Source organism: Paenibacillus sp. FSL P2-0089 (assembly GCF_038595095.1).
Classification (GTDB): Bacteria; Bacillota; Bacilli; order Paenibacillales; family Paenibacillaceae; genus Paenibacillus_AQ; species Paenibacillus_AQ silagei.
On the sequence record NZ_CP152006.1, the window covers coordinates 7,379,098 to 7,494,440 of the forward strand.

A 115,343-nucleotide genomic window follows, 5' to 3' on the forward strand; every position below is an offset into this window, starting at 1 on the left:
GCTGCAGCGCAGGCTCGAAGAGAGGGGAATCGTGCCGGAGATGAGCGACGACCGGCACGTGGTTCTGGCCTTCAGCCTCGGCTCGAAGGCTGAAGAGGCAGCTGCGCTGCTGACAGCGCTGCAGGACATTGCAGCGCAGACCTCCTTGGCAGCGCCGCAGACAGGCGGGAGCGCATCTCCCTCAGACCTTGAACCTACCACTGGCGCTGATCATATCACTGGCCTTGAACCTACCACTGGCGCTGATCCTGTCACTGGCCTTGAACCTACTGCTGGATCTGATCATATCTCTGATCTTGAACCTGTCTCCGGCCTAGATCTTACCGCTGGTTCCGATCCTGGCCAGTCTACTTACTCAGACACTGCCGCAGCTCCCGCTCCCCAAGGGAGAGAATCCTTCTCCAGCGCACGGACCGCAGCCCAGGCAACGTCATATAATAGCAGAGAAGGGGAATTAACCTTCTCCGGTCATATTTCCACGTGGAACAATTTCGACATTCCGGCAGTATCGGCTCCGGTCGCGTTCTCTATCCGGCCGGTGGCTGCCGGGGAGACAGAGAGTGTAGAGCTTGAGGCAAGCGCGGGCAGGATTGCGGCGGAGATGGTTATTCCCTATCCGCCAGGCATCCCGCTCTTATATCCCGGAGAGAGCATTACAGCGTCTGTCTGTGACAGGCTGATCCGTCTGAGAATAGGCGGGGCGAAATTTCAGGCCTGTGCTGATCCGGCCTTACAGCATATTATGGTATACAACATTCAGAAGGGCGGAGAAGCATAAGTGAAGCGAGAAGGATTCTTCATTACACTGGAGGGAGGCGACGGCTCCGGCAAAACAACCGTACTGGGCAGGGTGGCAGCTTATCTGCAGAACCATTCCATGCCCTATTTAATCACCCGCGAACCGGGAGGGATTGAGATTGCCGAGAAGATCCGCTCTATTATCCTCGACCCGGCGCATACGGCTATGGATGCCCGGACAGAGGCACTCCTGTATGCGGCGGCAAGAAGCCAGCATCTGGCGGAGGTGGTCGAGCCTGCCTTGCAGGAGGGAATTACCGTGCTCTGCGACCGTTTTGTAGACAGCAGTCTGGTTTATCAAGGGTACGCCAGAGGGCTGGGCATCGAAGAGGTGAGGGGGATTAACCGGTTTGCGACTGGCGGGAGAATGCCCGATCTTACCTTTTACCTGGATGTAGATCCTGAGGTGGGCCTGTCCCGGATAGCGGCCAATCAGAACCGGGAAGTGAACCGGCTGGATCTGGAGAGCCTGGAGTTTCATCAGAAGGTGCGGGCGGGCTATGAACTGGTAACCAGCTCTGATCCGCAGCGGATTGTGGTGCTTGATGCGGGTCGTCCCATCCATATGGTGGAGCAGGATATTGTACGTGTACTGAAGGACAGGATATTAAAGGATTTCTAAGGTGTTTTGTCAAATAAACAATAGAGGTATAATGATTGAACAGGGCTTCTCCACAGATTGAATCAATGTTGTGCGGATAGCCTGTGAACATAACTAATAGGAGGGGATACGAAGATGAATTTGATCATTGCAATTATCCAGGATAAAGACAGCAACCGGCTATCCAGTGAACTGGTGAAGGCGAACTTCCGCGCCACCAAGCTGGCCAGTACAGGCGGATTTCTCCGTGCGGGTAACACTACCTTTTTGATTGGGGTAGATGATATTCAGGTAGACGCCGTACTCAGTGTAATCCGTAACAGCTGCAAAGTACGCGAGCAACTGGTCACTCCGGTCACGCCGATGAGCGGCACGACAGATTCCTATTTGCCGCTTCCTGTTGAAGTGCAGGTGGGCGGAGCTACCGTATTCGTACTTCCCGTCGATCGTTTCGAGCATTATTGAGCATAATGAAGATCAACCCGGGCTACAGGCCCTTAAAAAGCGAAATGCTGACCACGGAGGCTGAAAGGCGTCCGGTCCAGCAAAAAAACTTCAACGATGTATTTCAACAGCAAAGCCAGCAGAAAACTATAGATGAGTTGAACCGTCAGATCAAAGATATCCAGCTGCAAGGCGACCGGCTCTCCAAATCCATGACTGTGCGTGAGCTATCCATCTACCGGAACCTGATCAAACGGTTTCTGGAGGAGACGGCCCGCCGCGGAGTGATCCTGAAGGACACCAAAGGCTGGGACCGGCGGGGCCGCGGCAAACGCTACAAGCTGCTCGAAGAGGTTGATGCCGCTCTGCTGAATATGGCAGATGATCTGCTGGACAGCGAGCAGGGCCGGATCGATCTCCTGGGACGGGTTGGAGAGATCCGCGGGCTGCTGATTAACCTTTCTTTCTGACAACTTGGAGGAATATATGTCTTTTCATGAACTATTAGGCCAGGAGGACGCCAAGCGGCTGCTTCAGAATGCCCTACGCAAGGATGCTGTCAGCCATGCCTATCTGTTCACGGGTCCGGCAGGCAGCGGGCAGGTGAAGATGGCTTTGACGTTCGCCCAGGCGATATTCTGTACCGCCAGCAAAGATGATGCCTGCGGAGAGTGCCTGGAATGCCGCAAGGTGGAGCATGGCAATCATCCTGATTTAACGCTGCTGCGCCCCGATGGGGCGAGCATTAAGATCGATCAGATTCGTGAACTTCAGCGTGTTTTTTCCTACCGCTCGGAAGGAATCAACCCGAAGGTTTATATTATAGAAGGAGCGGACAAAATGACGGTGCAAGCCGCGAATAGTCTGCTGAAATTCCTGGAGGAGCCGCCGGCCCCTGCGGTAGGCATTCTCATCTCCGATAACAGCAGTTCCCTGCTCCCGACGATCCAGTCCAGAACCCAGCGCATTCCGTTTAGCCCGCTCCATCCGGATATTATGCTTCAGGCGCTGTCCGGTGAAGGGGTTCCGGTGCCGCTGGCACGGTGCGCGGTGTCGCTGACTGCCGGTCTTGACGGCTGCAGGGAACTTTTGGCACAGAATTGGTTTGCAGAAATGAGAAATCTAGTGTTACAATTAGCGAAGGAGTCTCTGGGCAAGGGCAGCACTGCGGTAGCAACCGTGGGTTCGAAGCTGTTCAAGACCGGACTTGGTGAACATTTGGACACTCTATTCAGCATGTTCCACTTATGGTTCAAAGATATGCTCTACTTCCTGTACCGAAAGCACGAAAGTATCGTTTTCATAGATCAGTTAGACTTTATTTCGAGGGCTGCCCGTCAGAGGAGTACGCAGCAGTGGGTGGCTTATATGGAATATGCGGCGGAGAGCAAGCGGAAGCTGCGTTCCAATGCCAATGCCCAGCTGTGTCTGGAGCAGTTTTTAATCCGGCTGGAAAGCTAGAGGCTCGGGTTATTTATAATAGATCCTCCGGGATATAATCCTCAGCACCTGGAAAGACCGGGTATAGCGGACGAGGAAGGACAAGCATGGATCATCAGGGAAGCAGTCTTGCTTAAGGGTTCCTTTACCGTCAAACAAGGGGGTTAATTTTTGTACAGCGTAGTAGGTGTCCGCTTCAAAAAAGCGGGTAAAATATATTATTTCGATCCGCTTGATTTCCCGATTGAACGCGATCAATGCGTTATTGTCGAGACTGCAAGAGGGGTCGAATACGGTAAGGTTGTCGTTGGCAAAAAAGAGGTGCAGGAAGCTGACGTTGTACTGCCGCTCAAGAAAGTCATGCGCATTGCCGGTGAAACCGACGCGCGCGTGGTGGAAGAGAACAAGGGTGCAGCGAAGGATGCTTTTACCACCTGTTTAAATAAAATCCGCGATCATGGCCTCAAAATGAAGCTGGTGGATGTGGAGTTTACGTTTGACCGCAACAAGATTATTTTCTATTTCACGGCCGAGGGCCGCGTGGATTTCCGCGAGCTGGTGAAGGACCTGGCCAGTATTTTCCGTACCCGCATTGAGCTCCGGCAGATTGGTGTGCGGGATGAAGCCAAGATGCTGGGCGGATTAGGCCCATGCGGACGGGTGCTCTGCTGCTCCTCCTGGCTTGGTGATTTCGAGCCGGTGTCCATCAAGATGGCGAAGGATCAGAATCTGTCGCTTAACCCGACCAAGATCTCGGGATTATGCGGACGGCTGATGTGTTGTCTGAAGTTTGAGCATGATAATTATGAGAGCACGAAGGAAGAAATGCCGGCTGTAGGCAAAATGGTCGTTACTTCACTGGGTGACGGCAAGGTAGTCGGTATCAATGCCGGCAGCCGCACGGTTCATGTGCAGCTGTTTGAAGTGGGCAAAGTTAAAGAACTTCCAATGGATGATGTTGTCGTCAAGTAAACCATTATAAGGTTACTTTCGGGGTGGAAACTTGGAGAAGAAAAATATATTTGCACACATGCAGGAGATGGAAGCGCAGATGGATGAAATGCGCACCACTCTGGGCGATTGGAAGCAGACGGTCAAAGAGCTGATGGAAGCGAATCAGAAGCTGAGTCTGGAGAACGAGCAACTTCGTATCATATTGAAAAGGGAAGCGCCTGTAGATAAGGCCGCACTGTCTGCGGAGGCGGAGGCTATACTTGCTGCCGAAGGGAAAGAGGAGGTTGTCGGGGAAGGCTACGATAATCTGGCCCGGCTGTATCACGAAGGCTTCCACATCTGCAATGTCTACTTTGGGCATTTGCGGACGGAAGGGGATTGTCTGTTCTGCCTTTCTTTTCTTAATAAATGAGGATATCCAGCCGTAGGAGATTGTCGCCTACGGTTTTTTTGAATGTAAGGCTATGCTTCCGAAGCATACGCTCAACAAAAACTTTTAGGAGATTACATTACAATGACCCATTCAATGAACAATACACCTGTACCCTTATATGAAGCAGAACGGGTCGATGACCTGCTCACCCATGATCTGAGAATTATCCAGAGTGACGAAGTGTTCAGCTTCTCGATGGATGCCGTACTGCTGGCACGGTTCGCCAGTGTACCGCCGCGCGGACGGGTGCTTGACCTGTGTACGGGTAACGGAGTAATTCCTATGCTCCTGACTACACGGACGAAGGCTTCTATTGAAGGAATCGAGATTCAGCCCCGTCTGGCAGACATGGCCCGGCGCAGTGTATCGCTTAACGGTCTGGAGGAGCGGGTACAGATTCATGAGGGCGATTTGCGGGAGCTTCATCTTACAGCGGGCTATGGCGTATACGATGCGATCACTGTGAATCCCCCTTATATGCCGTTGAACGGGAGCGATCTGAAGCTGAATTCCCATCAGGCGATGGCCCGCCATGAAATTGGTTGTACCCTGGAGGAGGTCATTCAGGCCTGTGTCCGGCTGGTCCGTACCGGAGGCAAAGTCAGCATGGTGCATAAGCCGCAGCGCCTCGTGGATATTATCAGTCTGATGCGGAAGCACCGGCTGGAACCGAAGCTGATCCGGTTTGTACATCCCCGCGCCCAGCTGGAAGCGAATATGGTTCTGATCGAGGCCGCGCGTGACGGGAAGCCGGAGGTGCGTTTACAACCGCCTTTAATCGTATATAATGAGGACAATCAATATTGCCCCGAGATTATGGATATTTATTACGGAAACAAAGAGGATACGAGCCAATGACCATACAATGCCAAAGCAGCTTTCAAAATAACCATGACGGAGCGAAGCCCGAAGGATGCGGATGCCTGTATCTAGTGGCTACGCCGATCGGCAATCTGGAGGATATGACCTACCGGGCAGTACGCACGCTGAAGGAATGCGATATTATCGCTGCTGAGGATACGAGACAGACGCGTAAGCTGCTGAGCCATTTTGAAATTACACCGTCCATGCTGTTCAGTTACCATGAGCATAACAAGGCCGCCAGTGGGCCGGAGCTGATACGCTATATAATAGAAGGTAAAAATCTGGCACTCGTCAGCGATGCCGGTCTGCCGGCGATATCCGACCCTGGTGCCGATCTGGTAGCTCTGGCTGTCAGCCATCAGATTCCGGTGATTCCGGTGCCTGGAGCGAATGCCGCCTTGTCGGCTTTGATTGCCTCAGGGCTGCCTACCGCCAGCTTCACGTTCGTCGGCTTCCTGCCTAGAGAGCGCAAGGATATAAGGGCCGTTCTGGCATCTCTGCGTTCTGCCCAAGGGACACTGCTCTTCTATGAATCGCCGCACCGAGTTGCCAAGACACTTGTTCATTTGCAGGAGGCCTTCGGCAACCGCCGGATCACACTGGCGCGTGAGCTGACTAAGCGATATGAGGAGTTCCTGCGCGGAACGATTGAAGAATGCAGTAGATGGCTGGAGGAGCATCCTCCGCTTGGAGAGTACGTAATTGTCCTTGAGGGAGAGAGTAAAGAGGAGGCCGAGCTGGCCGAGTCTTCCTGGTGGCGTCAGCTTAGTACCGGGGAGCATGTAGCCCACTATGAGGCTTCAGGTTTAACGCGTAAGGATGCCATGAAAAAGGCAGCGTCTGACCGCGGCTTGTCCAAGCGCGATATTTATAATGAACTCCTGGAGCGGAGTTAGAACACTGCTGTGCCGAAGTTATTCGAATTCCAGTGAAAACCTAAAAATGGGTTTAACCATCGGAGCATCCAATGAAATAAATGTATTCTATACACTTATATGGATTGTAATATTCCTTTTATTAGTTATAGTTGTAGTTTATACATTTATATGTATAGGAAAATAAACCTTTTATAGGAATTATGTGGATATAAGTGTTCAAAGTACACTTATAATGATCAAATGGATGTTTTAGCAATAAATAGCTGTACAGAATACAGTTATCCAAATTTCTCAAGACCATTCTTCTTATATAATGATTCTCACCTTAGGGGCGTTTGGCTTAGTGTAACGGACTGAGGTGCTCTTATCCGGGAAGAAAGTCGTCACTTGAGCGATTAACGGACCCCAAGGACCTTATCCCCTGCAATTCAGCTCCAAAACGACTCGTAGAAGGATGATAAGGTCGCCTGAGTCCGTTACGCTGCAAAAGGTGGCGTTCTCGTGGGAATAAGGGTCTTTTCGGTCCGTTAGATTTTTTGGGATGATAGGGTTTCATTATCTGACACTGTACTAGTCGCTCCACATAGCAAGTTCTGGCACAAAAAAAGTCAGCAGCCAGTAGCCATCCAGTACCCAAGTCGCTAGTCACTCTATGGTTAAGCGATTCTCGCAGAGAGAGCGGGTCTACGCAGATCAGTCGCACGAGAGCACCCGGCGCAGCCGCCATAGGCAACTGCCTATGGCGAAACCCTTCGACTGGCAAGGCCTGAGGAATCACCGCAGGGAGGCCGAGGAGGGCCGGTCCACCGCCGAAACCTGCTTCCTTCCGCGCCAGCAGCAGAGATTCACCAAGCTTCCGGGTGTCCAGAGGGCCGGGGCCCTTGGGGCCCTCCCTGCAGGGAGGGTTTGGGAGGGTAAGAATCAGAGGTTTAAGAATTAGATGTGAGGTTTAAAAGCAGACAGGGTAGGAAAAAGGGGCATCCGGGGAAAGTCCCCGAAAATAGCGCAAAAAAAATACCTCCCGCGCGAACGGGAGGCCAAGGAGATATAAAAAGGTTAGAATTAACAATTGGATTAGTTCCTATTATACCCTATTTATTTTAGTTTGTCACAGGGGTAGGGATAGCCGAAATGCATTCATGACAAACAATTTTACCTTTGAAGTAAGTTACATTTTCAGCATTGCCGCAGAAAATGCAAGCAGGCTCGTATTTCTTAAGCATGATCCGCTCACCGTCCACGTAAATTTCGAGCGCATCTTTTTCTCCAATGCCTAGGGTGCGACGCAGTTCAATTGGAATAACGACCCGTCCAAGCTCATCTACCTTACGTACAATTCCTGTTGATTTCATCATTACAATCGTTGCTCCTCTCAATGTTCAAAAGCGTCATTATTCGACATTCTTCACTGTTTTATGATATTTATAATACCAACCATTCCCAAAACAGTCAACCTTTTTTCAGGCTAATTTTAAGGAATCTTTTGAGACCACATTTATTCCGCGTTTGATCGGGCAAATCACTCTAAAAAAGCTTATGAAGATGTTTGTCGATTTGGCAGTATATGAAACGCTAATATTCGACAAAGAGCGACAATATATTATATAAAACAAGAAAAGGAGATGATTTCATGAAGCAACCGCTGTCAGAAGAGAAGGTATTTAAGGACCCGGTCCACAACTACATCCACGTACAGGACACTATTATCTGGAGATTGATCAACACTATGGAATTCCAGCGTCTGCGGCGCATCCGGCAGCTGGGCACCTCCTATTTGACTTTTCACGGGGCGGAACACAGCCGGTTCTCCCATTCTCTGGGGGTATATGAGATTACGCGGAGGATTATTTCCCAGTTTGAACGGAGCGGCTATAAGGACTGGATGCCGGAGGAGCGACTGCTTACCCTGTGTGCAGCACTGCTGCATGATTTGGGGCATGGCCCATTTTCCCATTCTATAGAAGAAGCTTTCGAAATGGATCATGAAGACTGGACCTGCCGCATCATTCTGGAGGATACAGAGATTACGGCTATTCTGCGTGATGTGGCCGAAGATTTCCCCGGTAAAGTAGCCTCGGTCATCTCCAAAACCTATGAGCATGAAATTGTTGTCAATTTGGTGTCGGGACCGCTGGATGCGGACCGGATGGATTATCTGCTCCGGGATGCATATTATACAGGGGTGAATTATGGAACCATCGACATCGACCGGATTCTGCGGATGCTGCGCCCTTATGACGGCCGGGTGGTTGTGAAGGAATCAGGGATGCATGCGATTGAGGATTACCTGATGTCACGGTACCAGATGTACTGGCAGGTCTATTTCCACCCGGTAACCCGCAGCTCTGAGATTATTCTCAGGCAGATTCTCCGCCGGGCCAAGGAGCTGGTGCAGCAGCAGCATGCCTTCCGCTTCATGATCGAGCCCTTAAGTGATCTGTTCAGCGGAGAGGTAACGGTAGGGCAGTACCTGCTGCTGGATGAAGCCTTGATGCAGACTGCCTTCATGCAGTGGACGCTGGAGGAGGATGACATCCTGAGCGACTTGTGCAGCCGGTTTATCCATCGTAAACTGTATAAATATGTGGAGATGGAGCATTTGGATTCTGACACGATTGACGAAATCCGCCGCAGCTTCGCCGGTGCGGGACTCCGGCCCGATTATGATCTGGAAATTGATTATCCCACCGATCTTCCCTATGATGTGTTCCGTCCGGGAGACGGCTTTGACAGCAAGCAGATCCTGCTTCTGGACAAGCATGACCGGCTGAGGGAAATCTCGGAGGTCTCGGATATTGTTCGTTCTATCAGTGGTATTCACCGCGGCAGATACCATCTGTATTTTCCGCAGGACAGACTGCAGAAAGCCCTTCCACAGCTGCCGCCGTCCATCGCAGAGATTTTTGCCAAATAATCAGATCATGCTTGGAATTATAGATACAACAACAGGCCGAAAGGATGTATGTAATGCAGTTATTCGACACCCATACCCATCTGGATGCTCCACAATTCGACGAAGACCGCGAAGAGGTCATTTCCAGGGCGCTGGAAGCCGGCGTCAGCAAGATGATCAACATCGGCTTTAACCGGGATACGATACCGACCACCATGCAGCTTGCCGAGAAATATGATTATATTTATGCAGCCGTTGGCTGGCATCCCCAGGATGCCATCACGATGAAGGACGGAGACCTGGAATGGATCGCCTCCTTATGCGCTCATCCCAAGGTGGTTGCCATCGGCGAGATTGGGCTGGATTACTACTGGGATACCTCTCCTAAGGATGTGCAGCATGAAGTATTCCGCAAGCAGATCGGGCTGGCCCGTGAGCTGAAGATGCCAATCAGCATTCATAACCGTGATGCTCATGAAGATGTGATACGTATACTCCGCGAGGAGAAGGCAGGCGAGGTTGGCGGGGTAATGCACTCCTTCTCCGGGAGCTGGGAAAGTGCCAAGATGTGTCTTGATTTGGGCTTCCATCTTTCTTTTGGAGGACCGATTACGTTCAAGAATGCCCGGGTGCCCAAAGAGGTGCTTGCCCAGACTCCGCTGGACCGGCTGCTGATCGAAACCGACTCCCCATATCTGACTCCGCACCCCTTCCGGGGCAAGCGAAATGAGACCGCTCATGTGAGGCTGGTAGCGGAGGCGGCCGCGGCAATAAAAGGGATTGAATTACAGGAATTGGCGGAAATTACGTATGCGAACGCACTGGAACGATTTGGGATACTCTGAAAACAGGAGTAAAAGCGGTGAAAAATGAAGTATAGCGGATATATTAAACTTTTATGACGGAAAAACGGCCGATTATTACAATATTTTAATCATTTTTTTACGTAAACGTGGTTGAATCGTCCTTTACAACATGTATCAAAACAGGATATCATCTTTTCAGTGCAGTGAGCTGTTGTAACTGTGACAGTCACTAATTTCATGGATCGTCTCGCTGAGTCTCCGTATGGAGAACGGGGGAACCAATAATGCGCTGCCGCATGAACGTACAAGAGTACTGGCACAGAATTGCCGCAGGCATTATTTGATTTCTTTACGTGGTCTTTGGGGTGAATTTGAGGGCAACCGCCGTGAGCGGGTGACCTGAGATAGGGCGTCTCTCTTATGTCCGAACCCGACAGCTAACCCCGTAAGCGCAAGTAAGAGAGGAAACCTCGTGCATAAGCATTCCGACGTATTCGACACCGGGAAGCCACGAAAGAGTCCTCTATGAGCTCTTTTTAGGCTTCTTTTGTTTTGAATAATGAGAATGCTCCCGGCATACTGTTATATAACAGATCTCCGGAGTAACTATGCCGAGCAGGCGATCCATGAGCAGGAAACGCTGAAGCAAGTGCGGGCGTATCCTGTTGCAAACTCAAACCTAGTTTCGTCAGAAGTGATACAGTCACCTTGAACTAACTTGGACGACGGGGCTATGTAAGGAGGATGGAAAGAGTGGGCGTATTCCAACCAGAGGTATCCCATGATTCGCAATCATCCAGCAGGTCTTTCGCATTACGGTTGAAGCAAGTGAATCCCCGCGTAGTTTTACTTGCCGGTGTGGCATCGATTGTTATCGCACTGTTAATACTGCTGTACGTACACGGTCAGAGCAAAAAAGAAATTACCCTAGTAATAGACGGACAGGTACAGACACTGGAGACGCGGGAAACGCTGTTCAGTGATGTGCTGGCTAAGGAACAGATTTCGCTGCAGGCGCATGATGAATTATCTATTGGCCTTAGTGATGAAATAAAAGACGGCGACCGTATCGTGATTAACACTGCGCAGAAGTTCGCTCTTACCGTAGACGGAAAGACCGAGACGTTATTTACGACCGAGGATACCATTGGTCAGGCCATCGACAAGCTGGGCTACAGCCTGGAAGGCTTAGACAAGATTTACCCTTCGCTAGAAACCGCAGTATCTGCAGACATGGAAATCAAAATTGTCCGGATTAACAAGCATGTGGTTCAACGGACAACTAATTTGCCTTTCCGGGTCATTAAGACAGCAGACCCCTCATTGACCAAGGGAACCGTAAGAGTGGCACAGGCAGGTAAGCCTGGCGTAATGGTCCAGCACATCGAGAAGATCTATCAAGATGGCGAGCTGGCATCCATGCGCATGATCGGCAAGGAAGTACAGACGGTTACCAAGGACAAAGTCATTGCCATTGGAACCAAGCCGCTTCCTAAGCCCGTCGTAGTTACTGCCAAAGTTTCCAAACCTGTAACAACCTCCAAGTCATCTAAAGCGAGCGCAAAGGCCAGCAATGTTACCAGTAAGGCTGGTGTGGATTTCGAGTACAAAAGAATGATTAAAAACGTATCCATGACCGCGTATTCGTCGCAGGAACCGGGTATTGGAACACGTACTGCCTCCGGCACACGCGTAACGGAAGGCCGCACTATTGCTGTAGATCCTAGGGTTATACCAATCGGCTGGTGGGTGTACATTGAAGGATTAGGGTTTCGCCGAGCAGAGGATACCGGCGGTGCCATCAAAGGCAACAAGGTGGATGTCTATTACGATTCACTGAGTCATGCCCGTAATTTCGGCCGCAAGTCGCGCACACTCTATGTGATCGGACCTGTGAAGCCGGAGCTGAACTAAACGTAAAGTCTTTTGCAAATTAGCGGTTAATACGATATAGTGAGGGAAGCACTTACGAAATTTCAGAGAGCTGCCGCTCATCACTTATACATTCTTTAGCCAAAAAGAAGGGGAGCGAATCCTCTTCTTTTTGCGTTCTGGAGTAAGGAGTAAAAATATTTATGATTAAAGAGCTAATTGTGGTTGAAGGGAAAAGTGATACCGTTGCCGTTAAGCGGGCGGTTGAGGCCGATACGATTGAAACCGGGGGTTCGGCAGTGGATAGCAGGGTCATTGCCAAGATCAAGCTGGCCATGGAGCGCCGGGGTGTAATCATTCTTACCGACCCGGATCATGCCGGAGAGCGAATCCGCAAAATCGTCGCGGCCAAGGTGCCGGGCTGCAAGCATGCCTTCATCCCTGAGAAGGATGCAACGCGCAAAGGAGATATCGGAATAGAGAATGCTTCGCCTGAGGCTATCCGCCATGCGCTGGAGCATGTACATACCTCCTTCGAGGGGGCGCCGCCCATCATCGGGCTGGATGAGCTTATGGCCGCAGGGCTGATGGTGCATCCCCGGGCGGCTGAGCGCAGAATGCAGCTTGGCAATCTGCTCGGTATCGGTTATTGCAATGGCAAACAGCTGTACAAACGTCTGGCGATGTTCGGCATTACCCGCGAAGAGTTCGCGCAGGCCCTCGCCCAAATTGATCAGGGAGGCATTACTTCATGAGCGGTATCGAGAATATCTCGTCCCCAACAAGAACCAAAGCGATAATTCAGCGTTACGGATTCTCCTTCAAAAAAAGCCTGGGCCAGAACTTTCTGATCGATCAGAATATTCTGGACAAAATCGTGGATGCCGCCGGTCTGGACAGCACAGCCGGTGCGCTTGAGATTGGCCCGGGGATCGGAGCACTGACGGAACGGCTGGCGTTGACGGCCGGGGCCGTCACTGCGGTAGAGATTGACCGCAGGCTGATTCCGATTCTTAGGGATGTCCTGTCGCCTTATCCCCATGTAAAGATCCGTAATGACGATGTGCTGAAGGTGAATCTGCAGGAGCTGTTCGCTGAGGATTTCGCGGGCAGGGACCGGGTTAGTGTCGTAGCTAACCTGCCGTATTATGTGACTACACCTATCCTCATGAAGCTGCTGGAGGAGAAGCTGCCGCTGGATAATATCGTGGTCATGATCCAGAAGGAGGTTGCCGAGCGTATGGCGGCGTCTCCGGGCGGCAAGGAGTATGGCAGCCTGAGTATTGCCGTCCAGTATTACAGCGAGCCTGAGCTGGTCTGTATGGTGCCGCGTACGGTGTTCATCCCGCAGCCTAACGTGGAATCGGCTGTGATCCGACTGAAGGTCAGAGAACGTCCTCCGGTGGAGGTAGCGGACGAGAAGCATTTCTTTGGTGTGGTTCAGGCGTCCTTTACCCAGCGGCGCAAGACGATTGCCAATAATCTTAAGGCACGCTTCTTCCCGGAAGAAGGGCGGGAGCGCCTGGAGGCGCTGCTCTCCGAAGCCGGCATTGAACCCTCGCGGCGCGGCGAGACGCTTAGCATTGAAGAGTATGCACGGCTCAGTGCGGTTCTTCTGGCCGCAGGCATCGCATAGAATACAGAAAACCCTCCCGGCGGATGAACCAACCGGGGCCTTTGCCCATAACATGGGGTAGAGGTGGTGTTGTGATGAATCTAGGAGACTTGGTCATTCGTAAATCCTATGGCGGCGATGTGACCTTCCGGGTAGACAATATATTGCAGAATAGAGCAGTCATTAAAGGCACGGAGTTCCGTCTGCTGGCGGATTCCCCGCTGGAGGATCTGGTTCAGGTGCCTCCTACACGGGTTACCGAGCGGGGAGCGCGTGCGCAGATCAAGGCAACAGAATCTCTAACCTGGTTGCGTAAAGACCGGCAGGTGCAGAGCCAGCGAAGCGGAGAGAGCGTGTCGGGGTCCACGGGAACCTGGGGCCAATCTCCGAAGGAAGCGGCTTATTTTGAAGTGCCGGGTAAGGTCCTGCATTTGGATGGTGATGCACTCTATCTGAAGAAGAGCCTGAGCCTCTACGAGCAGCTGCGCATACCGGCGGAGGGACATCATGTCAACGAATCCAAAATGGCGGAGACGCTGTACCGTCTGCTGCCCCGTGTGCGTCCCGATATCGTAGTGATTACCGGCCATGATGGAGTACTTAAGCAACAGCAGAATTATGATCTGTACAGTCTGAGCAGCTATAAGAATTCACAGAATTTTGTGGCAGCCATCCGGGTGGCCCGTGAATATGAGCGGAATTTCGATGCTTTGACGATTGTAGCCGGAGCCTGCCAGTCGCACTTCGAGGCTCTCCTGGGCAATGGTGCCAACTTCGCCAGCTCCCCGGGCAGAATACTCATTCATGCCCTGGACCCGGTGTATATCGCGGCCAAGGCCTCTTTTACCTCTATCCGGGATACGGTGAACTTAAGCGATGTGCTGAGCCATACGATCAGCGGCAATCAGGGGATGGGCGGAATCGAGACGCGGGGCAGCTTCCGGATCGGAATGCCTCAGCTGCAGAACCTGGCTACGCTGAAGGTAGCGCCTTCGGTGCTGTAACCATTCAAGTGATAACTGAACAGGCGGAAGGAATAGGGTAAGCATTCGTGCTTATCCTATTTTGCTGCCACGGAAGCCGCTTAGGACACAAGATGGGTTAGGGAGCAGCCAGTCATCATTACTGATAACAAGGTGCTTAAGTCAGGAATATCCCCGTCTAAAAAAATTCCGTTGACAACTTTTTTCTCATCATCTATAATTATTTATTTAATTTGACAAGTGGTTATAGAGGTTGTATAATGGACAAGGAAAGAGGTGGTCGTCAGGTAATGGCTAATAACGCGCTGTTAGAAATTAAACGCAGTCTTGAAGCTCACGTCGGTCATAAGATCACGTTGCGGGCTAACGGTGGCCGTCGGAAGACCGTTGAACGCACCGGTGTCCTGGAAGAAACGTACCCTTCTGTATTTATTGTCAAACTCGATCAGGAGCAGCAGACATTCAAGCGTGTCTCCTATAGCTATGCCGATATACTTACTGAATCTGTGGAAATCACAGTTACCGAAGACGATGGGCAGATGCGGATTATGTATATCAAAGCTTAGCGTCATGACAGTCTCCCTGCGGGGGGGCTGTTTTTTGATAGAATTTTTATGTTTTGGTGTCCCCGCAAAGTACCTGAGTCAACACCTACGCTAAAGCCCCACTTTGTGGGGTTATTTTGCATGTAGGGGTCTTACTGAATTATGCTGCATGACACTGGCCTCCCGGCTGCATACTACATAGGCAGTACGTTCATCATAGAGCAGCATACAAGGGAGGAATTCGTAATGAGCCGCAGAAGACGAAGCATGATGTCGGAGGAATTGAAGACGGAGCTGGCCAAGGAGCTTGGGTTCTACGAAACGGTTGAGCAGGAGGGCTGGGGCGGAATCCGGGCAGTCGACGCCGGGAATATGGTGAAACGGGCGATTCAGCTGGCAGAGCAGGCTGCTGCGCGGAAATTGTAAGCGGCTATAGCGGTGTTATGCCGCACCGGGTATCGCCTGCGGGCGGTACCTTTTCTGCTTCATAGAACCGGATGTTTATTTAATGGACTTCACTGTCAGTTTCTCATATAATATGTTAAGTTGTTTTGTACGGGAAAAGCTGAGGGTGGGTGAACGCCTTGAAAATGTATGAGAAGGCACCGGCAAAAATTAATCTGATGCTGGATGTGCTGCATAAGCGGGCTGACGGATTTCATGAAGTGGAAATGATAATGACAATGGTCGATCTGGCGGACCGTCTGGAGCTGTCGGAGCTGAAGCGGGATTCGATTATTATCTCAAGCCAGGCCGGATATATCCCGCTGGATGAGAAGAATCTGGCCTTCCAGGCGGCAAGGCTGATCAAGGACCGGTATAACGTCAGAAGCGGAGTACATATCCATCTGGACAAAAGAATTCCGGTCGCTGCCGGCCTCGCCGGCGGCAGCAGCGATGCCGCGGCTACGCTGCGCGGCCTGAACCGGCTCTGGCGCCTGGGCATCCCGGTGCAGGAGCTGCAGGAGCTGGGCGCTGAGCTGGGCTCAGACGTCCCGTTCTGCGTCACAGGAGGCACTGCCCTGGCTACGGGCAGGGGCGAACGGCTGACCCAAATCGCGAATCCTCCGCAAATGTGGGTCATCCTGGCGAAGCCGCCGATCAATGTATCGACGGCTGAGGTATACGGACGCGTACGCGCCGGCAACATAGCGGTGCATCCGTCCGCGCTCCGCATGCAGCAGGCTCTGGAGGCCGGTGACTTCTCAGCCGTCTGTGAGGGCCTTGGCAACGTGCTGGAGGATGTGACGCTGAAGCTGCACCCTGAGGTGCAGCAGCTCAAGGAAGCGATGCTGAAGCTGGGGGCGGACGGCGTGCTGATGTCGGGGAGCGGTCCGACCGTATTTGGCCTTGTCTCCAAGCACTCCAAGGTGGCGAGAATCTATAACGGGCTGCGCGGATTCTGCAAGGAAGTCTATGCAGTGCGTTCCCTGAGCTAAGCGGAGCGGGACCATCCTCTGATAACGGAGGCAAAGCGGTTTCCGCTTGTGCAAATCCGTACAATAATGATATTATTCATAGTAATATTCGGTTTTGTATAAAGTGAATTTAAGAATCAAGCATGCATTATTCTTAAATTCAGCTTATAAGGCGAGGAGCATTCCGTGAAAAAACTTAAACGAAGCCAACGGTTAGTTGACATGACCCAATTTTTACTGGAGAAGCCGCACGATCTGCTGCCTCTGTCCACTTTTGCAGAGCGGTACGGTGCGGCGAAGTCATCGGTCAGCGAGGACCTGGCTATTATAAAAGAGGTATTTGAAGGCGAAGGAATGGGCGAGCTGCAGACACTGGCCGGGGCAGCGGGCGGAGTGCGTTATATTCCGCGTATGCCTATGGATATGGCGCTTGCCTTCGTGAACCGTCTGTGCGGGCAGCTTGAGCAGAGCGACCGGATACTGCCCGGCGGTTATCTGTATATGTCGGATCTGCTCGGCCTCCCGTCCCTGATGGAGCAGGCCGGCAAGATCATTGCCACCGCCTTCTACGGCGTGGAGATTGATGTCGTCATGACGGTGGAGACCAAGGGGATTCCGCTGGCGTACGCAACGGCTGCGCAGCTGGGGCTGCCGGTCGTGCTGGTCCGCCGTGACCATCAGGTAACGGAGGGCTCGGCTGTAAGCATCAACTATGTATCGGGCTCCCATAAGAGCATCCATACGATGTCCCTGTCCAGACGGGCACTGCGCGAGAAATCCCGGGTGCTGATTGTCGATGACTTCATGAAGGCTGGCGGCACCGTACGCGGAATGGTCGATCTGTTGGGTGAGTTCAATGCAGAGGTCGCAGGTGTGGGCGTACTCGTAGAGTCCGGCGACGTGGAGAATGAAGAACGCCTGCTGCATGACTACGTGTCGCTGGTGAAGCTGACAGAGGTGGACTCCAAGGTGCGGCGTATTTCGGCGTTTCCGGGCAACTATTTCTCCTCCTGAACGAGGGATACTGCCGGTTCTGAAAAGACGGGCATAATGTCGAATTTATGAGGATTCTTAAGATAACTGCACGAAATCTGTCGAAATCGACGATTCTGCAAAAATAATCTTCTTAATCAGGCATTATTTGGAATGAAAAAGAAGGAATTCGCTTTGCTGTGTGGAATTATACACCAAGTCTCTGATGGAAAAAGGTGGTGAACACACACATGCAAATTACGGATGTCAGACTCCGCCGCGTCAACTCTGAGGGGAGAATGAAAGCAATCGCATCCATTACAATCGATAACGAGTTTGTTGTTCATGACATTCGCGTCATCGACGGGAATAACGGGATGTTTGTTGCAATGCCCAGCAAGCGTACACCTGACGGAGAATTCCGCGATATCGCACACCCGATTTCTTCGGGAACGCGCGAGAAGATTCAATCTGCGGTTCTGGCCGAGTACGAACGTGCCGCTACGGAAGAAGAGGAAGTTATTGAAGAGGGAGCTTAAGCGGTGAACCGCTGACTCTCTGAGAGTTGCTGCCTCCCCAGGGCGGCAATAGGCCATACCGTTTTATATGTTTCGGGGTCCCCGCAGAGTACCTGGGTCAGCCTCGGAGCCAAAGCCCCACATTGTGGGGGGATTTTATTGGGGTTCGAAGAAAAGGGAACCATGCCTGCATGGTTCTCTTTTCTTTTTGCCCGGAATGAGATATATTCAGTAGTGAGTTCAAGAAGTGGGAGGTTGGCATTCTTGAAAAGAATGGCTGTTGTACTTGCTGCAGGCCAAGGCAAGCGCATGAAATCTAAATTATACAAGGTACTGCACCCTGTCTGCGGTAAACCGATGGTAGGGCACGTGCTTGATACAGTGAAGGCGACCGGATGCCAGCATAATGTAGTTGTTGTAGGCCACGGCGCCGAGAAGGTGAAGGCATACTTAGGCGAGAATGCCGAATATGTGCTGCAGGATGTCCAGCTTGGAACCGGCCATGCCGTCAAGCAGGCCAAGGATCTTCTGGGCAGCGAAGAAGGAACCACCATTGTCATCTGCGCAGATACGCCGCTTGTCATGAGCGAGACACTCGAAGGCATGATGGCGCTGCATGAAGCGCAGAATGCTGCTGCAACTGTCCTTACTGCTGTTATGGAGCAGCCTGCCGGATATGGACGGATTATCCGCGGCGAAGACGGCGGAGTGCTGAAGATTGTGGAACAGAAGGATTGCACAGAGAGTGAAGCTGCGGTTAACGAGATTAATACAGGGACGTATTGTTTTGATAACGCGAAGCTCTTTGCTGCTCTCGAGAAGGTTACGAATACCAACAACCAGCAGGAATATTATTTGACGGATGTTATCGGCATACTCCGGGCGCAGGGCGATATCGTTCTGGGCTATCAGGCCCATGACGCAGCAGAGTCCATTGGTGTGAATGACCGACTGGCGTTGTCTGAAGCCGAAGGCTATATGCGTCAGCGTATCAACCGGGGGCATATGCTCGGCGGAGTCACTATCATCGATCCGGCTTCAACCTACATCGGAGCAGATGTTGTCATTGGAGCAGATACTGTGCTGTATCCGGGCACGGTACTCAAGGGCAAGACAGTAATCGGCGAAGATTGTGTGATTGGTCCGGCAAGTGAAATTGAAGACTGCGTGATTATGGACGGAGCGGCTGTGAAGCATTCCGTGCTGAATCAGGCTCAGGTCGGCACACGGGCTTCCGTTGGGCCTTTTGCGTATTTACGTCCCGGCACCGTTCTGGGTGAGGGTGTTAAGGTCGGCGACTTCGTAGAGATCAAGAATGCTACAATCGGCGACGGCTCCAAGGTATCTCATTTAAGCTATGTCGGTGATGCTGAGGTCGGTAAGAATGTCAATATCGGCTGCGGCGCAATCACCGTTAATTATGACGGCTATAATAAGTTCAGAACCGAGATTGGCGATGATGCCTTTATCGGCAGCAACGTGAACCTTGTTGCTCCGGTTACAGTGGGCAAGGGCGCATTCATTGTCGCCGGTTCCACGATTACGCGTCCGGTTTCGGAGAACGATCTGGCGATTGCCAGAGCAAGGCAGGAGAATAAGCCGGGTTATGCAGAGAAGATCCGCTCCCGGGCCAAGGCGAAGAAAGACCAGCATAGTCCATCGTAAAGCGTGTAAGCAGAAAGCAGCTGTAGGCTTAGAGCGCCGGACGGACTTCTTGCACATCCGCGCCGGTGCTTTGGCCAGTTAAATTCCGTCACGGAGGGTTTATATTTTATGACTTATTGTGATTCCAAACTCAAGATTTTCACCTGCAACTCCAATCCTAAGCTGGCCAGCCAGATTGCTGATTATATCGGCATTCCGATGGGCGAGTCCCATACGACCAGCTTCAGTGACGGAGAGATTCAGGTTAAGCTGTCGGAGAGTGTCCGGGGCTGTCATGTCTATATCGTACAGTCCACCTGCGGACCGGTGAACGACAATCTGATGGAGCTTCTGGTGATGGTAGATGCGCTTAAGCGTGCCTCCGCGAAGAGCATCAATGTCGTGATTCCTTACTACGGGTATGCCCGTCAAGACCGTAAGGCCCGTTCCCGTGATCCGATTACGGCCAAGCTGGTAGCGAACCTGATTGAGAAGGCGGGTGCACATCGCGTCATTACTATGGACCTTCATGCGATGCAGATTCAAGGCTTCTTCGACATTCCTGTGGATCATCTGCTGGGTGTTCCGATTCTGGCTCAATATTTCCGTTCGAAGCAAATTCAGAACCCGGTGGTCGTCTCTCCTGACCATGGGGGCGTGGTGCGTGCCAGAAAGCTGGCTGACTTCCTTAACGCTCCGCTGGCGATTATCGACAAGCGCCGTCCTGAACCGAACGTCAGTGAGGTTATGAACATTATTGGTAATATTGAAGGCAAAACGGCGATCCTGATCGATGATATCATCGATACGGCAGGAACGATCGTTCTTGGAGCCAATGCCCTGATGGAAGGCGGCGTGAAAGAAGTCTACGCCTGCTGTACGCATCCTGTATTATCCGGTCCGGCGCATGAACGTCTGGAAAACTCTCCGATCAAAGAAATTATCGTGACGGATACCATTCCAATTCGCAGCAGCAACCCGACCTCCAAGCTCAAGGTACTGTCCGTAGCCCCGCTTATGGGCGAAGCTATCATTCGCGTGCATGAAGAGCTGTCGATCAGTAAGCTGTTCGAAATCGAATAGGCCGCAGGCAGATCAGCAGAAAAAGGGTTACACCTTTCGTCAAGCGGAAGATGTAACCCTTATCGGCGTGATGCAGCGGCAGGGACTAAAGGCTCGTATAAGCTTCAATATCCCGGACGGGAGATGAAGGTGAAGAGGCTGCGGTTGTACAGCGTACCTTGCAGCTCTACGAAGCCTTCGTCCACCGCTGTAATCACACCGATGTCTACGTGCGCGTTCCCCCTATAGACTTCAACAGGCACAGCATATTGAATATGGTACTGGAAATGGCGCTGCAGTGTTAAGATATCGCCCTGATGTGGCATGTTCATCACCTGTCTCCGGAGTATAAACTTATTGTACCAAAAACGGAACTCTTCTGCTGAGAGTACCGGGCGGAAAGGAAAAACCTTAAATATGAAATGGATTGTTGGACTCGGGAATCCCGGAACGCAATACGCGAAGACCAAGCATAATGTCGGCTTCATGGCCCTCGATGAGCTTGCGTCCAGACATGGAATTGCCTTTAACCAGAATAAATGCAAATCGGTAATCGGTGAAGGGATGATCGGCGGTGTGAAGACGGTGCTGATCAAGCCGATGACCTTCATGAATCTGTCCGGGGAAGCGGTACGGGCTTATATGGATTATTATAAGGTCCAGCTGGAAGATATGATTGTGGTCTATGATGACCTGGATACGGAGCTGGGAAAGATCAGGCTGCGATATCAAGGCAGTGCCGGCGGGCACAATGGCATCAAGTCCATCATTCAGCATACGGGCACCCAGAGCTTCAACCGGGTGCGGATGGGCATATCCCGTCCGGAGCCGGGCTTTGCTATAGTTGACTACGTACTATCTACCTTCGCCAAGAAGGATGGAGCAAGGCTTGAGAGCATGATAAGTGATACTTGCGATGCTGTGGAATTCAGCCTGCAGCATACCTTTGAACAGACCATGGCCAAATTTAACGGATGAAATACAAGGTATAGGGTTCAGGACCCTGCGGCTAAAGCCCTCCCGGGCGGGGCATACTGAAGGTATATACTACCTTCAGGAGGCATATAGATGGCAATACACTATGTATGCAGGCACTGCCGGACGTTCTTGGGAAGCATTGGCAGAAGCGATATTACAGAGATGCAGCTGGGGCTGCAATCCTTGACCCCTGCGGAGCGCAGAGATATAATAGCGTATGATTCAGAAGGCGAGATTACGGTGAAGGTGACCTGCGATTACTGCAAGCAGGCGCTGGATAACAACCCCGAGCTCAGCCTGCTGGCCAGTCCGCTTCAGTAAGGTGGAAGCGCCTGTCTCTATCGTCATCCGCAAGCCTTGGCCTTATCCGCTGAGGCTTGTTTTCGATTCCAATTATAATAGGTGACAGCTGCATTGCCGCTGTCAGCCTGTTTAGTAAGAGAGGTGCACCTGTTGTTACAAGGTCTTATAGAAGCTTTTTCCAAGGATACTGATTTCCAGTCTGTCACCCGTGGCATCGCAGCAGGGATGAAGGAACAGCTTATCTCCGGTCTGTCCGGCTCGGCCAGACAAATCATGCTGGCTGCCCTGCATGAGGAGACGCAGCGTCCGCTCTTGGTTGTGACCCATAATATGTTCTCAGCCCAGAAGATGGCTGATGATTTGCAGGAAGCGCTTTCCCCGGAGCGGGTGCTGCTCTATCCGGCCAATGAGCTGGTGGCGGCTGAGGCCGCTGTCTCAAGCCCGGAGACGCTGGCTCAGCGGATTGATGTACTGACGCGCTGCGCCCAGGGCTTCCGGGGAATTGTAGTTGTTCCCTACTCCGGCGTTCGGAGGCTGCTCCCCGCTCCGCATGTCATGGCTGAAGCCCAGCTTACGGTTTCGCAGGACGGAACCTTGCCACTGGATGACTTCCTCATGTCCATGATTGAGATGGGCTATGAGCGGGTGGAGCGGGTAGAGAACCGCGGTGAGCTTAGTGTACGCGGCGGTATTATCGACTTCTATCCCATGACCTCTCCACTGGCTTACCGGGTGGAGCTGTTTGATGATGAAGTAGACTCCATCCGTACCTTCGACCCTATGGATCAGCGCTCCATCGATAAGGTCCGCAGTGTGAAGATTACACCGGCCAAGGAGATTATATTCGATCAGCTCCGCCAGGATGCGGCTTCTACCGCTGCGTCTGCAATGCTGGAGCGGCAGCTTGAGAAGATGAGTGACCGTCAGGCCAAGCTGCGTCTGCGTGAGGAGATGGGCCGGGAGCTGGAGATGCTGCGGCAGGGTACCTATTTCCCGGAAGTCTATAAATATATCAGTCTGCTCTACCCTGAACGTATTCATCTGTATGATTATATGGCTCAGGATACCTTGCTTGTCCTGGATGAGCCGGCCAGACTTCTGGAGACCGCCAAGCAGCTGGAGCGGGATGAGTCGGAATGGAATCTGCACTTGCTGCAGAACGGCAAGACGCTGCCTGAGCTTCAGCTCTCTGTCGACAGCGAGGTTATTATGTACCAGCGTCCGTTCCAGAGCCTGTTTATGTCGATATTTCTGCGTCAGGTTCCACATATTCAGCCACAGAATATCTTAGGCTTCATCAGCCGCGGAATGCAGGACTTCCATGGCCAGATGAATGTGCTGAAATCCGAGATGGAGCGTTGGCACAAGTCCGGCGTGAAGGTGATCATGCTGGCGAACGGCGAGGAGCGGATGGAGCGTATCCGCCGGGTACTGGATGACTATGGCATTGAGGAGCCGACGATCCTGCAGGGCAACCTGGGCTCCGGCTTCGAGCTTCCTTCGATTCATCTCGCAGTGATCACTGAGGGTGAGATGTTCTCGCAGAAGCAGCGCAAGGCGCGGAAGGTCTCGAAGGGCATTGATAATGCCGAACGGATTAAGAGCTATACCGAGCTGAAGATCGGGGATTATGTGGTTCACCAGAATCACGGGATCGGTAAATATATGGGCATCGGGACGCTTGAGGTCAGCGGTATTCACCGCGACTATATGCACATCCTCTATGCAGGAGGCGACAAGCTCTCTGTTCCGATTGAACAGATTGACCTGATTCAGAAATATGTCGGCTCGGAAGATAAGGAGCCGAAGGTCTATAAGCTGGGCGGCAATGAATGGACCCGGGTTACCAGCAAGGTGCGGAGCTCGGTTCAGGATATCGCCGATGATCTGATCAAGCTGTACGCAGAGCGCCAGAGCGCGCTTGGCTATGGCTTCGAGAAGGATACGCAGGAGCAGCGCGAATTCGAAGAGATGTTCCCTTATGAGGAGACCCGTGACCAACTGCGGGCGATCGAAGAGATCAAGAAGGATATGGAGCAGAACCGTCCGATGGACCGGCTGCTCTGCGGCGATGTAGGCTATGGCAAGACAGAGGTGGCGATCCGGGCTGCTTTTAAATCTGCTATAGAGGGCAAGCAGGTGGCTGTGCTCGTGCCGACGACGATTCTGGCGCAGCAGCACTACGAGACCTTCCGTGAGCGCTTCGCCAATTATCCGCTGAATATTCAGGTATTGAGCCGGTTCCGCAGCCGCAAGGAGCAGAATGAGACGATCAAGGGAGTACGCCAGGGGACAGTGGATGTTATTATCGGCACACACCGGCTGCTGTCACAGGATCTGGTCTTCAAGGACCTCGGCCTTCTGATTGTCGATGAAGAGCAGCGTTTCGGCGTGACCCACAAGGAGAAGCTGAAGCGGCTGAAGACCAATGTCGATGTATTGACTCTGACAGCCACACCGATTCCCCGCACGCTGCATATGTCGATGCTCGGGGTGCGCGACTTGTCAGTTATTGAGACACCACCGGAGAACCGCTTTCCCGTACAGACGTATGTGGTGGAGCATAGCCAGACGCTGACCCGGGAAGCAGTGGAGCGCGAGCTGGCCCGTGGCGGGCAGGTCTACTATCTGTACAACCGTGTACAGGGGATTCAGGAAATGGCGGCGCAGATCTCCATGCTGGTGCCGGAGGCAAGAGTGGGTATCGGGCATGGACAGATGTCGGAATCGGAGCTTGAGAAGACGATTCTCGACTTCCTGGACGGAGAGTATGATGTGCTGGTCAGCACCAGTATTATAGAGACCGGTGTCGATATTCCCAATGTAAATACACTGATTGTTCATGATGCTGACAAAATGGGCCTGTCCCAGCTCTATCAGCTGCGCGGACGCGTCGGCCGTTCCAACCGGATTGCTTATGCCTACTTCACCTACCAGCGCGATAAGGTGCTGACAGAGGTGGCTGAGAAGCGCCTGCAGTCCATCAAGGAATTCACCGAGCTCGGGTCAGGCTTCAAAATTGCTATGCGCGATCTCTCCATCCGGGGAGCAGGCAATCTGCTGGGGGCGGAGCAGCACGGCTTCATTGCCTCGGTCGGCTTCGACCTGTATTCGCAAATGCTGGCGGAGGAAATCCGCAAACGCAAGGTGAGTGTGCTTGGCGAGGAGGATACTTCGCTGAAGCAGGGGAATACGGTCATTGATTTGTCGATTGACGCGTATCTTCCTTCCGAGTATATTTACGACAGTATCCAAAAAATAGAAATCTATAAAAAGGTTGCTGCTGTGGCTTCCTTCGAAGATGCCTCCGAGCTTGAGGATGAGCTGCTGGACCGGTTCGGCGAATTGCCGGAAGCCGTTATTAATCTGCTCTCTGTGGCCCGGTTGAAGGTGTATGGCAAGCTCTACGGCATGGAATCCATGGTCCGGCGCGGGGATGATGCCCTGCTTAATTTCCACGAGGGCAGCCTGGGGGCGTTTGATACGGCAAAGCTCGCCAAAGTTGGTAATAGCTTCGAAAGGCGTGTACAATTTGATAAGGATGCCAAGGCAACGATCCGGATCAAAGCGAAGGATTTAGGTGACAAGGAGCTGCTGGATGTGCTGGAGCAATTCCTCGCGGCAGCCAAACAGTCTTTAAAATCGAAGGGAGAATTACACAATGTCGTTAAATAAAAAATCCTGGAAGGTACTGGTGGTCTCGCTGACCGCAGCCCTGTCCTTCTCCATGCTTGCTGCCTGCAGCAATAAAAGTGATGATACTGCGGTGGCGACGTATAAGGGCGGCACCATTACCCAGAAGGAATTCAATCTGGATACCCGCGTAATGAAATTCCTGTCCCCCGAGCAGGCGCAGTATCTGGAGATTGATATGTTCAAGGAGTCCATCCTGAAGCAGGAGGTCGCGTTCGAATACTTGGCGGACAAGGCCTCGGATGAAGCGAAGAAGGCTGCGGAGAAAGAAGTCGATACTCAGATCGGCTCTATCAAGACTGCGCTGGGCGATAAGTACAAGAGCACGCTAAAGGAACAGGATCTGAGCGAGTCGGACCTGCGTTCCTATATGCAGCGCGTACTTACCGTATATCAGGACATGCTGCTGAAATTAACGGACGAGCAGGTCAAGACCCATTATGAAGCCACCAAGGCTGATTATAGTGTGGCTACTCTGCGCCATGTCCTGGTTGGCCTGACCGATAGCGCCGGCAAAGAGCGGACGGATGCCGATGCGCTGAAGCGCGCCCAGGAAGTGAAGGCGAAGCTGGATGGCGGGGCGGACTTTGCAGCTGTGGCCAAGGAATACTCCGATGATACCGGCACGAAGGAAACCGGCGGTGAATACAAGGACAAGGCACTGGTAGATTATGTAGCAGAGTTCAAGGCTGCAGCCCATAGTCTTCCGCTGAATACGATTAGTGAGCCGGTCAAGTCTACCTACGGATATCACATTATCAAGGTGGAAGCCCGCAAGGACACCACCTTTGATACGCTGACTGCCGACCAGCTGAAGGCTGTGAAGAACTCTGCCGCTTCTGCCAGCCTGGAGACCTTCCTGGAGAAGGAACTGGACAGTCTGGAGATTAAAATCAATCTGCCGAAGAGCTCAGCTGCTGCAGGCAGCGCGGGAGCCACAGCTACACCGGCTCCGGCTGCGGGTAGTGACACGCCAGCCGCTACAGATACACCGGCTGCTACAGAAGCCGCTAAATAAATATAGGCTGGACAAGCCGCCTGATGCGCCATGCATCCGGGCGGTTTTTTTTGCCACAATAGAACAAAATGGGGAAAATACTGCGGCGGTATAGAAATGACTATTTGTGATCATAACTGGAAGGATGCCGGGCCGGGGCGTTCTCATTCTCCATGAACAATTATATGCGGGCTGACGGATGTATAAGGAACTGGGAAGAGATGAATACTATGGTCAGATATTACGATAAATCACCGGGATTAACCATTCCCATAATGGACAGTAGTTGGACCATACTTCTTAAGGAAAGCGGGGCAACATTTGAAATGAAAGCTACTGGTATTGTAAGACGTATTGATGACCTCGGACGAGTTGTTATCCCCAAAGAGATCAGACGCACCTTACGGATTCGTGAGGGCGATCCTCTGGAAATTTTTGTTGACCGCGATGGTGAGGTTATATTGAAAAAATATTCACCGATTGGTGAATTGGGCGATTTCGCCAAGGAATATGCAGAGTCGCTGTATGAAGGAACAGGGCATATTACCATGATTACGGACCGGGACACGTTCATCGCGCTCGCCGGCGGCTCCAAGAAGGATTATCTGGAGAAGCAAGTGGGTGTGCTGCTGGAAAAGGTAATGGAAAGCCGTAAAACGATGCTTGAGACCAATGCAGGCAGCTATGACATCAGCAAGGACCACACGGAGCTGTTATCCACGTATGTGGCAGCGCCTATTATCTCCGGAGGAGATCCCATCGGCTGCGTAGTGCTGCTGAATAAGGATGATTCGGTCAAGATGGCCCAGATGGAAGTGAAAATGGCGGAGACAGCCGCAGCCTTCCTGGGCAAGCAAATGGAGCAGTAATCAGCTGGTGCTGGAGAGTCCCGCTTTTCCTTAGGTTATTATGACCGTAGGGAATGGCGGGTTTTTGCTGTGAATCGGCAAGCTAAGGAATAGACGCATGGTCATTTACACTTCTACCCTTAGATAAGTTATAATATAGAAATTCATTTGCTTAGGTTAAAGTAAGCTCTATATTATGGCAGTTATGGCTGTAGAAGCAGGTAAACGATGACATCCAATTCGCAAGGCTCGAAGCTGCTGCAGGGCGCTTTTATTCTTAGCGCGGCAGCTATTTTCTCGAAACTGATCGGTACGCTCCAGAAGATACCGCTGCAGAATCTGGGCGGTGACGCCGCGTTCGGTATCTACAATACGGTCTATCCGCTGTATACCATTCTGGTTACGGTGGCGATGCTCGGGCTGCCTGCCGCCATCTCGCGGTTCGTGGCCGAGGCTTCGGCGGCACAGGACGCGCAGAAGGGGCGGCGGATCCTGCTGCTATCCGCCGGAATTACAGCGGCCAGCGGCCTTCTGCTCGGCATTCTGGTCTACGCCGGGGCTCCGCTCATTGCGGGATGGGTCGGCAGCTCCCATATTGTCCCGGCGCTGCGCAGCAGCGCCTGGGGGCTGGCGGTGGTGCCGCTGATGGCTGCGCTGCGCGGCTACTTCCAGGGACTTCATAATATGATGCCGACCGCCGTGTCGCAGGTGGTCGAGCAGTCGGTACGCGTGGCGGTCATGATCGCGCTTCTGCTGTATCTGACGGGCGCTGGCGCAGATGCGGCAGGAATTGCTGCCGGTGCGATGCTGGGTCCAGCCGGGGGCGGGATCGCCGGTCTCGGCGTGATGCTGCTGTATTGGCGCAGCCACCGGCGGGGCTTGCAGGACAGGCTGCCTCAAGCTCCGCTTCAGAACAGAACGGGATCGGCCGTACGAAGGGATAAGCAGGGCATTCCTGCCCGCGAGCTGTTAGCCTATGGCCTCCCGGTGATGCTTGGTGCGCTGGCTGTTCCGTTAATCGGACTGGTCGATGTCTTCACAGTTCCCCGTCTGCTGGCGGGGAGCGGGAGCAGCGAGACGGCGGCGATGGCCCAGTTCGGCATCTATAACCGCGGGCTGCCGCTCGTGCAGATCGTAACGATGCTGGCGACCTCGCTCTCGGTCGTCTTCATCCCGGCACTGGCCGAAGCGAAGTACCAGCGGGATGAGGCCTTGATCCGCACGCGCATCACGCTGTCGCTGCGCTGGTTCTGGCTCCTCGGGCTGGCCGCCTCCGTAGGCCTGGCCGTGCTTGCAGAGCCGGTGAACACGGCTCTGTACGGGGACGCCGCCGGCAGCGGCGCGATGACCTGGCTGGCCTTCACCGCCGCGGGCGGCACGGTCAGCATCATCTCCGCCGCGCTGCTGCAAGGCCTGGGCGCCGTGCGCGCGCCGGCGCTGACCCTGCTGGCCGCCGCTGCGCTTAAGGCGGCCCTCAACCTGCTGCTGGTCCCGCAGCAGGGCATTACCGGTGCGGCCATCGCTGGCGTGGCCGCACATCTCTTCGCAGCAGCGCTGAACGTGCTGCTGCTCTACCGGCAGGGACATCTGCGGCTGCGCGCCGCAGATGTTCTGCTGAAGCCCGCGGCGCTGCTCGCGGGCCTGGGGCTGGCCGCCGCGGCCGTGAGCCACGGCGCAGCCAGGGCGGCAGACGCCGCCGGCTTTGGCGGCGGGCGGACCGCGGCCCTGGCGCAGAGCCTGCTCGGCGTGCTCGCAGGCTGCGCCGTCTTCGCACTCGGCGCAGTGGCGCTGCGGCTGCTCAGCGAGAGCGAGCTGCGCCAGCTTCCGGGCTTCGGCCCCCGCTTAGCGGACAAGCTGAAGAAGCTGCGCCTGTTCCCATAAGGCGCAGCTCAATAGATACATAGCGCAGCCGCCTTTCGCGAATAGCAGCAGGCGGCTGCCTGGAAGGAGTAGACTGGCATGAGCGCAACATTAACGATCGTCGGCCTGGGCTCCGGGAACCCGGACCGGCTGACACTGGGCATTATCAAGAAGCTGAAGGCGGCCTCGGCCGTATATGTGCGGACCGCAGAGCATCCTGTCATGGCTGCACTGGCGGAGATGGAGATAGCCTGGGAGTCCTTCGACGGGCTGTATGAGTCGCTGTCGTCCTTCCCTGAGGTCTATGAAGCCATTACGGCAACGCTGATCGAGAAGGCTGCGGCCGCTCCGCAGGGCACGGAGATCGTCTATGCCGTGCCGGGGCATCCCATGGTGGCCGAATCCGCCGTCTCCCTGCTGCGCGGGCGCTGCCCGGAGGCGGGTATTGAGCTAAATATCCTCGGCGGCGAGAGCTTCCTGGATGAAGCGTTTGTCCGACTGGGCTTTGATCCGATTGAAGGCTTCCAGCTGCTGGATGCCTCCGGTATCCGCAGCTCCCAGCTTCACCCGGAGCTGCACACCCTGATCGGGCAGGTCTATGACAGCTTCACCGCGTCTGAGACCAAGCTTTGCCTGATGGAGCTGTACCCGCCCGAGTATGAGGTGATTGCCGCACATGCGCTTGGCGTGGAGGGCGAGGAGCAGATTCTCCGGGTGCCGCTGTACGAGCTGGACCGGCTGGACGGCTATGGTAACCTGTCGCTGGTATATGTTCCGGCGAGCCGTGCGGATGAAGCGCGTAACCGTACCTTTGCCCGGCTGCATGAGATTGTCGATATTCTGCGGAGCCCCGAGGGCTGTCCCTGGGACCGTGAGCAGACGCATGAATCCTTGCGCAAAAATCTGATCGAAGAGACCTATGAGGTGCTGGAGACGATTGATGAGGATGATCCGGACCATATGAGGGAAGAGCTGGGCGACCTGCTGCTCCAGATTATGCTGCACTCCCAGATGGAAGAGGAGCTGGGGACCTTCAGTGTCTACGATGTCATTGAGGGGCTGAATGAGAAGCTGCTGTTCCGCCACCCGCATGTCTTCGGCGATCAGGCGGCGGGCAATGCCGAGGAGGCTCTGCAGAACTGGGAAGGGATGAAGGCCGAGGAGAAGCGGCGCAAAGGCGTGAAGCCCGAAGCCCTGTCCGCACTCAGCGGGGTTCCGAGGGATCTGCCGGCTCTGATGAAGGCGTATAGGCTGCAGAAGAAGGCGTCCCGCGTCGGCTTTGACTGGGATAACACCAGTGATGTGCTGGCCAAGATCCGCGAGGAGGTTGACGAGCTTCAGGAGGCGATTGAGACGGGACAGTCCGCCGGGGAGCAGATGCTGGAGCTGGGCGACCTGCTGTTCGCAGCCACCAATGTGGCCCGCTTCATCGGAGCCGATCCGGAAGAAGCGCTGACCCGCACCAACCGCAAGTTCGTAGCCCGCTTCGAGTATATTGAGCAGCGTCTGCGGGATCGGGGGGTCCGGCTGGAGGACAGCCCGCTGGAAGAGATGGAAGCCCTATGGCAGGAAGCCAAGGCAGAAGAGCGGAAGCAATAGATTTTAGAATTATAGTCTTCGGCGGTATATCCCGCGCGTTTCACGGCAATGCTGTGACTATTGGCGCGAATCTCTGATTTAAAATGTATTGAGAGGTTTATAATGTTATAGTGCTATAACCCCCATATCCTACGCAAGATGTTACTTTTTCAAAAAAAACGGCGGATCGTGGCAGGAATTGAGGGCGGAATCCAGAATATCATAAAGACGAAATGACGATTTGCCGTGATTTTCCGGTAAACCTGATTTTCATTTATTTTTTGTATCCTAGGAGGAACTTCAAATTATGAACAAGACAGATCTGGTAAACAACATTTCCGAGAAAAGCGGACTATCCAAAAAAGACGTAGAAACCGTACTTAACGGAATGCTGGGCGAAATTACAGAAGCTCTCGCAAGCGGAGATAAAGTACAGCTGATCGGCTTCGGTACTTTTGAAACGCGCAAACGTTCCGGCCGCACCGGCCGTAACCCGCAATCGGGCACACCTATCGAAATTCCTGAATCCACAGTGCCGGCCTTCAAGGCAGGCAACAAGCTCAAAGAAGCCGTTAACTAATGCGTCTGGACAAGTTCCTGAAGGTCTCCCGTCTGATCAAGCGCCGCACCGTGGCCAAGGATGTGTCCGAACAGGGCCGGGTGTTGATCAATGGACGGGAGTCCAAACCGAGCAGCACGGTGAAGATCGGTGACGAGATTACCGTGCAGTTCGGCCAAAAGCTTGTGACGGTCAAAGTGGAAAAGCTGGTGGAAACCACCCGCAAGGACGAGGCCGCCGGAATGTATACCCTGCTCCGTGAAGAGCCGGTTGCCAAAAGCACGGGACTCGACTGGTAGCAAATTATTGCAGTATAAGGTTAAGAGGTATTCCTGAAGCCGGGAGACGGCGGAGCGGAATGCCTCTTTTTTAAAAGATAAGAATTTATATGTTTTGGGGCCCCTGCAAAGTACCTGAGTCATCATCTAAGCTAAAGCCCCACTTTGTGGGGTTATTTTGTTGTTTTCACCTGTTCTATACCCTGTCCTTCCTTCATAGATTAGAACCAAGAAGGAGGGGTACATGCTATGATCGAGCCAACCAAAGTCAACAAACAGCATGATCTGCACATGCGCAGCCGCAAGCAGATTGAGCTTACCGGTGTGCAGAATGTGGAGAGTTTTGACAGTGAAGAGTTTCTGCTGAGTACAGAACTTGGTGAGCTGACCATTCGGGGGACTCATTTACATATCAAGAATTTAAGTCTGGAGAATGGAATGCTGTCCCTTGAAGGCAATGTTCATTCCCTGATTTATCTGGACCCCGGGGCGCAAGGCAAAAATAAAGGGATTCTCCGCAAGCTGTTTAAATGAATCCCTCCGTTCAATGGATCACCCTGCTCTATATGATTCTGTCCGGCATTGCCATGGGACTGGCCTATGACAGCTACCGGGTGCTGTCGCAGAAGCTAAGATTTCCCAATTGGCTGAATGCGCTGCTGGATTTGCTGTATTGGATAGGGGCGGCCCTGCTGGTCTTTCGCATGCTTTATGCCGGAAACCAGGGACAATTGAGGTTTTATGTCGTTCTTGGCCTCTTTCTAGGTGTATGGATCTATTTTTTGATCTTCAGTATTACGGTGCAGCGTTTTGTGGTAAGGTTAATTCAGTCAGTTCAGTATGTATGCAGGATGCTATGGCGGTTCATTACCATAGTCATCGGAGGCCCGATTCTCTGGCTGTGGCGCCTGGTTAAGGGAACAGTACTGCTGCTCGGCCGGGTCCTTCTTTATATTTTTAAGCTGCTGCTGCGTCTAACCAAGCCAATCTGGGTACTTCCTGTAAGGTGGGCCTCTCCGTATGCATCCCGGTTCGTTCATAGCGCCCGGATCGTGAGGATCACCGAGTGGATATCAGGGTGGCGGAAGCGCTGACCTTGAACCCTGGAACTGGAGGTAAGCTGAATGAACAGATTCTCTGCGGAAGAGAAGAATACGAACCAGAGTGCTTCGGCCGCAGGCGCGAAGAGAAGAAAGTTTATATGGATTCTTGTGATGGCTGTTTTCTTCGGCTGGGCCGGATTCACTTTCTTTGCCCAGAGCGCAGTAATCGCCGACAAGAGCGAACAGCTCGCCCGTAAGAAAGAGAACAGTGAGAGTGTAACAGCCACGATGAATCAATTGAAATATGAGGTCTCGCGGCTGAATGACGATGAGTATATCGGACAATTAGCGCGTAAATGGTACAATATGTATCCTGCAGGGGAATCCCCTATCCGTACCGAGCAATCCGGGCAATAAAAGCAGGCGAAAAGAGGCTTACGCTGTGTTGCCTTGCTTTGCTCTTTACTGTATAATCAAATCACCGCAGACAGGATGGACATTATATTCGTCTGTATATTTTTAAGGGAGGATCATTTTATTCTATGGCAATTGAAGTGGGCACCAAGTTAGAGGGCAAGGTGACAGGCATCACGCATTTCGGAGCATTTGTGGATCTGTCAGGAGGTGTCACAGGTCTCGTTCACATCTCGGAGATCGCCGATAACTACGTCAAGGATGTTAACGATCATTTGAAGATTGCGGATGTAGTAACCGTTAAGGTGATCAATGTTGACAAGGACGGCAAGATCGGACTTTCCATTAAGCAAGCCGTTGATAAGCCGGCATCGGAAGTACGTCCCCCCAGAGCTCCAAGACCTGAACGTCCAAGCGGTGGAGACCGTTTCGGCGGTGGTGGCGGCAGTGGCGGAGGCGGCGGTGGATTCAATCGTGAACGGGGTGGGCGTCCATTCAAGCCTGCAGCCGGTAAACCTTCATTCGAGGATAAAATGTCACGCTTCCTGAAAGACAGCGAAGAACGGATATCTTCGATCAAGAAGAACACAGAAGGAAAGCGCGGCGGCCGTGGAGCCAAGCGCGTATAATCTGAGTCTTGCACATCATAAATAACCGCAGGGGCGTTGCGCCCTTTGCGGTTTTTTTGTGTTTGTGCCCGCAGGCCGAATGTAGGCCAAAAACCGAACACCATCGGCAGCTTGGAGGCGCGTGAACCAAATGTAATCGGAAAACCGACTACAATCGGCAACGTGGAGGCGTACGGACCAAATGTAATCGGAAAACCGACTACAATCGGCAGCTTGGAGGCGCGTGAACCAAATGTAATCGGAAAACAGATTACAATCGGCAACGTGGAGGTGTATTGACCAAATGTAATCGGAAAACCGACTACAACTTGCTTGCAACGCAGAATATGAGCAGCCCAGCCCGCCCCAGCTCTATACCGCGCGCCCAAGCTCCCGGCTATTTTTGTCGGGCTTTGAACAAATTGCCGACAGCATCTATGCCATTCTCACATAACTCTAGGGCAATCGCTGACGAATGTCCGCGCGGCCACTACCTGCAACCGGCAGTCTGACTGCGGCAGTCCGCAGCCGATCTTTTACCCCGTATGGGATTGGGAGGCTTTTCCACAGAATGTCGGGACAGGCTTTTTTGTCGGAAATTTTTTACAGATTGCTCTCCGTTTCTGACAAACTTTCTTAAGACCCCCACTATATAATGAGAACCATAAAATTCATAAACGGGTGGTGCAGGGAATGAGTAAAAGCAATGTGGTGAATTTGCCGGAGTGGACAAGAGCAGGAAGCAAAGACAAAAATCAGAAAGAAGCCTTAGGTACGCGCTTGAAGGTGTGGGGCACCAAGCTGCCGGTTATCCAGTTCATCGCGGTCAAGAAGTGGGTACTGCTGCTTAGCCTAATGGGCTTTTTGCTGGGACGGGCTATGATCCTGGATGAGCTTACCCCGTTTGCTGCTGCTTATTTCGCCGTCATTGTATTTATGCGCAGGGATTCCATGCTGCCTGTGGCCGCAGCCATCGTGCTCGGCAGTCTCTTCACCCCATTTCCGGGTGCCATCGTGGTAGCGGCAGAGCTGATTATTTTTTATCTGATCTACAAAGGGCTGGAGAACTTCCAGCGGGTGGATCTGTCTTATGCCCCTCTGATGGTGTTCGTAGCTTCGTTTATGGTGGGACTGTTCCAGGTCGTTATCGGTCCTTCGCTCACGTGGTATCCGCTGATGATGGCGGCCATTGATGCCATACTCGGATTCGTGCTGACGCTTGTATTCCTGCAGGCGCTTCCTTTATTCACCTATAAGCAGAAAAGCAGGGCACTCCGCAATGAGGAGGTACTCTGTCTGATCATCTTGCTGGCTTCCGTCATGACCGGCCTTGTCGGCTGGACCATTAACGGTCTATCGCTGGAGCATGTTTTATCGCGGTTTCTGATTCTGATCTTTGCCCTGGCCGGAGGAGCGCCGCTTGGTGCTGCGGTTGGTGTAGTGACCGGACTAATTCTCAGTCTGGCCGATATCGGAGCCATCTATCAAATGAGCCTGCTGGCCTTTTCCGGGATGCTGGCAGGCATGATGCAGTCCGGACGGAAAGGGGCGGTCTCCATCGGGATGCTGCTGGGATCAACGATTCTATCCGTATACTTCATGGGACCGGGCGATGTCATGAATTCTACCTGGGAGACCTGTGCAGCTGTAGTATTGTTTCTTCTAACACCTAAGGGGATGATTACTGCCATTGCCAAATATGTACCAGGCACAGCCGATCACAGCCGTTCCCAGCATGAATATGCCCGGAGGGTCCGGGATATTACAGCAGACCGGGTAACCCAGTTCTCGCAGGTATTCCAGCAGCTCTCCAGCAGCTTCGGGCAGATTCCCCGGGCCGCAGAGGCGGGCAAAAGCGACCGTGAGATGGAGGACTTTATGAATACGGTAACAGAGGGAGCCTGCGCCGGATGCATCCGGCGGACCCACTGCTGGGATGCCAAGTTCTATCAGACCTACAGGTATATGACGGACATGATGACCACGGTCGAGGAGTGCCCGGACATTACCGCTGCCCAGCTGCCGCCGGAGTGGAGCCGGATCTGCGGCAGGACGGGGGAGGTTCTTGAGGTGATGAAGGGCCAATATGAGCTATACCAGCATGATATGCGCTGGAAGCGGCAAATATACGACAGCCGCCAATTTGTGGCCGAGCAATTATCAGGCGTCTCGCAGGTCATGGAGGACCTGGCGAAGGAGATTAAGCGGGAAGGGCAGGCGATGTACCGGCAGGAGAGCCAGATCCGAGAGGCGCTGGAGAAGCTGGGCCTCTCCATTCACAGCATTGAGATTCTGAGTCTCGATCCCGGCCGGGTAGAGATTGAAGTCGTGCATGCCTACACCCGGGGCTTCGATGAATGCCGCAAAATGATCGCCCCGCTGCTCTCGGATATTCTGGAGGAGAATATCGCAGTGGTCAGTGAGACCGCCGTCCATCCCCGTGAGGGCCTGTCGATGGTGACCTTTGGCTCGGCCAAGGCTTACGAGATTAGCTCCGGCGTAGCTGCCGCCGCCATGGGAGGCGATATGTTGTCGGGGGACAGCTTTAGTACGGTGGAGCTGGGTAACGGTACCTTTGCCGTCTCCATCAGTGACGGAATGGGCAACGGGGAGCGGGCCCGGATGGAGAGCAGCGCTGCGTTATCTATGCTGGAGAAGCTGCTGCAATCGGGAATGGATGAGAAGCTGGCGGTGAAATCCGTTAACTCCATTCTGCTGCTGCGCTCCCCGGATGAATTCTATGCGACAGTAGATATGGCGCTGATCGACCAGTATTCGGCGCAGACCATCTTCATGAAGATTGCTTCCGCTCCGAGCTTCATCCGGCGGGGCAGCGAGGTGATCCCTGTGACGGCCAGCAATCTGCCGATCGGCATCATCAAAGATATCGAAGTGGATCTGGTCACCATGCAGCTTCGCCCCGGTGATATTCTCATTATGATGACCGATGGTATTTACGATGCGCCCGGATATGCCGTTAATAAGGAGATATGGATGAAACGTCTGATTCAGGAGCTGGAGGGCGATGACCCGCAGGATATGGCGGACGAGCTGCTGGATAAGGTAATCCGCTATCAGGGCAATGAGGTCCATGATGATATGACCATCGTAGTTAGCCGTGTGGATCATTACCACCCGGAATGGTCCAGCCTGCATATGCCCGGCGTAGGCCGGATGGAGCGCCCGCGTACGGTTAGCTAACGCAGTTGCGATACGATTGGTGGGTATCACTTGAGTTTAAGTTTGATTAAGCTGAAAATGTTGTACGAAATGCAACCTGACGCTGAAGATACCTGGGTGTTGGAGTGGATTGCTGCATGAATTGCAAGATTTTTTACACTAATCTGCTTTAGGGAGGAGGATTCCTGCCTTTTGGTCAACAATTTCGGTATTTGAGTGGATTGATGGAAGGAATGTTGCATTTAAGGCAGGATTAGTAGACTCGGCGAGTGCATTCCAGTCACTCGCCAGCCTCTGCTCCACTCCGTTTCAACCGCCGCCGGCTCAGCGGCGATTGCCGTCGGATTGTGATCTTATCGTGAGGTTAAAGGAACGGAGAGAAATTGTGGAACTGTAGAAGCGTTAGCGTTCGCCTTTGTCTTCTGATTTCAACCGCTAAATGGTTCTTGGTAAATCAAGAAATCAGAAGACAACAGCGATCGGAAGTCCACAATTCTTGCAGTGACCCTTGCCTCACCTTGACTTCATTCCGAAGTTTTTCAGCTATAGGCGGCGTTTGAAATCTCTCAACCTTGGCAATGCTAGTAACTAGACAAGGAAGGGAGGAACGGTCATGAAGCAAATTCTGCTGATCACGGACGGTTGTTCGAATGTGGGGGAGAGTCCGGTGCTGGCGGCAGCACACGCCCGTCAGGAGGGCATCACGGTCAATGTTGTAGGGGTCGTGGATTATGGAACCATCGGTGAGCTGGGCAGCCGGGAGATTGCCGATATTGCCAAAGCAGGAGGCGGGATCAGCCGGATCGTGGGAACCCCGCAGCTGGCCCAGACCATTCAGATGATGACACGCAAGACGGTGGTTCAGACCATTCAGCAGGCAGTTAATAAAGAGGTGCAAAAAATTCTCGGCGACGGCTCGCTGGCGGAGCTGCCTCCGCAGCAGCGTTCGCAGGTGGTTACCGTGGTCGATGAGCTGACCGAGACCTCGCCACTGCGCATTGCGCTTTTAATTGACGCAAGCGCGAGCATGAAGCCGAAGCTTGGCGCGGTGGAGGATGCTATCCGTGATCTGGCGCTCAGTTTGGAGGCCCGGGAAGGGCGCAGCGAGATTGCCGTGTTCCATTTTCCCGGACGCTCCGGCAGTGAGGATGCCATGCTGGATATCGACTGGACCCGGAATGTGTCCGAGGTCCGCTCTCTTTTTTCCAGACTGAAGATGCGGGGGGCTACGCCGACCGGACCGGCTATTTTCAAGGTGCTGGAACATTACCATTATGATAAACTGGAAGAACATCGTAATTATCTTCCAGGGGAAGATGACGGGGCAAGAGAAGGGATGATTGATGGGTATGTCGTCTAATCCATCCTATCCGGCAGGCACAGTGATTACCGGCAAATGGCGGGGGAACCGTTATGTCGTGGAGCGTGTGCTGGGGAAGGGGGCAAACGGAACCGTATATCTGGTGCAGCGGGAAGGCAGACGGGAGCGGTATGCGCTCAAGATCGGATACGATACGCTGGAGCTGCAGTCTGAGATTAACGTGCTGACCTCCCTGCAGTCCTGCCGTAAGCGCAGCGAGCACCGGGCCCGCAAGGAATCGCCGCTATCCTCCTATCTGCTGGAATCGGATGATTTCAAGGACCGGGACCATACCCCCTTTTATGTGATGCGTTATGTGGAAGGCAGGCCGCTGCACCATTTCCTGTCCAGGAACGGTGCCTCTTGGCTGGGGCTTGTCGGAATGACGATTCTGGAGAAGCTGCAGACGCTGCATGAGTGCGGTTTCGTGTTCGGGGACCTGAAGCCGGAGAATGTCATGGTGTCCAGCTACGGGGAAGCCGAGCTGATTGATTACGGAGGGGCAAGCCCAATCGGACGGAGCGTGAAGCAGTTCACCGAATGGCATGACCGCGGATTCTGGAATGCCGGCAGCCGGACAGGCGACCAGAGCTATGACCTGTTTGCTTTTGCCGTCCTGTGCCTGCGTCTGCTTAATGAACAAGGGCTGAAGTCTGCCGCCCAGCAGCTGCCGCAGACAAGGAGCGTAGAGGAGCTGATGAAGCTGGCCCGGGAGCTGCCGGATAAGAAGCTGTCCTCCTGGCTATGCCTCGCGCTCAAAGGCGGTTTTCCCGGTTCCGCGCAGGCAGCAGAGATCTGGAGAAGCCACATCTACAGAGGACGGAAGACCGGACACGAGACGATGGCGACCCCGCGCTGGCTCAAAAATGCGTTCGCGCTGTCTTTATTTCTGCTGGCATTCACGCTATACTGGGTTTTCCGTTTCTAAAATCTGAAATCGTACATAATCCACAAGATGCTGACCGCCGGAGCAGGCCGTGTAAGGGATGGCAGGAAAGGAAGCCCCTATGGAGCACAGGAAGGAACTGGTGGAATCCGTAATGGAGGCTGCGGCTGAATATGAGCTGTGGGCGCCTCATGACACCATTGTAGTCGCAGTTTCCGGAGGGCCGGACTCTGTGGCTCTTTTGCGTATTCTGCATGAGATCTCCCTGACCCGGATGCCGCTGACGCTGATCTGCGCCCATGTCAATCACGGGTTCAGAGCCGAGTCGGTTGAGGAAGCAGAGCTGGTCCGGGACCTCGCGGCCGAGCTGGGCATTCCCTTCGAGCTGGGCGAATTCAATATTCCGTCCATCATTAAGGAGAGCGGGCTTGGCCCGGAAGGGGCTGCACGGGAGAAGCGTTACCAGTTCCTGATTGCTACCGCACACCGTTATCAGGCGCGCTCGGTGGCGCTGGCCCATCATGCAGACGATCAGGCCGAGACGGTGCTTATGCGGCTGCTGCGGGGGAGCGGGCCTTCGGGCCTTGCCGGCATGCGCTGGAAACGGACCGAAAAAAAGGTGGAACTCATCCGCCCCTTCCTGCGTATTAACAAAACGGCTCTTGTCGGCTTTTGCCGGGAGGAGGGCCTGGCTTATGCGGAGGATGCGACCAACCTCCTGACGCAGTACAAGCGGAATGCAGTCAGGCTGGAGCTGCTCCCTATGCTGGAGCAGCATAATCCGAGAGTGAGACAATCGCTTCTGCAGCTGGCTGAAATTGCCTCGGCGGAAGATGAATATATGGAGGCGAATGCGGCAAAATGCTTTGATGAGCTGGTTTTCACCGAGCATGGAAAATACACCTTGAAAAGAGCTGCCTTTGCGGCCATACCCTCCGCTTTACAACGGCGTTTGATTAAACTAATATTAAATTATCTGTCGGCGGATTCATCTTTCATGGATTTTTCCAAGATTGAAGCAGTACGCCGGGGAACGCTGCAGGAATACCCTACCGTCTGGACGCTGGATATGGGTGGCGGTTATGTCTGCGTGCGGCAATATGATACCATTGTGTTCTCGTCCAAGCCCTTGACCCGGCAGGTAAGCTATACATACCGGCTGTCTTTGACTCATCCCCGGATTAAGCTGATGGAGATAGGAAAGGTTATGACGATGAGGGGGCTTGAGGGGGAAGTTTTTTCTGCACAGGAGGAGGATTACGGGAAGAACTCGGCTTGGTTTGACGGGGACGATCTTGTCCTGCCGCTCACCATTCGTTCCCGGTTGCCTGGAGATACCATAAGGGTTATGGGATTAAACGGAAGCAAAAAGGTAAAAGATATTTACATTGATGATAAAATACCTTCTTCCGAACGGCCTGCAATTCCCCTCGTATGTGATGCACTCGGCAATATCGTCTGGATTCCGGGCGTAAGGCGCTCGGTGCATGCCGCAGTTGGGCGGCACACGGCCTCAGTTCTGCTCCTGACCCTGGAAGACATGGAACAGGGCGAAGAATCGTAATGGCCGAAGTAAGTCTTTCATAAGTATATCTTAGGAGGTTCGCAAGTTGCAGAATGATATTCAGGAAATCTTGATCAGCGAAGAAGAAATTCAACAAAGAATCAGGGAGCTTGGCGCCCAGCTGAGCAAGGAATATGCAGACCGCACACCTTTAGTGATTTGTGTACTCAAAGGTGCGTTTATTTTTATGGCGGATCTGGTTAAAGTGATTACAGTACCCGTTGAAATGGACTTCATGGCGGTATCCAGCTATGGCGGTACAACCAAATCATCCGGCGTAGTCAAAATCATCAAGGATTTGGACACATCGGTTGAAGGCCGTGATGTTCTGATTGTCGAGGATATTATCGACAGTGGCCTTACACTCAGCTATCTGATTGACATGCTGCAGGGGCGCAATGCCGCTTCTGTCAATGTAGTCACTCTGTTCGACAAGCCCTCGGGCCGTGCTGTGAATCTTGAAGCCCAGTATACCGGCTTTGTGATTCCTGATGCATTCCTCGTAGGCTATGGACTGGACTATGCCGAGCTGTACCGGAACCTCCCTTACGTCGGTGTACTGAAGCCTGAGATTTATACCAAATGAACTACCCGACAGCCTTAGATCTACGGATCACTTTTCTGGATTTCCTGACAATTTGAGGAGTCCGGTCAGGCTATGGTACAATAACTTGAGCGTTGCGAGAGGAGGTAGGGGATGAATCGGTTCATCCGGAATTCTGGTTTTTATTTGATTTTATTTTTAGTCGTGGTGGGCATAGTCCAGTTTGTGAGCAATGGAAATGAATCCGCCGATCTCCCTAGATATGACGAGTTGCGGCAGGAGATCTCGAACAATAATGTGAAGAGCATGACGGTTCAGTTTGAGGGGAATGCGTTTCTGGTTACTGGCGAATATAAAGAGCTGCCACCCGAAGCTAAATCGAAGAATTTCTCCACTTATGTTCCTCCTACAGACCGGGCCCTTGATGAACTTGTGGCTGCAAGCGATAAGAACGGCATAGAATTGAGTCAGAAGAAAATGGAAGGTGACAGCATCTGGCTGACATTCCTTTCTTCCATGATCCCACTGGTCATCATGTTCATCCTGTTCTTCTTCCTGTTCAATAATGCACAGGGCGGCGGCGGCAAGGTGATGAACTTCGGCAAGAGCAAGGCACGGTTATATAATGAAGAGAAGAAGAAGATCAGCTTCGAGGATGTTGCAGGGGCTGACGAAGAGAAGCAAGAGCTGGTTGAGGTTGTTGAATTCCTTAAGGACCCCCGCAAATTCGCAGCGGTGGGTGCCCGGATTCCGAAAGGGGTACTCCTTGTAGGTCCTCCGGGAACAGGTAAAACCTTGCTGGCCCGTGCAGTTGCAGGGGAAGCAGGCGTTCCGTTCTTCAGCATCTCCGGTTCCGACTTCGTGGAAATGTTCGTCGGTGTCGGCGCATCCCGCGTACGTGACTTGTTCGAGAACGCGAAGAAGAACGCTCCTTGTATTATCTTTATCGATGAGATCGATGCTGTGGGACGTCAGCGCGGCGCAGGACTTGGCGGCGGACATGACGAACGGGAACAGACCCTTAACCAATTGCTCGTTGAAATGGACGGCTTTGGCGGCAACGAAGGCATTATTATTGTCGCGGCTACCAACCGCGCAGATATTCTTGACCCGGCGCTGCTCCGTCCGGGCCGTTTCGACCGTCAAATTACGGTTGACCGCCCAGATGTGAAGGGCCGTGAAGCTGTACTGAAGGTTCACTCCCGCAACAAACCGCTGACCAAGGATGTAAGACTTGACGTTATCGCCAAGCGTACTACCGGCTTCACCGGTGCCGATCTGGAGAACCTGCTGAACGAAGCGGCATTGCTTGCTGCACGCCGTAACCGCAAGGACATTACGATGCGTGAAGTGGATGAAGCGATTGACCGTGTCATCGTCGGTACCGAGAAGCGCAGCCGCGTCATCAGTGACCGCGAGAAACGGATTGTCGCATATCACGAGGCAGGCCATACCATTGCCGGCTACTTCCTTGAGCATGCTGATGTGGTTCACAAGGTTACCATTATCCCGCGCGGCCGTGCCGGCGGATATGTTATTATGCTTCCTAAGGAAGACCGGATGATCGTAACCAAGCAAGAGCTTCTGGATAAGGTTACCGGATTGCTTGGTGGACGCGTTGCTGAAGAAATGTTCATTGGCGAAATCGGCACAGGCGCTTACAGTGACTTCCAGCAGGCTACGCGCATTGTGCGTGCGATGATTATGGAATACGGAATGAGCGATAAGCTTGGGCCCTTGCAGTTCGGTGCAACCCAAGGCCAAGTCTTCCTGGGCCGGGATATCGGACATGAACAGAATTACAGCGACTCCATTGCTTATGAGATTGATCAGGAAATGCAGAACCTTATCCGCAGCAGCTATGAGCGCTGCAGAGAGCTGCTGACCAAGCATTCCAAAGAAATGCACCTGATTGCCAACACCCTGCTTGAGAAGGAAACGCTGGAGCTTGATCAGATCACAGAATTGATTGAGCAAGGCTACCTGAGCGAGGATGGCAAGCCAGAAGAAGGCGACGCCATTACCAATGAAGCGGGCGAGCCGATCATTGATTCCATCGGTGATGTGCGCGTCCGGATTCAAGGCAAAACTGGCGAGGAATCCCCATTAGACCTGTCCAAGGATATTCCGAACAAGCCAGACCCTGAAGAGGGCAACGGACCGGATGACGGGAATAAGGGCGGCGGAAGCCTGGTCTAAGCTGTATCGCAGCAAATTATGTAATCTAGCCCGGAGAACCACTGGTTCTCCGGGCTTTTCTTTTAAAATATAAGAATGTATATGTTTCACACGGCAACTTGTCCTCCGGTTTCTCTCTGAAACAGAGCACCCGCTTGGATTGACAGGGGGTGGAACGTTGTGTACATTAGTGAATAAATATTAAATTTATCATTTATAAGAAATGTACTGGCGGCAAGCCATGATGACATAAGGGGGAGACTGACCGTGGAAGCTCTGGCGCTTGAGCGCAAGCAGGAACAGAATCGTGAACTTCGTGTGCGCCTCGAACAGCTTAAGAAGGAACGGAATGCTATTATTCTGGCTCATTATTATCAGCGTGATGAAATTCAGGAAGTCGCCGATTTCAGGGGAGACTCGTTTTTGCTGGCCCAGAAGGCAGCGGAGACAGAGGCAGATGTAATCGTATTCTGCGGCGTTCATTTCATGGGGGAAAGTGCCAAGATTCTGGCACCGAACAAGACGGTCCTGATTCCTGACGAACGTGCAGGTTGCCCGATGGCTGACATGGTCAATGTGGATGGGCTGCGCAAGCTGAAGGCCCAGCATCCGGGTGCGAAGGTAGTAACCTATATCAATTCCTCTGCAGAGATCAAGGCGGAGACAGATATTTGCTGCACCTCAGCGAATGCGGTGAAGGTGATCGAATCACTCGATGCTGAAGAAATCATCTGGGTGCCTGATAAGAATCTGGGTCAATATGTGCAGGATCAGACCGGCAAGAAGCTGATTATCTGGGAGGGCTATTGCAATACTCATGACATGCTTACCGTCAAGGATGTCATGGAGATGAGAGCCAAATACCCGGAAGCTGAATTTGTTGTACACCCCGAATGCCGCCCGGAAGTCGTGGCAATGGGGGACTATGTGGGCAGCACTACCTCAATTCTGGAATATTGCCGGAAATCGGACCGCCGGCAGTTTATTGTGGGTACTGAGGATGGAACCGGGTATCAGCTGCGGCTTGACAGCCCGGATAAGGAGTTTCATTTTGCCACCAAATTCCTGGTATGTCCTAATATGAAGGTAAATAATTTGAAAAAGCTGGTCAAATGCCTGGAGACGATGAAGCCGCAGATCTATGTACCGCCTGCAGTCGCCGACAAAGCCAGAACATCCTTAGAGCGCATGCTACAAGTCCGGTAGCATGCGCTACTCTTTCGTTGAAACAGGTGAAAAGCGGTCATGATTCCACAATATTTGGTTGATTTTGATCTTCAGGGACTTCCTGTAGTTAAGACAGACTGCCTGGTCATTGGTTCCGGTATTGCCGGGTTATTCACAGCGATCAAGGCCAGCGAAGACCGGAAGGTTATTATGATTACGAAGAAGACCGTAATGGAGAGCAACACACGGTATGCCCAGGGCGGAATTGCGGCCGTCATTTCGGAGGATGATTCGCCGGCGTATCACCGTCAGGATACCCTGATGGCCGGCGCGGGACTGAACTCCTCTGCGGCTGTGGATGTGCTGGTCAATGAAGGGCCCGAAGGCGTCCGCGAACTGATCCGGCTTGGCACGATTTTCGATAAGGAGAATGGTGTACTGGCCTTAACCCAGGAGGGGGCACATAGCCACCGCCGTATTTTACATGCAAATGGGGATGCTACAGGATATGAGATTGTCCGCGCACTCGCTGAACAGGCTGCCCGGCATGAGAATATTGAGACCTGGGATGACCATTATGTCGTTGACCTGATTACGGAGGACGGAGAGTGTCTGGGAGCGCTTGTACAGCGGCCTGATGGCGGGCGGTTATTCCTGCAGGCAGATGCAACAATCCTATGCTCCGGCGGAGCAGGACAACTATACCGTTACACGACCAATCCTGAGGTGGCCACCGGAGACGGGGTAGCCATTGCTTATCGTGCCGGTGCCCATATCCGGGATATGGAGTTCATTCAGTTTCATCCGACAGCACTCAGCTATCCTGGCGCTCCGCGCTTCCTGATCTCGGAGGCTGTGCGGGGAGAAGGCGCTGTGCTGCGGAACATTAACGGTGAGCGGTTCATGGAACGTTATCATGAGCTGCAGGAGCTGGCCCCGCGGGATATTGTTGCCCGTGCCATTGTAAGCGAGATGGAATTGACCAAATCCACCTTTGTCTATCTGGATATTACGCATGAACCGGCGGATATGGTTAAACACCGCTTCCCGACCATTTATGCAACCTGCATGAGCTACGGGCTGGATATTACAAGTGACTGGATTCCGGTGGCTCCTGCTGCGCATTATATGATGGGGGGCGTGAAGACCGACCTGAGCGGAGAGAGCACGGTTGCCCGCCTGTTTGCCTGCGGTGAGGTATCATCTACTGGTGTGCAGGGTGCCAACCGGCTGGCCAGCAACTCCTTGTCGGAAGCTGTTGTGTTCGGCCGCCGGATCATTGAACGAATCCGCCAGCTTCCGCCGCTTGACCGGGATAACCTATCGGTAACCTATCATCAGGCAAGGGTAGAAGCTCCTGCACAGGCAATTGTAGAACGGCGGTTGAAGCTGCAAAAGGCTATGGTGCGGTACGCCGGACTGCGGCGGAACCGGGAAATGCTGAACAAAGGCTTGGATGAGATAAAGCGCCAGCTGCCGATTTTTAAGACCAAGCTGACAACACGGGAAGAATACGAGTTCGCCAATATGCTTACATGCTGTCTGCTGATCACTGAATCGGCCCTGGCACGGGAGGAGAGCCGCGGTGCGCATTATCGTGAGGATTATCCGCTGCGCAGTGACGCACAGTGGCAGAAGCATCTGCTCCAGATTCGCGAACTTGGAATAGTGGAGGAATTAAGTGATGATGTTTAACGGATACAATGAAGATCTGCTTAAAGCTATTAAGGGCTGGCTGCAGGAGGATGTCGGCTCGGGGGATATTACTACCCGTACAACCATTCCTGCCGGGCATGAGTCCAAGGGAATCATCCACGCCAAGGAAGACGGGATTATTTGTGGAATCCCCGTGGCCGAGCTGGTATTCGAAGTTGTTGATCCTGGGCTTGTATTCACGGCGCTGGTCCAGGAAGGACAAGCTGTCTCCAAGGGCACTGTGATTGCTGAGGTAGAAGGCAGCACTCATGCCATCCTGACTGGTGAACGGCTTGCCCTCAACTTGATGCAGCGTTTATCCGGTGTGGCCTCGCGCACAGCTTCTTTTGTAGAGAAGCTTCAAGGGCTGCCAACCCGCCTGGTGGATACCCGCAAGACCACACCGGGTCACCGGATGCTGGAGAAATATGCAGTCCGCATAGGCGGCGGAGCCAACCACCGTTACGGTCTGTATGATGCGGTAATGATTAAGGACAACCATATCAAGGGGGCCGGCGGCATCCATCAGGCAGTAGGGCGTGCCCGTGCCAATATCCCGCACACCATGACCATTGAAGTAGAGACGGAGAGTCTGGAGCAGGTAGAGGAAGCGCTGGCGGCCGGAGCGGATATTATTATGCTCGATAACATGTCCCCTGAGCAGATGGCTGAAGCCGTGAGAAGAATCCGGACCAAGGCGAAGCATGTCACCATTGAGGCATCGGGCAATGTATCTCTGGAGACGGTCCGGGGCATTGCTGAATCGGGTGTGGATGTGATTTCGGTAGGACGGCTGACGTATTCCTTCGCGAGTCTCGATATCAGCCTGGATCTGAATGGCAAGAAGGAGGGAGCCCTCTGATGATACTTGTCGTCGATATCGGCAATACGAACATTGTGCTGGGCGTCTACCGGGGCAGTGAGCTGCTGCACCATTTCCGGCTGAGCACTGCCCGCGGGTCCACTGTCGATGAATATGGTGTGATGATTCATAATCTGTTCAGCATGTCGAATCTCTCGTTCAGGGATGTCGAGGGGGTCATCATCTCCTCGGTTGTTCCGCCGCTCGTGCAGGTCATCGTAGAGATGTGTGTCAAATTCATCGGCAAGGACCCGCTCCTTGTGGGGCCTGGTATCAAAACCGGGCTTAATCTGCGTTATGAGAACCCGCGCGAAGTGGGGGCGGACCGGATTGTGAACGCGGTTGCGGCGATTGAGCAGTATAAATGTCCGCTTGTCGTCGTTGATTTCGGCACGGCAACCACCTTCGACTGCATTGATGCCGGGGCCAACTATCTGGGCGGTGCTATCGTGCCGGGTCTGGGCATTTCCACGGAGGCCCTCTATCTGCGGGCATCCAAGCTGCCCCGGATTGAGCTGGAGAAGCCCAAGAAGGTAATCGGGCGCAATACCGTACATGCGATGCAGGCAGGGATCATTTTTGGCTATGCCGGTCAGGTTGAGGGTATCGTCAGACGCATCAAGCAGGAGATGAATGCTCCCGTTCTCAAGGTTATTGCTACCGGAGGGCTGGCCTCACTGATTGCCAGTGAGACAGAATGTATCGATGAGGTGAATCCGATGCTGACGCTTGAAGGATTGCGCATTATTTACAACCGTAACAAATAATCATAAAGATGAACCTATACAGAAGAGAGAGATAGGAGGAGTAGGCACCCAATGGATAATAAGAAGGACCGGCTGGTCCGGGGGACGGCGATGAACGGAAGAGTCAGAGCGTTCGCTGTCCGTACCACAGAGCTTGTCGATGAATTGCGGCGCAGACATGATACGTATCCGACGGCTACGGCAGCGCTTGGACGTACGGTTACTGCCGCAGCTATAATGGGAGCCATGCTCAAGGGGCAGGAGAAGCTCGCGATTATGGTCAAAGGAAACGGTCCGCTCGGGCAGATTACGGCTGAATCCAATGCCCTGGGAGAAGTTCGCGGCTATGTGCGCAATCCGCATGTTCATCTGCCAAGCAACAGCACGGGCAAGCTGGATGTTGCAGGGGCGGTAGGCACGGAAGGCTTCATTGATATCAGCAAGGATCTGGGGATGAAGGAGCCGTACCGCGGCAGTGTGCCTATCGTTTCAGGAGAGCTGGGTGAGGATTTCACCTATTATTTTGCCCTCTCGGAGCAAACGCCTGCTGCTGTAGGACTTGGAGTGCTGGTGGAGACCGATAATTCAGTCAGAGTTGCCGGAGGCTTTATTATTCAGCTGCTGCCCGGGCTGACCGATGAGGAGATTACCGAGGTTGAGCAAGCGGTTGGAGCCATGCCTTCGGTTACGTCCGTGCTGGATCAGGGGCTTGAGCCTGAGGAAATGCTGAGGCTGCTGCTGCCGGATGCTGTGATCATGGATGAGCTGGAGGTCCGATTTGTATGTCAGTGCTCACGGGAACGGATTGAGCAGACTCTGGTTAGTCTGGGTGAGCACGAGCTGGAACGGCTGATCGAAGAAGATGATACGGCAGAAGTTGTCTGCCATTATTGCAATGAGAGCTATGTATTTAACAAGGATGAACTGCAGGTAATCCTCGATCAAGCGAAGTCATAGGGCTATGAAATGGTGACAAGACAGGAGCGCGCGCTGCGCAATGCCGTTATATTACTTGCTGTGGCAACGCTGGTGCTGGGAGGGCTATTATTCTGGAGCCTGCGTGCCATGGCACTGCTGAAGGCAGAGACGGCTGAAGGAGAAGCCTCGGATGTCGCTGCTGCCGGAGGACAGCCGGTCACGGAACAGGAATGGATAGAGGAGCTTCAGAAGAAGCACGGGGAAGAAGTGCTGCTGGGCATGCTGAATCATATCGTGGTGGGCAAGGAAGCCGCAGCGCTGGGAATTATGGTCACGGATGATGAGATTGAACGGGAACTGAAGCGGGGAATGTCCGGTTACAGCTCGGAGGAGCAATATTATCAGCAGATGCAGTCTGAGCTTGGACTATCCCGTCAGGAGCTGCGTGAGGAGACGGCATACCGGCTGACGCTCCAGGCCATAGCAACGGCCGGCATTGCGGTCAGTGATGCGGAAATTGATGATTATCTGAAGCAAAATAGCGAGAGATTCATGCCCCGCAAGCAAATGCAGCTCTCTATCATCCAGACCTCCACCTATAACGAGGCCAGTACAGTGATGGACCGCCTGGAGCGGGGTGAGGATTTTGCAGTGCTGGCCCGTGAGGTCTCGATCGACGAGGAGAGCCGCCAGCATGGCGGCAGTATCGGAACGGTCGAGGAGAAGGACCCGTTCTGGCCTGAGGAGCTGCTGGAGACAGCAGCCGGGCTGGAGAATGGCGATATCGCAGGACCGCTGCAGGTTGACGGGGGGTATGCTGTGATCCGTCTGGAGAAGCTGATTGATCCTGTGAAGCCGGATCAGGAGGAACTGCGGCGGATGATCGGCCAGCAGCTGAGACTGGAGCAGGCAGCGCCCTTGCAGCAGGTAGAGCGTGAATTACGGGCCAAATATGATACAGCAATATATATTGACAACAGCCTGCAAGATTGATAATATGAAATTAAATATAAAACCTACTGATTTAGTCGGAAATATTAAGCGGTACAATTACAACTGTTAGTTACCCAGGCATTGTGAACCGGGAGCTACGGTAATATATGCTGATAGCATTTGTCATAAGTTTCCGCACCCTAATTCATTTATCATTCCAAGGAGGTTTTTACTCATGGCTAAAGTCGTCAACAGTGTAACAGATTTGATCGGTGGCACACCGCTCGTCCGCCTGAACCGGATTGTTCCGGAAGGCTCGGCAGAGATCTTCCTGAAGCTGGAATACCAGAATCCAGGCTCCAGTGTGAAAGACCGTATTGCCATCAGCATTGTAGAAGAGGCTGAGAAAGAGGGCTTGCTGAAGCCGGGTGGCACGATTGTAGAAGCGACCAGCGGTAATACAGGGATCGGCCTGGCGCTTGTGGCAGCTGCCAAAGGCTACAAGGCCATTATTGTTATGCCGGAAACGATGAGCCTTGAACGCCGCAACCTGCTGCGCGCTTACGGCGCTGAGCTCGTATTGACTCCGGGATCAGAAGGAATGAACGGTGCGGTCAAGAAGGCTGAGCAGATTCTGAGCGAGAATCCGGATTATTTCCTTGCGGAGCAGTTCAAGAACAAGGCTAACGTGAAGATCCATCGCGAGACCACTGGACCGGAGATCGTTGAAGCGATCGAATCCGTAGGCGGCCCGCTGGATGCATTCATTGCCGGTGTCGGCACAGGCGGAACGATCAGCGGTGCGGGTGAAGTGCTGAAGAATCAATATCCGGGCGTGAAGATCTATGCGGTAGAACCTGCGGCTTCACCGATTCTGGCTGGAGGCAAACCGGGCCCGCACAAGATTCAGGGTATCGGCGCTAACTTCGTGCCGGAAATTCTGAACCAGGATATCTATGATGAGATTATTCATGTTGAGAATGATGAAGCGTTCGAAACTGCCCGCCGCGTAGCCAAGGAAGAAGGCGTGCTGTCCGGTATTTCCTCCGGTGCGGCTGTATTTGCTGCACTGAAGGTAGCGAAGGAACTTGGCGCAGGCAAGAAAATTGTTGTCATCATCCCAAGCAACGGCGAACGTTACCTGAGCACGCCGCTCTATAACTTTGAAGTATAATTGCTGAGAATTCAGCTCTTACGAAGAGCCTGCCCTATCCGCTTTCACAGGGATACCGCAGGCTCTTTTTTCGGATAATAAGCATTTATAAGAATTGCGGGCTTTTCAAAGTAACCCTATGTACAGTATACTGACAGGCAATAAACTATCGATGAGACGGGAGAATGGTTGTGGAGATCTTAACGGCTTGGCAGGACTGGGAGCAGTGGGCAGAGGCAGATGAGGCCTGGAGCGTCCTTCCCCTGATCCTGAGGAAACGGCAGGACAACCAAGGCTTGCCCCGCAGCTGGAAGCAGGCCTGGGAACAGGCTTCCCCCTATTCGGTTGTCCTGGAGAGCGGCAAGGGCGGGCGCTACACCTATCTGGGCCTGAGCCCTGTCTCGATCATCGAAGGCCGGGGAGCCGTTGCGGAGAGCTATACTCCCGGAGCCAAGGCTTCGGGGCATATAGAGTCTGCCGTAACGGAAGGCCAGCCGCTGCAAGTGCTGCAGGCATGGATGAGGGAATATACGTCTCCCCGCCTGCCGCTTGACGGTCTGCCGCCGTTCACCGGCGGCTGTATCGGATTTCTTGGCTATGATGTGGCCCGTTCCCTGGAGAAGCTGCCGTCGCTTGCCAGGAACAACCCTGAGTTTCCGGATTATCTGTTCATGAGACTGGAAGAAGTGTGGATCTACGATGAGCAGGAGCAGCAGCTCTACTGTGCAGTTCATATCTCTGTGCCGGATACTGTATCCGGTAACCTGGATGGGCTAAGGAGTCTGTATGAGGCTGCTGTACACCGTGCGGAGCGCATGCTGGAGCAGTGGAGCCTTCTCTACGCACCGGCAGAGCCGGAAGAAGCAGCCGCTGCAAGGTACGCCGGGCTTACACGCAGGGTGGAGAGCGAGGCCGAGATCACCGGCGAGTGGCCCGGTATGAGCTCGGATTTCTCAGCCGCACCCTTCCAGCAGGCTGTGCTGAAGGTCCAGGAATACATCCGTGCCGGAGATGTATTCCAAGTGAACCTCTCGCTGCGCCAGCAGGCGCAGCTCAAGTCTACACCCGAGGAAGTCTACGAATGGCTCCGTAGACTCAACCCGTCCCCGTACATGGGGCTGCTCCGCACGCCCGGCTTCGCGCTCTCCAGCGCATCGCCGGAGCTGCTCGTCAAGCTGCACGGGGACAAGGTCAGCGCCCGCCCCATTGCCGGCACCCGGCGGCGGGGCCACACTCCCGCGGAGGACGCCGCCATGGAGGCGGAGCTGCGCGGGAGCGAGAAGGAGATCGCCGAGCATATTATGCTTGTCGATCTGGAGCGCAGCGACATCGGCCGTGTCGCCGCCTACGGAACGGTCAGCGTGCCGGAGCTGCTGACCGTAGAGCGATACTCGCATGTCATGCATCTCGTCTCGCAGGTAGAGGGAATCGTCGCACCCGGCAGGGATGCGTACGATGTCATCGCCGCCTTGTTCCCCGGCGGCACCATCACGGGCGCGCCCAAGGTGCGCACCATGGAGATCATCGAAGAGCTGGAGCCGGTCCGCCGGGGGCCATATACTGGATCTATGGGCTGGATTGACTATAACGGCAATATGGAATTAAATATAATCATACGTACGCTCGCAGTGAAGGACGGAATCGGCTACATTCAGACAGGTGCGGGAATTGTGATCGATTCAGACCCTTACCGTGAGTACCGGGAATGCCACAACAAAGCCAAAGCGGTAGTAAAAGCCATTCTCTGCAGTGAACGCGAGCAGGAAGAGCGGGCTGCCCTCGGCGCCGAAGGAGGAAGCGCAATATGATCTTGGTCATCGATAATTATGATTCCTTTACGTATAACCTGGTGCAGTATCTGGGTGAGCTGGGGGAAGAAGTTAAGGTAGCGCGCAACGATGAGATCAGCATTGAGGAGATAGAAGCATTAGCCCCCGATCATATTCTGATCTCCCCGGGACCCTGCACACCGAATGAGGCAGGCATCAGCCTTGCGCTGCTGCAGCATTTCAAGGGCATCATCCCCATATTCGGCGTATGTCTCGGACACCAGGCGATCGGACAGGCTTTTGGCGGTAATGTCATCCGCGCAGAGCGCCTTATGCATGGCAAAACCTCACCGATCCACCATAACGGTACCTCCGTATTTGAGGGGCTGGAGTCTCCTTTCACGGCGACACGCTATCATTCACTGATCGTGGAACGAGAGAGTCTGCCGGATTGCCTGGAGATTACCGCCGAGACCGCTGAAGGCGAGATTATGGCCCTGCGGCATAAGGAATACCCGATTGAAGGGGTACAGTTCCATCCCGAGTCGATTATTACGAATCACGGCCATACCATGCTGCGCAATTTCCTGAAACGGAGAGCCGGAGAACCGGCATGAAATATATAGGACTTAACAACAAAGCAGTCGACGCCAAAGACGCCGTGGTCTCCGCTCTGGATCACGGCTTTTTGTACGGCATGGGTCTGTTCGAGACCTTCCGTACTTATGGGGGAGAGCCCTTCCTGCTGGAGCGCCATCTGAGCAGAATGGCAGAGGGCTGCCGCCAGCTGGGCATTCCCTTTGAGCCGGACGTACAGGAGCTGCGGGAATGGATTCGGCTTGTAATGGACAAGAATGAGCTTAGTGAGGCGTATATCCGCTACACCGTTACAGCCGGTGAGGATATTCTGGGTCTGCCATCCGCAGCCTATAAGCAGCCTAATCATCTGCTCTATATTAAAGCCCTGCCGGTCACACCAACCGGCTTATACACGGAAGGCAAAGAACTTCAGCTTCTGAACCACCGGCGTAATACCCCGGAGGGTGCGGTAAGGCTTAAATCGCTGCACTATATGAACAACATCCTGGCAAAACGTGAATTGTCCGGTTATCCGTCCGCAGAGCGAGGAGCCGAGGGACTGATGCTGACCGCACAGGGCGAGGTCGCCGAAGGGATTGTGAGTAATATTTTTTTTATCTCCAATAAGCGGCTCTATACCCCCGATATCTCTACCGGGATTCTTCCGGGAATTACCCGGGAAATGGTGCTTGAGCTGGCAGCGGCCAGCCATCAGCCTGAACAAGGCTTTTACCGCTGGGAACAGCTTGCGGCTGCGGATGAAATCTTCCTCACCAATTCTGTGCAGGAGATCGTACCGGTAAGCACATTATGGAATGGAGACCGGCGGATAACCATAGGCAGCGGGCGTTGTGGAGAGCAGACGGCTGCACTTATGAGACTGTACAGAGAAAGGACGGATATGCTGATATGAAGCCGATCATCTATGAGCGGACTTACCGCTGCGGAAGCAGCGAGCTGAAATTGGGCAAGCGCACGCTAATTATGGGCATACTCAATGTGACGCCGGACTCTTTTTCAGATGGGGGCCTGTGGACAGAGCGGGATAGAGCGGTAGAGCATGCATTGCAAATGGCGGCAGAGGGTGCCGATATTATCGATATAGGCGGGGAATCCACGCGTCCGGGTCACCAGCCGGTAAGTACTGAAGAGGAATTGGCCCGTGTACTTCCTGTCATTGAGCGTATCCATCAGGCCGCCCCGCAACTCCCCCTCTCTATAGATACCTATAAGGCGGAAGTCGCCCGTCAGGCGATTCAGGCCGGTGCGCATATCATCAATGATGTATGGGGAGCCAAGGCCGATCCGCAGATGGCGGCGGTTGCTGCGCAGGCAGACTGTCCGATCATTCTGATGCATAACCGCCATGACCGTGAGTATAAGGACTTGATCAGCGATATGACGGATGACCTGAGCGAGAGCATTCACCTGGCGCTGGCAGCCGGAGTGAAGCCGGACAATATTATTTTGGACCCGGGAATCGGCTTCGCCAAGGACTATGAAGAGAATCTTCAGGTCATGACCGGCCTCGGCGCACTGACGAAGCTGGGATATCCGGTGCTGCTGGCCACTTCGCGCAAAAAATTCATTCGTACCGCCCTAGGTCTGCCCGCAGATGATGTCCTGGAGGGGACCGCAGCTACTGTCGCCTTCGGGATTGCCCAGGGCTGTCAGCTTGTGCGGGTTCATGATATTGCGGCAATGAAACGTACCGTAGAGATGTGTGACGCCATGTTATATGCAGGTTCACCTGTGCTCTGCGTATAGACTATATTCTTCAAGAGAAGGCAGGTACCCTTAATGGATAAAATGAAGCTGCACCGCATGGAGTACTACGGTTACCATGGCGTGTTTGAAGAGGAGCGGAAGCTCGGCCAGCGTTATTATATCGACCTTGAGCTGGAGCTTGATTTGCAGGGAGCAGGGCTCAGCGATGATCTGGAGCAGACTGTGAATTATGCTGAAGTTCATGTTGTAGTCAAAAAAATTGTCGAAACCCAGTCCTTCAAGCTGATAGAAGCTTTGGCGGAACATATTGCATCCGGGTTACTGGACACTTATACTGTTATCAATGCAGTAACGGTCCAGGTGACCAAGCCGCATCCTCCTTTTGATATTCATTTCCAGGGAGTCACTGTAGAATTGCGCCGGACGAGAAAGTGAGACAGACTGATGAACATACCTTCTACCTCTGAGGCATCAGAGGCTTATATTGCTTTAGGGGCTAACCTGGGTGACCGTCAAGGCACCTTGAGAGAAGCCCTGCACCGGCTGGAGCATCACGACAAGATTGAAGTTATGCGCACCTCCCGGGTCTACGAGACGGAGCCTGTCGGATATCTGGATCAGCCTCAGTTTCTTAACATGGCGGCTGTTCTGCGCACCACACTAGCACCGGAGGAGCTGCTTCATGTGATGCTGGACACGGAGACCCAGTTAGGCCGGGTCCGGGATGTGCGGTATGGACCGAGAACGGTAGATTTGGATTTGCTGTGGGTAGAGGGGTTGACCCTGGACACGCCGGATCTGACGCTGCCTCATCCGAGGATGCTGGAGCGGGCGTTTGTCCTTCTGCCGCTGAGTGATATCCTATCGCAGAACGAAGAGTCTTCCGGTTTCCGCAGATTAATTACAACAGCGCTGCAAGACATAGACGGAAAGGCAGGAATTCGCCTGTGGACAACAAACGTATGGGAATGCGGGTCAGAGCGTTCCGGAAGCTGAAGGGCTACACGCAGCAGGAACTGGCGGATTCTGTCGGAATATCACTTGCTGTGCTTGGCGCAGTGGAGCGGGGCAACAGACGTTTGGAAGATCAAATTTTAAATAAAATTGCGGATTTTCTGGAAGTGACGGTAGAGGAATTGGCTCATCCGGCACCCTAAGACCGGGCTGAACGTTACAAATTGAGGTAGGGAAGTGATTGGGCCATGCTGAAGATTGGTGATATTGAATTGAAGAATCAGGTCGTGCTGGCGCCTATGGCTGGCGTATGTAACCCGGCATTTCGTCTGATTGCCAAAGAATTCGGGACTGGCCTGGTCTGTGCGGAGATGGTCAGCGGCAAGGCGATCGTACATGGCAACCAGCGTACGCGTGAGATGCTCTTTGTCGATGAGCGCGAGAAACCGCTGAGCCTGCAGATTTTTGGCGGTGACCGGGAATCGCTGGTGGATGCGGCGAGAATTGTCGATAAAGAGACGAATGCCGATATCATCGACATTAATATGGGCTGCCCGGTGCCCAAGGTGACCAAATGCGATGCCGGAGCACGCTGGCTGCTGAATCCGGACAAAATCTATGAGATGGTATCCGCAGTAGTGGAGGCCGTGGACAAACCGGTCACCGTGAAAATGCGGATCGGCTGGGACAGCGAGCATATCTTCGTTGAAGAGAATGCACGTGCGGTGGAACGGGCCGGCGGAGCGGCGGTCAGCGTACATGGGCGGACCCGCGAGCAGCTCTATACGGGACGTGCCGACTGGAATTATATCCGTATGGCTAAAGAGGCAGTATCGATCCCGGTAATCGGCAATGGCGATGTGAATACGCCGGAGGATGCGCGGGCGATGCTGGACCAGACCGGCTGTGACGGTGTAATGATCGGGCGTGGCGCACTGGGCAATCCGTGGATGCTGTACCGGACGATTCAATATTTGGATACCGGTGTTCTGATGCCTGAGCCTGGCGCTGAAGAGAAGATTAAGGTAGCCATTCTTCATATGGACCGCCTGATTGCTCTTAAGGGTGAAGCTGTGGCTGTCCGCGAGATGCGCAAGCATCTGGCCTGGTATTTGAAGGGCTTTAAGGCGGCGGCACGCGTGAAGGACGTTATTATGGAAGAAACGAAACGTGACGAGATGGTGCGGATTTTGAATGATTTTGTCGGTCAGCTTAAGCAGGATGAGGAGCAGAACAGCGTGGATAGCGAGCTTTTTGCCGTATGAGCCTCACGTATTCCTGGGACTAAGCCCCGTTCCTGTGTGCTTTATTGGTTATTGCTAAACATTATATGGGGCGTCATTGACATTTTGTAGCGGTTCCAATATAATTTCACAGTATAAAATCGCCGTTACAGCAGGAGCAATGGTGAAGGAGGGTTCTGATCCCTCCGGATTCGCATATAGTATGGTGTTTTCAATAAATGTATACGACAGGAGAATCGGTTAAGATGAGCGATAAAGAAGTCATCCTTACACCGGACGGACTTAAGCGTCTGGAAGAAGAACTGGAGTTCCTCAAATCCGTTAAACGCCGCGAAGTAGCGGAACGTATCAAAGTGGCCATCGGCTACGGAGATATCAGTGAGAACTCGGAATATGAAGACGCGAAGAATGAACAGGCCTTCATTGAAGGACGGGTTCTTACTTTGGAGAAGATGCTCCGCAATGCCCGTATTATTAATAGCGATGAGATCGTGACAGATGTGGTAAGCATCGGAGTAACGGTGAACGTTGAAGATATGGAGTATGGCGACATTATGGAGTACACCATCGTGGGTACTGCCGAATCCGATCCGCTGAACAACAAAATTTCCAATGAGAGCCCTGTAGGCAGAGCGATCATCGGCAAGAAGATTGGTACGATTGTGGATGTTAGTGTCCCTGCAGGCGTCATTCAATATAAAATTCTTGATATCAAAATGAAGTAAGACGGTTCCGAAAGCTTCCTTAGGGAAGCTTTTTTCAAAAGATATGAATACCAGCCGTAAAATATGGGTGAACACATACAGCTTATATTTTGTACCGGAACGGACTGTCCTCTAGATCGGGGCGGAGCCGTTTCTTCTTTTGTATAGTGAGTAAGAGAGGATGAAGAACATGACGGAAGAAATCAACAACGTCGAAGCTACAGAGAATGAATTAAGTGAATTGCTGCAGATCCGCCGGGGCAAGCTGGACGAGCTCCGCGCACTCGGGATCGACCCGTTTGGCAAGAAATATGAGCGTACCGCTGCTGCAGGCGATCTTCTGGCCAAATACGACGGGCAAACCAAGGAAGAGCTGGACGAGCTGGCGCTGGAGGTTAGTGTGGCCGGACGCATTATGGCGAAACGGGTCATGGGCAAGGCAAGCTTTTCTCACATCCAGGACCTTAGCGGCAAAATCCAGATCTATGTGCGCCAGGACAGTATCCCTGAGTCGCAATATGCAGCCTTCACGATCCTTGATCTTGGCGATATCGTCGGTATCCGGGGAACCCTGTTCAAGACAAAGACCGGCGAAACCTCTATTAAAGTGGATAACCTTGAGGTGCTGTCCAAGTCCTTGCTTCCGCTTCCCGAGAAGTATCATGGTCTGAAGGATGTAGAACTCCGCTATCGTCAGCGTTATGTGGACCTGATCATTAACCCTGAGGTACAGCAGACCTTCATCATGCGTTCACGGATTATCCAATCGATGCGCCGTTATCTGGACTCGCTGGGTTATTTAGAGGTGGAGACTCCGACCCTGCATGCCATCGCTGGCGGAGCAGCGGCCCGTCCGTTTATTACACACCACAACACGCTGGATATGCAGCTGTATATGCGGATTGCCATCGAATTGCACCTGAAGCGTCTAATCGTCGGCGGTCTGGAGAAAGTCTATGAGATTGGCCGTGTATACCGTAATGAGGGTATTTCAACACGCCATAATCCGGAATTCACAATGATCGAGCTGTATGAAGCGTATGCGGATTACAAGGACATTATGCATCTGACAGAGAGTCTGATCGCTCATATTGCCAGCGAGGTGCTGGGCTCCCAGGTAATTAATTATCAAGGACAGGAAGTGGATCTGTCTCCAGGCTGGCGCCGCGTTACTATGGTAGATGCCGTTAAGGAAGTAACCGGAGTAGACTTCGGTGTTCAGATGACGGATGAAGAAGCACAGGCTCTGGCTAAGGAACACCGGGTACCGGTAGAGAAGCATATGACCTTTGGACATATTCTGAATGCGTTCTTCGAGCAGTTTGTTGAAGAGACGCTGATTCAGCCGACATTCGTAATGGGACATCCTGTAGAGATCTCACCGCTTGCCAAAAAGAATGAAGAGGACCCGCGCTTCACTGACCGGTTCGAGCTGTTCATTGTGGCCCGCGAGCATGCCAATGCGTTCAGCGAGCTGAATGATCCGATTGACCAGCGTCAGCGCTTCGAAGCACAAATTCATGAGAAAGAGCAGGGCAATGATGAAGCCCATGAGATGGATGATGATTTCATCCGTGCTCTGGAGTACGGCATGCCGCCAACAGGCGGACTGGGCATCGGGGTGGACCGTCTGATTATGCTGCTAACCAATTCAGCGTCTATCCGTGACGTGCTGCTGTTCCCTCATATGCGTAATAAAGACTGAGTATTTCTCTGATTCCAGGCCCGGATAACCAAGGGAGCTGCTCAGGCAGTTCTCTTGGCATCGGGGATTGAATACTCTGGTCAAATGATTTAGAAATAATGCTTGCAATGAATGTCTATCCGTGATATATTCTATTTCTGGCCGCGAAAAATCAAGTCCTGGCTCGAAAAGAAGTTGAAAAAAAGAGCTTGCATTTATCGGTTGGATGTGATATATTATAAGAGTTGCTGGTGACGACAACATCGACACTAACAACGAGCTTGATCTTTGAAAACTGAACAACGAGTGAGTATCTGGAAATCACTTCGGTGAGATCCAAATTAGAGAATATAACAATTCTCGTCAGATGTTTCAAAATGAGCAATCGCTCTTTCTAAATACCAATTTGGAGAGTTTGATCCTGGCTCAGGACGAACGCTGGCGGCATGCCTAATACATGCAAGTCGAGCGGAGTTTGAGAGGAAGCTTGCTTCCTTTCAGACTTAGCGGCGGACGGGTGAGTAACACGTAGGCAACCTGCCCTCAAGCCTGGGATAACTACCGGAAACGGTAGCTAATACCGGATAATTTCTTTTTTCTCCTGAGAGAAGAATGAAAGGCGGAGCAATCTGCTGCTTGGGGATGGGCCTGCGGCGCATTAGCTAGTTGGTGGGGTAACGGCCCACCAAGGCGACGATGCGTAGCCGACCTGAGAGGGTGAACGGCCACACTGGGACTGAGACACGGCCCAGACTCCTACGGGAGGCAGCAGTAGGGAATCTTCCGCAATGGGCGCAAGCCTGACGGAGCAATGCCGCGTGAGTGATGAAGGTTTTCGGATCGTAAAGCTCTGTTGCCAGGGAAGAACGTCCGGTAGAGTAACTGCTACCGGAGTGACGGTACCTGAGAAGAAAGCCCCGGCTAACTACGTGCCAGCAGCCGCGGTAATACGTAGGGGGCAAGCGTTGTCCGGAATTATTGGGCGTAAAGCGCGCGCAGGCGGTTATTTAAGTCTGGTGTTTAAACCTTGGGCTCAACCTGAGGTCGCACTGGAAACTGGGTGACTTGAGTACAGAAGAGGAAAGTGGAATTCCACGTGTAGCGGTGAAATGCGTAGATATGTGGAGGAACACCAGTGGCGAAGGCGACTTTCTGGGCTGTAACTGACGCTGAGGCGCGAAAGCGTGGGGAGCAAACAGGATTAGATACCCTGGTAGTCCACGCCGTAAACGATGAGTGCTAGGTGTTAGGGGTTTCGATACCCTTGGTGCCGAAGTTAACACAGTAAGCACTCCGCCTGGGGAGTACGGTCGCAAGACTGAAACTCAAAGGAATTGACGGGGACCCGCACAAGCAGTGGAGTATGTGGTTTAATTCGAAGCAACGCGAAGAACCTTACCAGGTCTTGACATCCAACTAACGAAGCAGAGATGCATCAGGTGCCCTTCGGGGAAAGTTGAGACAGGTGGTGCATGGTTGTCGTCAGCTCGTGTCGTGAGATGTTGGGTTAAGTCCCGCAACGAGCGCAACCCTTGACTTTAGTTGCCAGCAGGTGAAGCTGGGCACTCTAGAGTGACTGCCGGTGACAAACCGGAGGAAGGTGGGGATGACGTCAAATCATCATGCCCCTTATGACCTGGGCTACACACGTACTACAATGGCCGGTACAACGGGAAGCGAAGCCGCGAGGTGGAGCCAATCCCAGCAAAGCCGGTCTCAGTTCGGATTGCAGGCTGCAACTCGCCTGCATGAAGTCGGAATTGCTAGTAATCGCGGATCAGCATGCCGCGGTGAATACGTTCCCGGGTCTTGTACACACCGCCCGTCACACCACGAGAGTTTACAACACCCGAAGTCGGTGGGGTAACCCGCAAGGGAGCCAGCCGCCGAAGGTGGGGTAGATGATTGGGGTGAAGTCGTAACAAGGTAGCCGTATCGGAAGGTGCGGCTGGATCACCTCCTTTCTATGGAGAATCGTTTCCTGCAACGGAAACATTCAAATCTTAAATCTAGCCGGTCGGCTAGTGACTCACTCGTTGGTCAGTTTTGAGAGCTCAAACTCTCATCTTTAAACTTGATCCTTGAAAACTGGATACCGAAACGAATTTGCGTTTTAGAACATTCCTTTAAGCTGAACTTGTGTAAACAAGTTTCATATTAATGGCGATACTAGCGATTTTCCTTAGGGAAAACGCATTGGTTAAGCTACTAAGAGCACACGGAGGATGCCTAGGCGCCAGGAGCCGACGAAGGACGTGGCGAACAACGAAACTGCCTCGGGGAGCTGTAAGCAAGCTTTGATCCGGGGGTGTCCGAATGGGGAAACCCAGCTGTGGTAATTCGCAGTTACTCATTTCTGAATACATAGGAAATGCAGAGGCAGACCAGGGGAACTGAAACATCTAAGTACCCTGAGGAAGAGAAAACAATAGTGATTCCGTCAGTAGCGGCGAGCGAACGCGGAACAGCCTAAACCAAGGGGCTTGCCTCTTGGGGTTGTGGGACGTCTCACATGGAGTTACAAAGGAATATGGTAGGCGAAGAGGTCTGGAAAGGCCCGCGATAGAGGTAAAAGCCCTGTAGCCCAAACTGTGTTCTCTCCGAGACGGATCCCGAGTAGTGCGGGGCACGTGAAACCCCGTATGAATCCAGCAGGACCATCTGCTAAGGCTAAATACTACCTGGCGACCGATAGTGAAACAGTACCGTGAGGGAAAGGTGAAAAGCACCCCGGAAGGGGAGTGAAATAGAACCTGAAACCGTGTGCTTACAAAAAGTCAGAGCCCTCTTTATGGGTAATGGCGTGCCTTTTGTAGAATGAACCGGCGAGTTACGTTTAACATGCAAGGTTAAGGTGAGAAGCCGGAGCCGCAGCGAAAGCGAGTCTGAATAGGGCGACTTAAGTATGTGGACGTAGACCCGAAACCGTGTGATCTACCCCTGTCCAGGGTGAAGGTGCGGTAACACGCACTGGAGGCCCGAACCCACGCATGTTGAAAAATGCGGGGATGAGGTGGGGGTAGCGGAGAAATTCCAATCGAACTCGGAGATAGCTGGTTCTCCCCGAAATAGCTTTAGGGCTAGCCTCGGTGAATGGAGTGGTGGAGGTAGAGCACTGATTGGGTGCGGGGCCCGCAAGGGTTACCAAGCTCAGTCAAACTCCGAATGCCATTTACTTCTTGCCGGGAGTCAGACAGTGAGTGCTAAGATCCATTGTCAAAAGGGAAACAGCCCAGACCATCAGCTAAGGTCCCCAAGTGTGTGTTAAGTGGGAAAGGATGTGGAGTTGCACAGACAACCAGGATGTTGGCTTAGAAGCAGCCACCATTGAAAGAGTGCGTAATAGCTCACTGGTCGAGTGACTCTGCGCCGAAAATGTAACGGGGCTAAACACACCACCGAAGCTATGGCTAGATGCTTTGCATCTGGGGTAGGGGAGCGTTGTATGTAGGTTGAAGGTGTACCGTAAGGAGCGCTGGACAGCATACAAGTGAGAATGCCGGTATGAGTAACGAAAAGATCAGTGAGAATCTGATCCGCCGAAAGCCCAAGGTTTCCTGAGGAAGGCTCGTCCGCTCAGGGTAAGTCGGGACCTAAGGCGAGGCCGACAGGCGTAGTCGAAGGACAACAGTTTGAAATTACTGTACCACCGTAATCCGCTATGAGCGATGGGGTGACGCAGGAGGGTAGTGACGCGGACTGATGGATGTCCGTCTAAGCAGTGAGGCTGGTGTGCAGGCAAATCCGCACATCGTAAGGCTGGGCTGTGATGGGGAGCGAAAATTATAGTAGCGAAGGTCATGATCTCACACTGCCAAGAAAAGCCTCTAGTCAGGAGAAGGTGCCCGTACCGCAAACCGACACAGGTAGGCGAGAAGAGAATTCTAAGGCGCGCGGAAGAACTCTCGTTAAGGAACTCGGCAAAATGACCCCGTAACTTCGGGAGAAGGGGTGCCTCGGTAGGGTGAATAGCCCGAGGGGGCCGCAGTGAAAAGGCCCAAGCGACTGTTTAGCAAAAACACAGGTCTGTGCGAAGCCGCAAGGCGAAGTATACGGGCTGACGCCTGCCCGGTGCTGGAAGGTTAAGGGGAGCGGTTAGGAGCAATCCGAAGCTGTGAACCGAAGCCCCAGTAAACGGCGGCCGTAACTATAACGGTCCTAAGGTAGCGAAATTCCTTGTCAGGTAAATTCTGACCCGCACGAATGGCGTAACGACTTGGGCGCTGTCTCAACGAGAGATCCGGTGAAATTTTAATACCTGTGAAGATGCAGGTTACCCGCGACAAGACGGAAAGACCCCATGGAGCTTTACTGCAGCTTGATATTGAATTTGGGTACGATCTGTACAGGATAGGTGGGAGCCGTGGAGGCAGGAGCGCAAGCTTCTGCGGAGGCGCCGTTGGGATACCACCCTGATCGTATCTAGGTTCTAACCTAGTGCCCTCATCGGGTACGGGGACCGTGTCAGGCGGGCAGTTTGACTGGGGCGGTCGCCTCCTAAAGAGTAACGGAGGCGTTCAAAGGTTCCCTCAGAATGGTTGGAAATCATTCGCAGAGTGCAAAGGCATAAGGGAGCTTGACTGCGAGACCTACAAGTCGAGCAGGGACGAAAGTCGGACTTAGTGATCCGGTGGTACCGCATGGAAGGGCCATCGCTCAACGGATAAAAGCTACCCTGGGGATAACAGGCTTATCTCCCCCAAGAGTCCACATCGACGGGGAGGTTTGGCACCTCGATGTCGGCTCATCGCATCCTGGGGCTGAAGTAGGTCCCAAGGGTTGGGCTGTTCGCCCATTAAAGCGGTACGCGAGCTGGGTTCAGAACGTCGTGAGACAGTTCGGTCCCTATCTGTCGTGGGCGCAGGAAATTTGAGAGGAGCTGTCCTTAGTACGAGAGGACCGGGATGGACGTACCGCTGGTGCATCAGTTGTTCCGCCAGGAGCATGGCTGAGTAGCTACGTACGGACGGGATAAGCGCTGAAAGCATCTAAGCGTGAAGCCCCCCTCAAGATGAGATTTCCCAATTAGTAAGACCCCTTGAAGACGACGAGGTAGATAGGTTGGAGGTGGAAGTGCAGTAATGCATGGAGCTGACCAATACTAATCGGTCGAGGGCTTATCCAAAAGCTACCCCAAAAAGTGAAGATGACGCTGACGAAGCGGATTCCGAATACTTTCCGGGGGCCCCGTAAGAAGGGCAAACGCAGATTCGTTTCGGATTCAGTTTTCAGGAATCAATTTCCTGAAGCATTTACGCTGTAAATGCCCGTTTGGTGGCGATAGCGGAGGGGTTCCACACGTACCCATCCCGAACACGACCGTTAAGCCCTCCAGCGCCGATGGTACTTGGACCGGGGTCCTGGGAGAGTAGGACGTTGCCAAGCACACATGACCACTGTTGAGAAATCAACAGTGGTCTTTTTGTATATCCGGTGGTGCAGCCGAAATTTGTTCTATTGTCCACTGGAGACGGACTTTAGTCCAAGAATTCGCTTACCGGAGGGCGGATTGCCTAATCCCTTCACAGAGCGGTGTAATATTCTTGACAGGCCAAATGCCCTTTGCTAAGATGGACAATAATATATTTTTGGACAAGCCTCTCAAACCTTAACAAAAGACACAATTATGTATAACTCCCAGGCCTCTACTGCTGTCTATCGGGTATGGACTTGACGCAGGAGTTTCTTTATTCATAAGTTGGCGGGCGGGTAGAGAAAAGAATTTAGAGGAGGAATGACCCAGGTGTGGGAAGATAAGTTTGGTAAAGAGGGATTCACTTTTGATGATGTGCTGCTGGTTCCGCGTAAATCCGAGGTATTGCCTAAGGAAGTGGACTTAACCACTGTACTCAGCAAGAATGTGAAGCTGAATATCCCTTTGATGAGTGCAGGTATGGACACAGTCACAGAAGCCGCTATGGCGATTGCTATCGCCCGTGAGGGCGGGATCGGCATCATTCATAAGAATATGTCCGTGGAGCAGCAGGCAGAAGAGGTGGACCGTGTGAAGCGCTCAGAGAGCGGGGTTATTACCAATCCATTCTCACTTACGCCGGACCACTGGGTATCCGATGCTGAAGTTCTGATGGGCAAATACCGCATTTCGGGTGTGCCTATCGTAGATGAAGAGGGCAAGCTTGTCGGTATTCTGACGAACCGAGACCTGCGTTTCATCCATGATTTCAATATTCAGATCAAAGAAGTGATGACTCATGAGAATCTCGTTACAGCTGCTGTAGGAACCACTCTTCAGGAAGCGAAAGGCATTCTGCAGCGCCACAAGATTGAGAAGCTGCCGCTGGTAGACGAGCATAATATTCTCAAAGGTCTCATTACTATTAAAGATATAGAGAAAGCTATCCAGTTCCCCAACGGTGCCAAGGATTCTCACGGACGTCTGCTGGTTGGAGCGGCAATCGGGATCTCCAAGGACACGCTGGAACGGACTGAAGCACTGGTAAAAGCCGGTGTGGACCTGATTACCGTGGATTCCGCACATGGCCATCACATCAATATTATCGATGCAGTGCGTAAGCTGCGCGAGACTTATCCTGACCTAACCATCGTAGCCGGTAATGTGGCTACAGGCGAAGCTACCCGGGAATTGATTGAAGCAGGAGCCTCCGTAATCAAGGTGGGTATTGGTCCAGGCTCTATCTGTACTACCCGCGTAATTGCCGGTATAGGTGTTCCGCAGGTTACCGCGATCTACGATTGTGCGACAGTAGCCCGTGAATACGGCATTCCGGTGATTGCAGACGGAGGAATTAAGTACTCTGGAGAGATTACCAAGGCCATCGCTGCCGGTGCTGCTGCAGTCATGATGGGAAGCCTGTTCGCCGGTACGGAAGAGAGCCCGGGAGAGTCGGAAATCTACCAGGGACGTAAATACAAGGTATACCGCGGCATGGGCAGCATGAGCGCCATGAAGCAGGGCAGTAAAGACCGTTATTTCCAGGATGATGACAAGAAGCTGGTACCGGAAGGCATTGAGGGCCGAGTCGCTTTTAAAGGGCCATTGTCTGACACGGTTCACCAATTGATCGGCGGACTGCGCTCCGGTATGGGCTATTGCGGAACGAAGACATTAGAAGAGCTGCGCAATGATACCTCGTTCATCCGTATCACAGGGGCAGGCCTGCGTGAGAGTCATCCCCATGATGTCCAGATCACCAAGGAAGCCCCGAACTATTCTCTATAAGCCGGGAAGAATCGCCTATTTTGTTGACAGGCAGGACTAATTTAGTCCTGCCTGTCTTTTTTTGCAGATACCCCTGTGTTAGAATAGAACAAGCACTGATTTGAGGATTAAAGGAGAGTTAATCATTGAAGGCCAAGCGAAAACTAAGCAGTAAGCAAATTGTGATTAAGACAGCGACAGTAGGTCTGCTTTTAAATATGTTGGCATTTCCTGCGGCTTCTGCAATGGCGGAGGCAGTAACTAAACCTGCTACAACAGAGGCTGGAACCAAGGCGGCAGCTACCCCTGCCAAGACAGCAGTAGCCAAAATCCCAACCGTGGAGTCTCTCGGACTGAAGCTGAAATCGGCAGTATTGATTGAGCCTACAACGGGTGAGGTTCTGCTCTCGCTTAATGCGGATCAGCCTATGCCTCCGGCGAGTATGACGAAGATGATGACAGAATACCTTGTAACTGAAGCGGTGAATAGCGGCAAGATTTCCTGGGATCAAAAGGTCATTATACAGGAGAATGCGTCCAAGCAGATCGGGTCTCGGATTTTTCTGGCAGCGGGCGATGAACATACGGTTAAAGAACTCTACATAGCGATGGCGGTAGGCTCTGCCAATGATGCTACAGTTGCTTTGGCTGAACTGGTAGCTGGCTCGGAGCAGCAGTTTGTGACCCAGATGAATGAGACCGCACAGAAGATGGGCATGAAGACGGCTTATTTCATTAATTCCACCGGTCTGGACCGGAAGGACATGCCTGCTAAATACCGGCCTGAAGAGGACCGTGAGACGGTAATGTCTGCGATGGATGCAGCGATTCTGGCCAAATATATTGTCACCGATCATCCGGAGTTTACAGATTTTACGACAATTCAATCGTATAAATTCCGCGAGCGTGATTCGAAGCCGATGATTAACTACAACTGGATGCTGGAAGCCAACAAGAATATCCCCAATTTCAAGGCATACGCTTATCCGGGCCTGGACGGACTGAAGACAGGACATACCACTAACGCCGGCAACTGCTTCACGGGTACTGCGGTGCGTGACGGCATGCGTCTAATCAGCGTAGTTATGGGAGCGGACTCTGAGGCCCACCGTTTCACCGAAACGAAGAAGGTGCTGGATTTTGGCTTCAATAATTTCGAGATTAAGCAGGTAGTTGCGCCTAAGGCTGTGATTGCCGGCACTGAGACGGTGCCTGTGCTGAAGGGTAAGAATAAAGAGGTATCCGTAGTAACAGATGCTGGTGTAACGTTCATGGTCCCTAAGGGTACTGTATCGCCGCAGATCAAATCTACAGTGGTCACGAATGATCCGACTACGCTGGTCGCACCGATTGCCGGAGCCAGCAAGGTAGGTAAGGTCACGTACTCCTACAAGATTGAAGGAATGAACCTGACGCAAGAGAAGACGGTGAACCTGATTACTGCCGAGGAAGCGGAGAAGGCGGGCTGGTTCAAGCTGCTGCTGAGAGCCATAGGTGATTTTTTCGGTGATCTGTTCAAAGGAATTAAAAACCTGTTCTAGCCTCAAAGGGGCGCTGGCCTCGACATCACGACAAAATCCCAGTAAATAGGTTGTATATATTACAGCCTTGCGGTAAAATAACATGTTAGATTAGGTTAGATCTAACGGGAGGCGTAGATATGGAAACAGGAACTTCGCGAGTTAAAAGAGGCATGGCAGAAATGCAAAAAGGCGGCGTCATTATGGACGTCATGAATGCAGAGCAGGCGAAAATTGCCGAGGCCGCAGGCGCAGTAGCCGTAATGGCCCTGGAGCGTGTACCTTCTGATATCCGCGCTGCGGGTGGTGTCGCACGTATGGCCGATCCTACTATTGTAGAAGAGGTTATTAAGGTAGTGAGTATCCCTGTAATGGCCAAAGCGCGGATCGGTCACTATGTGGAAGCCAAGGTTCTCGAATCTCTGGGTGTAGACTATCTCGATGAGAGTGAAGTGCTAACTCCTGCCGATGAAGTGTTCCATATCAACAAACGCGAATTCACGGTTCCTTTTGTATGCGGAGCCAAGGATCTTGGAGAAGCACTGCGCCGGATTAGCGAAGGGGCCTCCATGATCCGCACCAAGGGTGAGCCGGGAACCGGCAACATCGTGGAAGCTGTCCGCCATATGCGCCATATCAACAGCCAGATCCGCAAGGTGACCGGCCTCTCGCTTGATGAGCTATATCATGAAGCTAAGACGCTGGGTGTTCCGTATGAGCTGCTGCTGGAGGTTCACGAGCTGGGCAAGCTGCCTGTCGTTAATTTCGCTGCCGGTGGTGTAGCTACGCCTGCCGATGCCGCGCTCATGATGCATCTGGGTGCTGATGGGGTGTTTGTCGGCTCCGGGATTTTCAAATCGGACAATCCTGAGAAGTTCGCCCGTGCCATCGTCGAAGCGACAACCCACTTCACGGACTACAAGCTGATTGCTGAAGTATCCAAGAATCTGGGCGCTCCGATGAAGGGGATTGATATCGCCACGTTGTCCCCGGCTGAACGCATGTCGGAACGCGGCCGATAATAGAGAGAAGGCTTCCGGATGAGAATTGGAGTGTTAGCGCTTCAAGGCGCTGTTACAGAGCATATTGTCAGTATTGAGAAGACCGGCGCGCAGGGCCTGCCTATTAAGCGTGTAGAGGAGTTAGACGGGGTAGATGGTCTGATTATTCCCGGCGGTGAGAGTACGACGATTGGCAAATTGATGCGCAAATATGGCTTTATTGAGGCTGTTCGTGAGTTCGCGGGTCAAGGGAAGCCTATTTTCGGCACATGCGCCGGGATGATCGTGCTGGCGAAGCGGATTGCCGGAGACGAGGCCGGTCATCTGGAGCTGATGGATATTACCGTGGCCAGGAATGCCTTTGGCCGCCAGCGGGAAAGCTTTGAATGTGATCTCGAGGTTAAGGGGATTACTGAGCCTGTGCGGGCGGTATTTATCCGCGCTCCGCTTATTGAAGAGGTGGGTCCTGATGTTGAGGTGCTTACGCTCTATAAGGATGAGATTGTAACCGCGCGCCAGGGCAATCTGCTGGCCTGCTCGTTTCACCCGGAATTGACTGATGATTACAGGCTGCATCAATATTTTGCCGACATGGTAGAGGACCGTATTGCAGCCAATCTATAGAACCGCATATAAGGACACTTTGACTCTTTCAAAGCTGCAAACAAAACAGCATTTTGAAAGAGTTTGGGCTGTTTTCAGGAGGGAAACTTTGTGTTAGATGTTAAAGTATTGCGCAGCGATTATGCAAGAGTAGAAGAGGCACTGAATAAAAGAGGAAAGTCGCTGGATTTGATTGCCGGCTTCCCGGCGCTGGATCAGCGCCGCCGTGAGCTGCTTCAGGAGACAGAAGGGCTCAAGAACCGCCGGAACACTGTATCCGGAGACGTAGCCAAGAAGAAGAAGAACAAGGAACCGGCTGATGATCTGATCGCAGAAATGCGTACGGTATCTGACCGGATTAAGGAATTAGATGATGAGGTGCGTGAGCTTGAGGTCAAAATTGACGAGCTGACGATGAGCATCCCGAATATTCCGCATGAATCGGTGCCGGTAGGTACCTCCGAGGCAGACAATGTCGAAGTGCGCCGCTGGTCAGAGCCTACAGAGCTTGGTTTCACGCCGAAATCCCACTGGGAGCTGGCGCAGCAGCTGGATATCATTGATTTTGAGGCAGCGGCGAAGGTTACGGGTTCCCGGTTTGTCTTCTATAAAGGACTGGGAGCCAGACTGGAACGTGCCCTGATCAATTTCATGATGGACCTGCACAGCGGGGAACATAACTATGAAGAGATGCTGCCGCCTTATATTGTTAATAAGGACAGCCTCTATGGAACGGGACAGCTGCCGAAATTCGAAGAGGATCTGTTCAAACTGCGGGATACAGAGTATTATCTGATTCCTACGGCGGAAGTGCCTGTGACGAACTATTACCGTGAAGAGATTATGACAGCTGGCGATCTGCCGAAGTATCATGTGGCCTATAGCTCTTGCTTCCGCTCTGAAGCCGGTTCTGCGGGACGCGATACCCGTGGTCTAATCCGTCAGCATCAGTTCAACAAGGTGGAATTGGTGAAGCTGGCCAGCCCGGAGAGCTCCTATGAGGAGCTGGAGAAGATGACAGCCGATGCTGAGCGCGTCCTGCAGCTTCTGGGACTGCCCTACCGCGTCCTGCTGCTCTGTACGGCAGATATGGGCTTCACCTCTGCCAAGACGTATGACCTTGAGGTGTGGCTGCCTGAGAGCGGCATGTACCGCGAGATCTCCTCATGCTCCAATACCGAGGACTTCCAGGCGCGCCGGGCCAATATCCGTTACCGCAAGGAGCCGAAGGCGAAGCCTGAATTCGTGCATACGCTGAATGGCTCTGCGCTGGCTGTAGGGCGTACGGTAGCAGCTATTCTGGAGAATTACCAGCAGGAGGACGGAAGTGTGCTGATTCCGGAATGCCTGCAGCCGTATATGCGTAATGTGAAATCCATTTCTGCAAAAACAGCTCAATAATAATAGTTGCATATTATTTGCGGGGCGTGGTATAATTCCTAATGCATGTGAAATTTCAGTGCATTGGAGAGGTACCGAAGCGGTCATAACGGGGCGGTCTTGAAAACCGTTAGGGTGCAAGCCCACATGGGTTCGAATCCCATCCTCTCCGCCATTCCTTTACATCTAAATAAGTGCAGATAGAAGCCGTTCTCTCAGGAGGACGGTTTTTTTGTTTGAAATATAAGAATTTATATTTTTCACGCTATAAATTATCCTTCTATTTCTCGCCAAAACGGTACCGTCCTTTAAAAGGACGGCAATGCCGTTTCCACTTGCCAAGGCCTCTTTTTCACAGAAGCGGTTCCAACGGGAATAAAAAGCCGTCTTTCTCCGCAATGTATTAGAGAAGGAGGCTGATAATAAAGATGGACCGACAATTGCAAGTAGATCAGCAGAGTCTGGTGTCTGCCTGGCAGGAGCGGCTGCCGGAACTGATGGAGAGTGGGGACAGCTTCAGTGTGCAGGGGGATGCGGCGAACCAGAACAGTCTGCTCATCCATTTCAATGCAGCGGGACGGCAGGGGTATTCTCTGGATTTCCGCTGCACCTATGTGGATAGCCGCGAGGTTGCTGTAGATTTGCTTGACGCCGAACAGGCCGGGGTACACGCGGATGAGCAGCTGGATGCTGTTCAGCTTTTGGCGCAGCAGTATACGAGACAGATTCATGAGTGCGCACAGGCCCTTCAGGGCTTAACTAATCCATAGGAGGTAATCGAAGTGAGCAAACCCAAGAGCATGCCTGTACCCGGCGTACAGCAGGACAACCAGGGGCCCCGCAAGGAGCACCATTCTTCAGGCCCAGCGCCGTTATCCGGGTCTAAAAAGGTGAAGCAGGCCAACCATGTGGACCATAATAATCCGCAGGGTTAAACACACTTTACAATGAAATTGAAGAGAAATGTTTCTCATAATTGCCAAATGGTTTATCATTAGGGAGGGGAAAGAATTTTTTTACATGGGAGAGGAGAAAAATAATGAACAAAAAGTGGGGGTTATCCGCTGCCGCGTTACTGTTAACTGCTGCAGTAATTCTGCCGGGATGTGCAAAGAAAGAGGAGCCGAAGGAGGCTCTGACTTCAGCTGCAGCCAAAGCTACAGCTATGACATCTTACGAAATGAAGAGTAAGGTGGTCATTAACGATTTGACGATAGACACCGGTACTAATGAGGCTGACGCTTCGACGGGTCAGATTCTAAGCATGCTTAAGAATGCAGAGCTTACGATTGATGGAGTCTATCAGGCTGAGCCGATGCAGACAGAGCTTACAACGGTTCTGAATCTGAAGGGGGATATGGCTATGTCCTTCACGGTTCCGATGGTTATGTCCGGACAGAAGCTGTACGTCAAAGTGCCTTCGATTCCGTTCCTGCCGATTCCTGAGACGATTGTCAATAAATTCGTAGAGGTGGATCTGAAGAAGCTGGCCGAAGAGCAGGGAACAGAATTCAATCCTGCGCAGATGGATGCACAGAAAGTGCAGAAGCTGTCGAATGAAGTGATGAATACGCTGCTGGGCGAGTACGATGAAGCGAAATACTTCAACAATATCAAACCTAAGGATGCCGGCCTGCCTGAAGGCGTAGATGCCAAGCAGGTGGTTCAGTTCCAGGTAACCAATGATAATGTCAAAGAGGCGCTTACGATCCTCGTGAACAACGCATTGCCTAAGATCATGGATATTTTGAGTAAGGATGAATATAAAGATCTGCTGCAGGTTGACTCCGCTGATCTGGCCAAAGCCAAGGAAGAGCTGCAATCCAGCGAAGCACGTGCCGAGTTTGATAAGAGCCTGGCTGATCTGAATAAATATCTTACCATTAACCAGTTCCACCTGAACACTGCGGTTAATAAAGATGACTATCCGGTATACCAGGATATGCTCATGGACATCAAGGTTAATGATCCTGACAAGGGTGAGAACGTTACCTTATCTATGAATGCAAGCAACCAATACAGTAAGATCAATGAGAAGCAGACCTTCAAGATTGGCATTCCGCAAGGCGATGATGTCATTACTCTGGAAGAGCTGCAGCAGCAATTCGGAGGCATGGGTACGGGTACTTATTAATACCATAACGCGATATAAATATTGCACTCAAAAATCCCGTATGAGCGAAATAGGCTCCTACGGGATTTTTACGGTGAACATAGGGTGATACGCCCAGCGGCGGAATCAGGGGGGGAGGTGCCCACCTATTCCTGTGGAAGAAAATCCTCAGCCAGAATGGCGTAGGTGCGGTGATCCTGCCATTCGCCGTTGATCCGGATGAAGCGGCGCGCGAGTCCTTCGGCCTGGAAGCCGTTCTTCTCCAGCACTCTGCGTGAACCGGTATTATGGGGCAGGATGGCAGCCTGTACCCGGTGAAGCCCCAGAGAGCGGAAGGCATACCCGAGGATCAGGTGTACGGCGGCACTGGTATAGCCTTGCCCCTGCTGCTCATGATCGATCAGATAGCCGATATCGCAGAATTGACCGACTCCCCGCACTACATTGGAGATCGTAATCTGGCCGATCAGCTCGCCGCTGAGCAGATAAATCCCGAACATATACGCGCTGTCCTGCTGCGCATCCAGGATACGCTGGTTAATCAGCTGCCGCTGGCTCTCCAGGGTGAAGTAGTCTTCACTGCGCAGGGGCTCAAATTGCTGGTGTGCGGTTCGGTTACGCAGACGGAGGCTAAGCAGCTCTTCGGCATCCGTAAGCTCCAGCAGCGAGAGATAGATCCCCTGTGCATTGTTATACAGCTTGTACGACATCTGGCATTCTCCTTATGAGCATAATATAAGTGTTAATGGGCGTTCTAGAGCTTCGCAGGCCGCTTCCGCAGCTTGCGGAAGAAGGAGGTCAGCAGCTCCGCGCATTCCTCCTGCAGCACGCCCTGGATGACCTCTGTACGGTGATTAAAGCGAGATTCCTCCAGCAGGTTCATCAAGGTCCCTGCACAGCCGGCTTTGGGGTCTGGAGTGCCATACACGGTGAGTGGCACCCTGGACTGCACCATCGCTCCTGCACACATAGGACAAGGCTCCAGGGTAACATAGAGCTGGCAATCGAGCAAACGCCAGGAGCCCAGGGCTGTACTGGCTTCCCGGATCGCTACCATCTCCGCATGGGCAGTGGAGTCAAGCGTCGTCTCACGCAGATTATATCCGCGGCCTATAATTTGGCCTTCGTGGACGACCACGGCACCAATCGGCACTTCGCCCAAGGCCTCGGCCTTGCGGGCTTCTCCTATCGCTTCTGTCATCCAATGTTCATGAATGGCCCGCTCCTCCGCCGGCAGTTCTTCAAGCCTGGTATTCAAATGCATCTTCCCTTCTTCTATGCCCATTGTACAACGAACAAATATTCGTTCTTAACAAATTGTGGACAACTCTGTGGATAACGGCCGACTTATACACAAAATTGTGCACATCGCGATTTGGCAAAATGTTTATATGTGCATAACCTGTGGATGGTTTCTTACCTATTGTAGTGAAACTGCCCCGATAATTCAATATCTGCCAGCACCCGGCTGTGGGGAAAGGCCTTTTCAAATGGGAGGGCAAAAGGTATGATTATGTTGAATGCCCGCTAGGATTTACCAGCGGATAAGAGGTGAACAATACGCTTGTCCATAAAAACGAAATTATCAGCGATTATATTTGGCTCGGTGCTCTTAATCTTGATGCTTAATCTTTCGCTCAATCTTTATGCTGCCCGGAATAATCTGCGTAATGAGAGTGTAAGCAACATGAAGATCACTGCGAAGCAGGTTGCCGTATCGGTGGAGCAGAGCGGCTACAGCTCGAATTACGTGCAGGATAAACTTGCCCAGAACCTGCGCTTGACCGCCATTCTGGCGTCCTATGAGCTGGACCCGGATATCAGGAATATTACCAATCAACAATTGAAGGCGCTATCCACCAAGCTGGGGGTGTCGAATATCTCTCTGCTGGTGAAGACTGCGGATGATATTATCGTAGCCAAATCTTCAGATCCTGCAGAGATTGGACTTTCGACCAGAGGCATGGGTTTTTGGTATGTGGCTTTTCTGGAGCTGTTTGCAGGCCAGCGGGTATCTGTCGATCAGGGGCAATCCCTGGAGAATTTCTGGTCCGGGCCGTTTGAATATTCAACCTCCAATCCGGAGTATATTGATAAATGGGGTTATTATTATGACGGGGCCCGCAATTATATCATAGATCCGTTCGTCCGGAGCACAGCGGTAAGCGATTATGTCAAAATTATGAGTCCCGATGAGATCATCCAGGAATCCAAAGCTGTAAATCCCGGAATTCTGGAGATTACGGGAATCAATCCGAAGACCTTCGGGGCCTCAAGCATGCTGCCTGATGGTACAGATCCCAAGAACACGAAGCTGCGGAACCGCCCTATTCAGTACGGAACCTATTCCTACGGCAATATTGCAGAGGACAAGGCGGCAATCCGTGAAGCATTGAATAAGGGCGAGCCGGTAACGCTGGATACGAAGGCATTGGGTAAAAGAGTGCTCAAAAGCTTCATTCCGATTGAGCGGCCGGGAGCGGCGGATTATGTGATCAGTGTAGTCATGGACTACCAGGCGATCTCCTCAGTCATCCGCGAGCAGCTGTTCAATAATATCACCACCTCGGTCCTGCTGCTTATTATCTTTCTCTTGGCGAGTTATGTCCTGGCGGGTGTTGTTACACGCCCGATTCAGGATATACTGGCTAAGGTCAATGATGTGGCCAAGGGCAAGTTCGAGCCCCCGCTAAATGTATCCAGCCGCGATGAGCTTGGACAGCTGGCCCAGCGCATTAATGCGATGACCTCACATCTGCTGCAGCACACGAACCGGCTGGGGCAGACACTGGAGGAGAACCGTGCGGTTAAGGAGCATCTGGAGTCGGTCATTAACGGCACTTCGGATGCCATCCACACGGTGGATATGGAAGGGCGGATCATCAGTACGAACAGAGCGTTCGAGGATCTCTATGGATGGGGCGCTGCGGATGCTCTGGTCAAGCCGCCTTATCTGGTTCCGGCCACTGTGCAGCAGCAGGAGAGTATACGATTGCAGCAGCTTAAGGACGGGGCATCTCTGCCGCCTGTGGAGACCGTCAGGCTGAAGCGTGACGGTTCCCTGGTAGAGGTCAGCGTCAGCAGCTCGGTTATCCGGGATGAAGAGGGCCAGCCGCAGTCGGTTGTCCATGTATCCCGTGACATGACCGAGCGCAACCGGATCGAGGAGCTACTCAGACGCTCGGAGAAGCTGACTACAGTCGGCCAGCTTGCCGCAGGCGTTGCCCATGAGATCCGTAATCCCTTGACCACCCTGCGGGGCTTCCTGCAGCTTCAGCAGGAGAAGAAGGTTCTCGTTCCGCTGCATATAGATCTGATGCTCTCGGAGCTGGACCGGATCAATATGATTGTCAGTGAGTTCCTGATTCTAGCGAAGCCGCAGGCTGTTCATTTCCAGCAAAGGGATCTGCGGCATATTGTCGGCGATGTCATCTCCCTGCTGGACAGTCAGGCCCACCTGTTCGGCATTGAATTCACCACACATTTCTCGGGAGTACCCGCCATGGTGCACTGTGAGGAGAATCAGCTGAAGCAGGTATTTATCAATGTAATCAAAAATGCGATCGAAGCGATGCCGGACGGAGGAACGATTACCGTGGAGCAGCAGGAGCAGGATGATTCTGTGGTTGTTGTGATCACGGATGAGGGCGGAGGCGTCCCTGAGGATATGCTGCCCAAGCTGGGAGAACCGTTCTTTACGAACAAAGAGTCCGGAACCGGTCTCGGCTTGATGGTCAGCCAGCGGATCATTCAGGCCCATAAGGGCAGCCTGGAGATTAGAAGCGAGTATGGCCGGGGGGCACAGGTAATTATCAAGCTGCCTGAAGCGAAGGAGCCAGTACCTCCGGCCGTTATGAATATAGAACGGAGTGAAGACGAACATGAGAATCAATAAATTCATCAGTGAGACAGGCTATTGTTCACGCCGTGAAGCAGACAAGCTGGTCGAGGGAGGGCGGGTCACCATCAACGGGGAGCCCGCTATGCTGGGCAGCCAAGCCGAGGCCGGAGATATTGTCCTGATTGACGGCCAGCCGCTTCAGACGGGCAGCAGGATCGTGTATATCGCGCTTCATAAGCCGGTTGGCATTACCTCTACTACAGAAGCACATATTCAAGGCAATATTGTCGATTTCATAGGGCATGAGGAGCGGATTTTCCCGATCGGGCGGCTCGACAAGGATTCAGAGGGATTGATTCTGCTGACCAATGACGGTGACATTGTTAACAAAATTTTACGCGCAGAAGGCAAGCATGAGAAGGAATATGTGGTCACTGTAGATCGACCCGTCACGCCTTCTTTTCTGACCGGTATGTCCACCGGCGTGAAAATTCTGGGCAGTAAGACACTTCCCTGTGAAATTACGCGTATTAGTGAGCGGGTATTCCGTATCGTGCTGACTGAGGGCAAGAACCGTCAAATCCGCCGCATGTGCAGTGCCTTCGGTTATGAAGTCCGGCGGCTGCAGCGCATCCGGGTAATGAATATCCGCCTTGGCGCACTGAAGACTGGAGAATGGCGGGAGCTGTCCCAGGAAGAGAAGCAAGAGCTGGGGGCTATGTTGAACTATCAGCTGCAATAAGATTATAATGCCCATACCTATAATAAGAGCTGCTCCGATAGACCCTGGTAGGGCCGTTCGAAGCAGCTCTTATTTGTTTCCTTACTATCAGGGAGCTGTTACATTAGAGACATCCGTTGTCTCCGCAGCAGCGTCCTTATATTTACGCAGGATGGATACTTCTACCCGGCGGTTCTTGGCCCGCCCGGCAGCCGTAGCATTGCTAGCGATGGGATGATATTCGCCAGAGCCGGTCGGGCTGAACTTCGTCGGGTCCAGGTTGGGATTCAGCAGCAGAATCTTCATGAACTCAAGGGCACGATCTACACTAAGATCCCAGTTCGAGGAGTACGTGCTGTTGGAGATCGGAACATTATCGGTATGCCCCTGCACCAATACTTCATAATCAGGGAATTGCTGCAGCATAGTTGAGATCGACTTGGCCAACTGGCGGGATTCATCTTTCACTACAGCCTGTCCCGAAGCGAAGAGGGCATTGTCGCTAATCGTGATCATCAGCTGGGACTGATTCAGCTTGGTGCTAAGCAAGTCAGTCATTCCGTTGTTCTTGATGTACTGGTCGAACTGCTTCTTCAGCTTCTCCAGATCCTCCTGCTCCTTGGCACGGAGCTTGGACAGATCGGAGGTGCCGGTGTTCTTGGAGATCACGCTGTTCATTTTATCCTGCTTGCCCTGGTCCAACTGGGTGCTGGTCGGAGAATCCGACCGGTACTCCAGGACGCCGCCGCCGCCGCTGAGCGCTGAATTGAAGGCTTCAGCCATTTGCTGGAACTTCACGGCGTCCGTAGCGCTCATGGCGTACATAACAAGGAACAGAGCAACCAGCAAGGTCATCAGATCGGAATAGGGAAGCAGCCAGGATTCATCGGCATGCTCTTCATGTTCCTCATGCCTAGTCTTTTTGCTCACTGGAAGCCCCCTCCTTCTCGCTCAGCTTGGCACGCTCGGACGGAGTCAGGAAGACGGACAGCTTCTGGTTAATAGCTATGGTAGACACCCCGGACTGGATGGAGAGCAGACCCTCCACCATCATCAGGCGGACTTCAATCTCACGTTTGGATATCCGCTTCAGCTTGTTGGCCATAGGGTGCCACATGACATAACCGGTGAATATCCCGAGCAGGGTTGCAATGAAGGCACCGGCAATCGCGTGGGCCAGGACGTCCATATTACTCATATCACCCAAGGCGGCAATCAGCCCGATAACAGCCCCGAGTACCCCTAGTGTAGGGGCATACATCCCGGCCTGGGAGAAGATCAAGGCTCCGGCTTTATGTCTGTCTTCAGTGGCATGAATATCTTCCATTAATACATCACGGACGAACTCCTGATCATTGCCGTCAATAATCATCCGCATGCCGTTTCGGAGGAAGTTATCTTCAATTTCATCGACATTGGACTCCAGAGCCAGCAGCCCTTCGCGGCGGGTAATGGATGCCCATTCCATGAACATGGTAATCAGTTCGGGCTTACCGACCATCTTTTTCTTTGTAAACAGGATCTTCAACAGCTTAGGGAAATTCTTGACTTCCGACATCGGAAAGGCCATGAAGATGGAGGCAGCCGTGCCAAGAAAAATAATGACATAGGCAGCGGGGTTGTTCAAGCTTGCAAGTGGAGCATGCTTGAGTATCATCCCCCAGATTACTGCGATCAGACCAAACACCAGGCCTAGAATTGTTGAGATTTCCATTTATGCACCTCGTCCATGAGAATTAAGAAGTGATCGACTAACCGCGTAATTCGTCCTTGAACCGCGGGAGAACACTCTGTTCGTAACCAAATCACGTATATTCTTCTTTATCGACATCATTCCCTTTTTTGTGAAGTGATTTTTTCGGCTATAATAGATAAGGTAGGTTATTATTCATCAGCGAAGAAAACGGAGTGATTGATGTGGGAGTTAAGCATGGCAGGGATTACGGTGAAATTCTGGTTGAACTGACAGGAGCCGTTGGACGGATTGCAGACGGGTACATTTTTTTTGAAATGGAGCCTGAAGAGTGGACGAATCTGCCGGAGGAATCGAGGCAGGAGGTCTGGGAGGCGCTTGCGGAAGATCTGTTCTACGCGCTGGGCAACGAGCCGGTCATTCAGGTGGGCAGCGGAGTTGTGATGTACGATAAAGAAACACACCGCATTAATATTCTGCTGGGCGATGAGGATCTGGCTTCGGTCGTTCTTGTATAAAGCAGGGGAAAAATGCGGCAGCGGGTTTGTCCCGGGCATCCGGCCATGTTAAAATTGGAAGTGGAGTACTAATTGCCGGGATGTCAGAATACATTTAATCAAAAATCTTTGGCCTGGCACATCCCTTGGACTTTCAGAAGCTGAGGGATGTTTTATTTGAAGGAGAAGAGCAGGCTGAAGGAACCGTTAACTTAGCAAGGGAGGAAACGAATTGCAATTAACTGAGGAACAACTGCAGGAGCAGATCGGCAAGCTTGAGGGCTGGAAGCTGGAGAGGGATAGGCTGGTGCGCAAATATATGTTCAGTGAATATATGAAGGGAATTGCCTTTGTGGATGAGGTAGCGACAATTTCGGAGGCCTTTGACCATCACCCGCATATCACCATTGATTACAAGACGGTTGTTCTGCGGCTGGCTGCAGATGTGGAGAAGCTTGATCTCCGCCAGGCGCATGAATTTAATGAGGCATTCGAGAAGACCCGCTAGAGGACAAGGCCCCTATGGAGACAACAGGAATATCTAATTAATAGAAATGCCCGTGCAAGGATCGTTCGTTATCCTCGTCACGGGCATTATACATTTAGAATGAGGAGCATGGTGTGAGTACAGGTTGCGGATTATTTCTTCTCGGCCAGCCATAGGGCTACATTCGCAATCTCTTCAGGGGCCAGCCTGTCTTTGAAGGGAGGCATCTGTCCGCGCCCCTTGGTGACTATGCTGAAGATCTGAGCTGCGTCATGCGAAGCGCCTTCCTGCTGCAGGCTGGGTCCCGCCCCGCCCTGAAGCTGGTCTCCGTGGCAGGAGATACAATTAGCCTTCACTGTGGCTTCTGCGCCCGCAGCGTCCAGCACAACCTCCGGCATGGTCGGCTTGTTCTGCTCCGCCACCTCGGATTTACCGGGTAGGGTAAACATTAAGATTACTGCAAAGGCACAGGCGGCAAAAAACAAACCGCTCATGATCCATTTCTGCATCTGCATCCGTCCCTCCATGTAAGCTGCTGTCTCCATTATAGCGGATGGTGAAGCGTTATCATAGTATGTGTGTCAAAAAAATGAACACAAATGATCCATTTTTTGCAAAACTCTCTTGTCTCCGGTGCTATTCCTCATAGACCATGCAATAAAAAGGCTTATTACCGATCGGAGTGCGGCGTTCATAGGTATCCGTTATGGTGAACCCGCATTTCTGGTAGGCGCGGATGGCGCGCTGGTTCCAGGTCAGCACCTCCAGGTCGATCTCACATTCCGGGTAACGCGACCGTGCTGCCTGCACAATAGCCTTCATGAACAGATGTCCCATTCCATGGCCGCACAGCTCGGGCCGCATTCCGACACCAAGCCGGACTACCCCCTCCATCGGAAAGAGCTGGGCGAAGCCGCACAGATCCCCCTCTCCATTCACAACCGATACATATTGCTCACTTCGCAGCTGCGGGTCTCCGAACTCCACGCCCAGCGCCTGCATCTGCTCCCAGGACATCCAGCCGTAAATATTATACGGCGGCTTGTAGCTCCACTCACAGATCTCAGCGGCATGCTGCGGCTCCATAGGCACCACGTAAAAGGTTAGCGGGGAGCTAATCATTGGGGGAGGCCTCCTTCCAAGGGACATAGATTCATTTCTTCTATTAATTATATACAAAAACAGCCAGTTTCGACGCAATTTCCTTACGGAAATGCAGAAACTTGACAAACGGCAAAATATATTTTCCGAAAGCGCAGAATCAGTGTTTTACAAATATAGAGAGGGGTAAGTAATTTTATAGACAAAAAAAGCCCTTCTCCAAGATTTCGGCAAAAATCTCGGAAAAGAGCGTTAGGTTACAAAGGATTATTGTACATCATCGTTGTCTTGGGAATCCGAAGCTACAGTCTTGTAGGCATCTGTACTCATGATTCGCTTGGCGCCAACGTAGCGGTTGACGTAATAGCTGTCACTCAGCGAACTGATGGTTACACCACGTGAGGAAGAGGCATGGGCGAATTCGCCGTCACCAACATAAATACCTACATGGGATATGCCCTTACCGCTTGTATTGAAGAATACAAGGTCGCCTGGTCTCATCTCGTCACGGGACACGGCAGTGCCCATCTGATACTGGGAGCCGGATTGATGGGGCAGGTTAATGCCGATCTTATCAAAAACATACATTGTAAATCCGGAGCAATCAAACCCGTTAGTTGATGTACCGCCGGACACGTATTTGGTTCCGATGGCTTTGTCGATCACTTTATCCATTTTGGAATCCGCGAAAGCGCTTCCTGCTCCGATGGTGAAGATAATGGACAAGCTTAGTACTGCGGCTGCTAGCTTCTTCTTCAAAAGTAAATACCCCTTCCAATGCCTACGAGGTTAGCTTAAGGGTTCGGTTGAAGGTCCCCTATGACCCCTCTTAGAATAGGAGGTCAATTCACCCAAAGTGGTTCCCCCGTTTCCCTAATTCATTAGGGAACTCGGCACGACTGTTGATTAGGATTAGCGGTTCATTCAATACATGACAAAACCTTTGTTAAAATCGATTCAATAATTACAAAAATGTTACTAAAAACTCACTGCGATAATTGTAACAAAGACTAAGGCGCTTGGCAATCACTTATAACATATTAATGCATCTTTTTTGCTGTTTTTTAGAGTTATAGCCCTTTCCAAAGACTCATATCTATGCGCAGGGGTTAATTTATATGATTATTTCTTTGTTTTTGCAAGAAAATGCTGTTTCAAGGCTGCGAATTCAGTGTAAAAGGTAGAATAAGGAAAAGGAAAAACCCGGAAATGATTACGGCAATAATCATTCCGGGCTCGTATAAGTTACATTTAGTTGTTAGAGGCTGAAATATTCGGGGTATGCTTCAAGGGTTCAATCGTAAGCGACAGCTTGGTAGGCTGTTGTGCTCATTACTCGTTTGGCGCCAACGTAGCGGTTGGCCCAGTAGGACTGGCTCATCGAACTGATGGTTACACCACGTGAACTTGAGGACTGTGCGAACTTCCCGTTTCCAACATAAATACCGACATGGGACACTCCGTTACCCAGGGTATTGAAGAACACGAGATCACCGGAACGCAGATTGCTCTTGGATACACTTGTTCCAACTTTGAACTGTGCTTTGGAGGTACGGGGCAAGGTAAGCCCGACATTCTTGAACACATACTTGGTAAATCCGGAACAGTCGAAGCCGCTGGTGGTTGTGCCCCCGGTTTTATACGACGTTCCAATGGTTTTTGAAATCACAGTATCCATCTTGGAATCTGCGAAGGCACTGCCCGCTCCGAGTGTGAATACCATCACAAGACCCAGCGCTGCTGCGGTGCATTTTTTCTTGAAATTCTGACTAATCAAAAGATGTACTCCTTCCAGGGCCTGCGAGGTTAGCTTAAGGATTCGGTAGAAGGTTCCCCTATGACCCCTCTAAAGCGAGATCAATTCACCCAAAATATGGTTCCCCCACTTCCCGGTGCAGGGAATTCGGCGTTTTATGCACCAGAACAGTGACTTATCGGTATTGCTTAAATTGCAAGAGTTACGGAATATTTTGCTTGAAAGATTACAACTTTGTTACTACTGGTACAGCCATAATTGTATCAGAGGATTTCCCCTTTTGCAAATGCTTTTGTCCTCCGTTCAAGCAAAAAAGAGTCCTGCTCCCTGATAAGGGGCTGTGACTCTCTTTAGTATGCCGCTTCAGCAGCTTATTATTGTGGAAATGATTTACTGGACCAAAGGTGGTACTGGGCAGCGATTCCCCACATATCGAACAGCGTGGAGGGCAGCGGAGCTGCCTGGCGGACCATAAGGGCCGGCAATCCGGGATAGAACAGAGCAGAGGCGCTGCAGAGCAGAATTACGGCCAGGCTTCCCGCCCCCAGAACGATGGATATACCGATCGAAGGCAGCAGCATCTTCAGGCAGATCAGCAGTGAGGAGAACATGCCGGTACCAGCGGTATAGCCGAATTGCATATAGAGCAGAAGCTTGCGGACAAGGAAGAGATAGAGCAGCCAGCCCAGCACATAAGGCACCAGCTTCAGCAGAAGCTGGACATCGAGAACACCGCTGAGCAGATGACGGTACATACGCGGAAGCAGCCAATAGAGCGGCAGGAGGGTTAGCGCCCATTCGATGAGGCTGAACACCAGCACCGGCAGCCCATATTTTCTCATTCCGGGAAAAAAGAACAGTCCCCGCGCTCCGTCGCGCTCCTGGTGAAGCTCGTGCAGCAGCCCTGCACGGATAAAGGGAGTCACCAGCAGCCTTAGCACTGTCAGCGCAAGCAGCATCCACAGCCAGTGCTGGACGGCGGGGTCGGTGCGCAGCGCGGTCTGCCCCTCGATATAATACAGCAGCCTGCCTATTCCGCTGCCGCCGGCATTCGCATCCGGGTAGCGGAGCAGGACGGGGACAACCGCGCTTTTAATGAATTTGTACAGGAAATATCCCCAGAACAGCCGGTAGATAAATAGCAGAATCAATATATAGAATTGCTCTTTCATGCTGATCCAACCGCGGGCAATTGAACTTTTCACCATTCCTTCACCTCACCAGACAAGAGTTCCGAGCAGGGTTTCAAGCAGAGTTGATGCACTAAGCGTCCAGCGGGAGAGTGTACGCGGCTCAAGCTCCGCCATTCTGAAATTATTAAGATGCCTGCTCTCCAGCAGAATGGAATGCCCCGGATCGATCTCTGCGGAGACCAGCGGCGCTTTATACGCTAACTCAAAGGAAGTAGCCTTACCCTCGCCATTCCAGTATTGCTGCACCGTGTACCCGTCTGCGAAGGTGAATTTCACGGGAACATCGGGGTACAGGCTGCCCTTGTTGCTTACATCAACCACAGCGCTATAGCGGCTCCCCCCGCCGTCACTGTTGTCCCGTCTGACGGTGAGCCTGATATCGTCGACTGCGAAGTCGGGTGCCCCCCCGCTATAGACATACCGCTCAAAATACGTATGCCAGGATTGCTTGGTCACTTTCTCCACAACCTTCTGGAAGTCGGCGGTGGACGGATGCTGGAAGCGGTATTTGCGGGCATAGGCGGCGAGGATGGCATCCATATTCTTGGTCCCGGCGATGCGTTCGATATCCTTCAGCACCAGCTTGCCCCGGATGTATACATTGCGCGTGTAGGCGTCATCACCGGTGTATTTCCAGGTCTCCAGCTTAAGCGGCTGTGAAGAGGAGACCAGGCTGGACTGCAGCGGGAGGCTGGAGACCACACCGTATTCCTGTTCCATCAGCCGGTCTTCGGCATAAGAGGTGAAGCTCTCATCCAGCCAGGCTTCTTCGAATTCATTGCTGGCCACCAGGCCGTAGAAATATTGGTGCCCGATCTCGTGGATGATCGTGCGCTCCAGGGAGGTGCCCGGTGAAGTATCCGTGGCGCCGAAGGCAGTAATCAGGGTCGGATACTCCATTCCTCCGGCCCCGTTGCCGGACTCCGGCGGGACAACAATCGATAAGGTGGAGTAGGGATAAGGGCCGTACCACTTGCTGAATGCCATCAGTGCAGCCTCAGCCGCCTGGAAGTAACGCTCCTGGAGATGCTTATGCAGCGGGTCCAGATAGAGCTTAATTTTCACCCCGGGCACTTGCGGCGCGGAGAAGGCCTTCTCGGCAACCACGAAATCAGGCGATGCCGCCCAGGCGAAGTCGTGGACGTCATCTGCATAGAACTGATAGATCTTGCGCCCCTTCACCACCTTGGCGTCCCTCACCGGGAACCCGGTTGCGGCGACCTTATACTCGGGCGGGACAGAAATCGATACATTGTAAATTCCAAAATCACTGTAGAACTCGGAGTTGCCGTGGTATTGATGCAGGTTCCAGCCTTCTTCCTTGAGTCCTCTTCTGCCGGCAGGCTCATAGACGCTAAGCTTCGGAAACCACTGTCCGGCCATCACGAAGTCGCCAGCGGTTCCCATCCGGGCGAAAATTTTCGGCAGCTTGACCTCGAATTTAAGCCTTACCGTAACGCTCTCGCCGCCGTTCACCGGCTGCGGCAGATGGACCTTGAGCAGTGTTCTGTCATTGACATTGCCGTCGTCCGGCTGTACATATTGGGTGCGCTGCATCAGCGAAATGCCCTCGGAGGTCCGCAAATCTGTCAGGGTAATGCTCCCGTAACCCCCTGCAGGCATGGTGTCACCGCGAAGCGTGCCCCCGGACTCCTTCATGAAGGTGGTGCTGGCGGATGAGAATGCATTGGGATACAGATGAAAGTAGAGCTCCTGGACCGGCTTTGCGCCCGGATGGGTCCAGGTCAGCGTCTCGGAGGCGACCAGGGTCTCCTTATCAGGCAGGAGCTCCACATCCATGTGATATTCAACCACGCGCTGGCTTAAAGCCTCTGTCTCCGATGTGTAGATCGTATCTGAAAGATCGGACTGCACGGGCTGCTGCCGGGGGATAATGGCGGGGGACTTGGCCTCTTTTGGAACAGAGGCAGTCCATACGGCAGGGCTATGCCCTGACAGAAACCATATTCCGCCTCCAAGCAAGGTGAGGACAGCCAGGACTGCGAAGATGAGGGTATACCTTAATGAATGTGGCTTCATACTATGATTCCTCCCGTGACAAGCATCTACGGGATGTATATGTTTGCAATCGCCGCATTATTAGCTAAAATTAAATAATTAGTGAATGGAAAGGATGTGCACATGTGGATAACGTACAACCGGAGGGCAAAAAACAAATTGCCTTGAATATTGTGAACGCCAGAGCCAAGCATAAAGGCTTCGGTGCAGGCTCGATTGATCTGAACAATGTATCGCCTGTCATTATTGATCAGGGCATCGCCGTTATTGATATAGGTGCCATGCATGCCAAGAGCAAAGTGGAGAAGGGAATTAAATTCTCTATGAACCGTGAGGATGTTCCGGCGGGAAGACAGGTATGGGTCGTATGGGTCGCCGTTGACCGTACCCCGGAGGGACAGTTCTACGGCGGAATTACCGCCTGTGAGATGTGGATTGACACCGAAGCGCGGCGCGGCTGGAAGATTCTTGCGGATCATGTCAATAAGCTGGATGCGGCCTTGAAGCGCAAGCTTATTCTGGATGGACTTGGAAGTGCTGAGCGGGCAGCGCTGAAATCCCTGCTGATGGCCCATAATGAAGAGTGGTGGGCCGCTTCGCCTGAGGAGCTGAAAGCTGCGCTATCGGAATAGAAGATCAGGTTATATGCTTCGCCCAAAAATTAAGGCTTGGCCCCAACGGGGCCAAGCCTTATCTGATGTCTAAGCAGGGATGAATGGATAACGGTTACTGCGGATCTGTTCTGCCGGGAGTGTTCAGCTTGCGCTTGAGTTGGCTGACTCTGGCTTGGCTGATGCCGAGAACCTCGGCAAGCTCCTTCTGGTTGGCATAGGGATGATCTTCGATCGCTTTCATAAGACGCAGACTCATTTCTTCGGTCTTGCTTCTCCGTCCCCCGCGGGCTGGCTCGGGATGCTCTTCTGCTGAACTAGGGGAGGCATGGATGGGTTCTGATCCGCGGTCGGGGTCACTAAGCTCCTTCAGACAGGTGTTGCAAATGAACTGATCCTTATAGTAGGTCACATGATCAAGACTTCTGCAAAAGGTGCATTCTGTGGAGGTGTACTTTCGGAGGACGATGATATCCTCATCCAGTATAAAAAATTCGATAGGATCCCCAATGTCAATATTACGTGTCATGCGGATTTCTACGGGAACCACAATTCTTCCGAGACTGTCTAAGCTTCGGATCATGCCTGTATCTTTCATCCCATGTCCCTCATTTACATCTTTATATTTTTTGTAGATATATATGATTATAACAGTAATTGTAAGCTAAGAGAACGGGGGAAGCGTATACAAATTGGGCTATTTATTGTCATTTTATGGGAAGTTTTATCATTTTATGGCGTTTTAAATGTCGAGGACAAGATCACACTAAAAACCTCTCCGCCTGGAAAGTTCCAAGGGAGAGGCTGATTAGGGTTCTCTTATTAATACCCAATATACCACAGCCGAAACAGCGGTATAGGCCTTTAGACCAGCCTGTGGGGCTGTGCCTGCGGATCGCTGACCGAGACATAAGGATTGCCCTTCAGATAGAAGCGCCAGGGGCGCCCGGCATACTCTTCCGCATAAGGAATATTGATGCGCGGGGCCTCGACAATATCCAGGGACTCCGGGTCATCCCCCTGCTCGATGCTCAGCGGGCCTTCCGGCAGATCGAACCTGGTATTGTTAAGACTCTTGTCAATCCGCAGCGCCCGGCACAGCTTGCCCGGCCCGCCCGAGAGATCCGAGGGCTTCCTCACGGCAACTCCTCTATATGCCGCCATAAGCTCGGCATCCCTCTCCGTAAGCGGCTCTACTGCCCGGATCAGAACGGCATGCGGCTCGTCCTGAGCGGCAGTTACGACATTCAGGCAATAGTACATGCCGTAGATCAGGTATACATACACTGCGCCTCCGGCGCTGAACATGACCTCTGTACGGGCGGTCCGGCGGCTGCCATACGCATGGCTGCCTTTATCCTCAGCGCCTCCATAGCTCTCTGTCTCCACAATACGGCAGCGGATGTCCCCGTCTTCTGTGCGGCGGACGAGATGCTGGCCAAGAAGGCGCGGTGCTGCTTCAACTGCCGGGAGCTTGTAGAGCTCAGGCTGGAGCAGCTGTGGCGCGTCCGGATCAACGCCGTCGGAGTGATTCGGCTTCATGAATGGATGACACACCTTCCTGCGGCGGAGTTAGGCGGGCGTACGCCTCTGCCAGTCTCCCCATCGTAACGCAGACAGCGGGGAGCGGCAATCCCCGGTTAGTTCATCCACCAGCGCTTGATATTATTCCATAGGGAATGCTCTTCCTTGACCGGATCGGCAGGTCCGGAAGGATCGGAGCTTCCGGAAGCACCGGGTTCACCGGAGCTATGCTGGTCACAATATGCGGTAGGCTCTGTGCCGCTGATGAAAGTCTCCAGCTTTTTCTCCGGACAGTCTGCTGTAGCCAGCATGCCGGACAGCGGATCGACATATACGCTGACCACGCCATCGGGAATGGGAAAAATCTTCGGCGGCACATTCTCCAGTGCTTTTTCCGTGAATCCGGCAAAGATCGGTGCTGCCCGCCTGCCGTCGGTGGTCGCAATATCGCGGCCCTTATCGTATCCGACCCAGACGGCGGTTGAGAGCTCAGGCGTGAAGCCTACCATCCATCCGTCGGTATCTGTAGTGCCGGTCTTGCCGGCAACCGGACGCTTGATCATCGAGGCCACCCGGTTCCCGGTGCCTCCGCTCTCGAAGACCCCCTCCATCAGCCGGGTTAACACGTAAGCCGCTGCCGGCTCAACCACTGGCTGACCCTCTGGCTGCGGAGCTTCATATAGAAGATGTCCGCCCGCATCCGTGATCTTCAGGACCGCAGTGACCGGCTGCTTCACTCCGCCATTCGCAATCACTGCGAAGGCTGCGGCCATCTCCAGCGGGCTGACAGGCGAGGTTCCAAGCGCCAGAGAAGGAACGCTCTGCAGCGGGCTGTTAATCCCCATGGCGGCCGCCATGGCGGCGACCTTATCTGCCCCGATCTTCATAATAGTATTCACTGCATAGATATTGTCGGACGCGGCAATGGCCTGCCGCATATTAATCTCTCCCAGATATTTATCCCCGAAATTCCGGGGCTGGTACGTCTTGCGGTTGTTATCATAATGGAACAGCGTCGGCTGGCTGTTGAAGACGGACAAGCCGGTCATTTCTTTGGTCGACAGCGCCGCCAAATACATAATCGGCTTAAAGGAAGAGCCGGGCTGGCGCGTCTTCGCCAGCGCATGGTTGAAGGAGCTGGTCCGGTAATTTGTGCCCCCGACCATAGCCTTCACATAGCCGGTACGGGGATCAACGGAGACCAGGGCTGTCTCCAGCTCGCTGCTGTGGTCCATCCCTTGATCCACCGCCGCTTCCGCAGCCTGCTGCATATCCGGGTCAAGCGTTGTATAGACATTCAGCCCGCCCCGGTCCAGCTCGTCACTGCTGATATGCAGGCTGTCGATCACCTGACTGCGCACATAATCGCGGAAATAGGGTGCAGCCACCGTGGTATCCTTTTGACCCTGCGGGCTCAGCTTGAGCTGCTCCTTAGCGGCCTCCTGTGCCTGCGACTCCGTAATATCCCCCGTCTCGACCATGGCAGCCAGGATAATGCCTTGACGCTTCAAGGCGCTGTCCAGATGATTATAAGGAGAATAATAGGTGGGTCCCTTGGGCACTCCGGCCAGCAGGGCGCTCTCCGCCAGATCCAGATCTGCGGCAGCTTTACCGAAATACATCCGGGCCGCAGCCTCGATTCCGTAAGCGCCGTGTCCGTAGTAGATTTCATTTAAATACATATTCAGGATTTCATCCTTAGAGTATTTCATTTCCAGCTGCAGAGTGTATAGCGCTTCCTTGGCCTTGCGGGTCCAGGTCTTCTCATGGGTCAGGTACAGATTGCGCGCGAGCTGCTGGGTTAAGGTGCTGGCCCCTTGCGTGCGTCTGCCCGCCTCCAGATTGGCGAGCACCGCTCTCCCCATGCCTTTCAGATCAAAGCCGATATGATTATAGAATTTCCGGTCCTCCACAGCCAGCGTGGCCTTGATGAGCAGCGGGGAGATCCGGTTAAGCTCAACAGGCTCGCGGCTGCGGCCGTCTGTAGTGAAGGTGGTCATCACATTGCCCCGTGCGTCAAGCAGTCTGGAGCGGACATCATCCCCGAGCGGGGGGAGCGGCTTCTGATATAGGTATCCAAGCAGAGCGCCGGCTGCCAGGAGGAAGAGCAGGGCGGAGACGGCCAGCAGCCGAAAGAGCAGGCGGAAGCGGCGTTTGCGGACTTTGGGTGTGGCAGAATCGCGCGTCATGGTATCAGGCTCCTTCGAATTCAAGCAGTGACACAGGCTGGCCCCGTGAGGGCTGCTGCGGCTTGTATTCCTCATTATGGGAAAGGATGAGAGGAGATATTCACCATTGGCAGAGAAAGCGGAACTTGCCCGACCCGGCGGGGAACTAGGGAGTGTCCTTTAAAAGGACGGCAAAGCCGTTTCTACTTGTGAACGGTTATGGTAAAATTTTAGATACTTATGAAAATGCATGTAACTATCATGCACGGGAGGACTGCCGCCATGGCTTTTCGCGTATCTGCTGTACAATATCATCTGCACACCATCTCCTCCTTCGGGGAGTTTGCTGCCGAGTGTGAGCACTATATCAAGACGGCCGGCGAGTACGGCGCCGAATTTATTCTCTTCCCTGAATTTCTTACGACACAGCTGATGTCGATAGGAGGCGAGGACGGGGAGGCGCTGGGGATTGAGGATCTGCCGCAGTTCACGGACCGTTACCTGGAGATGTTCTCCGGGTACGCGAGGAAGTATGCGGTACACATTATTGGGGGGACCCATGTGCTGCGGCGCAGCGGCAAGCTGTATAATGTAGCCCATCTTTTTTACCCGGACGGAAGAATTGCCGAGCAGGCCAAGCTGCATATTACCCCTGCTGAGGTAGAGGACTGGAATATGGGGGCGGGTGAGGAGCTTCAGGTATTCCAGACAGATCATGGGACCATTGCCATGCTGACCTGCTATGACATTGAATTCCCGGAGATTGTACGCATGGCCCGGGCCAAGGGCGCAGATGTGATCTTCTGCCCGTCCTGCACGGATGACCGCCACGGCTTCCACCGGGTACGGTATACAAGCCACGCGCGGGCTATCGAGAATCAAGTCTACGTGGTGCTGACCGGGACCGTAGGCTCCTTGCCTACCGTTGATCTGATGCGGGCCAACTTCGGCCAGGCGGCGATTATCACACCCAATGACATTCCGTTCCCTCCGCAGGGTCTGCTGGCCGAAGGAGAGATCAACAACGATATGATCATCACCGCCGATCTGGATCTGGAGCTGCTGTATCGCGTCCGGGAACACGGGTCTGTAACCACGTGGCGTGACCGCCGCACTGATCTGTACACCGACTGGACGTAAGGGGGAGACTAACGGATGTATTATAAGAAGTTCTACGCTCTGGACGGCAAGACGCCGGTGCCTGCGGTGATCCGTTCCTATACGGAAGCTGACTTCACCGAGCTGATCACGATTCAGTCCGAGGCGTTCCCGCCGCCTTATCCTGCGGAGCTGTGGTGGAACCGGGAGCAGCTGCTGAATCACGTGACACTTTTTCCGGAAGGGGCCTTATGTGTAGAGGTGGCCGGGGAGCTGGCCGGATCGGTTACCGGATTTCTGATGAATTTCGACCCGGAGGCGCCGGCGCATCATCATACGTGGTCAGAGGTTACGGCAGACGGTTATCTCACTACGCATCAGCCGGGCGGGAACACGCTGTATATCGCGGATTTGTGTGTCCGTCCCGGGTACCGCAAGCTGGGTCTGGGCAAGGAGCTGGTCCAGTCGTTATACCATGTGGTCGTGCAGCAGAAGCTGGAGCGGCTGCTGGGAGCGGGCCGGATGCCGGGCTATCACCGGGTGGCCGGGCAGATGACAGCGGAAGAGTATCTGGCCGGGGTTATCGCCGGAAGCTGGTCTGATCCGGTGATTACTTTTCTGCTGCGGTGCGGCCGGTCTCCCGTTCGTGTGGTCGCAGGTTATCTGGAGGACGAGGAATCAGGGAATTACGCAGCGCTGATGGAATGGCGGAATCCTTTTCAATAAATGAATACAGCCTATCACTTGGAGGAGATCCCTTGACTATGGATTATAGAAGAATTACAGATATTGCCGACCCGTTGTTCAGAGAGGTGCATCAGCTGCTGTCGGATGTATTTCCGCCCGAGGAAGTGCTGGAGTACAGCTTGTGGAAGGAGCCGCTTGCCGATCCGGGAATACGCGTGTTCGCTGCGGTGCATGAAGGGAAGGTTGTAGGCACTACGGAATACCGTTACTATGCCGACTGGAATGTAGCGATGACCGATTTCACCATCATTGGCCGGGAAGGGCTGGGCATTGGCCGTTTTCTGGCGCGTCAACGCTTGAAGGACCTGGAGAAGCTGGCGGCTGAGAATCACACGGAGCTGCTGGGGATGTTCGCTGAGATCTATGATCCGTACCGTGTGGGATATGATTTTGGCGGAATTAAGCCGATGGACCCGTACGTCCGCCGTGAAGTTCTGTCGCATTTGGGCTATAAAAGAATAGATATTCCCTATGTCCACCCTTCCTGGCAGGGAGATGGCGAGGCCGTGTCCGGTCTGGACCTCTGCTTCATGCCCGGAGATGAGGAGCTGGAGAGCCTCGCGGCGCCGCTGGTGGCCGATTTCCTGACCCGTTATTACGCCGTGCTGGAGGACAAGCCGGAAGCCTGGACATCGATGATCAGCCAGCTTCGCGGCAGGGAGAGTGTGGCATTATTGCCGCTGTGAGGGCCAGGGCAGATGAAAAAGCGATTGAAATGCCCTCCTGATCTGGATATAGTGTACAATGGGAAAGCGAATATGACCTCTATGATTACAAGTACGAATAAGCGGGGAACATGTGATGACTGAAGGACCGCAAGGCAAATACGGCGTTTCGGTAACGCTGGAGAGTGTGCAGGGCACAGAGCGTAGTGTGGTACATGCTGCAGGAGAGGCTATTGCCAAGGGGCAGGCGCTGTACATCATTTATGAAGAGCAGCAGACCGCGCCCGAAGGCGCAGCAGTTGTGGTACGCAACACACTGAAGATTTCAGAGGGCAGAATCAAGCTTATCCGCCATGGCGCTGTCCAGTCGGAGCAGTCCTTTGAGCTGGGGCAACCGCTGCCCGGATTCTACCGCTCGCCTTATACACAGTTCAATCTCACCACAGACACGAAGACACTGGACATCAAGCGCGAAGGAAGATCGCTTGCCGTTTCATGGGAATATGATCTCTACGTATACGGGGAAATATCAGGACAGTTCGCTATAAGTTTGAATATACAGGAGGAACCACAATCATGACACAATCTTTAAATCCGCTCCAGCTTGCCCATGAACGGGTGAAGGAGGCCATCGCCGATGCGGTAGTAGCCGCAGGTCTGGTGTCCCGCGAAGAGCTGCCGGCCATTGTGCTGGAAGTACCGAAGGACAAGGCCCATGGAGATATGGCTACGAATGCTGCGATGCAGCTGACCAAGATTGCTAAGCGTAACCCCCGGCAGATCGCCGAGGCGATTATAGAGCATCTGGATACGGGCCGCGCTTCTATTGAGAAGGCGGAGATTGCCGGACCGGGCTTCATTAACTTCACTTTGTCCAAAAGCTATCTCTACCCCGTGATCGCACTTGTGGCCGAGCAGGGTGACGGTTATGGCCGTGTGAACATAGGCCAGGGCAAGCGTGTAGAAATGGAGTTCGTCAGCGCGAACCCTACCGGCAGCCTTCATCTGGGACATGCCCGCGGGGCTGCGGTCGGCGATGCCCTGTGCAACGTGCTGGATTATGCCGGCTACAACGTGACCCGGGAATACTACATTAATGATGCCGGCAACCAGGTCGCCAATCTGTGCAAATCCATCGAGACCCGGTACCTGCAGGAGCTGGGCCAGCCGGCCGAGATGCCGGAGGACGGTTATCATGGAGAGGACATCAAGGGCTTCGCCAAGGAGCTGGTGGCGGAGAAGGGCGATTCCCTGCTGGCTATGACACCAGGCGACCGGGCGGCATTCTTCCGTACCTACGGGCTTGCCAAGGAGCTGGACAAAATCAAACGCGACCTCAGCCGGTTCCGGGTTAACTTCGATATCTGGTTCAGTGAAACCTCCCTCTATGAGAACGGAGAAGTGCTACGTTCACTGGATGAGCTCCGCGAGCGCGGAGAAGTCTATGAGAAGGAAGGCGCCACCTGGCTTGCGACCACCAAATACGGCGATGATAAAGACCGCGTGCTGATCAAGAACGATGGCACGTATACGTACCTCACGCCGGATATCGCCTATCACAGCGACAAATACGGCCGCGGCTACGACACGATGATCAACATCTGGGGAGCCGACCACCACGGCTACATCCCACGGATGAAGGCGGCCATGGCGGCGCTCGGCAATGATCCCGAGAAGCTCGTAGTGCTGATCGCCCAGATGGTCAGCCTGTTCCAGGACGGCGAGAAGGTCAAGATGTCCAAGCGTACCGGCAAAGCCGTGACGATGGAAGACCTGATGGAGGAAGTCGGAATCGACGCAATCCGTTACTTCTTCACCATGCGCAGCATGGATTCGCATCTGGACTTTGACATGGATCTGGCGATTTCGACATCCAATGAGAACCCTGTATTCTATGTACAATACGCACATGCGCGGATTTGCAGCATATTCCGCCAAGCGGAGGAGCAAGGGATTGTAGTGCCGGATGCAGCCCAGATTGATTACAGCAAGCTGACTGCCGTACATGAATATGATCTGCTCCGCAAAATCGGTGAACTGCCTGCGGAGATTACCATTGCCGCCGAGGGCTATGCACCGCACCGCCTGGTCCGCTATGTATACGACCTGGCTTCGCTGTTCCACAGCTACTACAAGGCAGAGCGCGTAATCACTGAGGATGCCGCTCAGACAGTAGCCCGCCTTGCCCTGCTGGGCGCTGCACGGACGGCCATTGCCAATGTCCTGCGGCTGGTTGGTGTTACCGCACCGGACCGGATGTAACTATACTTGGAAAGCGCCGCCCCTATTTTCTGGGGGCGGCGCTTTTTGATCTCATTATGCCACTGTACCTTACGCCTTTGCCGCAGCAGCGGCCTTCGCTCCGCTGCCGCTTCCGCCGCTGCCACCGGCTCCGCTGCCTGCGGCGCTAGCGGCGCTGCCGCTGCCGCGCCGGGCCCGGATGCCTACGCGCAGCAGCCGCAGCGCATCGGCCGCGCCGCCTCCCAGCGATGCGCGGCGCTGGCCCTTACGCAGCCGCACCGGCGAGGCGGTGCGGCGCAAGAGCAGCTTCAGCTCGCGGGGCGACAGCCCCGGCCGCAGCGCGAGCAGCAGGGCCGCGGCACCGGTGACATGCGAGGTCGCCATGGAGGTGCCGCTCATTTCCTTGTACCCCTCCCGCAGCCAGCAGGAGGGGATGCCCTCGCCCGGACCGTACACATCGATGTACGGTCCGCGGTTGCTGAAGGCTGCGACGCGCTGCCTTCTGTCAAGGGCGCCTACGGCAATCGTCTCCGGATAGCGCGCGGGGTAATCCCCGCCGCGCTTGCCGTCGTTGCCGGCGGAAGCGATGATGGCAATCCCGGCCCGGTAGGCCTTGATCACCACATCATGCAGAGCCTTGCTCCGGTTCCTCATCCCGAAGCTCATGTTAATGATATCGATTTTGTTCTGTACGCACCAATCGATGCCAAGGACAATATCCGACACATAAGCGGAGCCGTTGTGGTCGAAGGCCTTGACCGGATAGAGCAGCGCCCGGGGGGCTACGCCCATCATGTTGCGCGCGCCCCCGGCCGCCGCCAGGGTGCCGGCAATATGTGTGCCGTGGCCGTTGTCATCCAGCGGCATCATGCCGCGGTTCAGCAGGTTGACCCCGGAGGCCAGAGAATGCCGGAGATCGGGGTGGCGGAAATCGACGCCCGTATCGATGACGCCGATCTTCACATGGACGCCGGTCGATCTGGACCAGGCCTGCGGAGCACGGATGGCCCTGATCCCCCAGGGCATCAGGGCGGAACCGCTTTTGTCCGCCAGGGGCGAGTGAACCTTAATCCGGTGGTCTTCTTCTATACTGAGGGAATCTGCATAACGGTCCATCAGCCGCTCTGCTCCGGCGGCGGGCACGAAAAAAGCCCGGATCAGCGTAGAGACCTGAACCTGCCGCAGGCCAGGCTTTTTACTCTTCAGAGATTTCCACTGCGACAAGGCGCCGGCATACATGCGGGGGTCGTTGAAGGTCACAATGTGCCGTGGTGCACTTTTGGAGGCAGCCTTCATTTCTTCAAGCAGCATCTGCCAAAATCCGTAATAATCCATAGGTTACGCCGTCCCCTCCTCGGTGCCGTGCTGCCATATTGTATGAAAGGGGGATGGCGTCCGAATGGGAACTTGCCCTTTTTTAACGAAATAGGCTGCCCATCGTGTCAAAAGGCTGGAGTTTACATAAAATAAACAGAGGGAACCGCGAGGCGCCCTGCAACATCCCGTAAGGAGCCGATCCTTGGCGTGGATACAGTCATGCGCGGAGGGGTAACCCCTCCGCCTTTTTGGGAAAAATATAAGAAATTATAGGTTTCACACGATAATTTATCCTTCTATTTCCCGATGAAACGGTACCGTCCTTTAATTAGGACAGTAAAGCCGTTTCCACTTGTATAAGTCTCAACATGCTCATCCCATTTATTGCCCTGTCCAGGCGGACAAGCTTTCTTCCAGCGGCAGGACCGCAGAATCTGTTTCCCTGATCTTGCTGCAATAGACTTGCAATTTACCCGCAAATAGGTTTTACTTAGTTTTGTTAATGGATATCATGAATGAAGCATGATTGAATGTGAACAATGCGTGAGAGGAAGTGTCCTTTAGTGAGTACGCCACTCAATTTAAAGCTGGACCCTGAGAAAGTAAAAGAAATGCCGATGGTAGACCTGGCCTTCCTGGTGCTTAAGGCAGCCAATACGCCTTACTACTACCGTGATCTGATGGTGGAGGTTGCCAAGCTGCGCGGGTTGACCGATCAAGAGAGCCAAGATACGATCGCCCAGCTATATACCGAGATTAATATTGACGGACGTTTTGCCTGTGTCGGAACCAACCTGTGGGGGTTGAAGCGCTGGTACCCGCTCGAACGCTCCGATGACCCTGTCGGCAACACCAAGCGTGTGCGGATTATCAACGACGAAGACGACGATCTGGAAGATGACGACTTCACTGATGAAGAAGAGAATTATGCTGCCGAGGAAGAGGATTTCGATGCGATTGACGAAGATCGCGACGACCTCTATTCCGACGACGACAGCGAAGAGGAAGTTGACGAAGATGTGGTCATCGATGAAGACGACATTGACGAAGACGAATCGGATGATGAAGATTCCGAAGACGGCGAAGAAGACGATGCCGACGATGAGGACGAGGAAGATAAATTTTAGAACAGTCTTTGCAGCGCGCAATTCCTCCCTTGACAGGGGCGGGACGCTCAGAGTAAACTATTGCATGGGCTTATAATGAAAGTTAATATTGTTTTCTAAAATAAAAAGTGCCCCGGGTCTACGGGTGTCACTTTTTTGTTTTTTTACAAGATAAGAAGGAATAGGCTTCGCTTAATTTGTATGCCAAGAAGCTGCGGTTTTCCGCGATTTCCAGGCTGCCGGCCTTGAATTTTGGCGGGTGGAAGCAACTTTCGGGTTCCCCGGTTGGATGATGGAAAAAAGGGATACGATAAGGGGCAAGCGTCCCCTGAATTTCTGGACTTTATTTAGGAGGGTTTTACAGTGACAAAGTATATTTTCGTAACGGGTGGCGTTGTGTCTTCCCTTGGCAAAGGCATTACCGCTGCTTCGCTGGGCAGACTGCTCAAGAACAGAGGGCTCAAGGTAACGATCCAGAAATTCGATCCTTACATTAACGTGGACCCGGGAACAATGAGTCCTTATCAGCACGGGGAAGTATTCGTGACCGATGACGGCGCGGAGACCGACCTCGACCTTGGGCATTACGAGCGGTTTATTGACATTAACCTGTCCAAGAACAGCAACGTAACCACAGGCAAAATCTATTCCTCAGTCATCAGCAAAGAACGCCGCGGGGAATACTTAGGGGGAACCGTACAGGTTATCCCGCATATTACGAACGAAATCAAGGAACGCGTCTTCCGTGCAGGCCGTGAGACCGGCTCCGATGTAGTCATTACCGAAATCGGCGGCACCGTGGGCGACATCGAGAGTCTGCCGTTCATGGAAGCCATCCGTCAGATCAAGAGCGACATCGGCCGGGAGAATGTCATGTACATTCACGTAACCCTGATTCCTTATATCAAAGCAGCCGGAGAAGTGAAAACAAAGCCGACCCAGCACAGTGTCAAGGAGCTGCGCAGCATCGGGATTCAGCCCAATGTGATCGTATGCCGTACGGAATATCCGCTCACCGACGATATGAAAGCCAAGCTGGCTCTGTTCTGTGATATTGATGCGAACGCCGTTGTGGAATGCCGCGATGCCTCGACGCTCTATGAAGTGCCGCTGAATCTGCGCGACGAAGGTCTGGATGAGATTGTCGTCAATCATTTGAAGCTGACCACTCCTGCACCGGATATGCGCGAATGGGAGAGCATGCTGGAGCGGATTCAGAAGCTGGAGCGTACCGTTGAGATTGCTATCGTCGGCAAGTATGTGGCGCTGCACGATGCTTACCTGAGCGTGGTTGAATCCTTGTCCCATGCCGGATTTGCCTCCAATGCCGAAGTGAAGCTCCGGTGGGTTGATGCAGAGCTGGTGACGGATGAGAATGTGGACGAGCTGCTGGGCGGCATCGGGGGTATTCTGGTTCCAGGCGGCTTCGGTGACCGGGGAATCGAAGGCAAGATCTCGGCCATCCGCTATGCGCGGGAGCAGTCCATTCCGTTCTTCGGCATTTGCCTGGGAATGCAGGTGTCTGTCATCGAGTACGGCCGTTCCATGCTGGGACTGGCAGGAGCGAACAGCTCCGAGATCGATCCTGCGACTCCGCATCCGCTGATTGACCTTCTGCCAGAGCAGAAGGATATCGAAGATATGGGCGGCACGATGCGCCTCGGCCTGTATCCTTGCAAGCTTTTGCCGGATTCCCTGGCTATGTCCTGCTATGACGATGAGCTGGTCTACGAACGTCACCGTCACCGGTATGAATTCAATAATGCTTACCGTGATGAGATGGAGAAGGCAGGTCTGGTTATTTCGGGAACCTCCCCTGACGGACGTCTGGTGGAGATTGTGGAGCTGCCGGGTCATCCGTGGTTCCTGTCCGTGCAGTTCCATCCGGAATTCACTTCCCGTCCGAATCGTCCGCAGCCGCTGTTCCGTGAATTTGTCAAAGCCTCGCTTACACATTCCGAGCAAATGTAACTATAGAATGAATAGGCCAGACAGGCCTGTGAGAGCTCCCGGTACGGGGGCTTTCTTTTTGACAAAACACCCTTTGCACAATAGCTCCCGGAATGCAAGGGGACTGTATTCCCGCTTTTTCGCCGGAATTCCTCCTTTATATGGCATAGATTTACGCATTTTAGCCAATTAGCAGGATTTTGGCTGCAAAGCACGAATAATAGGTTTCGTATAGACTAAGTTGAAGCGGGGCCGTTAGCTGTTGAGAGGGCGCGGTATGGACAATCTGCCTTAAACTCTGGGAGGGTAACGTATGGAAAAGAAAAAAGTGTTAATCGTCGACGATCAGAATGGAATCCGGATTCTTCTCATGGAAGTATTCAATAGTGAAGGTTATGCCACCTTTCAGGCAGCTAACGGGAAATTGGCGCTGGACATTGTCAGGAACGAATCGCCGGATATGGTTTTGCTGGATATGAAAATTCCGGGGATGGACGGACTCGAGATTCTCAAGCATCTGAAGGAGCTTAATCCGGCGATCAAGGTCATTATGATGACGGCCTACGGAGAGCTGGACATGATTAAGGAAGCGACCAAACTGGGAGCCCTGATGCATTTTACCAAGCCGTTTGATATCGATGAGATGCGTGTTGCCGTCAATATGCACCTGCACAACAAATCAGTAGATCAATGCAGCTAGCTTAGAAATTATAGTTTGGGGACATCCTGTTATGGATACGCTAAAATGAGCAAATGGTCCGCCGGCAAAGGGTTGGCTGAATATCGTCCCGCCGGGACATTTTTTTGTGTATCCTATTTAGTATTTAACACAGGATGTGCTATAATAGGCCTGTATGTGATGTCGGCTTATATAAGCAACCCAATATTTTAGGAGGATTGAAACCATGCCATTAGTATCTATGACAGACATGTTGACCAAAGCACTTGAAGGAAAATATGCAGTTGGCCAGTTCAACATCAATAACCTGGAGTGGACGCAAGCGATTCTTGGTGCAGCAGAAGAAGAGAAGTCACCGGTAATCCTTGGCGTATCCGAAGGCGCAGCTCGTCACATGGGCGGCTTTTACACAGTAGTTAAGATGGTTGAAGGTCTTATTCATGACATGAAAATCACCGTTCCTGTAGCCATCCACTTGGACCACGGTTCAAGCTTTGACAAATGTAAAGAAGCTATCGATGCCGGATTTACTTCCGTAATGATCGACGGCTCCCACCACCCGATTGATCATAACATTGAGATGACCAAGAAGGTTGTTGACTATGCTCACGCTAAAGGTGTTTCTGTAGAAGCAGAAGTTGGTACTGTAGGCGGACAGGAAGATGACGTTATCGGCGGCATCCAATACGCTGACCTTAACGAATGCGTACGCATTGTTAAAGAAACAGGCATCGACACTCTGGCTCCTGCACTGGGTTCCGTACACGGTCCTTACCTGGGCGAACCAAACCTTGGATTCAAGGAAATGGAAGAAATCCGCGATGCAGTTAACCTTCCGCTTGTACTTCACGGCGGTACTGGAATCCCGGTACATGACATTCAGAAATCCATCTCCCTGGGTACTTCCAAGATCAACGTTAACACTGAGAACCAAATCGCGTTCGCTAAGGTTGTCCGCGAAGTTCTTGCTGCTAAGCCGGATGCTTACGATCCGCGTACATTCATCGCACCGGGCCGCGATGCTATCAAGCAGACTGTTATCGGCAAAATCCGCGAATTCGGATCCAGCAACAAAGCCTAATTACCCTGCCGCATAACGTTTTTCCGCACAAGCTATTTCGTTTTCCTCAGAAACGGGTGCCGTCCTTCAGGTAAGGGCGGCGCAGCCGTTTCTTCTTCTAATCACCAATCACAAGCAGTCCTTATGTCACCTTAAGCCACAACTGGTATTGCCACAACAAGCTGCAATACACGTAGGGGGAACCAGATAAATTTATGGAAAAATTAATGATTGGCGGCGGACGTCCGCTAGAGGGCGTTGTTACCATCAGCGGAGCAAAGAATAGCGCCATTGCGCTTATTCCTGCAGCCATTTTGGCGGAGTCTGAAGTTGTGCTGGATAATTTGCCTGCGCTTAGTGATGTTGCCGTTTACTCCGAGATTCTGGAGGAGCTTGGCGCGAGCGTGTCATGGACAGGCAGCCAAATGAGAATTAATCCCTCCCGTATCGTATCCATTCCCATGCCTAACGGACCGGTGAAGAAGCTCCGGGCCTCTTATTATATGATGGGCGCACTTTTGGGCCGGTTTAAGGAAGCGACCATTGGATTACCCGGCGGCTGTAATTTTGAGCCCCGTCCGATTGACCAGCATATCAAAGGCTTTGAGGCGCTTGGTGCGACTGTTACCAATGACCATGGCTCGATTCACCTGTATGCCAAAGAACTGCGCGGTGCCAAGATCTATCTGGATGTATCCAGTGTCGGCGCCACTATTAACATTATGCTCGCGGCCTCCCGTGCCAAAGGCTCTACAATTATTGAAAATGCGGCTAAAGAGCCTGAGATTATAGATGTAGCTACCCTGCTCAACTCCATGGGCGCTGTTATTAAGGGCGCCGGTACCGAAACAATACGGATTGAAGGCGTAGACGAAATGCACGGTTGCCGACATTCGATTATTCCTGACCGTATTCAGGCTGGAACTTACATGATTGCCGCAGCGGCTACGCGGGGCAATGTCTTAATTGATAACGTGATTCCCAAGCATCTGGAGGCGCTCACTGCCAAGCTGCTGGAAATGGGAGTTGACATAGAAGAACTGGATGAGAGTATCCGGGTGATCGGCAAGGCCAAGTACCAGCACGCGGATGTCAAGGCGCTGATCTATCCCGGTTTCGCGACCGATCTGCAATCTCCAATGACGAGCATGCTGACTCAGGCTGAAGGCGTTAGCGTCCTGAGCGATTTCGTCTACAGTAACCGGTTCAAGCATGTTCCTGAATTGGTCCGCATGGGCGCTAAGATTCGTGTAGAGGGACGTTCCGCTATCATTGAAGGCGGCCGGCTCAATGCAGCCAAGGTGAAGGCTGCCGACCTCCGTGCAGGCGCAGCGCTGGTGATTGCCGGTCTTACTGTTGAAGAAGGTATCACCGAAGTGACAGGTGTAGAGTATATTGACCGCGGTTATGACAACCTCGTAAGTAATCTTCGCAGTCTGGGAGCCGATGTCTGGCGCGAGAACGAATAATGAGAATACCCGGATTGGCAAGGGCAGAAATTGGCTGCTTAAATGCATATCTCCTTCCAATTCGGGTAATCCTATCCTAATAAGCATTTTCATAGACTCATAGTTTAGAACTCATCATACACAAATTGAATAGGTGGTTATAGCACATGGATCTTCAAATTTCCGATCTGGAAGAAATGAAGCTTACCGATCTGTATAAGCTCGCCAAGAAATACCAGATTCCTTATTACGGAACGCTTAAGAAGCGGGAGTTAATCTTCGCTATTCTTAGAGCACAGGCAGAGCAGAGCGGTCTAATGTTTATGGAAGGCGTGCTTGAGATTCTGCCGGAAGGCTATGGCTTCCTTCGGCCGATTAACTACTTGCCGAGTGCGGAGGATATCTATATCTCTGCATCGCAGATCCGCAAGTTCGACCTTAGAAGCGGTGACCTGGTCTCCGGGAAATGCCGGACGCCGAAGGAGAACGAACGCTATTTCGGACTCTTGCAGGTGAATGCCGTCAACGGCGAGAACCCGGCAACTGCAGCTGAACGGTTACATTTTCCGGCGCTTACGCCGCTTTATCCGCAAGATAAGCTGCCGCTCGAAACATCCCCAACTCATTTATCGACCCGTATCATGGATTTGCTTGCTCCTGTAGGTCTGGGGCAGCGCGGTTTGATTGTAGCACCTCCCAAAGCAGGGAAGACGCTCCTCCTCAAAGAAATTGCCAACAGTATCTCTACGAACAATCCCGAGATTGCACTATTTGTTCTGCTGATCGATGAACGTCCCGAGGAAGTAACAGATATGCAGCGTTCGGTAAAAGGTGAGGTAGTGGCTTCGACATTTGACGAGCTGCCGGAGAATCATATTAAAGTGGCAGAGCTTGTACTTCAGCGCGCGCTGCGTCTGGTAGAGCACAAGAAGGATGTCGTTATTCTGCTGGATAGCATTACCCGTCTTGCCCGTGCCTACAATCTCGTAGTTCCGCCATCCGGCCGGACACTTAGCGGAGGGATTGATCCTGCCGCGTTCCATCGGCCTAAGCGTTTCTTCGGTTCCGCACGTAACGTGGAGGAGGGCGGCAGCTTAACTATTCTTGCCACCGCACTGATTGATACCGGCTCACGGATGGATGATATTATTTATGAGGAATTCAAGGGTACAGGGAACATGGAGCTCCATCTGGACCGTAAGCTGGCTGAACGCCGGATCTTCCCGGCAATTGATATCCGCCGTTCGGGTACGCGCCGTGAAGAAGTATTGCTTAGCAAGGAAGAGCTGGATACCATCTGGTCGATCCGTAAAAATATGAATGAATCCTATGACTTCGTAGAAGGATTCCTGAAGAAGCTGCGTGACAGCAAGACGAATGCGGAGTTCCTGGCCTCCTTCGATGTGGCTGGAGGCAAGGATTCCTCGTCAGCAAGCGGTACGGCCAGCAAAGGCGGTACCTCGAACAGTGGCTCGTCTGCCCGCCGCACCACGCGTCCCAAGGCGCCTACTGTGCCGACTACCTGAGAATAGATAACAAGAGGAGAATAACATGTATTTGGTATATGCCGACGAACAAGGAAACGTATATGATCATCCCGAGCTGTATGCCCTGGCCCGCAGTGGCGATATGATCGTTGAGATACTGGAGGAAGAGCTGGTTCCGCTGCCTGAGGGGGCCACGCTGGTCGGGCTCCCGAGCACCCGGGCGATTGGGATGAATCCGGAGACCGGCGAGATGCTGCCCCTGCCGGCAGGTTCGCAGGCTGTCGGAGCCTTGCTGCCGCAGGGATACACCCGCCTGTGCCTTCCCGGTTACGTCAAGACAGACAAGACCTACAAGCTTCCGCTCTTCGGATATTCCGCTGTAGTATGGAAGGACGGCGGATTCTATGTGGCGGCTGATCTTACGGATGATCCGGAGCAGTGGAACCCGCTTAACTGCGACCGGGACGATGTGAAGACCGGTGTGGGCGAACTGACTGCCAAATACCCGGAGAACCGTCTGTATAATCACTTGTCCAACTGCGCGCTGGAATATGAATGCTTAACCTCGTCCAATACCTTCCTCGGCCGCTGGGAAGGCGCTGTTCCGGTCTCATACTCCTGCAACGCCGGCTGCTTCGGGTGTATCTCTGAACAGCCCGATGACAGCGGGTTTGTGTCTCCGCAGACACGGATGAGCTTCCGTCCGGCAGTGAACGAAGTATCGCAAGTGATGCTGGAGCACCTGAAGACGCCGGAATCCATTGTCAGCTTTGGACAGGGCTGTGAAGGTGAGCCTTCTACGCAGGCGAAGCTGATTATTGAATCTATCCGTGAAGTCCGGTCCATTACGGATATGGGCTATATCAATATTAACACCAATGCCGGCTTAAGCGATCATATCCGCGGCATTGTCGATGCCGGTCTTGATCTGATGCGGGTTAGTACCATCAGTGCGCTGGATGACCATTATAACGCCTATTACAAGCCTCGCGGGTATACGCTGGCTAACGTGGAGAAGTCGCTGAAGTACGCTGCCTCACAAGGCGTATACACCTCCATTAACTATTTGATTTTCCCGGGGGTTACAGACCGTGAGGAAGAGATTGAAGCGATGGTGGAGTTCGTCAGACGTACAGATCTTAAGCTCATTCAGATGCGTAATCTCAATATTGACCCGGAGAGCTATCTGGAGCTTATTCCCCCTGCACGGGGTGAGATCCTTGGCATGAAGACCATGCTGGAGATCTTCCGTGAGGAGCTCCCGGAGGTTGTGATTGGTTCCTTTACCCATGTCCCCCCTGCTGAGCTGGCCCGTGCCAAGCAGCGCAGAGTGCAGCTTTAGGCCTTATTATTTTAAGAATGGCAGGCCTATTGCAGAGCCTGGGCCTTGCATGCTAGAATGTAGCTTGCGTAATCATATAACTCTAGGCCCGCATGAGGCTTAGGGCGTGAGAGGTGAGATTTCATATGCAAACAACCATTCAACCCAAGTACAATGTAACGAAGGTAACCTGCGCTTGCGGCAACACGTTTGAAGCCGGCTCGACAGTACAGGAGCTTCGCGTCGAAATTTGCTCAAGCTGTCACCCGTTCTTCACCGGTAAGCAGAAGTTCCTGGATGCCGGCGGCCGTGTGGACAGATTCAAGAAGAAATACGGTGTCTAATATTGCATAGTTGATTTTTGCCTGTCCGTAAGCTATACTTATCTTCGCCGTGCTAGACGGGGAGGTAGCGGTGCCCTGTAACTCGCAATCCGCTGTAGCGAGGTTGAATTCCTGTTAGAGGTGCTGTCGATGTGAGGCCTTGGTTCCTATGGGCTGTGTTGACGGTTGGGTCCTCCGCAATGAGTGCTTGTGAACCTGGTCAGGTCCGGAAGGAAGCAGCCATAAGCGAGTTTGCTCTTGTGCCGGAGGGTGGCCTAGCCCGAGCAGTTTTGTAGGGTTACCGCTTGGATCGCAGCCATCAATAACAGGTGCACGGTTTAAATAAGGATGATGATAGCGTCTTTGCTACAAGCAAAGATGCTTTTTGTTTTTCTAGGTATCCTAGGTTATGAGATATTATTCCCGCTCTGGCTAATATCCTTACCTTTCGGACGGTGAGCCGCTTCTGCTTGGTCAAAGACTTGGGAATATAGTATAATAAATTAGCGACAAATGCCGGAAAGCGGCAGCCTGAGAGAGGGTAATGCATAGTGGAACATATCGCGCTGTACCGTGCCTGGCGGCCGCAGTCGTTTCAAGATATGGTAGGGCAGCAGCATATTATCCAGACGCTGCAGAATGCGATCCGTGAACAACGGGTTTCGCATGCCTATCTGTTCAGCGGACCGCGGGGAACCGGTAAGACGAGTGCGGCCAAGGTATTGGCCAAGGCAGTCAATTGCGAGCGGGGCCCGGGTCCTGAGCCCTGCAATGAATGTCCGTCCTGCCTGCGGATTACGGCAGGCAACATCATGGACGTTCAGGAGATCGATGCGGCATCCAACCGGGGCGTTGAAGAGATTCGCGATCTGCGGGATAAGGTGAAATATGCACCTACCGAAGTACGCCGTAAAGTGTATATTATTGATGAAGTGCATATGCTGACAACAGAGGCATTCAATGCCCTGCTGAAGACGCTCGAAGAGCCTCCGCAGCATGTGATGTTTATACTGGCGACTACCGAGCCGCACAAGCTTCCGGCTACGATTATCTCGCGTTGCCAGCGGTTTGACTTCCGCCGGGTCTCACTGGAGGAACAGACGGGCCGCCTGACCGAGATTTGCCAGAAGGAAGGCATTACAGCAGATGCAGATGCGCTCCAGTATATCGCCCGCCTGTCTGACGGAGGAATGCGGGATGCGCTCAGCATCCTGGATCAGATCTCATCCTTTACAGATGGGAATGTGACCTATCAGCAGGTGCTGGGAATGACCGGGGGCATCCCCTCCGAGCAGTTCGCGCGTCTGGCGAATGCTATTCTTGAGAGTGACATGGGGCAGCTGCTGGAGCTTGTGGATCAGATGATGCATGAGGGTAAGAGCGCAGATAAGTGCCTGGAGAATCTTCTGTATTATTTCCGCGATTTACTGATGATCAAGATGGTGCCTGGAGCGGATCAGCTAACGGACCGCGTGCTGAATCCGGCAGATTTCCGCGATATGGCTAAGGCCTTTACCCGCGACCGCTTATTCCTGATTGTGGAGACGCTGAGCCGTTATCTGGGAGAGATGAAGTATGCTACACATCCGCAGACCATATTCGAGGTAGCGCTGATGAAGCTGTGCAGCGGTCCGCAGGATGCTGCTGCTCCCTCTGTAGGCGATCCGGCAGTGAATGCAGCCGCACCTGCAGCTGCAAATGGTTCTCCGCAGGTACAGTCCGTTGAGCTGGATCAGCTCAGAGCGCAGATTGCCGCGCTGGAGAAGAAGCTGGAGCAGGCTATTCAAGCCGGCGGAGTTGCCGGCGGCGGGCGTGAGCAGGCAGCGCAGCGTACTGCCCCGCCAAGCGCTCCGCGCGTATCCTCGGCCTCTAAGCTTCCCCCGCAGCTGGATAAGTTTATTGCGGGTAAGGACAGTCCTGATTTTACCGCGGTCTATAAGCAGTGGAGTCTTGTTCTTCAGGGTGTGAAGGAAGAGAAGGTCACGGTACATGCGTGGTTTGTGGACGGTGAGCCGGTGGCGGTGATGGAAGATGCCGTGCTGGTTGCTTTTAAGAATACCATTCACCGGGATACTACCGAGAAGCCTGCGAACCGGCAGGTCATCGAGAACGTAATGAATGCCAAGCTGGGTAAGCCATTCCGGCTGGTAACTATGATGATGCGTGACTGGAATGAAGCTGCGACGAAATCTGCGGCTTCGGCCGGAACAGAGGAGCTGCGTCTGGAGCATGAGCACGAGAGCGGCGAAGGCAAGTCCGAACCATGGATTGATGAGGCGATCCAGCTCTTTGGAGAAGACCTTGTTGTCATAAAAGAATAAGGATTCAGCTATCAGCGCGAAGTTGCGCATCCCAAAGGAGAGATGATCTATGAATAATATGAACCAAATGATGAAGCAGGTTAAAAAAATGCAGGAGCAGATGCTCAAAGCCCAGGAAGAGCTGGGCAGTAAGACGATTGAAGGTTCTTCCGGCGGCGGCGTGGTTACCGTTCAGGTGAACGGACACAAGAAATTGCTGTCCATTCAGATCAAACCGGAGGTTGTAGATCCGGAGGATATCGAAATGCTGCAGGATCTGGTGATCACTGCTGTTAATGATGCTCTTACCCAGGCAGAAGAGTTGGCGAACAACGATATGGGTAAATTCACAGGCGGAATGAAGATTCCTGGCTTGTTCTAGGCTTACTCCACTCCCTGCCAAAGGAGAACCGATACTTTGTATTATCCAGAACCGCTAGCCAAGCTAATAGAAGCTTTTACACGTTTGCCCGGGATTGGCCCGAAGACAGCTGCCCGGCTGGCCTTTCATGTGTTGAACATGAAGGAGGACGAGGTGATTGATTTCGCCAAAGCCCTGGTCAGCGTCAAGCGTAATCTTCATTATTGCTCGGTCTGCTGCAACATAACGGATACCGACCCGTGCCGGATCTGCCAGGACAAAACCCGCGATGCTTCGGTAATCTGTGTGGTTCAGGACTCGAAGGATCTGGTGGCTATCGAACGAACCAAGGAATTTGACGGCTATTATCATGTGCTCCAGGGTGCAATTTCGCCGATGGAAGGCATAGGGCCGGATGATATAAGGCTGAAGGAGCTGCTGACCAGACTCAGCGATGAGCGGGTGAAGGAGCTGATTATGGCTACCAACCCCAACATTGAAGGGGAAGCCACTGCCATGTATATCTCGCGTCTTGTCCGTCCCTTTGAGATCAAGATCACCAGGATAGCCCATGGCTTGCCTGTAGGCGGCGATCTTGAGTATGCGGACGAGGTAACCCTGTCGAAGGCGCTGGAAGGCCGTCGTGAGCTGTTCTGAGTGTTGTGCTGTTGTATTATAAGTGTAGGGAGCCCTCGGGCTCCTTTTTTGATTTTCGGAAGAAGCGCTCATATTCTGCTAAAAGTTCTGCTAAGCTCCCTCTCCCGGTTCTAAGTTTGTCCCTATTCCGATATGTATGAGATTAACGGGTGTGAATCACCGGTTGCATCTGCAGTTATTCATATATCTTAGGAGGGATTGCAATGGGTTGGTGGAGTACCAAGTGGCTGAGCGGGAATACGGATAAGGAAAAGGCAGTGCAGACGGAAGAGGAATGGGGGACAGTATACCAAGAGGTACGTAAAGCGCAGTCTGAATGGGAGCGGGCTTACCTGATGTTTGATGAGGCGCTGGGCCAGGATCAGATTGACTATGCAATCTATATCCTGGAGGCGGCTGAGCGCAAATATCAGATACACCTTAAGGATGCCAAGCGGCTGGGGCTTAACCGGAGCCAGCTGCAAGTATGAACAGACTGAGTCAGCGAGGAGGAGAACAATGCTAAGAACTGTTGCGATGGGTGTTCTGATTATATCTGCAGCGCTGCTGGTCCTGATTGTATTCAGGAAAAGACTGGGCTGGGCTTGGTTGAGTGTATTTGGAACCCATCTTATATTGGCGGCGCTCGGGATTTATATCGTTAATTTCTCAGGAGTTGTAAGCGATCTGCACATTCCGCTTAACCCTACAACCATAGGTGCTGTAACCATTCTTGGGCTACCGGGAGTGGCGCTGTTATTGGGATTAAAATTAACTTTGTTTTAGAGGTTGACGAAGGCTCCTGATTCATGATACATTAAGTCTCGGCCCTTTGGACAGGAGATCTTCGGATCACTTGCTGGAAGCTAAAGCGAAAAAAGAAATTAAAAAAACGCTTGACTGAAACAAGGGTGCTGTGATATATTATAAAGGTCGCTGCTGAGACAAACATCAACGACAAAAGATGAGACATTGATCTTTGAAAACTGAACAACGAGTGAGTGGGAAATCACTTCGGTGAGATCCAAAAATGAGAATGTAAATTCTCGTCAGATGTTTCAAAATGAGCAATCGCTCTTTCTAAATACCAATTTGGAGAGTTTGATCCTGGCTCAGGACGAACGCTGGCGGCATGCCTAATACATGCAAGTCGAGCGGAGTTTGAGAGGAAGCTTGCTTCCTTTCAGACTTAGCGGCGGACGGGTGAGTAACACGTAGGCAACCTGCCCTCAAGCCTGGGATAACTACCGGAAACGGTAGCTAATACCGGATAATTTCTTTTTTCTCCTGAGAGAAGAATGAAAGGCGGAGCAATCTGCTGCTTGGGGATGGGCCTGCGGCGCATTAGCTAGTTGGTGGGGTAACGGCCCACCAAGGCGACGATGCGTAGCCGACCTGAGAGGGTGAACGGCCACACTGGGACTGAGACACGGCCCAGACTCCTACGGGAGGCAGCAGTAGGGAATCTTCCGCAATGGGCGCAAGCCTGACGGAGCAATGCCGCGTGAGTGATGAAGGTTTTCGGATCGTAAAGCTCTGTTGCCAGGGAAGAACGTCCGGTAGAGTAACTGCTACCGGAGTGACGGTACCTGAGAAGAAAGCCCCGGCTAACTACGTGCCAGCAGCCGCGGTAATACGTAGGGGGCAAGCGTTGTCCGGAATTATTGGGCGTAAAGCGCGCGCAGGCGGTTATTTAAGTCTGGTGTTTAAACCTTGGGCTCAACCTGAGGTCGCACTGGAAACTGGGTGACTTGAGTACAGAAGAGGAAAGTGGAATTCCACGTGTAGCGGTGAAATGCGTAGATATGTGGAGGAACACCAGTGGCGAAGGCGACTTTCTGGGCTGTAACTGACGCTGAGGCGCGAAAGCGTGGGGAGCAAACAGGATTAGATACCCTGGTAGTCCACGCCGTAAACGATGAGTGCTAGGTGTTAGGGGTTTCGATACCCTTGGTGCCGAAGTTAACACAGTAAGCACTCCGCCTGGGGAGTACGGTCGCAAGACTGAAACTCAAAGGAATTGACGGGGACCCGCACAAGCAGTGGAGTATGTGGTTTAATTCGAAGCAACGCGAAGAACCTTACCAGGTCTTGACATCCAACTAACGAAGCAGAGATGCATCAGGTGCCCTTCGGGGAAAGTTGAGACAGGTGGTGCATGGTTGTCGTCAGCTCGTGTCGTGAGATGTTGGGTTAAGTCCCGCAACGAGCGCAACCCTTGACTTTAGTTGCCAGCAGGTGAAGCTGGGCACTCTAGAGTGACTGCCGGTGACAAACCGGAGGAAGGTGGGGATGACGTCAAATCATCATGCCCCTTATGACCTGGGCTACACACGTACTACAATGGCCGGTACAACGGGAAGCGAAGCCGCGAGGTGGAGCCAATCCCAGCAAAGCCGGTCTCAGTTCGGATTGCAGGCTGCAACTCGCCTGCATGAAGTCGGAATTGCTAGTAATCGCGGATCAGCATGCCGCGGTGAATACGTTCCCGGGTCTTGTACACACCGCCCGTCACACCACGAGAGTTTACAACACCCGAAGTCGGTGGGGTAACCCGCAAGGGAGCCAGCCGCCGAAGGTGGGGTAGATGATTGGGGTGAAGTCGTAACAAGGTAGCCGTATCGGAAGGTGCGGCTGGATCACCTCCTTTCTATGGAGAATCGTCTTCTGCAACGAAGACATTCAAATCGGAAGCTTCGCTTCCACAATAGAACCTTCGGGTTCGGACACTCACTCGTGTTCAGTTTTGAAAGAGCAAGTCTCTTTCGTATGCGTTTGGTGGCGATAGCGGAGGGGTTCCACACGTACCCATCCCGAACACGACCGTTAAGCCCTCCAGCGCCGATGGTACTTGGACCGAAGGGTCCTGGGAGAGTAGGACGCCGCCAAGCGAACAATCAATTCATTGATTGCTTCACTACTGCAAGTTTTGTTATATGGGCTTTTAGCTCAGTTGGTTAGAGCGCACCTCTGATAAGGGTGAGGTCGGTGGTTCGAGTCCACCAAGGCCCACCATATAACAATCTAGAATTGAATAGCAAGTACCGGGGTCCCCGAAAAGTAATCGGAATTAACCTCGAAGCTACACCTCACTTTTTGGGGTGATTATATGGGGCCATAGCTCAGCTGGGAGAGCGCCTGCCTTGCAAGCAGGAGGTCAGCGGTTCGATCCCGCTTGGCTCCACCAAAACTTCTTTACAACAGTATATGCACATCGTCTGTTATTCCGAACATCACAGTCGTGATTGTTTCATAATAACAGCAACTTGATCCTTGAAAACTGGATACCGAAATGAATTTGCGTTTTAGAACATTCCTTTAAGCTGAACTTGTGTAAACAAGTTTTGAATTAATGGCGATGCTACGATGATCTTGATGGAAATACAGACGTTGAAGAAATTCATTGTCCGATATTTTCCTGACGGAAAAATCGAGGTTAAGCTACTAAGAGCACACGGAGGATGCCTAGGCGCCAGGAGCCGACGAAGGACGTGGCGAACAACGAAACTGCCTCGGGGAGCTGTAAGCAAGCTTTGATCCGGGGGTGTCCGAATGGGGAAACCCAGCTGTGGTAATTCGCAGTTACTCGTATCTGAATACATAGGATACGCAGAGGCAGACCAGGGGAACTGAAACATCTAAGTACCCTGAGGAAGAGAAAACAATAGTGATTCCGTCAGTAGCGGCGAGCGAACGCGGAACAGCCTAAACCAAGGGGCTTGCCTCTTGGGGTTGTGGGACGTCTCACATGGAGTTACAAAGGAATAGAGTAGGCGAAGAGGTCTGGAAAGGCCCGCGATAGAGGTAAAAGCCCTGTAGCCTAAACTGTGTTCTCTCCGAGACGGATCCCGAGTAGTGCGGGGCACGTGAAACCCCGTATGAATCCAGCAGGACCATCTGCTAAGGCTAAATACTACCTGGCGACCGATAGTGAAACAGTACCGTGAGGGAAAGGTGAAAAGCACCCCGGAAGGGGAGTGAAATAGAACCTGAAACCGTGTGCTTACAAAAAGTCAGAGCCCTCTTTATGGGTGATGGCGTGCCTTTTGTAGAATGAACCGGCGAGTTACGTTTAACATGCAAGGTTAAGGTGAGAAGCCGGAGCCGCAGCGAAAGCGAGTCTGAATAGGGCGACTAAGTATGTGGACGTAGACCCGAAACCGTGTGATCTACCCCTGTCCAGGGTGAAGGTGCGGTAACACGCACTGGAGGCCCGAACCCACGCATGTTGAAAAATGCGGGGATGAGGTGGGGGTAGCGGAGAAATTCCAATCGAACTCGGAGATAGCTGGTTCTCCCCGAAATAGCTTTAGGGCTAGCCTCGGTGAATGGAGTGGTGGAGGTAGAGCACTGATTGGGTGCGGGGCCCGCAAGGGTTACCAAGCTCAGTCAAACTCCGAATGCCATTTACTTCTTGCCGGGAGTCAGACAGTGAGTGCTAAGATCCATTGTCAAAAGGGAAACAGCCCAGACCATCAGCTAAGGTCCCCAAGTGTGTGTTAAGTGGGAAAGGATGTGGAGTTGCACAGACAACCAGGATGTTGGCTTAGAAGCAGCCACCATTGAAAGAGTGCGTAATAGCTCACTGGTCGAGTGACTCTGCGCCGAAAATGTAACGGGGCTAAACACACCACCGAAGCTATGGCTAGATGCTTTGCATCTGGGGTAGGGGAGCGTTGTATGTAGGTTGAAGGTGTACCGTAAGGAGCGCTGGACAGCATACAAGTGAGAATGCCGGTATGAGTAACGAAAAGATCAGTGAGAATCTGATCCGCCGAAAGCCCAAGGTTTCCTGAGGAAGGCTCGTCCGCTCAGGGTAAGTCGGGACCTAAGGCGAGGCCGACAGGCGTAGTCGAAGGACAACAGTTTGAAATTACTGTACCACCGTAATCCGCTATGAGCGATGGGGTGACGCAGGAGGGTAGTGACGCGGACTGATGGATGTCCGTCTAAGCAGTGAGGCTGGTGTGCAGGCAAATCCGCACATCGTAAGGCTGGGCTGTGATGGGGAGCGAAAATTATAGTAGCGAAGGTCATGATCTCACACTGCCAAGAAAAGCCTCTAGTCAGGAGAAGGTGCCCGTACCGCAAACCGACACAGGTAGGCGAGAAGAGAATTCTAAGGCGCGCGGAAGAACTCTCGTTAAGGAACTCGGCAAAATGACCCCGTAACTTCGGGAGAAGGGGTGCCTCGGTAGGGTGAATAGCCCGAGGGGGCCGCAGTGAAAAGGCCCAAGCGACTGTTTAGCAAAAACACAGGTCTGTGCGAAGCCGCAAGGCGAAGTATACGGGCTGACGCCTGCCCGGTGCTGGAAGGTTAAGGGGAGCGGTTAGGGGTTAAACCCGAAGCTGTGAACCGAAGCCCCAGTAAACGGCGGCCGTAACTATAACGGTCCTAAGGTAGCGAAATTCCTTGTCAGGTAAATTCTGACCCGCACGAATGGCGTAA

106 protein-coding genes, 3 tRNA genes, 6 rRNA genes, 1 other RNA gene and 3 riboswitches (2 of these 119 only partly in view) are annotated in these 115,343 nt (G+C 52.8%); of the genes, 100 read left to right on the forward strand and 16 right to left on the reverse strand.

Features of this window, described 5'->3' with window-relative positions:
* From NST69_RS31525 to rsmI, 9 genes are all read left to right on the forward strand, one after another.
* A protein-coding gene (locus tag NST69_RS31525; protein WP_342548043.1) for an aminotransferase class I/II-fold pyridoxal phosphate-dependent enzyme crosses the window boundary here: on the forward strand, nucleotides 1-778 show its 3' portion. Its footprint begins 1,088 nt before the window's first position; 778 of the gene's 1,866 nt are visible here — the last part of the coding sequence; the start codon falls outside the window, past its left edge; the stop codon is at nucleotides 776-778.
* Nucleotides 779-1,420 carry a dTMP kinase gene (gene tmk / locus NST69_RS31530; RefSeq protein WP_036723984.1) on the forward strand — a complete coding sequence of 214 codons (642 nt, stop codon included), beginning with the start codon at nucleotides 779-781 and terminating at the stop codon, nucleotides 1,418-1,420. It begins immediately after the preceding gene.
* A 114-nt stretch (nucleotides 1,421-1,534) separates the two neighbouring features.
* Nucleotides 1,535-1,864 carry a cyclic-di-AMP receptor gene (locus tag NST69_RS31535; protein WP_036723983.1) on the forward strand — a complete coding sequence of 110 codons (330 nt, stop codon included), beginning with the start codon at nucleotides 1,535-1,537 and terminating at the stop codon, nucleotides 1,862-1,864.
* 5 nt (nucleotides 1,865-1,869) lie between these two features.
* The gene (locus NST69_RS31540; protein ID WP_036723982.1) at nucleotides 1,870-2,313 is read left to right on the forward strand and encodes a YaaR family protein; all 444 of its coding nucleotides are present in this window, start codon (nucleotides 1,870-1,872) and stop codon (nucleotides 2,311-2,313) included.
* 16 nt (nucleotides 2,314-2,329) lie between these two features.
* Complete coding sequence (gene holB / locus NST69_RS31545; RefSeq protein WP_342548044.1) at nucleotides 2,330-3,304, forward strand: DNA polymerase III subunit delta'; 975 nt, start codon at nucleotides 2,330-2,332, stop codon at nucleotides 3,302-3,304.
* A gap of 150 nt (nucleotides 3,305-3,454) precedes the next feature.
* A complete protein-coding gene (locus NST69_RS31550) occupies nucleotides 3,455-4,255 on the forward strand; it encodes a stage 0 sporulation family protein (RefSeq protein WP_036696365.1) in 801 nt (266 codons plus the stop codon).
* 31 nt (nucleotides 4,256-4,286) lie between these two features.
* Nucleotides 4,287-4,649, forward strand: coding sequence for a DNA replication initiation control protein YabA (gene yabA / locus NST69_RS31555; protein ID WP_036723981.1), 363 nt, complete (start codon nucleotides 4,287-4,289; stop codon nucleotides 4,647-4,649).
* Nucleotides 4,650-4,751: 102 nt separating this feature from the next.
* The gene (locus NST69_RS31560) at nucleotides 4,752-5,528 is read left to right on the forward strand and encodes a tRNA1(Val) (adenine(37)-N6)-methyltransferase (protein WP_342548045.1); all 777 of its coding nucleotides are present in this window, start codon (nucleotides 4,752-4,754) and stop codon (nucleotides 5,526-5,528) included.
* Nucleotides 5,525-6,430 carry a 16S rRNA (cytidine(1402)-2'-O)-methyltransferase gene (gene rsmI, locus NST69_RS31565; RefSeq protein ID WP_342548046.1) on the forward strand — a complete coding sequence of 302 codons (906 nt, stop codon included), beginning with the start codon at nucleotides 5,525-5,527 and terminating at the stop codon, nucleotides 6,428-6,430. The genes NST69_RS31560 and rsmI overlap by 4 nt, the downstream gene beginning before the upstream one ends.
* Nucleotides 6,431-7,512: 1,082 nt before the next feature.
* On the opposite strand, the gene NST69_RS31570 is transcribed toward rsmI, so the two are convergent.
* Complete coding sequence (locus tag NST69_RS31570) at nucleotides 7,513-7,767, reverse strand: AbrB/MazE/SpoVT family DNA-binding domain-containing protein (protein WP_019914502.1); 255 nt, start codon at nucleotides 7,765-7,767, stop codon at nucleotides 7,513-7,515.
* A gap of 275 nt (nucleotides 7,768-8,042) precedes the next feature.
* On the opposite strand from NST69_RS31570, the gene NST69_RS31575 reads away from it, so the two are divergent.
* The 13 genes from NST69_RS31575 (at nucleotide 8,043) to NST69_RS31635 (ending at nucleotide 20,761) form a co-directional block, all read left to right on the forward strand.
* Nucleotides 8,043-9,326: an HD domain-containing protein gene (locus NST69_RS31575; RefSeq protein ID WP_339252668.1), complete on the forward strand. Its 1,284-nt coding sequence runs from the start codon at nucleotides 8,043-8,045 to the stop codon at nucleotides 9,324-9,326.
* Nucleotides 9,327-9,379: 53 nt separating this feature from the next.
* On the forward strand, nucleotides 9,380-10,150 hold the full coding sequence (locus NST69_RS31580) for a TatD family hydrolase (protein WP_342548047.1): 771 nt from the start codon (nucleotides 9,380-9,382) through the stop codon (nucleotides 10,148-10,150).
* 199 nt (nucleotides 10,151-10,349) lie between these two features.
* Nucleotides 10,350-10,578, forward strand: a riboswitch (cyclic di-AMP (ydaO/yuaA leader).
* A gap of 286 nt (nucleotides 10,579-10,864) precedes the next feature.
* The gene (locus NST69_RS31585) at nucleotides 10,865-12,025 is read left to right on the forward strand and encodes a ubiquitin-like domain-containing protein (RefSeq protein WP_340945769.1); all 1,161 of its coding nucleotides are present in this window, start codon (nucleotides 10,865-10,867) and stop codon (nucleotides 12,023-12,025) included.
* A gap of 161 nt (nucleotides 12,026-12,186) precedes the next feature.
* Nucleotides 12,187-12,738: a ribonuclease M5 gene (gene rnmV / locus NST69_RS31590; RefSeq protein WP_036696379.1), complete on the forward strand. Its 552-nt coding sequence runs from the start codon at nucleotides 12,187-12,189 to the stop codon at nucleotides 12,736-12,738.
* Nucleotides 12,735-13,619, forward strand: a complete 885-nt coding sequence (rsmA, locus tag NST69_RS31595) for a 16S rRNA (adenine(1518)-N(6)/adenine(1519)-N(6))-dimethyltransferase RsmA (protein WP_340945768.1) — start codon at nucleotides 12,735-12,737, stop codon at nucleotides 13,617-13,619. The genes rnmV and rsmA overlap by 4 nt, the downstream gene beginning before the upstream one ends.
* Before the next feature lie 74 nt (nucleotides 13,620-13,693).
* On the forward strand, nucleotides 13,694-14,602 hold the full coding sequence (gene yabG / locus NST69_RS31600) for a sporulation peptidase YabG (RefSeq protein WP_340945767.1): 909 nt from the start codon (nucleotides 13,694-13,696) through the stop codon (nucleotides 14,600-14,602).
* A gap of 269 nt (nucleotides 14,603-14,871) precedes the next feature.
* A complete protein-coding gene (locus NST69_RS31605) occupies nucleotides 14,872-15,147 on the forward strand; it encodes a Veg family protein (RefSeq protein WP_036696386.1) in 276 nt (91 codons plus the stop codon).
* Nucleotides 15,148-15,372: 225 nt separating this feature from the next.
* Nucleotides 15,373-15,552, forward strand: a complete 180-nt coding sequence (locus NST69_RS31610) for a small, acid-soluble spore protein, alpha/beta type (RefSeq protein ID WP_036723967.1) — start codon at nucleotides 15,373-15,375, stop codon at nucleotides 15,550-15,552.
* A gap of 158 nt (nucleotides 15,553-15,710) precedes the next feature.
* Complete coding sequence (gene ispE / locus NST69_RS31615; RefSeq protein ID WP_340946788.1) at nucleotides 15,711-16,565, forward strand: 4-(cytidine 5'-diphospho)-2-C-methyl-D-erythritol kinase; 855 nt, start codon at nucleotides 15,711-15,713, stop codon at nucleotides 16,563-16,565.
* Nucleotides 16,566-16,730: 165 nt separating this feature from the next.
* Nucleotides 16,731-17,558: a pur operon repressor gene (gene purR, locus NST69_RS31620; RefSeq protein ID WP_036723965.1), complete on the forward strand. Its 828-nt coding sequence runs from the start codon at nucleotides 16,731-16,733 to the stop codon at nucleotides 17,556-17,558.
* Between the two features lie 209 nt (nucleotides 17,559-17,767).
* On the forward strand, nucleotides 17,768-18,055 hold the full coding sequence (gene spoVG, locus NST69_RS31625) for a septation regulator SpoVG (RefSeq protein ID WP_036696395.1): 288 nt from the start codon (nucleotides 17,768-17,770) through the stop codon (nucleotides 18,053-18,055).
* Between the two features lie 243 nt (nucleotides 18,056-18,298).
* Entirely contained in the window at nucleotides 18,299-19,699 is a 1,401-nt protein-coding gene (gene glmU / locus NST69_RS31630) for a bifunctional UDP-N-acetylglucosamine diphosphorylase/glucosamine-1-phosphate N-acetyltransferase GlmU (protein WP_342548048.1), read from the forward strand.
* Between the two features lie 108 nt (nucleotides 19,700-19,807).
* Nucleotides 19,808-20,761, forward strand: coding sequence for a ribose-phosphate diphosphokinase (locus NST69_RS31635; protein ID WP_019914487.1), 954 nt, complete (start codon nucleotides 19,808-19,810; stop codon nucleotides 20,759-20,761).
* Nucleotides 20,762-20,865: 104 nt separating this feature from the next.
* Here the strand turns inward: NST69_RS31635 and NST69_RS31640 are convergent, their stop codons facing one another.
* Complete coding sequence (locus NST69_RS31640) at nucleotides 20,866-21,066, reverse strand: hypothetical protein (RefSeq protein WP_036696494.1); 201 nt, start codon at nucleotides 21,064-21,066, stop codon at nucleotides 20,866-20,868.
* Nucleotides 21,067-21,157: 91 nt separating this feature from the next.
* On the opposite strand from NST69_RS31640, the gene pth reads away from it, so the two are divergent.
* The 49 genes from pth (at nucleotide 21,158) to NST69_RS31885 (ending at nucleotide 73,565) form a co-directional block, all read left to right on the forward strand.
* Complete coding sequence (pth, locus tag NST69_RS31645) at nucleotides 21,158-21,718, forward strand: aminoacyl-tRNA hydrolase (protein WP_076082772.1); 561 nt, start codon at nucleotides 21,158-21,160, stop codon at nucleotides 21,716-21,718.
* 90 nt (nucleotides 21,719-21,808) lie between these two features.
* On the forward strand, nucleotides 21,809-22,039 hold the full coding sequence (locus NST69_RS31650; RefSeq protein WP_036696405.1) for an anti-sigma-F factor Fin family protein: 231 nt from the start codon (nucleotides 21,809-21,811) through the stop codon (nucleotides 22,037-22,039).
* 132 nt (nucleotides 22,040-22,171) lie between these two features.
* A complete protein-coding gene (gene mfd / locus NST69_RS31655) occupies nucleotides 22,172-25,696 on the forward strand; it encodes a transcription-repair coupling factor (protein ID WP_340956914.1) in 3,525 nt (1,174 codons plus the stop codon).
* Nucleotides 25,683-26,732, forward strand: coding sequence for a peptidylprolyl isomerase (locus NST69_RS31660; protein ID WP_342548049.1), 1,050 nt, complete (start codon nucleotides 25,683-25,685; stop codon nucleotides 26,730-26,732). The genes mfd and NST69_RS31660 overlap by 14 nt, the downstream gene beginning before the upstream one ends.
* A 305-nt stretch (nucleotides 26,733-27,037) precedes the next feature.
* Complete coding sequence (gene spoVT, locus NST69_RS31665) at nucleotides 27,038-27,580, forward strand: stage V sporulation protein T (RefSeq protein ID WP_036723994.1); 543 nt, start codon at nucleotides 27,038-27,040, stop codon at nucleotides 27,578-27,580.
* A gap of 207 nt (nucleotides 27,581-27,787) precedes the next feature.
* Nucleotides 27,788-29,440, forward strand: a complete 1,653-nt coding sequence (locus NST69_RS31670; protein ID WP_342548050.1) for a polysaccharide biosynthesis protein — start codon at nucleotides 27,788-27,790, stop codon at nucleotides 29,438-29,440.
* Between the two features lie 78 nt (nucleotides 29,441-29,518).
* The gene (mazG, locus tag NST69_RS31675; RefSeq protein WP_342548051.1) at nucleotides 29,519-31,018 is read left to right on the forward strand and encodes a nucleoside triphosphate pyrophosphohydrolase; all 1,500 of its coding nucleotides are present in this window, start codon (nucleotides 29,519-29,521) and stop codon (nucleotides 31,016-31,018) included.
* 286 nt (nucleotides 31,019-31,304) lie between these two features.
* Nucleotides 31,305-31,577 (forward strand): HU family DNA-binding protein, encoded by a 273-nt coding sequence (locus tag NST69_RS31680; RefSeq protein ID WP_076082787.1) that lies wholly within the window; start codon nucleotides 31,305-31,307, stop codon nucleotides 31,575-31,577.
* Entirely contained in the window at nucleotides 31,577-31,855 is a 279-nt protein-coding gene (locus NST69_RS31685) for an RNA-binding S4 domain-containing protein (RefSeq protein WP_036723951.1), read from the forward strand. Before NST69_RS31680 ends, NST69_RS31685 begins: the two co-directional genes overlap by 1 nt.
* A gap of 228 nt (nucleotides 31,856-32,083) precedes the next feature.
* Entirely contained in the window at nucleotides 32,084-32,368 is a 285-nt protein-coding gene (yabP, locus tag NST69_RS31690; RefSeq protein ID WP_340956906.1) for a sporulation protein YabP, read from the forward strand.
* The gene (gene yabQ, locus NST69_RS31695; protein WP_340750462.1) at nucleotides 32,365-32,928 is read left to right on the forward strand and encodes a spore cortex biosynthesis protein YabQ; all 564 of its coding nucleotides are present in this window, start codon (nucleotides 32,365-32,367) and stop codon (nucleotides 32,926-32,928) included. The genes yabP and yabQ overlap by 4 nt, the downstream gene beginning before the upstream one ends.
* 30 nt (nucleotides 32,929-32,958) lie before the next feature.
* Nucleotides 32,959-33,294, forward strand: coding sequence for a septum formation initiator family protein (locus tag NST69_RS31700; RefSeq protein ID WP_036723947.1), 336 nt, complete (start codon nucleotides 32,959-32,961; stop codon nucleotides 33,292-33,294).
* Nucleotides 33,295-33,419: 125 nt separating this feature from the next.
* On the forward strand, nucleotides 33,420-33,920 hold the full coding sequence (locus NST69_RS31705) for a S1 domain-containing RNA-binding protein (protein WP_036696437.1): 501 nt from the start codon (nucleotides 33,420-33,422) through the stop codon (nucleotides 33,918-33,920).
* Nucleotides 33,921-33,965: 45 nt separating this feature from the next.
* Nucleotides 33,966-34,199 (forward strand): hypothetical protein, encoded by a 234-nt coding sequence (locus tag NST69_RS31710; RefSeq protein ID WP_342548052.1) that lies wholly within the window; start codon nucleotides 33,966-33,968, stop codon nucleotides 34,197-34,199.
* Between the two features lie 393 nt (nucleotides 34,200-34,592).
* Entirely contained in the window at nucleotides 34,593-37,100 is a 2,508-nt protein-coding gene (spoIIE, locus tag NST69_RS31715) for a stage II sporulation protein E (RefSeq protein WP_342548053.1), read from the forward strand.
* A gap of 592 nt (nucleotides 37,101-37,692) precedes the next feature.
* Nucleotides 37,693-38,439, forward strand: coding sequence for a hypothetical protein (locus NST69_RS31720; RefSeq protein WP_339252693.1), 747 nt, complete (start codon nucleotides 37,693-37,695; stop codon nucleotides 38,437-38,439).
* Nucleotides 38,423-39,367 carry a serine/threonine protein kinase gene (locus NST69_RS31725; RefSeq protein ID WP_209879246.1) on the forward strand — a complete coding sequence of 315 codons (945 nt, stop codon included), beginning with the start codon at nucleotides 38,423-38,425 and terminating at the stop codon, nucleotides 39,365-39,367. Before NST69_RS31720 ends, NST69_RS31725 begins: the two co-directional genes overlap by 17 nt.
* A gap of 79 nt (nucleotides 39,368-39,446) precedes the next feature.
* Nucleotides 39,447-40,889, forward strand: a complete 1,443-nt coding sequence (gene tilS / locus NST69_RS31730) for a tRNA lysidine(34) synthetase TilS (protein WP_209879215.1) — start codon at nucleotides 39,447-39,449, stop codon at nucleotides 40,887-40,889.
* Nucleotides 40,890-40,935: 46 nt separating this feature from the next.
* Nucleotides 40,936-41,475 (forward strand): hypoxanthine phosphoribosyltransferase, encoded by a 540-nt coding sequence (hpt, locus tag NST69_RS31735; protein WP_036696450.1) that lies wholly within the window; start codon nucleotides 40,936-40,938, stop codon nucleotides 41,473-41,475.
* Between the two features lie 111 nt (nucleotides 41,476-41,586).
* Complete coding sequence (ftsH, locus tag NST69_RS31740) at nucleotides 41,587-43,632, forward strand: ATP-dependent zinc metalloprotease FtsH (RefSeq protein WP_339252695.1); 2,046 nt, start codon at nucleotides 41,587-41,589, stop codon at nucleotides 43,630-43,632.
* 246 nt (nucleotides 43,633-43,878) lie between these two features.
* Nucleotides 43,879-44,817, forward strand: coding sequence for a quinolinate synthase NadA (gene nadA, locus NST69_RS31745; RefSeq protein WP_036696456.1), 939 nt, complete (start codon nucleotides 43,879-43,881; stop codon nucleotides 44,815-44,817).
* A 39-nt stretch (nucleotides 44,818-44,856) separates the two neighbouring features.
* The gene (gene nadB, locus NST69_RS31750; protein ID WP_339252697.1) at nucleotides 44,857-46,473 is read left to right on the forward strand and encodes an L-aspartate oxidase; all 1,617 of its coding nucleotides are present in this window, start codon (nucleotides 44,857-44,859) and stop codon (nucleotides 46,471-46,473) included.
* Nucleotides 46,463-47,335, forward strand: coding sequence for a carboxylating nicotinate-nucleotide diphosphorylase (nadC, locus tag NST69_RS31755; RefSeq protein ID WP_339252698.1), 873 nt, complete (start codon nucleotides 46,463-46,465; stop codon nucleotides 47,333-47,335). The genes nadB and nadC overlap by 11 nt, the downstream gene beginning before the upstream one ends.
* Nucleotides 47,335-48,102, forward strand: a complete 768-nt coding sequence (locus NST69_RS31760) for a type III pantothenate kinase (RefSeq protein ID WP_036723925.1) — start codon at nucleotides 47,335-47,337, stop codon at nucleotides 48,100-48,102. Before nadC ends, NST69_RS31760 begins: the two co-directional genes overlap by 1 nt.
* 51 nt (nucleotides 48,103-48,153) lie before the next feature.
* A complete protein-coding gene (gene hslO, locus NST69_RS31765; RefSeq protein ID WP_342548054.1) occupies nucleotides 48,154-49,038 on the forward strand; it encodes an Hsp33 family molecular chaperone HslO in 885 nt (294 codons plus the stop codon).
* Between the two features lie 9 nt (nucleotides 49,039-49,047).
* Entirely contained in the window at nucleotides 49,048-49,992 is a 945-nt protein-coding gene (locus NST69_RS31770; RefSeq protein ID WP_339252700.1) for a peptidylprolyl isomerase, read from the forward strand.
* 175 nt (nucleotides 49,993-50,167) lie between these two features.
* The gene (cysK, locus tag NST69_RS31775) at nucleotides 50,168-51,106 is read left to right on the forward strand and encodes a cysteine synthase A (protein ID WP_339252702.1); all 939 of its coding nucleotides are present in this window, start codon (nucleotides 50,168-50,170) and stop codon (nucleotides 51,104-51,106) included.
* Between the two features lie 164 nt (nucleotides 51,107-51,270).
* On the forward strand, nucleotides 51,271-52,893 hold the full coding sequence (locus NST69_RS31780; RefSeq protein ID WP_342548055.1) for an anthranilate synthase component I family protein: 1,623 nt from the start codon (nucleotides 51,271-51,273) through the stop codon (nucleotides 52,891-52,893).
* On the forward strand, nucleotides 52,890-53,471 hold the full coding sequence (gene pabA, locus NST69_RS31785) for an aminodeoxychorismate/anthranilate synthase component II (protein WP_076082822.1): 582 nt from the start codon (nucleotides 52,890-52,892) through the stop codon (nucleotides 53,469-53,471). Before NST69_RS31780 ends, pabA begins: the two co-directional genes overlap by 4 nt.
* The gene (locus NST69_RS31790) at nucleotides 53,468-54,346 is read left to right on the forward strand and encodes an aminotransferase class IV (RefSeq protein ID WP_342548056.1); all 879 of its coding nucleotides are present in this window, start codon (nucleotides 53,468-53,470) and stop codon (nucleotides 54,344-54,346) included. The genes pabA and NST69_RS31790 overlap by 4 nt, the downstream gene beginning before the upstream one ends.
* The gene (gene folP, locus NST69_RS31795; protein ID WP_342548057.1) at nucleotides 54,343-55,200 is read left to right on the forward strand and encodes a dihydropteroate synthase; all 858 of its coding nucleotides are present in this window, start codon (nucleotides 54,343-54,345) and stop codon (nucleotides 55,198-55,200) included. The genes NST69_RS31790 and folP overlap by 4 nt, the downstream gene beginning before the upstream one ends.
* A gap of 33 nt (nucleotides 55,201-55,233) precedes the next feature.
* The gene (gene folB / locus NST69_RS31800) at nucleotides 55,234-55,596 is read left to right on the forward strand and encodes a dihydroneopterin aldolase (RefSeq protein ID WP_036696480.1); all 363 of its coding nucleotides are present in this window, start codon (nucleotides 55,234-55,236) and stop codon (nucleotides 55,594-55,596) included.
* A gap of 9 nt (nucleotides 55,597-55,605) precedes the next feature.
* A complete protein-coding gene (gene folK / locus NST69_RS31805) occupies nucleotides 55,606-56,157 on the forward strand; it encodes a 2-amino-4-hydroxy-6-hydroxymethyldihydropteridine diphosphokinase (protein ID WP_036723913.1) in 552 nt (183 codons plus the stop codon).
* Nucleotides 56,109-56,318, forward strand: a complete 210-nt coding sequence (locus NST69_RS31810) for a helix-turn-helix transcriptional regulator (protein ID WP_036696484.1) — start codon at nucleotides 56,109-56,111, stop codon at nucleotides 56,316-56,318. The genes folK and NST69_RS31810 overlap by 49 nt, the downstream gene beginning before the upstream one ends.
* A 45-nt stretch (nucleotides 56,319-56,363) precedes the next feature.
* Nucleotides 56,364-57,380: a tRNA dihydrouridine synthase DusB gene (gene dusB, locus NST69_RS31815; protein WP_340980767.1), complete on the forward strand. Its 1,017-nt coding sequence runs from the start codon at nucleotides 56,364-56,366 to the stop codon at nucleotides 57,378-57,380.
* Nucleotides 57,381-57,604: 224 nt separating this feature from the next.
* Nucleotides 57,605-58,084 (forward strand): transcription elongation factor GreA, encoded by a 480-nt coding sequence (gene greA, locus NST69_RS31820; RefSeq protein WP_036696487.1) that lies wholly within the window; start codon nucleotides 57,605-57,607, stop codon nucleotides 58,082-58,084.
* Nucleotides 58,085-58,253: 169 nt separating this feature from the next.
* A complete protein-coding gene (gene lysS, locus NST69_RS31825; RefSeq protein ID WP_036723908.1) occupies nucleotides 58,254-59,768 on the forward strand; it encodes a lysine--tRNA ligase in 1,515 nt (504 codons plus the stop codon).
* Between the two features lie 382 nt (nucleotides 59,769-60,150).
* Nucleotides 60,151-61,711: ribosomal RNA gene (locus NST69_RS31830) — 16S ribosomal RNA — on the forward strand.
* A 234-nt stretch (nucleotides 61,712-61,945) separates the two neighbouring features.
* Nucleotides 61,946-64,872: ribosomal RNA gene (locus NST69_RS31835) — 23S ribosomal RNA — on the forward strand.
* A gap of 145 nt (nucleotides 64,873-65,017) precedes the next feature.
* A 5S ribosomal RNA gene (rrf, locus tag NST69_RS31840) occupies nucleotides 65,018-65,132 on the forward strand.
* Together the 16S, 23S and 5S rRNA genes form the textbook arrangement of a ribosomal RNA operon.
* A gap of 358 nt (nucleotides 65,133-65,490) precedes the next feature.
* Nucleotides 65,491-66,948 (forward strand): IMP dehydrogenase, encoded by a 1,458-nt coding sequence (guaB, locus tag NST69_RS31845; protein ID WP_342548058.1) that lies wholly within the window; start codon nucleotides 65,491-65,493, stop codon nucleotides 66,946-66,948.
* Between the two features lie 125 nt (nucleotides 66,949-67,073).
* Entirely contained in the window at nucleotides 67,074-68,468 is a 1,395-nt protein-coding gene (locus NST69_RS31850; protein ID WP_342548059.1) for a D-alanyl-D-alanine carboxypeptidase family protein, read from the forward strand.
* A gap of 119 nt (nucleotides 68,469-68,587) precedes the next feature.
* Nucleotides 68,588-69,469, forward strand: a complete 882-nt coding sequence (gene pdxS / locus NST69_RS31855; RefSeq protein ID WP_036724406.1) for a pyridoxal 5'-phosphate synthase lyase subunit PdxS — start codon at nucleotides 68,588-68,590, stop codon at nucleotides 69,467-69,469.
* Between the two features lie 18 nt (nucleotides 69,470-69,487).
* A complete protein-coding gene (pdxT, locus tag NST69_RS31860) occupies nucleotides 69,488-70,072 on the forward strand; it encodes a pyridoxal 5'-phosphate synthase glutaminase subunit PdxT (protein ID WP_342548060.1) in 585 nt (194 codons plus the stop codon).
* 90 nt (nucleotides 70,073-70,162) lie between these two features.
* Entirely contained in the window at nucleotides 70,163-71,452 is a 1,290-nt protein-coding gene (serS, locus tag NST69_RS31865; RefSeq protein WP_209879529.1) for a serine--tRNA ligase, read from the forward strand.
* Nucleotides 71,453-71,517: 65 nt separating this feature from the next.
* Nucleotides 71,518-71,606, forward strand: a tRNA-Ser gene (locus NST69_RS31870).
* 253 nt (nucleotides 71,607-71,859) lie between these two features.
* The gene (locus NST69_RS31875; protein ID WP_036724411.1) at nucleotides 71,860-72,201 is read left to right on the forward strand and encodes a hypothetical protein; all 342 of its coding nucleotides are present in this window, start codon (nucleotides 71,860-71,862) and stop codon (nucleotides 72,199-72,201) included.
* A 12-nt stretch (nucleotides 72,202-72,213) separates the two neighbouring features.
* Nucleotides 72,214-72,366, forward strand: coding sequence for a small acid-soluble spore protein P (locus tag NST69_RS31880; RefSeq protein WP_036698929.1), 153 nt, complete (start codon nucleotides 72,214-72,216; stop codon nucleotides 72,364-72,366).
* 104 nt (nucleotides 72,367-72,470) lie between these two features.
* A complete protein-coding gene (locus NST69_RS31885) occupies nucleotides 72,471-73,565 on the forward strand; it encodes a DUF6612 family protein (protein WP_036724413.1) in 1,095 nt (364 codons plus the stop codon).
* 125 nt (nucleotides 73,566-73,690) lie between these two features.
* Here NST69_RS31885 and NST69_RS31890 read toward each other — a convergent pair whose 3' ends face one another.
* Both NST69_RS31890 and tadA read right to left on the reverse strand, forming a co-directional pair.
* A complete protein-coding gene (locus NST69_RS31890) occupies nucleotides 73,691-74,254 on the reverse strand; it encodes a GNAT family protein (RefSeq protein WP_342548061.1) in 564 nt (187 codons plus the stop codon).
* 44 nt (nucleotides 74,255-74,298) lie between these two features.
* On the reverse strand, nucleotides 74,299-74,802 hold the full coding sequence (tadA, locus tag NST69_RS31895; RefSeq protein WP_268748444.1) for a tRNA adenosine(34) deaminase TadA: 504 nt from the start codon (nucleotides 74,800-74,802) through the stop codon (nucleotides 74,299-74,301).
* Between the two features lie 363 nt (nucleotides 74,803-75,165).
* Between tadA and NST69_RS31900 the strand changes: the two genes are divergently transcribed.
* A complete protein-coding gene (locus NST69_RS31900) occupies nucleotides 75,166-77,439 on the forward strand; it encodes an ATP-binding protein (protein ID WP_342550244.1) in 2,274 nt (757 codons plus the stop codon).
* On the forward strand, nucleotides 77,426-78,127 hold the full coding sequence (locus NST69_RS31905; protein WP_209879523.1) for a pseudouridine synthase: 702 nt from the start codon (nucleotides 77,426-77,428) through the stop codon (nucleotides 78,125-78,127). The genes NST69_RS31900 and NST69_RS31905 overlap by 14 nt, the downstream gene beginning before the upstream one ends.
* A gap of 87 nt (nucleotides 78,128-78,214) precedes the next feature.
* Here the strand turns inward: NST69_RS31905 and motB are convergent, their stop codons facing one another.
* Together motB and motA are read right to left on the reverse strand one after the other, a co-directional pair.
* Complete coding sequence (motB, locus tag NST69_RS31910; RefSeq protein ID WP_339252727.1) at nucleotides 78,215-79,036, reverse strand: flagellar motor protein MotB; 822 nt, start codon at nucleotides 79,034-79,036, stop codon at nucleotides 78,215-78,217.
* Entirely contained in the window at nucleotides 79,020-79,820 is an 801-nt protein-coding gene (gene motA / locus NST69_RS31915) for a flagellar motor stator protein MotA (RefSeq protein WP_036724422.1), read from the reverse strand. Before motA ends, motB begins: the two co-directional genes overlap by 17 nt.
* Before the next feature lie 203 nt (nucleotides 79,821-80,023).
* Between motA and NST69_RS31920 the strand changes: the two genes are divergently transcribed.
* Both NST69_RS31920 and NST69_RS31925 read left to right on the forward strand, forming a co-directional pair.
* Entirely contained in the window at nucleotides 80,024-80,317 is a 294-nt protein-coding gene (locus NST69_RS31920) for a hypothetical protein (protein ID WP_036698940.1), read from the forward strand.
* A gap of 211 nt (nucleotides 80,318-80,528) precedes the next feature.
* Nucleotides 80,529-80,804 (forward strand): 4a-hydroxytetrahydrobiopterin dehydratase, encoded by a 276-nt coding sequence (locus tag NST69_RS31925; protein WP_036724424.1) that lies wholly within the window; start codon nucleotides 80,529-80,531, stop codon nucleotides 80,802-80,804.
* Nucleotides 80,805-80,935: 131 nt separating this feature from the next.
* On the opposite strand, the gene NST69_RS31930 is transcribed toward NST69_RS31925, so the two are convergent.
* The 6 genes from NST69_RS31930 to NST69_RS31955 all read right to left on the reverse strand — a co-directional run bounded on the left by NST69_RS31930 (nucleotide 80,936) and on the right by NST69_RS31955 (nucleotide 86,873).
* Complete coding sequence (locus NST69_RS31930; RefSeq protein WP_036724468.1) at nucleotides 80,936-81,292, reverse strand: cytochrome c; 357 nt, start codon at nucleotides 81,290-81,292, stop codon at nucleotides 80,936-80,938.
* Nucleotides 81,293-81,419: 127 nt separating this feature from the next.
* The gene (locus NST69_RS31935; protein WP_342548062.1) at nucleotides 81,420-81,905 is read right to left on the reverse strand and encodes a GNAT family N-acetyltransferase; all 486 of its coding nucleotides are present in this window, start codon (nucleotides 81,903-81,905) and stop codon (nucleotides 81,420-81,422) included.
* Between the two features lie 246 nt (nucleotides 81,906-82,151).
* Complete coding sequence (locus NST69_RS31940; RefSeq protein ID WP_036724428.1) at nucleotides 82,152-82,643, reverse strand: C40 family peptidase; 492 nt, start codon at nucleotides 82,641-82,643, stop codon at nucleotides 82,152-82,154.
* 4 nt (nucleotides 82,644-82,647) lie between these two features.
* A riboswitch (cyclic di-AMP (ydaO/yuaA leader) is annotated at nucleotides 82,648-82,790 on the reverse strand.
* Between the two features lie 388 nt (nucleotides 82,791-83,178).
* Entirely contained in the window at nucleotides 83,179-83,607 is a 429-nt protein-coding gene (locus tag NST69_RS31945) for a C40 family peptidase (RefSeq protein ID WP_051477954.1), read from the reverse strand.
* A 57-nt stretch (nucleotides 83,608-83,664) separates the two neighbouring features.
* Nucleotides 83,665-83,803, reverse strand: a riboswitch (cyclic di-AMP (ydaO/yuaA leader).
* A gap of 211 nt (nucleotides 83,804-84,014) precedes the next feature.
* A complete protein-coding gene (locus NST69_RS31950; RefSeq protein WP_342548063.1) occupies nucleotides 84,015-84,848 on the reverse strand; it encodes a hypothetical protein in 834 nt (277 codons plus the stop codon).
* Between the two features lie 9 nt (nucleotides 84,849-84,857).
* Nucleotides 84,858-86,873 (reverse strand): M1 family aminopeptidase, encoded by a 2,016-nt coding sequence (locus tag NST69_RS31955; RefSeq protein WP_342548064.1) that lies wholly within the window; start codon nucleotides 86,871-86,873, stop codon nucleotides 84,858-84,860.
* A 104-nt stretch (nucleotides 86,874-86,977) separates the two neighbouring features.
* Between NST69_RS31955 and NST69_RS31960 the strand changes: the two genes are divergently transcribed.
* Complete coding sequence (locus tag NST69_RS31960; RefSeq protein WP_036724431.1) at nucleotides 86,978-87,484, forward strand: YwhD family protein; 507 nt, start codon at nucleotides 86,978-86,980, stop codon at nucleotides 87,482-87,484.
* A 94-nt stretch (nucleotides 87,485-87,578) separates the two neighbouring features.
* Here NST69_RS31960 and NST69_RS31965 read toward each other — a convergent pair whose 3' ends face one another.
* The 3 genes from NST69_RS31965 to NST69_RS31975 form a co-directional block, all read right to left on the reverse strand.
* Nucleotides 87,579-88,061, reverse strand: coding sequence for a winged helix-turn-helix transcriptional regulator (locus tag NST69_RS31965; protein ID WP_036724433.1), 483 nt, complete (start codon nucleotides 88,059-88,061; stop codon nucleotides 87,579-87,581).
* Nucleotides 88,062-88,327: 266 nt separating this feature from the next.
* Complete coding sequence (locus NST69_RS31970) at nucleotides 88,328-89,005, reverse strand: DNA-3-methyladenine glycosylase (protein WP_342548065.1); 678 nt, start codon at nucleotides 89,003-89,005, stop codon at nucleotides 88,328-88,330.
* Between the two features lie 98 nt (nucleotides 89,006-89,103).
* Nucleotides 89,104-91,176 (reverse strand): PBP1A family penicillin-binding protein, encoded by a 2,073-nt coding sequence (locus tag NST69_RS31975; RefSeq protein WP_209879501.1) that lies wholly within the window; start codon nucleotides 91,174-91,176, stop codon nucleotides 89,104-89,106.
* A 261-nt stretch (nucleotides 91,177-91,437) separates the two neighbouring features.
* On the opposite strand from NST69_RS31975, the gene NST69_RS31980 reads away from it, so the two are divergent.
* The 5 genes from NST69_RS31980 to argS all read left to right on the forward strand — a co-directional run bounded on the left by NST69_RS31980 (nucleotide 91,438) and on the right by argS (nucleotide 95,927).
* Nucleotides 91,438-92,295: a carbon-nitrogen hydrolase family protein gene (locus NST69_RS31980; protein WP_342548066.1), complete on the forward strand. Its 858-nt coding sequence runs from the start codon at nucleotides 91,438-91,440 to the stop codon at nucleotides 92,293-92,295.
* 15 nt (nucleotides 92,296-92,310) lie between these two features.
* A complete protein-coding gene (locus NST69_RS31985) occupies nucleotides 92,311-92,979 on the forward strand; it encodes a GNAT family N-acetyltransferase (RefSeq protein WP_036724441.1) in 669 nt (222 codons plus the stop codon).
* A 38-nt stretch (nucleotides 92,980-93,017) separates the two neighbouring features.
* Nucleotides 93,018-93,686: a hypothetical protein gene (locus NST69_RS31990; RefSeq protein WP_036724443.1), complete on the forward strand. Its 669-nt coding sequence runs from the start codon at nucleotides 93,018-93,020 to the stop codon at nucleotides 93,684-93,686.
* Nucleotides 93,687-93,801: 115 nt separating this feature from the next.
* Nucleotides 93,802-94,245 carry a DUF1934 domain-containing protein gene (locus tag NST69_RS31995; protein ID WP_036724444.1) on the forward strand — a complete coding sequence of 148 codons (444 nt, stop codon included), beginning with the start codon at nucleotides 93,802-93,804 and terminating at the stop codon, nucleotides 94,243-94,245.
* The gene (gene argS, locus NST69_RS32000; RefSeq protein WP_036724447.1) at nucleotides 94,242-95,927 is read left to right on the forward strand and encodes an arginine--tRNA ligase; all 1,686 of its coding nucleotides are present in this window, start codon (nucleotides 94,242-94,244) and stop codon (nucleotides 95,925-95,927) included. Before NST69_RS31995 ends, argS begins: the two co-directional genes overlap by 4 nt.
* A gap of 69 nt (nucleotides 95,928-95,996) precedes the next feature.
* Here argS and NST69_RS32005 read toward each other — a convergent pair whose 3' ends face one another.
* Entirely contained in the window at nucleotides 95,997-97,241 is a 1,245-nt protein-coding gene (locus NST69_RS32005) for a S8 family peptidase (RefSeq protein ID WP_081751108.1), read from the reverse strand.
* A 545-nt stretch (nucleotides 97,242-97,786) separates the two neighbouring features.
* On the opposite strand from NST69_RS32005, the gene rpoE reads away from it, so the two are divergent.
* From rpoE to NST69_RS32100, 19 genes are all read left to right on the forward strand, one after another.
* On the forward strand, nucleotides 97,787-98,350 hold the full coding sequence (rpoE, locus tag NST69_RS32010; protein ID WP_036724449.1) for a DNA-directed RNA polymerase subunit delta: 564 nt from the start codon (nucleotides 97,787-97,789) through the stop codon (nucleotides 98,348-98,350).
* Between the two features lie 342 nt (nucleotides 98,351-98,692).
* Complete coding sequence (locus NST69_RS32015; RefSeq protein ID WP_036724451.1) at nucleotides 98,693-100,300, forward strand: CTP synthase; 1,608 nt, start codon at nucleotides 98,693-98,695, stop codon at nucleotides 100,298-100,300.
* A gap of 292 nt (nucleotides 100,301-100,592) precedes the next feature.
* Nucleotides 100,593-100,979: a response regulator gene (locus NST69_RS32020; protein ID WP_036698896.1), complete on the forward strand. Its 387-nt coding sequence runs from the start codon at nucleotides 100,593-100,595 to the stop codon at nucleotides 100,977-100,979.
* Nucleotides 100,980-101,184: 205 nt separating this feature from the next.
* On the forward strand, nucleotides 101,185-102,039 hold the full coding sequence (gene fba, locus NST69_RS32025; RefSeq protein ID WP_036724454.1) for a class II fructose-1,6-bisphosphate aldolase: 855 nt from the start codon (nucleotides 101,185-101,187) through the stop codon (nucleotides 102,037-102,039).
* 194 nt (nucleotides 102,040-102,233) lie between these two features.
* Nucleotides 102,234-103,487, forward strand: coding sequence for a UDP-N-acetylglucosamine 1-carboxyvinyltransferase (locus tag NST69_RS32030; RefSeq protein ID WP_036724455.1), 1,254 nt, complete (start codon nucleotides 102,234-102,236; stop codon nucleotides 103,485-103,487).
* Between the two features lie 146 nt (nucleotides 103,488-103,633).
* Entirely contained in the window at nucleotides 103,634-104,992 is a 1,359-nt protein-coding gene (rho, locus tag NST69_RS32035) for a transcription termination factor Rho (protein ID WP_036724456.1), read from the forward strand.
* Nucleotides 104,993-105,017: 25 nt separating this feature from the next.
* On the forward strand, nucleotides 105,018-106,295 hold the full coding sequence (locus NST69_RS32040) for a radical SAM protein (protein ID WP_342548067.1): 1,278 nt from the start codon (nucleotides 105,018-105,020) through the stop codon (nucleotides 106,293-106,295).
* A 125-nt stretch (nucleotides 106,296-106,420) separates the two neighbouring features.
* Complete coding sequence (gene rpmE, locus NST69_RS32045) at nucleotides 106,421-106,618, forward strand: 50S ribosomal protein L31 (protein WP_036724459.1); 198 nt, start codon at nucleotides 106,421-106,423, stop codon at nucleotides 106,616-106,618.
* A 47-nt stretch (nucleotides 106,619-106,665) separates the two neighbouring features.
* An RNA gene (gene ffs, locus NST69_RS32050) (signal recognition particle sRNA large type) lies at nucleotides 106,666-106,934 on the forward strand.
* A 214-nt stretch (nucleotides 106,935-107,148) separates the two neighbouring features.
* Entirely contained in the window at nucleotides 107,149-108,918 is a 1,770-nt protein-coding gene (dnaX, locus tag NST69_RS32055) for a DNA polymerase III subunit gamma/tau (protein ID WP_342548068.1), read from the forward strand.
* Nucleotides 108,919-108,967: 49 nt separating this feature from the next.
* Complete coding sequence (locus NST69_RS32060; protein ID WP_036698884.1) at nucleotides 108,968-109,279, forward strand: YbaB/EbfC family nucleoid-associated protein; 312 nt, start codon at nucleotides 108,968-108,970, stop codon at nucleotides 109,277-109,279.
* Between the two features lie 36 nt (nucleotides 109,280-109,315).
* Nucleotides 109,316-109,915: a recombination mediator RecR gene (recR, locus tag NST69_RS32065; RefSeq protein WP_036698882.1), complete on the forward strand. Its 600-nt coding sequence runs from the start codon at nucleotides 109,316-109,318 to the stop codon at nucleotides 109,913-109,915.
* 203 nt (nucleotides 109,916-110,118) lie between these two features.
* Entirely contained in the window at nucleotides 110,119-110,385 is a 267-nt protein-coding gene (locus NST69_RS32070) for a DUF2508 family protein (protein ID WP_076084853.1), read from the forward strand.
* 28 nt (nucleotides 110,386-110,413) lie between these two features.
* Nucleotides 110,414-110,680 carry a pro-sigmaK processing inhibitor BofA family protein gene (locus NST69_RS32075; RefSeq protein WP_076084856.1) on the forward strand — a complete coding sequence of 89 codons (267 nt, stop codon included), beginning with the start codon at nucleotides 110,414-110,416 and terminating at the stop codon, nucleotides 110,678-110,680.
* A gap of 303 nt (nucleotides 110,681-110,983) precedes the next feature.
* Nucleotides 110,984-112,544: ribosomal RNA gene (locus NST69_RS32080) — 16S ribosomal RNA — on the forward strand.
* 124 nt (nucleotides 112,545-112,668) lie between these two features.
* Nucleotides 112,669-112,785 (forward strand): 5S ribosomal RNA (gene rrf, locus NST69_RS32085).
* 47 nt (nucleotides 112,786-112,832) lie between these two features.
* Nucleotides 112,833-112,909: transfer RNA gene (locus NST69_RS32090), tRNA-Ile, on the forward strand.
* A 96-nt stretch (nucleotides 112,910-113,005) separates the two neighbouring features.
* Nucleotides 113,006-113,081: transfer RNA gene (locus NST69_RS32095), tRNA-Ala, on the forward strand.
* A 247-nt stretch (nucleotides 113,082-113,328) separates the two neighbouring features.
* Nucleotides 113,329-115,343, forward strand: a 23S ribosomal RNA gene (locus tag NST69_RS32100); it runs 912 nt beyond the window's last position.

Excerpts from the sequence above, each read along its gene's own strand:
- NST69_RS31535 (WP_036723983.1), top strand. The coding sequence starts at position 1,535 with ATGAATTTGATCATTGCAATTATCCAGGATAAAGACAGCAACCGGCTA.
- NST69_RS31680 (WP_076082787.1), top strand. The coding sequence starts at position 31,305 with ATGAACAAGACAGATCTGGTAAACAACATTTCCGAGAAAAGCGGACTA.
- NST69_RS32030 (WP_036724455.1), top strand. The coding sequence starts at position 102,234 with ATGGAAAAATTAATGATTGGCGGCGGACGTCCGCTAGAGGGCGTTGTT.
- yabQ (WP_340750462.1), top strand. The coding sequence starts at position 32,365 with ATGAATCCCTCCGTTCAATGGATCACCCTGCTCTATATGATTCTGTCC.
- spoIIE (WP_342548053.1), top strand. The coding sequence starts at position 34,593 with ATGAGTAAAAGCAATGTGGTGAATTTGCCGGAGTGGACAAGAGCAGGA.
- folB (WP_036696480.1), top strand. The coding sequence starts at position 55,234 with ATGGATAAAATGAAGCTGCACCGCATGGAGTACTACGGTTACCATGGC.
- rpmE (WP_036724459.1), top strand. The coding sequence starts at position 106,421 with ATGCAAACAACCATTCAACCCAAGTACAATGTAACGAAGGTAACCTGC.
- ftsH (WP_339252695.1), top strand. The coding sequence starts at position 41,587 with ATGAATCGGTTCATCCGGAATTCTGGTTTTTATTTGATTTTATTTTTA.
- folK (WP_036723913.1), top strand. The coding sequence starts at position 55,606 with ATGAACATACCTTCTACCTCTGAGGCATCAGAGGCTTATATTGCTTTA.
- NST69_RS32005 (WP_081751108.1), bottom strand. The coding sequence starts at position 97,241 with ATGGATTATTACGGATTTTGGCAGATGCTGCTTGAAGAAATGAAGGCT.
- NST69_RS31985 (WP_036724441.1), top strand. The coding sequence starts at position 92,311 with ATGTATTATAAGAAGTTCTACGCTCTGGACGGCAAGACGCCGGTGCCT.
- NST69_RS31905 (WP_209879523.1), top strand. The coding sequence starts at position 77,426 with ATGAGAATCAATAAATTCATCAGTGAGACAGGCTATTGTTCACGCCGT.
- NST69_RS31935 (WP_342548062.1), bottom strand. The coding sequence starts at position 81,905 with ATGATTAGCTCCCCGCTAACCTTTTACGTGGTGCCTATGGAGCCGCAG.
- NST69_RS31990 (WP_036724443.1), top strand. The coding sequence starts at position 93,018 with ATGGATTATAGAAGAATTACAGATATTGCCGACCCGTTGTTCAGAGAG.
- NST69_RS31580 (WP_342548047.1), top strand. The coding sequence starts at position 9,380 with ATGCAGTTATTCGACACCCATACCCATCTGGATGCTCCACAATTCGAC.
- NST69_RS32040 (WP_342548067.1), top strand. The coding sequence starts at position 105,018 with ATGTATTTGGTATATGCCGACGAACAAGGAAACGTATATGATCATCCC.
- rsmI (WP_342548046.1), top strand. The coding sequence starts at position 5,525 with ATGACCATACAATGCCAAAGCAGCTTTCAAAATAACCATGACGGAGCG.
- argS (WP_036724447.1), top strand. The coding sequence starts at position 94,242 with ATGACACAATCTTTAAATCCGCTCCAGCTTGCCCATGAACGGGTGAAG.
- NST69_RS32075 (WP_076084856.1), top strand. The coding sequence starts at position 110,414 with ATGCTAAGAACTGTTGCGATGGGTGTTCTGATTATATCTGCAGCGCTG.
- NST69_RS31780 (WP_342548055.1), top strand. The coding sequence starts at position 51,271 with ATGGTTGTGGAGATCTTAACGGCTTGGCAGGACTGGGAGCAGTGGGCA.
- NST69_RS31900 (WP_342550244.1), top strand. The coding sequence starts at position 75,166 with ATGCTTAATCTTTCGCTCAATCTTTATGCTGCCCGGAATAATCTGCGT.
- NST69_RS31560 (WP_342548045.1), top strand. The coding sequence starts at position 4,752 with ATGACCCATTCAATGAACAATACACCTGTACCCTTATATGAAGCAGAA.
- NST69_RS31890 (WP_342548061.1), bottom strand. The coding sequence starts at position 74,254 with ATGTCGTACAAGCTGTATAACAATGCACAGGGGATCTATCTCTCGCTG.
- NST69_RS31540 (WP_036723982.1), top strand. The coding sequence starts at position 1,870 with ATGAAGATCAACCCGGGCTACAGGCCCTTAAAAAGCGAAATGCTGACC.
- NST69_RS31995 (WP_036724444.1), top strand. The coding sequence starts at position 93,802 with ATGACTGAAGGACCGCAAGGCAAATACGGCGTTTCGGTAACGCTGGAG.
- tilS (WP_209879215.1), top strand. The coding sequence starts at position 39,447 with ATGGAGCACAGGAAGGAACTGGTGGAATCCGTAATGGAGGCTGCGGCT.
- NST69_RS31605 (WP_036696386.1), top strand. The coding sequence starts at position 14,872 with ATGGCTAATAACGCGCTGTTAGAAATTAAACGCAGTCTTGAAGCTCAC.
- NST69_RS31610 (WP_036723967.1), top strand. The coding sequence starts at position 15,373 with ATGAGCCGCAGAAGACGAAGCATGATGTCGGAGGAATTGAAGACGGAG.
- NST69_RS31945 (WP_051477954.1), bottom strand. The coding sequence starts at position 83,607 with ATGGTATTCACACTCGGAGCGGGCAGTGCCTTCGCAGATTCCAAGATG.
- NST69_RS31635 (WP_019914487.1), top strand. The coding sequence starts at position 19,808 with ATGACTTATTGTGATTCCAAACTCAAGATTTTCACCTGCAACTCCAAT.
- NST69_RS31570 (WP_019914502.1), bottom strand. The coding sequence starts at position 7,767 with ATGATGAAATCAACAGGAATTGTACGTAAGGTAGATGAGCTTGGACGG.
- NST69_RS32020 (WP_036698896.1), top strand. The coding sequence starts at position 100,593 with ATGGAAAAGAAAAAAGTGTTAATCGTCGACGATCAGAATGGAATCCGG.
- NST69_RS31930 (WP_036724468.1), bottom strand. The coding sequence starts at position 81,292 with ATGCAGAAATGGATCATGAGCGGTTTGTTTTTTGCCGCCTGTGCCTTT.
- cysK (WP_339252702.1), top strand. The coding sequence starts at position 50,168 with ATGGCTAAAGTCGTCAACAGTGTAACAGATTTGATCGGTGGCACACCG.
- fba (WP_036724454.1), top strand. The coding sequence starts at position 101,185 with ATGCCATTAGTATCTATGACAGACATGTTGACCAAAGCACTTGAAGGA.
- NST69_RS31760 (WP_036723925.1), top strand. The coding sequence starts at position 47,335 with ATGATACTTGTCGTCGATATCGGCAATACGAACATTGTGCTGGGCGTC.
- pdxT (WP_342548060.1), top strand. The coding sequence starts at position 69,488 with ATGAGAATTGGAGTGTTAGCGCTTCAAGGCGCTGTTACAGAGCATATT.
- mazG (WP_342548051.1), top strand. The coding sequence starts at position 29,519 with ATGAGCGCAACATTAACGATCGTCGGCCTGGGCTCCGGGAACCCGGAC.
- NST69_RS31705 (WP_036696437.1), top strand. The coding sequence starts at position 33,420 with ATGGCAATTGAAGTGGGCACCAAGTTAGAGGGCAAGGTGACAGGCATC.
- folP (WP_342548057.1), top strand. The coding sequence starts at position 54,343 with ATGAAGCCGATCATCTATGAGCGGACTTACCGCTGCGGAAGCAGCGAG.
- NST69_RS31965 (WP_036724433.1), bottom strand. The coding sequence starts at position 88,061 with ATGAAAGATACAGGCATGATCCGAAGCTTAGACAGTCTCGGAAGAATT.
- NST69_RS31970 (WP_342548065.1), bottom strand. The coding sequence starts at position 89,005 with ATGAAGCCGAATCACTCCGACGGCGTTGATCCGGACGCGCCACAGCTG.
- NST69_RS31640 (WP_036696494.1), bottom strand. The coding sequence starts at position 21,066 with ATGCCACATCAGGGCGATATCTTAACACTGCAGCGCCATTTCCAGTAC.
- NST69_RS31955 (WP_342548064.1), bottom strand. The coding sequence starts at position 86,873 with ATGAAGCCACATTCATTAAGGTATACCCTCATCTTCGCAGTCCTGGCT.
- lysS (WP_036723908.1), top strand. The coding sequence starts at position 58,254 with ATGACGGAAGAAATCAACAACGTCGAAGCTACAGAGAATGAATTAAGT.
- NST69_RS31875 (WP_036724411.1), top strand. The coding sequence starts at position 71,860 with ATGGACCGACAATTGCAAGTAGATCAGCAGAGTCTGGTGTCTGCCTGG.
- hslO (WP_342548054.1), top strand. The coding sequence starts at position 48,154 with ATGGATAATAAGAAGGACCGGCTGGTCCGGGGGACGGCGATGAACGGA.
- NST69_RS31725 (WP_209879246.1), top strand. The coding sequence starts at position 38,423 with ATGGGTATGTCGTCTAATCCATCCTATCCGGCAGGCACAGTGATTACC.
- spoVT (WP_036723994.1), top strand. The coding sequence starts at position 27,038 with ATGAAAGCTACTGGTATTGTAAGACGTATTGATGACCTCGGACGAGTT.
- NST69_RS31575 (WP_339252668.1), top strand. The coding sequence starts at position 8,043 with ATGAAGCAACCGCTGTCAGAAGAGAAGGTATTTAAGGACCCGGTCCAC.
- rho (WP_036724456.1), top strand. The coding sequence starts at position 103,634 with ATGGATCTTCAAATTTCCGATCTGGAAGAAATGAAGCTTACCGATCTG.
- spoVG (WP_036696395.1), top strand. The coding sequence starts at position 17,768 with ATGCAAATTACGGATGTCAGACTCCGCCGCGTCAACTCTGAGGGGAGA.
- rnmV (WP_036696379.1), top strand. The coding sequence starts at position 12,187 with ATGATTAAAGAGCTAATTGTGGTTGAAGGGAAAAGTGATACCGTTGCC.
- NST69_RS31660 (WP_342548049.1), top strand. The coding sequence starts at position 25,683 with ATGTCGTTAAATAAAAAATCCTGGAAGGTACTGGTGGTCTCGCTGACC.
- pabA (WP_076082822.1), top strand. The coding sequence starts at position 52,890 with ATGATCTTGGTCATCGATAATTATGATTCCTTTACGTATAACCTGGTG.
- dusB (WP_340980767.1), top strand. The coding sequence starts at position 56,364 with ATGCTGAAGATTGGTGATATTGAATTGAAGAATCAGGTCGTGCTGGCG.
- holB (WP_342548044.1), top strand. The coding sequence starts at position 2,330 with ATGTCTTTTCATGAACTATTAGGCCAGGAGGACGCCAAGCGGCTGCTT.
- NST69_RS32060 (WP_036698884.1), top strand. The coding sequence starts at position 108,968 with ATGAATAATATGAACCAAATGATGAAGCAGGTTAAAAAAATGCAGGAG.
- NST69_RS31885 (WP_036724413.1), top strand. The coding sequence starts at position 72,471 with ATGAACAAAAAGTGGGGGTTATCCGCTGCCGCGTTACTGTTAACTGCT.
- NST69_RS32070 (WP_076084853.1), top strand. The coding sequence starts at position 110,119 with ATGGGTTGGTGGAGTACCAAGTGGCTGAGCGGGAATACGGATAAGGAA.
- yabP (WP_340956906.1), top strand. The coding sequence starts at position 32,084 with ATGATCGAGCCAACCAAAGTCAACAAACAGCATGATCTGCACATGCGC.
- yabG (WP_340945767.1), top strand. The coding sequence starts at position 13,694 with ATGAATCTAGGAGACTTGGTCATTCGTAAATCCTATGGCGGCGATGTG.
- NST69_RS31670 (WP_342548050.1), top strand. The coding sequence starts at position 27,788 with ATGACATCCAATTCGCAAGGCTCGAAGCTGCTGCAGGGCGCTTTTATT.
- NST69_RS31700 (WP_036723947.1), top strand. The coding sequence starts at position 32,959 with ATGAACAGATTCTCTGCGGAAGAGAAGAATACGAACCAGAGTGCTTCG.
- nadB (WP_339252697.1), top strand. The coding sequence starts at position 44,857 with ATGATTCCACAATATTTGGTTGATTTTGATCTTCAGGGACTTCCTGTA.
- NST69_RS31720 (WP_339252693.1), top strand. The coding sequence starts at position 37,693 with ATGAAGCAAATTCTGCTGATCACGGACGGTTGTTCGAATGTGGGGGAG.
- NST69_RS31685 (WP_036723951.1), top strand. The coding sequence starts at position 31,577 with ATGCGTCTGGACAAGTTCCTGAAGGTCTCCCGTCTGATCAAGCGCCGC.
- greA (WP_036696487.1), top strand. The coding sequence starts at position 57,605 with ATGAGCGATAAAGAAGTCATCCTTACACCGGACGGACTTAAGCGTCTG.
- NST69_RS31790 (WP_342548056.1), top strand. The coding sequence starts at position 53,468 with ATGAAATATATAGGACTTAACAACAAAGCAGTCGACGCCAAAGACGCC.
- pdxS (WP_036724406.1), top strand. The coding sequence starts at position 68,588 with ATGGAAACAGGAACTTCGCGAGTTAAAAGAGGCATGGCAGAAATGCAA.
- pth (WP_076082772.1), top strand. The coding sequence starts at position 21,158 with ATGAAATGGATTGTTGGACTCGGGAATCCCGGAACGCAATACGCGAAG.
- rsmA (WP_340945768.1), top strand. The coding sequence starts at position 12,735 with ATGAGCGGTATCGAGAATATCTCGTCCCCAACAAGAACCAAAGCGATA.
- NST69_RS31650 (WP_036696405.1), top strand. The coding sequence starts at position 21,809 with ATGGCAATACACTATGTATGCAGGCACTGCCGGACGTTCTTGGGAAGC.
- NST69_RS31950 (WP_342548063.1), bottom strand. The coding sequence starts at position 84,848 with ATGGTGAAAAGTTCAATTGCCCGCGGTTGGATCAGCATGAAAGAGCAA.
- NST69_RS31770 (WP_339252700.1), top strand. The coding sequence starts at position 49,048 with ATGGTGACAAGACAGGAGCGCGCGCTGCGCAATGCCGTTATATTACTT.
- NST69_RS31975 (WP_209879501.1), bottom strand. The coding sequence starts at position 91,176 with ATGACGCGCGATTCTGCCACACCCAAAGTCCGCAAACGCCGCTTCCGC.
- nadC (WP_339252698.1), top strand. The coding sequence starts at position 46,463 with ATGATGTTTAACGGATACAATGAAGATCTGCTTAAAGCTATTAAGGGC.
- motA (WP_036724422.1), bottom strand. The coding sequence starts at position 79,820 with ATGGAAATCTCAACAATTCTAGGCCTGGTGTTTGGTCTGATCGCAGTA.
- NST69_RS31980 (WP_342548066.1), top strand. The coding sequence starts at position 91,438 with ATGGCTTTTCGCGTATCTGCTGTACAATATCATCTGCACACCATCTCC.